This is a genomic window from Gluconacetobacter takamatsuzukensis (assembly GCF_014174275.1).
GTDB lineage: Bacteria > Pseudomonadota > Alphaproteobacteria > Acetobacterales > Acetobacteraceae > Gluconacetobacter > Gluconacetobacter takamatsuzukensis.
In genome coordinates this window covers 1-115,343 of sequence record NZ_JABEQK010000004.1, presented here as the reverse complement: position 1 = coordinate 115,343, position 115,343 = coordinate 1, and the positions used below count along the sequence as shown (strand labels likewise).

Here is a 115,343-nt window from a genome sequence, read left to right as displayed (position 1 = left end):
CGACCACACCACCACCTCGCGCCCCACGGGCGGCTCGGCGGCGGGGCCGGTCACATGGTCATAGACGGGGTAGCGATCGGCCTGGCGCGCCAGCGGCGTAAAGCGGCGATATCGTCCCTGCTCGCGGATACCGTCCAGAGAGTCCCGGCAGAAACGGTAGAAAGGATGCCGATCCACGTCGATACTGGGCACGCTGTCATTCTCCCGCGACGCCGATGCGGGCCCGCCGGCCCGCACGGCCGCCGCCGTTACGGTCGATCCGCCGATATCGCACGGATCACGATCCTGTTTCATCGCACATACACCCGGACCGCGCCGGTGGTCATCGACGAATCCGACATGGCGGCCATTTCCACCTGTTCGGGCCGCGCGCCGGCGGCGACGATGGCGGCCGCCACCGCCTGGCCATAGCTGGCCACGGCCTGGCGCATGGCCTGCGCCTCCTGCTCCGGCGTCGGCCCGGCCGGCACCACAACCCGCACCACGAACAGCACGTTGGGCTTGCGCGCCAGCGCCCGCGCCACGGCGCTGTCCAATGCCGGGCGCCACTGGCTGTCCGGCGTGCCGGCACGGATATCGACCAGCGGCGGCACCGGTCGCGGCGCGGGCGGCGGCGGCGGATAATGCGGCACCGGCGGCCGGCTGGCGCGCGCATCGAAGGTCCGCTGGTCCACCAGATCGCAGCCGGCCAGCCCGGTCACGCACAGGGCGGACACGGCCATCAGGGTCGGGACGGAACGAAGGCGATGCAGCATGGGGCGCCACGGTTACAGCATCCACGATACGGGGCAAGGGCATTGCCGCCGGAAGCCCCCCGGATCGTATCGCGCTTGCAGCGCATCCAGCACGATCCTATAGCCGTCAACGACAGTTTCGCCGCCGCCGGCCGGCCCGATCGGCCTACAGGACGCCTTGCCCCATGCTCCGCGCGCAGACCGACACCGCCCCCGAGCTGGACGCGCCACCCCCCGACGCGCCCGTCGAGCCGGCGACGCGCGAGACGATCGATGCCCTGCACGACGCGGTCCGTACCGTCATCGGCACCCGCCTGCCCGATCCGGCGGACGCCGCCCAGGCCGGTGCGATGGCGGTCCCCGCCTGCCTGCTGTGGAACCAGTTCCTCCGCTTCGACCCCGCCAGCCCCGACTGGCCCGACCGCGACCGGTTCGTCGTCTCGTCCACCCGCCACCGGCCGCTGCTGGACGCGCTGATGCGCCTGGCCGGGCAGACCGCGGCACCCGACGACACGCCGGTCGAATACGGCGCCCACCCAGCGGTGGAAATGGCCTTCGGCCCCAGCGGCCAGGGCCTGGGCGCCGCCATCGGCATGGCGCTGGCCGAACGGCAGCTCGCGGCGCGCTTCGGCCGCTCGATCGTCAATCACCGGATCTGGGCCCTGTCCTGCGGCACCGAACTGGCAACCGGCGTGGCGATGGAGGCCGCGTCGCTGGCCGCCCGCATGCGGCTGGACCGCCTGACCGTCCTGTTCGAGATCGCACCGCACGAGGAGGACGAGGCCGAGGACACGCTGGCCCGCTACGCCGCGACCGGCTGGATGGTCCGCAAGGTCGCCGCCGACGACCATGACGCCGTGCAGGCCGCCCTCGCGGCGGCGATCCGCTCGCGCAAGCCCTCGGTCCTCGCCTGCTCCGTCACCCTTCCCCAGGCACCGCCCCACCCCCTCGCGCCCCCCTCCGGCCCGGCGCCCGATCACTCCACCCTGCTCTGGGCCCGGGCCGCGCGCCGGGGCGCCTCGGCCCGGCGGTCCTGGCTGCGCCGGCTGGTCAAACACCGGCAGCGCGCGGAATTCGAACGCGTCGCCGCCCGCCGCCTCCCCGCCTTCTGGCGCGAGGACTGGCTGCGCGCATGGCACACGGCCACGGTGTCCGCGATCCTGCCCGATACCGGCCACGACACCACGCTGGGCTACGGCCGCCAGGGCCTGGACATCTTGCGCGACCTGCTGCCCGAAATGCTCTGCCTCTCCTCCCGGCGCGGCCGCGAGCGGACCGAGGCGATGCCGGCCGACCAGGCACTGCCCGATTGCGGCACCCTGGTCCACGGACTGGCCGCCCTGCTCAACGGCATCGCGGTCCATGGCGGCATGGTCCCGTGCGGCGCGATCACCTTCGTCGCCATCGACCGCATGCGCCCGGCCCTGCGCTTCGCGGCGATGATGCGCCAGCAGGTCATCTACCTGCTGACCGATGACGGGCTGGCGTTGAGCGAGGACGGCGCGGGCTGGCTGCCGGTGGAACAGCTCGCCAGCCTGCGCGCCATGCCCAACGTCCTGGTCTTTCGCCCGGCCGACAGGCGCGAGACGATGGAATGCTGGGAACTCGCCCTGCGCCGCGCCGACGGCCCCAGCCTGATCACCCTGTCCCCGATGGCCACCGACGCCAACGCGCCGCCCGACCTCCGCCAGCGCCGCCCCCATAACGGCAGCGCGCGCGGCGGCTATGTGATGGAAGAGGCACGCGGCCCCCGCCAGGTCACGCTCATCGCCACCGGCAGCGAGATGGTCATCGCCCGCCAGGCCCAGCACATGCTGGTGCGCGACGGCATCGCCGCCGCCCTGGTGTCGCTCCCCTGCTGGGAACTGTTCGCCCGGCAGGACGCCGCCTATCGCGACCAGGTTCTGGGCGACGCGCCGCGCATCGGCATCGAGGCCGCGTCGGGTTTCGGCTGGGACCGCTGGCTCGGTCCGCGCGGCGCCTTCATCGGCATGGAGGATTTCGGCGAAGCCGCACCGTCCGGCGAACTGTATCGCCGCCTGGGCATTACAGCCGAGCGCATACACGAAACGGCGATCCGCCTTGTCAACGAGACGGGACGTGACTTTCAATCGCCTTCCGGGCAGAAAGCGGATGGCCATCGTGCACGGTCCGTGGCCGGGGGCAACACCTAGCCGAAGTCGGTTTCCGGCCGAAACGGCTGAATATTCGGAGAGAAATAGAATGGCTGTCAAAGTCGCAATCAACGGTTTCGGGCGTATCGGCCGCCTCGTCCTCCGCGGCATCATCGAAAGCGGCCGCACCGACGTCGTGCCCGTGGCGATCAACGACCTGGGCAGCGTCGCGGACAACGCCCACCTGCTGACCTATGACAGCATCCACGGCCGCTTCCCCGGCGAAGTCCGCGTCGAAGGCAACAATATCGTCATCACGGCCAACGGCCGCACCTACGCGCCCATCGCCGTCTCGGCCGAAGCCAACCCGACCAAGGTGCCCTTCGAGGGCGTGGACGTGGCGATGGAATGCACCGGCCGCTTCACCAACAAGGAAAAGGCCGCCCACCTGATCGAGGCCGGCGCGCGGAAGGTCATCATCTCCGCCCCCGCCAGCCATGTGGACGCCACCATCGTCTACGGCGTGAACCAGGACACGCTGACCAGCGACATGACGGTGATCTCCAACGCCTCCTGCACCACCAACTGCCTGGCGCCGGTCGCCAAGGTGCTGGACGACGCGTTCGGCATCGAATGCGGCTACATGGTCACCATCCATTCCTATACCGGCGACCAGCGCACGGTCGACACGCTGCACAGCGACCCGCGCCGCGCCCGCGCGGCGGCGATGAACATCATCCCCACCTCGACCGGGGCCGCCCGCGCGGTCGGCCTGGTCCTGCCGCACCTCAAGGGCAAGCTGGACGGCACCGCGATTCGCGTGCCCACCCCCAACGTCTCGCTGGTGTCGCTCGATTTCGTGCCGACCCGCACCCCGGCCTCGGTCGAGGCGATCAACGAGGCGATGCTGAAGGCCGCGTCCGAAGGCCCGCTGAAGGGCATCCTGGCCTACAACACCGCACCGCTGGTCAGCTCCGACTTCAACCACTCCATCGCCTCCTCCACCTTCGACGCCACCGAAACGGCGCTGATCGACGGCGGCCGCCTGGTGCGGATCTGCAGCTGGTACGACAATGAATGGGGCTTCTCGAACCGCATGTCCGACACCGCCGCCGTCTTCGGCGCGCTCTGATGGCCACGCTGTCCTTCAAGACGCTGGACGCCTTGCAGCCCAAAGGGCGCAAGGTGCTCCTGCGCGCCGATCTGAACGTCCCGGTCCGTGACGGCCAGATCACCGACCTCACCCGCATCGAGCGCCTGGCCCCCACCATCCGCGAACTGGCCGACAAGGGCGCGCGGGTGATCGTGGTCAGCCATTTCGACCGCCCCAAGGGCCAGCGCGTGCCCGACATGTCGCTCGAACCGATGGCGGCCGCGCTGGGCACCACCCTGGGCCACCCGGTGCGCTTCGCCGAAGACTGCATCGGCCCGGTGGCCGAACAGGCCGTCGCCGCCATGCAGGATGGCGACGTGCTGGTGCTGGAAAACACCCGCTTCCATGCGGGCGAGGAAAAGAACGACCCCGACCTGTCGAAGGCCCTGGCCGCACTGGCCGACGACTATGTCAACGACGCCTTCTCCGCCGCCCATCGCGCCCATGCCTCGACCGAAGGCGTGGCCCATTTCCTGCCCTCCTTCGCCGGCAGGCTGATGGAAGCGGAACTGAACGCGCTCAACATCGCGCTTGAAAACCCGGCCCGCCCGGTCGGCGCGATCGTCGGCGGCGCCAAGATCTCGACCAAGCTGGACCTGATCGGCAACCTGCTGGACCGGGTGGACGTCCTGATCATCGGCGGCGCGATGGCCAACACCTTCCTCGCCGCCAAGGGCATCGCGGTCGGCAAGTCGCTGCAGGAAGCCGACATGCACGACACGGCCCGCGCCATCATGGCCCAGGCCGCCAGCCGCAATTGCGAGATCGTCCTGCCCGTCGACGCGGTCACGGCCACCGAATTCCGCGCCGACCCGCCGACGAAGACGGTGCCGGTCGACGCCATCCCCGCCGACGCGATGATCCTGGACGCGGGGCCGGAAACGGTGCGCCTGCTGACGGAAAAGATCGTCGGGCTGAAAACCCTGGTCTGGAACGGCCCGCTGGGCGCGTTCGAACTCCACCCGTTCGACACTGCCACCAACCTGGTGGCGGCCGAAGTGGCGCGGCGCACCCAGGCCGGCCAGCTCACCAGCGTTGCCGGCGGCGGCGACACGGTCTCGGCCCTGCGCCATGCCGGCGTGGCGGACGAGATGACCTACACCTCGACCGCCGGCGGCGCGTTCCTGGAATGGCTGGAGGGCAAGACCCTGCCCGGCATCCAGGCCCTCAGCGAACTGTCCGAGCGGATTCTGCCGCTCTGACGACCGGCGGGCGGCCCGGCCTCAGGCCGGGTCGCCCTCGCCGTCCTTCTTCTCGTCCCCGTCCGGCGACGACAGCCTGATCGACGGCCCGACCAGCCCATTGGCAAATGCCTCGGCCGAGAAAGGCCGCAGATCCTCGGCCTGCTCGCCCACGCCCACCGCATGCACCGGCAGGCCGAACGTGTCGGCCAGCGCCACCACGATGCCGCCCCGGGCCGAACCGTCCAGCTTGGTCACGATCAGGCCGGTCACGTTCACCAGTTCCTTGAACACCCGCACCTGCTCGATGGCGTTCTGGCCGGTGGTCGCATCCAGCACCAGCAGCACCGAATGCGGCGCGGTCTCGTCGAACTTGCGCATCACGCGGATGATCTTGGCCAGCTCCTCCATCAGCGCGCCCTTGTTGTGCAGGCGCCCGGCGGTATCGATCAGCAGCAGGTCCGCCCCCTCGGCCCGCGCACGCTTCAGCGCGTCGAAGGCCAGACCGGCGGCATCGGCATTCGGCGGCCCGGCAATGACCGGTGCCCCCACCCTGTCGCCCCAGACCTGAAGCTGCTCGACGGCGGCGGCGCGGAACGTATCCCCCGCCACCATCATCACCTTCAGCCCCTGCTCGCCATAGAAGCGCGCCATCTTGCCGATGGTCGTGGTCTTGCCGTTGCCGTTCACGCCCACCACCAGCGCCACATGCGGCCTGTGCTGCGGATCTGGCACGAACGGCACCGCCACCGGTTCCAGGACCCGGGCGATCTCCGCCGCCAGCGCGGTGCGGATCTCCTCGTCCGTCACCTCGGTGCCGAAGCGCGAACTGCGGAAGGATTCGATCACCCGTGCCGCGACATTGGGGCCAAGGTCCGCCGCGATCAGCAGGTCCTCCAGTTCCTCCAGCGCGGCGTCGTCCAGCTTGCGGCGGGTAAAGACCGCGGCGATCCCGCCACCCAGTTTCTGGGTCGACCGGGAAAGGCCCGCCTTCAGGCGGGAAAAGAAGCCAAGTGCCATGTCAGAGGATTTCCGCCACCAGACCGTTTTCGTCAACCGCCGTCGCCCGCACGGCCACGATGCGCCCCGCCTCGGCCTCGCCCGCCGCCAGGCGCACGGGCGCGAACTCCTCGGAATGCCCGCTGGTCGCGGTCTCCAGCAGCACGTTCAGCGTCCGCCCCAGCAGCCGGGCATGGTAAGCCTGTGCGGCCTCCTGCCCCGCCGCGCGCAGCCGCGCCGCCCGCTCGCGCCGGGTCGCCACGGGCACGGCAGGCATCTTCGCCGCCGGCGTCCCCGGCCGCTCGCTGTAGGGGAATACATGCAGGTAAGGCAGCCCCTGCCCGCGCACGAAATCCAGCGTCTCGTCGAACAGCGCGTCGCTCTCGGTCGGAAAGCCCGCGATCACGTCGGCACCAATGCCCAGGTCCGGCCGGCAGGCCCGCGCCCGCTCGATCACGGCGGCCACGTCGGCCACCAGATGCCGCCGCTTCATCCGCTTCAGGACCATGTCAGACCCGGCCTGCAGCGACAGGTGCAGATAGGGCATGAAGCGCCGCTCGCTTTCCAGCAGCCGCCATAGATCCTCGTCGATCTCCACCGGATCGACCGACGACAGGCGCAGCCGCTCCAGCTCCGGCACCAGCACCAGCAGCCGGCGGCAAAGCTGCCCCAGCGCCGGCTGCCCCGGCAGGTCCCCACCCCACGAGGTAATGTCCACCCCGGTCAGCACGACCTCGCGATAGCCCGAGGCGACCAGGGTCCGCACCTGCTCCACCACCGCCCCCACGGGCACCGAGCGCGACGGCCCCCGCCCGAACGGAATGATGCAGAAGGTGCAGCGATGGTCGCACCCCTGCTGCACCTCGACGAAGGCCCGGGTCCGGCCGGCAAATTCCGTCACCAGATGCGGCACGGTCTCGGTGGCCGCCATGATGTCCGATACCGCGCGCCCTTCCCCCAGCGCGGCGGGCGTCCAGCTCGCGGCCTCCAGCTTCTCCCGGTTGCCCAGCACACGGGCCACGCCGGGCAGCCCCTCCCACCGGCCGGGGTCGATCTGCGCCGCGCAGCCGGTCACGACGATGCGCGCATCCGGCCGGTCGCGATGCGCGCGGCGGATCGCCTGCCGCGCCTGGCGCTCGGCCTCAGCGGTCACGGCACAGGTATTGACGATGATCACATCGTCCAGCCCCGCCGCATGGCCGCGCATCACCTCGCTCTCATAGGTGTTCAGCCGGCAGCCGAAGGTCAGGATCTCGGGCGGCTTGCTCATGACGGATAGGCCTCGGGGTCGAAGGACCCGACAAAGCTGGTGGTCGCCGGCCCCGTCATCAGCACATGCCCGTCTTCTTCCCGCCAGGTGATCGACAGCGCGCCGCCATCCATCTCCACCCGGCAGGTGCGCGCCACCAGCCCGCGCCGCACGGCATTCACGACGGCGGCACACGCACCCGACCCGCAGGCCAGCGTCAGCCCGCTGCCCCGCTCCCACACGCGCAGCCGCATGGCCTCGCGCGACAGAACCTGCGCGAAGCCGATATTCGCCCGCTCGGGAAACAGCGGGTCATGCTCCAGCAGCGGCCCGGCCACGACAGGGTCCAGATCCAACATGTCGGCCAGGAAGAAGGTGGCATGCGGGTTGCCCATCGACACCGCCGCCGGGTCGCCCGGCAGCGGCAGATGCAGCGTATCGACCGGCTCCGCCAGCGGCACGTCGCCCCAGTCCAGCGCCGGCGGCCCCATGTCGACCGTCACCAGCCCGGCTTCGTCGACCGCGGCCGGCAGCAGCCCGGCCCGCGTCTGCAACACGTTCCGTCGCCGCCCGTCGCCCCGCCACAGCAGGTCGGCCACGCAGCGCGACGCATTGCCGCAGGCCCCGGACTCGCTGCCGTCGGCATTGAAAAACCGCACGAAAACATCCGCCCCCTCGCGGCAGGCCGGGCGCAGCACCACAAACTGGTCGCACCCGATCCCGCGATGCCGGTCGGCCAGGGCGGCAATGCGCACGGGCGTCAGCCCATGGCGCGCCACGCGCTCGTCCACCACGACAAAATCGTTGCCCAGACCGTGCATCTTGCTGAAGGGGATCATCATGCGCGCCTTATACGGCACGCGCCCCGCTTATATCAAAGGAAACGACCGGGTGCCCCGCTCTGCAACACCTCGATCCGGTACCCGTCCGGATCGACGACGAAGAAGAAGCGACCGACCACCCGATCCCCCAGCGCCAATTGCTTCACCGGCAGCGGCGCCAGCCCCTCGCGCTCGAACCGCGCATGCTCCGCCTCGATATCCCCGACCGAAACCGCCAGATGCCCATACCCGTCCCCCAACTCGTAGGGCCGGTCCCGGTCGCGATTGACCGTCAGCTCCAGCTCGAAATCCTGCTCGGCGTTCGAAAGGTAGATCAGGGTAAAATCGTCGAACACCAGCCGGTCGGCCACCGTCAGCCCGAACGCCCGCTCATAGAAGGCCAGCGACGCCGCCTCGTCCCGCACCCGGATCATGGAATGGATCAGCTTCGCCATCGTTTCGGGCTCCTTCCCGGCATGTCTCTAACCATGCGCGACATATCGGCCCCGGCGCCACACGGTCCAGCCCCTTCGGCCCCATACAAGATTTATTCGATAAATAAATATCATTCATCTTGTTAATTATGTAATGATACAAAACTAAAAGAATTTATTATTTACCTTTTCCGGGAAATCTTTTGACATACTTCTGAAACTTCACCAGCCCTCAGGCGATTGTCCCGAATGCCCCTGCCCTGCCCGTCCTTCAGGCGGTCCACGCCGCTGTTCCTGCTCTGCTGCTCGATTCTCGTTCCCGTTGCCGCCCGCGCCCAGGGCCATACGCCGGAGGACGTCGAAGCGATCGAGGCGATGGAAAGCCAGATCGCCCGCATCCAGGAGCAGCAGCTCGAACTCCAGAAGGACCTGATGGCGATGCGCCGCGAACTGGCGCAGCACCGCGCGCACCTGCACCTCCCCCGCGCCACCGCCGAGGAAACCGCGACGCGCGAACACGCCGCGCATGAAGCGGCCGAATCCCGCCAACTGGCCCGCACCGGCGCAAAGCCGGCGCAACTCGCCACCACCGGCCACCGCCATCTTCCCCCCGGCGACGTCCCGGCCCCCGTCATCGGCGAGGAAACGCCGACCTACGCCAATGTCGTCGGCCATCGCGACGAGGACATGGTCAACCGCGTCGCCGACAATAATGTCGGCCCCCATCCGCGCGGCAGCGCCGGCGCCCAGGCCGCCGGCGCGCTGGGCGATCACGGCGTGTTCCATGTCGGGCCGCTCACGGTCATCCTGGGCGGCTATTTCGATACCTCGGCGGTGCTGGAAAACCGCCATGTCGCCTCGGGCACGTTCAATTACTGGCAGGCGATGCCGTTCCCCCAGAACGCCAACTATCACCAGAACAATTTCGAGGGCAGCCCGCGCTACAGCCGCTTCTCGGTCATGGCGCGCGGCAACATCAATTCCTACACGACCGTCTCGGGCTTCGTCGAAACCGATTTCGGCGCGGGGGCGGAGACGACCAACCCGTACGAGAGCAACGCCTACGTACCCCGCCTGCGCCAGGCCTATCTCAGCTACGACGACACGCGCGACGGCAACCATGTGCTGGTCGGCCAGGCATGGAGCCTGCTGACCCCCGGCCGCGCCGGCATCATCGCCCGCCAGGAAAGCCTGCCCGAGACCATCGAATCCTCGATGCTGGCCGGTCAGACCTGGACCCGGCAGTGGCAGGCCCGCTTCGTCCACGACATGATGCACCACCGGCTCTGGCTCGGCCTGTCGATCGAAAACCCGGCGACGATCTACGACACCACGGGCTTCGCCAACAATAACGGCACGGTGACGCTGCCCAATGGCGGCACCGCGACCATCGGCGCCAACGGCACGGGCCTGACCGAATCCAGTACCATCTACTCCGACGAAATCGCGCCGGACGTCATCGGCAAGGTCGCGTGGGACCCAAGCTGGGGCCATTACGAGGCCGAGGGAATCGTCCGCTTCCCGCACGACCGCGTCTTCGCCAACGGCAGCGGCCACAACAATACCGCCATCGCCGGAGGCGGCGGCGCCTCGGCGGTGCTGCCCGTCATCCCGCACAAGGTCGAAATCCACCTGGCCGGCCTGGCCGGGTTCGGGCTCGGCCGCTACGGCTCCGTGCTGCTGCCCGACGTCACGCTCGACGCCCAGGGCAAGCCCAAGCCCCTGCCCGACGCCCAGGCCACGGCCGGCATCATCGCCCACCCGACTCCGCTGATCGACGTCTACGGCTATTACGGCATGCAGCGTTCGGGCCGCAGTTCCTTCTCGTCGGGCGGCACGGCCTACGGCTACGGCAACCCGATGTCGTCCAACGAAGGGTGCGAGGTCGAAATGTCGCCGCTGGCCTGCACCGCCAGCATCCGCTCGGTGCAGGAATTCACCGTCGGCGCCTGGTGGCGCTTCCTCAAGGGCCGCTACGGCACGGTGGAGGTCGGCACCCAGCTCGCCTATTCGCGCCTGCAAACATGGAAGGGCATCGGCGGCGCGCCCTCGACCAGCATGAGCCAGATCTTCTTCGATTTCCGCTACCTGCCCTTCCAGTAACCCCTCGCCGCCTTTCGCCATGACCGTCCCGCATCGCCGGGCCGGTCATGGCCGAGTTGCGCCGAAGGAAAAAACGGAGGATGTTCCGGCGGACCGGACCACAGGACGAAGGAGGATGCGGTCATGCAGGACAAGGCACTGCCAGGCTGTTTGCAAGATCACCCTGCCGGCGATCCGACGCCCATTTCCTGCGGCGCCGCTCCGCGGCACGCGCGCCCGGCAGGCCGTTTCTTCCGGCAACCCCTGTATGTCCTGGCGGCGTCTCTCGGCCTTGCGGTCGCGGCGCCGACGCTGGCCTGCGCGCAGGAAGATGACGGTCCCAAGGGCCCGACGATGCACCAGCTCGCCACCACCCCGCCCGTGCCCAGCGCCCACAAGGATTTCAGCCAGTTCCAGTACCGCCCGGCCGGCGACAAGGTGATCGAGCAGTCCGATGCCAACCGGCTTCTGTTCTGGACCCCGCAGGGCACGCCCGACGGCTATGCCGAGCGGCGCGGCAACGCGATCTTCTATTACGACCGTACCGGCAAGGCCATACGGGTGCAGGAACTGCCCTTCGACGAGAACTGACGCCCTCGTGCCTTCCGTCTCCGGCGCGCGGGCCCGTCCCTATCCGCGCGCCTGCCGCCGCCGATAGACCCATCGGGTCAGCCGCGACCATGTCGTCATCACCGGCATGCACAGCCGCATGAAAACCGGCGACCACAGGAACAGGGCGGGAAAGATCCGGTCGATGAAGGAGGGAAAATGCTCCTCCTTCCGGCTGCCCGCCGCCGCCAGGATCCACGCGGCGGCCCGCTCGGGGTCCTGCGGCCAGGACATGAAGTTCAGCAGCGAGCCGCCCTGCTCCATCTCGTCGCGGAACATGGGCGTATCGACACTGCCCGGAAACACCGACACGACCCGGATGCGCCGGGGCCGCAGCTCCAGCGCCAGCGCCCGCGCAAAGCCGCGCAACCCGAATTTCGACGCGGTATAGACGGCACTCCCCGCCAGCGGAAACACACCCGCCATCGAGTTGACGAACAGGATGCGCCCGCCCGCCGCGATATGCGGCAGCACTTCCTCCGTCAGCAGGATCACCCCGGTCAGGTTGGTCTCCACCTGCCGCCGCACCAGTTCGCCGTCCAGCCCGCCTGCCGGCTGCGGAGAAATCGTCCCGGCACAGGAAACGAACAGGTCGATCGTCGGGCACGCGTCGCGAATCACCCGTCCCGCCGCCGCGACCGCGCCCGCATCCATCAGGTCGCAGGTCACGGCCAGATCGGCCGCGATCCCGGGCGGCACGCCCGCCCGGCGCGACAGGATGACGATCCGATAGCCCTGCTCGCGCAGCCGGCGGCACAGAAACTGCCCGATTCCGCCGGTTGCGCCACTGACGATGGCGGTCTTCTGAGGGAAATTTCCACTATGCTCGGGCAATGCAGCCGCTCTTCACGCAATGATGTCGGTCCGCGGGAGGCCTGCATCCCGCGAAATGACGGCCCGTTCCTATACCAGCTCCCCCACCAGGGCGCGAGGCCCGGCACACGCCCAAGAGCATGATATCCCTTCCGGACCGGATCTTCCCTTGCACCATCACCCTCTTTCGAAAGATGCAGGCCCGCGCGATCACATCCCCGATACGGGATTGAAGCGGCAGGCACCCCGCGCCACGTACGCTCCGACATCCGTCGGATACGGGAGGCGGACGATGCGGACCCTGCCCAGACTGATACCGGCCGAGGCAATCGAACTGGTCGACCAGCACGGCGCCCAGGCCTTGCTGATCGCGCGCACCCACCTCGCCCAGGCACGCGACGCGGGCGACGAGGTACGCGCCGCCCGCTGGCAGACCGTCAGCGACGCGGTCGCAGCACTCCTGGAGACCCGGAAACCCGACGCTCCCCACACCCGGCAGCCGGAAAACCTCCCGACGGAACAAGGATAAAGCCCGGCTGGCGCCGGGCCGCCGGGATAACTGCCTTGTGACCGTCATTCATTCATCTAACAGATATTTGTTATTGTTCCTTTTTATAAAAAGGCGGAGAAAAACCCCAACGGTCACAGACGTTCGGGCTGATCGGACAGCCCCTGTCACCGATGGAGACTTCCCGTCATGAAACCTCTCGCCAATCCTGCCCCCCTCGGCCTCGCCGGCTTCGGGATGACGACGATCCTGCTCAATCTCTGCAATGCCGGCTTTCTGCCGCTCAATTCGTCGGTCCTGGCAATGGGCATCATCTTCGGCGGCGCCGCGCAGATCCTGGCCGGGCTGCTCGAATATCCCAAGGGCAACACGTTCGGGCTCACGGCCTTCACCTCCTTTGGCGCGTTCTGGATTTCCCTCGTCCTGCTCGTGTTCCTGCCGAAATTCGGCCTGATCGCGGCGGCGACCGCGCCGGCCATGGCCGCCTATCTGGCCCTGTGGGGCGTGTTCACGGGCTTCATGTTCATCGGCACGCTGCGCGGCAACCGGGTGCTGCAATTCGTGTTCGCGTCGCTCACCCTGCTGTTCTTCCTGCTGGCGCTGGGCGAATGGACGGGCAACCTCGTCATCACCCGCATCGCGGGCTACGAGGGCCTGCTGTGCGGCGCCTCCGCCCTGTATCTCGCCATGGCAGAGGTGATCGAGGCCCAGTTCGGCCACCCCGTCCTGCCGGCCGGCCTCCCCGCCGCCCCGCAGGCCGCCCCCCGGCACGTCACAGGCGTCCCCGCCTGAACGGGCAGCCACGTCCCCAATAAGTCCGAGACCATCCTCCGCCTGCCTTCCGCCCCTCCGGGGGCAGGAGGCAGGCTTTTTTCATGCCCGCCGGCCGCCCCCCCCGCGCACGGGTCCCTTACGGATCGCCCCGTTCCGCCCTACACTGCACGGCCATGACCGACCAAGCGCTCCCCCCCCTGCTCACCGTCGATACGCATATCGACATCCCCTGGCCCGACCGGGGCGATTTCCTGCAGGATACCGACTACCGCCATGTCGACCTGCCCAAGCTGCGCCGGGGCGGCATCTCGGCCGCCTGCCTGGTGGCCTATGTCGGACAGGGCGCCACCGACCCCGACAGCCACGCCGCCATCTCCCGCCAGGCCCTGGCGATGCTCGATGCGATCAACCGGGGCGTCGAAGGCGGCCCGGCCCGGATCTGCCCGCTGGCGGCGGAGATCGAGGCCGCGTTCCACGAGGGCATCACCGCCATCGTCCCGGCGGTCGAAAACGGCTATGCGATGGGCGAGGACCTGTCGCTGCTGGCGCAGTTCCGCGCGCGCGGCGCGCGCTACATGACGCTGACTCATAACGGCCACAACGCGCTGGCCGATTCCGCCCGCCCGATGCCGTCGCTCAACGACCCCGAATCCCGCCATGGCGGCCTGTCCGGCCTGGGCCGCGAGGCGATCACGGAAATGAACCGCCTGGGCCTGATGGTCGATATCTCCCACACCGCGCGCAGCACCATGATGCAGGCGGTCCGCGTGTCGCGCAGCCCGGTCCTGGCCACCCATTCCAACGCCCGCGCCCTGTGCGACCATCCGCGCAACCTCGACGACGAACAGCTCGACGCCCTTCGCGACTGCGACGGCGTGGTCCACATCACGGCCGTCGACGCCTTCCTGCGCCCGCGAGATATCCGGGCCCAACGCGCAATCAGCGTGGCGGATTATGTCGACCATATCGACTATGTCGCGCAGAGGATCGGCGTCCGCCATGTCGGCATCTCGTCCGATTTCGACGGCGGCGGCACCATCGAGGGCTGGCGCAACGCCGCCCAGTCGCCGGCCCTGACCGCCGAATTGCAGCGTCGCGGCTACGACCGCGACCAGATCGCGGCCATCTGGGGCGGCAATTTCCTGCGCGTGCTCCGCGCGGCCGAGGCCGTGGCCGCCACGGCCTGACCGCTAGCCCTCGCGCGCCCGAGCGTCTATACCCGCCGGGATTCCGCATCAACCGAACAGGACCAGACATGACTGCCAGCACGGACTATAAGGTACGCGATATCGCTCTCGCGGAATGGGGCCGCAAGGAAATCGCGATCGCCGAGGGCGAAATGCCCGGCCTGATGGCCCTGCGCGAGGAATTCGGCGCCAGCCAGCCGCTCAAGGGCGCGCGCATCGCCGGCTGCCTGCACATGACCATCCAGACGGCGGTGCTGATCGAGACCCTGACCGCGCTGGGTGCCACCGTCCGCTGGTCGTCGTGCAACATCTTCTCGACCCAGGACCACGCCGCCGCCGCCATCGCCGCGACGGGCGTCCCGGTCTTCGCCTGGAAGGGCCTGAGCGAGGAAGAATTCTGGTGGTGCATCGAGCAGACCATCACGGGTCCCGACGGCTGGACGCCGAACATGATCCTCGACGATGGCGGCGACCTGACCGTGCTGATGCACGACAAGTATCCCGAAATGCTGCGGGACGTGCGCGGCCTGTCCGAGGAAACGACCACCGGCGTCCATCGCCTGTGGGAAATGGCCAAGAAGGGCACGCTGGCCGTCCCGGCGATCAACGTCAATGACAGCGTCACCAAGTCGAAGTTCGACAATCTGTACGGCTGCCGCGAGAGCCTGGTGGACGCGATCCGTCGCGGCACCGACGTCATGATGGCCGGCAAGGTCGCCGTCGTCGCCGGCTACGGCGATGTCGGCAAGGGCTCGGCCGCCTCGCTGCGCAATGCCGGCTGCCGCGTCCTGGTCACCGAGGTCGACCCGATCTGCGCCCTGCAGGCGGCGATGGAAGGCTACGAGGTCGTGACGATGGAAGCCGCCGCCCCGCGCGGCGACATCTTCGTCACCTGCACCGGCAATGTCGACATCATCACCGTCGACCACATGCGCGCCATGAAGCACCGCGCCATCGTCTGCAATATCGGACATTTCGATTCCGAGATCCAGGTCGGGGCGCTGCGCAACTTCAAGTGGGACAACATCAAGCCGCAGGTCGACGAGGTCGTGTTCCCCGACGGCAAGCGCCTGATCCTGCTGTCCGAGGGCCGTCTGGTGAACCTGGGCAACGCCACGGGCCACCCGTCCTTCGTCATGTCGGCGTCCTTCACCAACCAGACGCTGGCGCAGATCGAGCTGTGGACCGCCCCCAAGGGCAAGTACGAGCGTCAGGTCTACACCCTGCCCAAGCATCTCGACGAGAAGGTTGCGGCCCTGCACTTGGCCAAGGTCGGCGCCGAACTGTCGAAGATGTCCGCGAAACAGGCCGAGTATATCGGCGTTCCGGTCAACGGGCCGTTCAAGAACGACCTGTACCGCTACTAAGACGCGACGCCGCCCGGGGACCATGCGCACCCCGGGCGGCGCCGCCGCAAGGAGAGTCCGCGCATGAGCATCCTCGGCACCATCCTGTCCACCATCTTCGGCCACGCCGGCGCCACGCCCCCGGCGGCTGCCCCCGCCACCCCGGCTGCCACGGCCCCGGCCACGCCGACACCGGCCGCGACCCCCACCCCGTCCGCCCCGGTCGATGTCGCCGCCATCCTGACCGGCCTCGCCGCCAAGGCACCCCAGCCCCTCAACTGGCAGCAATCGATCGTCGACCTGATGAAGCTGCTGGGCCTGGACAGTTCGCTGGCCGCGCGCAAGCAACTGGCCCAGGAACTGCATTATACCGGCGACACCAGCGATTCGGCGGCAATGAACATCTGGCTGCACCGCCAGGTCATGCAGAAGCTGGCCGAAAACGGCGGCAAGGTCCCCGAAGACCTCAAGTAATCGGCGCAACGGCGTGACGGGGACACCCCGCCCCGTCACGCCTTTCCGGCAGGGCCCGACGATGCACGACGCCCCTTTTCCCCAGACCGCCTCGCCGCTGGATCTCGACATGCTCCGCCAGGCCATCGCCCTGTCGGCGGAAGCCCGGGCTGCCGGCCGGCACCCGTTCGCGGCCCTGGTCGCCGACGCGGGCGGGCACGTCGTCAGCCGGGCCATCAACAATTCCATGCCGCCCGGGGGCGACCCGACCCAGCATGCCGAACTCCGCGCGGTGGCCGAGGCCGCCCGCCTGCTGCCGCCCGAAACCCTGGCCGACTGCACGCTCTACACCAGCGCCGAGCCCTGCTGCATGTGCGCAGGCGCCATCTACTGGAGCAATATCCGCCGCGTGGTCTACGGACTGTCCGAGCACACCCTGCTGGCCCTGACGGGTGCCCACCCCGAAAACCCGACCCTCGCCCTGCCATGCCGCGAGGTCTTCGCGCGCGGCCAGCGCCCGGTCGCGGTCGTGGGCCCGCTGCTGGAGGACGAAGCCGCCCGGCCGCATGCCGGTTTCTGGTGCGACGCCCCGCCGGCCGCCTGAGCCCCGCCTGCCCCTCATTGCCACCCATGGGATTGCAACAGGCAGGCACCCATGCCAAGTGTGCGCTTGTATTGCGAGCGGTCCCGGATATCACGATGCCCGATACGATAGCCCAGACCGAATTGTCCCTCGCCGATACGCCGCAGGGCGATGCCGCGGACGGCCTGGTCTGGGCGGTATCCTGCGTGCCCGGCCAGCGGCCGGTCCAGCTCACGGCCCAGCAGGCGGCCGACCATCTCAACAGCCGCCCGCCGCACGCCGACGACGCCGGTCCCTCCACCTCCGCGCGTGAGGAACGGCCCGCCGGCTGGGTCTGGCTGCATTACGACGTGGTGCACACCGCCAGCCGTGCGCGGGTCGAGGCGATAGCCTGCCTGCCCGAGGAAGCCCGCACCACCCTGGCCGGCACCGACCGAGGCACCCAGCTCGAGGCCGACGGCGACATCGTCTACGGCGCCCTGCCTGCCTTCGACGACGGCATGACCGACGACGATACCAGCGTCTCGGCCTGGCGTTTCGCAGTCCTGCCCGACCTGCTGGTCACCACCCGCCGCCACCCCGTCCCCGCGCTGGGCGCCGCCTATCGCTGGCTGCAACGCGTCGAGGTCCCGCGCAGCCCCGCCGAGATCGTGGACCGGACGCTGCTGGAATTCGCCGACAGCGTGCGGCGCAACATCGCGATGCTGGACGACCAGCTCGACCGCGCCGAAGACCTGCTGCTGACCCTCGACCAGCATACCGATTTCGGCCGCATCAGCGGCCTGATCGGCAAGGTACGGCGCCGCTCGACCGAGCTGCGGCGCGTGATCTCGCCGGTGGACCGCCTCTTCCGCAACGAGGATCTGGAACTGCCGGACTGGGCCGAGGACGATATCCGCGACCGCTCCCAGCGCCAGATCCACGCGGCGCTGGACGACCTGATGGCATTGCAGGATCGCGCGCGATCGTTGCAGGATGAGCTGGCGTCGGGCCAGGCGGAAGAAACCAACCGGCGCCTGTACACGGTGTCGGTGCTGACCACCCTGATGCTGCCGGCCACATTCGTGACCGGATTCTTCGGCATGAATACCGGCGGCATGTTCCTGGCGACCGGCTCCCTGGGCACCGTCGAGGCCGGCGGCGTCTGCTTCCTGTTCATGGTCATCGCCTGGCTGCTGCTGAAATTCACCAGGCTGCTCTGACCGCCCGTCCGCACGCGGCCCCGCCCCCGGGGCCCACCGGACCAAGACAACCGATTCAAAGCGAAGGACCCCCGTCATGGACAGCCAAACAGAAACCCAGACGCACGCCGGGGACCTGGACGGCTTCCCCGTCGCTGCCAAATCCCTCCTGTCGGAACGCCGGCTGCATACGCTCAAGCAGGGCGACATGTTCGGGGTCTTCGACCAGACGGGCGACATCCTGTACGGCGACGGCATCGCGGACGGCCTGTATTTCCACGACACGCGCTACCTGTCCGGCCTGTCGATGAGCCTGCAGGGCACCCGCCCCATCCTGCTGTCCTCGACGGTGCGCGAAAACAACGTGATGCTGTCGGTGGACCTCACCAACACCGACATCGACGGCCCCGAGGGCCAGCGCATGAACCACGACCTGCTGCATGTGCGGCGCTCGCGCTTCCTGTGGAACCGCGTGTGCTACGAGCGGGTCGAGATCCGCAATTTCGACGTCGAGCCCCGCACCGCCCTGCTCGACATCCGCTTCCTGGCCGATTTCGCCGACCTGTTCGAGGCACGCGGCTCCACCCGCCCCCGGCGCGGCACCATGCGCGCCCCCGAAATCGACGATGCCGAGGTCAAACTGTCCTATGACGGGCTGGACGGCCGCCGCCGCACCACCCAGCTCCGCTTCTGGCCGCCCCCGGCCGAGCTCACGGCCCAGCATGCCGCCTTCCGCTTCGAGCTTCCGCCGGGCCGCCGGGTGCTGATCCATTACGAAATCGAGTGCGACCCGACCGAACGGCACGAGACCCAGCCCAACCGCCGCTTCCTGCGCGGCGCGGTCGAGGCCAGGCGGGCCCTGCGCCTGTCCTCCTCCCGCGCGGCGGCGATCGCGACCTCGAACGAGATCTTCAACGAAGCCATCCGCCGCTGCATCTGCGACATCTACATGCTGCTGACGGATAAAAAGACCGGCCCCTACCCCTATGCCGGCGTGCCCTGGTACAGCACCGCCTTCGGCCGCGACGCGCTGATCACCGCCATGCTGACCCTGTGGCTGGACCCCGAGATCGCGCGCGGCGTCCTGGCCTACCTGGCCCGCCACCAGGCCCAGACCGAAGACCCGGTGGCCGACGCCGAACCGGGCAAGATCCTGCACGAGGTCCGGCACGGCGAAATGGCCGAACTGGGCGAGGTCCCGTTCCGGCATTATTACGGCTCCATCGATTCCACGCCGCTCTTCGTCATGCTGGCGGGCCAGTATCTGGAGCGCACCGGCGACGTGGCGCTCATGACCACCATCTGGCCCAACATCGAACGCGCGGTGGAATGGATCGACCGCTACGGCGACCGCGACGGCGACGGGTTCGTGGAATATGGCCGCCGCAACAAGGACGGGCTGATCAACCAGGGCTGGAAGGACAGTTTCGACAGCATCTTCCACGCCGACGGCACCCTGGCCGAAGGCCCTATCGCGCTGTGCGAGGTCCAAGCCTATGTCTACGCCGCGCGCCGCGCCGCCGCCACCATCGGCCGCCGCCTGGGCCGCACCGCCTATGCCGACCGCCAGGACCATCTGGCCGACACGCTGCGCGTCGCCTTCAACGCCCGCTTCTGGATCGAGGAACTGGGCACCTTCGCCCTGGCGCTGGACGGCCAGAAGAAGCCCTGCCGCGTCCGCTCGTCCAACGCGGGCCATATCCTGCTCACCGACATCGCAACGCCCGACCGCGTGCCCCGGCTGGTCGCGGGGCTGATGCACCGCTCGTCCTTCTCCGGCTGGGGCATCCGCACGATCCCCGAGGGCGAGGCCCGCTACAACCCCATGGCCTACCATAACGGCTCGGTCTGGCCGCACGACAACGCCATGATCGGCCTGGGCCTGGCCCGCCACGGCTATCGCGACGAGGCCGAGCGCCTGTTCCGCGGCATGTTCGACGCCGCCTTCCATACCGACCTGCGGCGCCTGCCCGAACTGTTCTGCGGCTTCACCCGCAACCGGGCGGAAGGGCCGGTGCGCTACCCGGTCGCCTGCTCGCCGCAGGCCTGGGCGGCGGCGACGCTGCCGGCGCTGGTCCAGTCCATCCTGGGACTCAGCTTCGATCCGGCGGCGGTTTCGGTGCATTTCCAGCGCCCCCGCCTGCCCGACTTCCTGGAACAGATGACGCTGTACAATCTCGAAGTCGGCGGCGACAAGGTCACGGTGCGCCTGGTCCGCGTGGAAGACGAAGTCGCGATCAACGTCGTCCAGCGCACGCAATCCATCCAGGTCCAGATCACCAACTGACATCCGGCCGTCGCGTCGTTTCGCGCGCGATGCGACGGCCCGTCCATGTTGCACGAAAGTACGGCGTTCTATAAAGATTTAGGGCAGATTCCTCCTCTCTGACCTGAACTTCCACACAGGACCGGGATGCAATCACGATGCCGATGGCCGTTTCGACGTCCGAAACCGGGGCCGTTCCCTATTTTCGCCATAATCGGCGCCAAATTTCCGTCTTTGCCCTGGCGCTGCCCTCGCGGGTCCGGCGCCCGTCCCGGATGAACGCCCGATGACCCGACAGAAGCCGGCCCGCCTCCCCCGTCCGTCCCGGCGCGGCCCGATCGCCATCCGCGCCGCCGGCGCGGTCGGGCTGGCCGGCCTGCTGGCCGCCTGCGCCACCGACCCCGGCCAGCATGCCCCCGTAATGCAGGAAGCCGCCGAATACCGGGCCCACGCCAAATCCTACTACGCCCCGCCCGGACCGCCCGACGACCCATGGGGCCCCTACATCATGGAAGCGTCGAAGCGTTTCGACGTGCCCGATACATGGATCCGCTCGGTCATGCAGCGCGAATCCGGCGGCCAGCTCTACCGCAACGGGCAGTTCGTCACCTCGGCCCCGGGGGCGATGGGCCTGATGCAGCTCATGCCGCCGACCTACGACGAAATGAAGGGCCAGTACGGGCTCGGCGACGATCCGTTCAGCCCCCACGACAACATCATGGCCGGCACCGCCTATATCCGACAGATGTACGATATCTACGGCTCCCCCGGCTTCCTCGCCGCCTACAATACCGGCCCCGGGCGACTGGACGATTTCCTGCTGCACCACCGGTCGCTGCCGCGCGAGACCCGCAATTACGTCGCCGCCATCGGCCCGCAGATCGCCGGCATCACCCCCAATGTCCGCTCGCAGGCCGACCTGATGGTCGAAGCCCACGACGTGGCACGCGGGCACGTCTACGCCGCCGCGCAGACCAGCACCCAGACCAGCTCCGTGCGCGCGGCCTGGGCCCATCGCAACGACCGGCAGGACAGCGACGACAACCAGCCGATCCAGGTGGCCGAGGCCCCGGCGGAAACCGCCCCGGCCCCCACGCCGGCCTATACGGCATGGAAGACCGTCGCCCCCGCCGGCCAGGGCACCTCGGCCGACGCCGTCCGCGCCGCCTGGGCCGCCCGCGCGCGGCCCGATACCCCCACCCCGGCCCCCGTCGCCATCGCCTCGGCGCCTCCCGCGCCCGCCCCCGCCTCCAGCCACGGCTTCCAGCTCGTCCCGCCCGCGATGGCCGAGCCCGCGCCCCTGCTGCGCCGCGGCAGCCTGGCCCCGGCCCAGCATGACTGGGCGATCCAGGTCGGGGCCTTCGGCACGGCCTCGATGGCCTCGCAGGCGGCGGGCCATGCCCGCACCCGCGCCGCCGCCGTGCTGGCCAGCGCCCATCCGCAGGTCGCCGGCGTCCACGCGCCGCACGGCATGCTCTATCGCGCCCGCCTCACCGGCCTGTCGCACGAGGCGGCGGTCGAGGCCTGCCATCGCCTGTCGACGGGGTCCGACAATTGCGTCATCATTTCCCCTGATTCGCGGTCCTGACCGCTGCCCGCCTCCCGCTGAAAGACCCCCGCCCATGCTCCGCTCCGCCATCCTCCGCCGCGTCACGAGACTGAGCATGGTCCTCCCCGTGGCCATGACGCTCTCCGGGGTCACGCTGGTATCCTTCTCCCCGGCCCGGGCGGCCCTGCCGCTGGGCAGCACCGCACCGCTGTTCGAGGCACCGGCCAGCCTGGGCGGCAAGCAGTTCGGCTTCTCGCTGGCCGAAGCCCTGCACAAGGGCCCGGTGGTCCTGTATTTCTACCCGGCCGCCTTCACGCGCGGCTGCACCATCGAAGCGCATGATTTCGCCGACGCGATGGACCAGTTCAAGGCGCTGGGCGCCACGGTCATCGGCATCTCGATGGACAAGATCGAAACGCTGGACCGCTTCTCGGTCAGCGAGTGCCGCAGCCGCTTCCCCGTCGCGTCCGACCCGGCGGGCAAGATCGCCAGCTCCTACGATTCCAAGATGCCGCTGCTGCACTACGCCAGCCGCACCTCATACGTCATCGCCCCGGACGGCCATATTCTCTATGCCTACAGCGCCATGGCGCCCGACGGCCATATCAGCGGCACCCTGGCCGCCCTCCGCGCCTGGAAAACCGCCACGACACCCACTCACCCCTGACCCCCAGCCATCACGGCACCGACTTCGCCGTCCCCAGCACCGCCAGGCACCGATCCCGCACCGCGCGCACTCCGTCATCGCGCACCCGCCGCAGGGCCGCGCGGGTGCGCCGGACATACCCTTTCAGGTCCGGCACTTCGTCATGCATGAAAGGGTGGGCGCACACCCGCGCCGGGTCCAGCGCCGGCGTGGCGGGGTCCAGCAGCGGCAGCACCAGCCGCGGCTGCTGCGGCAGCGCCAGGGCCAGCGCCGCCGAGACCGCGGGCCCGCTGTCGGAATCCAGCCCCGGCCCCATCGCGGGCACCAGCGCCAGCCAGGCCGGATCCGCCGCCGCGATCCCGTCCGTCACCGTATCGAACGTATCGGCATCGTCCAGCGCACCCAACGCCTGCGCCGCCCCATCCGTGCGGATCGCCGCCGCAACGCTGGCCGGCGTCGGCCCCCCTTGGGCCGCCCGGGCCGGAGACAGCACCAGCAAGGCCGGCAGGACAAGGCAAGGGAGCAATCCGGATTTTGTCATCACAGGATCATGAGCGAAGCCGCCCGCTTTTGAAAGCAAACCTTCACCCCGCTCAGCGCCCCGCCGCCTCCGGGTCCAGCACCCGGATGACGGCGCGCGTATCCCGCCCCACCTGACGCATCCGGTCGGCAACCAGCCGCGTCATCCGCGCCTGCTCGCCCGGCGGCGCCTGTCGCGACACGATATTCATATCGCGGTCCGCCACATCCAGCGTCGCCTCCGCCGCCACCACATCGGCAGCCGGAAACGTCCGGACCAACTGCGCATCCAGCACCCCCGCCACAGCAGCCGACTGCGCCGATATGACCTCCCGCACCGATGACGAAGCAAAGCGCCGCAACGACACGTCATCGGACGTATCGCGCAGCGCCATCAGCAGCGGATCGTCCATGTCGTGCGCCCGATAGGCCGCCGACATGCGCCGATATTGATAATTCTCCAGCACGACATGCCGGTTGGTCACGCGAATGACGGCGGCAACCTGCGGACCATGCACCCCAAGCCTGTCCAGTACCCCGATCCAGACCATGGAAGCCGCGCTCACACCGGGCAGCACGCGCACATGATAGGGCTGGCCAAGATCCTGCACGTAATGAACGGCCCACCCGGCAAAGCGCCAGCCCCAATACGGATGCCCCTGCGCAAACGCAAAACGCGACAGGGTCATGAACAGATGAATCCGCGCTTCCGGATAGGTCCGCTGCAAATATCCGGCCGTGCGATAGACAATGGCGCTCTCATGATAGAACCCCATGTGAAACGGCGCCTGCGTCCCGTAGGAGAGATGCGGATTGCCGAACGGCTGCACGCCGAACCCGTACCGCGCCCCCTGCGCCGCGCCATTATCTTGCCAGAGATCGATATCCAGGCCGAAATCGGGCTCGTTGGTCGCGGTCGCCACCACATCGGCCACGCGCACCATGTCCCCCTCCGCCACACGCTCCAGACTATGGGGGTCCGTGTCCTCCAGCGTCCTGAGCACACTCGCCGAAGACCACGGAAATAGACGGTCCGCCGGCACATCGACACCCGGCGGACGCTGCACGTAAAGGCCCAGCGTCATGCCGTCATTGACCCGGATCGCATGCAGGAATCCGGCTCGCAGCGCCGCCTCATCCCCCACCGCCGCCCCGAACCGCAGGTCGTCGGGCCGCGGCGCATAGAATGGCAGGGTCTCCCGCGCCCATTTCTCCTCCCCGTCCAGCACGGCGGGCAAACGCCCGGAAACATCGGCCAGAAACGTCCCCACCGCCTCCGCCCTCACCATCCGGTCGGCCATGCCCGGCATCACCGCCGTCGCCTGCCACGTACACAGCGGATGGTTGCTCCAGCCCAGCGCCACCGACGGCAGAAAGGCGGCAACAACAGCCAGCACCCCACCCCGCCAGCCGCGCCGGCACGGCCTGATCGACCGTTCGCCCCCAGGCAGCATGCCCCGTTCCCCCGCACGATGACGGCAGCAAGCCCCGATCAGTCCCGCCCCTCCGTTCCCCGCACGATAACGCGGACGAAATCATCCGTCGTTACGCCCCCGCCCCTGTCACCAAACATTCAAGGGCAGGCCCTCAGGTCATCCCCTCGCCAAGCGAGGAATCCACCACCACCATCGCATCCCCCGCAATCGGCGAAGGCATCCGATCCTTCGGCAGCAAGGCACGGAACCGGCCGTCATAGCTCGCCGCCCGCTCATACTGCGCATCCAGCAGCCCATGACGGTCCATGAACCGGTTCAGCGCCGCCGGAATGCGCACACACCCTTCCGATGCCGGGCGGCCCAGCCGCGCTTCCAGAAAATCGGGATCGGTGGCATGGATTTCCAGCCGGATCTGCCCCTGCTCGCGGTCGGGCCGCCACCCTTTCACGGCCCATTGCCAGCCCATGTCCCACACCCGCATGCCGCGCGCGCCCAGGCCGCGAATACCATGCTCGTTGCGCGTCCCCTCGGCACGATAGCCCAGCCGGTCGGGCGAGTTGATGAACACGCCAGTCGGCGTCACATAATAATATTTGCGCCCCGCCTGCCCCGTCGAAACCCGCGTCCCACCCAGCACCAGCCAGTCATCGTCGTCCGGCAGCGCCAGCACGAAGCACACGCGCTGCACGCGGGGATTCCGATCGACCACCATCAGCACCTGCGCACGATCGATCGTGACATGGGCACGGGCCAGTTGCGCGCGCGCCAGCGCAATCCAGCGCGCCGCGTCCCCGGGCGATACCCGCTGAAAGTGCGGAACCTCCCGCCGCAGATCCACCAGCAGGCGCTGCGCCTCCGCCCTGGCGGCATCGTCATCGAGCGCCGGCAACGGCGGAATATCAATGGCAGGATTGGCCGAATCGGAAGGCGCCCCCATCGGCCCCGGCGAAGGCATAGGGCCCGGCACCGGCACGGCCGGAGGCACCCCCGTCTCGGGAAACAGAGGCATCGGATCGGCCAAGGCGGCCCCGGTCGTGAACAGAAGAAAAAGGACCGCCCAAAAACCGGCCCCCGGAACCACCGCCGGAAAAACTGTCCGCATGCATCCCTCTCCGCCGCGAGCCACCGGGAACCGTCCATTCCCGCCACCCCCGATCTTGACGCCCGGAACACCCCGACGTTCCCCGCCCGCAGGCCGGAGAATGGCGGATCGGTCCCCGTGCCGCTCAGCCCAAGCGGATCATATCATGCCCCCTCTCCATTTCCGACATGCACAACCCCCTACCCAGCCCTCAGCGACACCGCGGGCGGATAGGACGCCGCCTTGGCCGACTGCCCCAGCACGGTCAGCAGCGCGATCAGCGCCGCCCCGCCGGCCGCGATCACGAACGGCCACGGCGTCAGCGTGATCCGCTGGTCGAACCCCGCCAGCCACCGGCTCATGAACACCCAGGCAACCGGCCACGCGATCAGGTTCGCCACCAGCACGGGCCGCAGAAACTGCCCGGCCAGCAGGGTCAGGATCTGCCGCCGATCCGCCCCCAGCACCTTGCGAACCCCGATCTCGTGCCGGCGGCGCGATACGTTGAACGACGACAGGCCGAACAGCCCCAGGCACGCAATGCCGATGGCAACGCCCGAGCCGATGCCGAACAGCGCGCCATAATTCCAGTCGCTGCGAAAATCGGCGGCGAAAATGTCCGAAACCCCCTGGGCCGAGAACGGAACATCCGGCGCAATCTCCCCCCATGCCGACCGCAGCCGCGCCATCTCCTCGGTCTGCGACGCGCCGTCATAGCGGACGATCGCCGCAACATCGACGATCGGGCGCAACCGGCCGAAATACAGCAACGGGCGCATCGCTTCGTGAACATCGCCAAACCGGATGTCCTCGATGACTCCGATGATGTGATAATGAAATTGCGGCGCGCCATCCTCCCGCAATTCCTGCCCCACCGCCGCCTGCGGCGAGGCGAAGCCGAACCGCTCCGCCGTCAGGCGCGAGATGACGATGTTGCCGTCGGTCGTGTCGCTGTCGGCACCGACCTGGTAATCATTGCCCTGATGCTCGTCGAACAGACGGCCCGCGATCAGCTTCGCCCCCACCGCCGCGAAATAACCCGGCGTCGCGCCGCCCCAGCGGACGGAGATCGGGCTATCGCTGCCCGGACGGCTGAAATTGTCCGAATCGATCGTATGATGCGGATACATGTCGGACCGCGTGGCAATCCGCACGCCCGGCACCTCGGCCAGCCGGCGCACGATCTCCGCCTGCCGCTCCTTCAGGCTGGAATCGGCCAGCGCATCGATGACGATGACCCCCTCCTGGTCGACCCCACGATCCAGCACCCGGACAAACGCCGCCTGGTCGGTCATGACCAGGGTGCAGACCGCCAGCACGATGGCAAACCCGAATTGCAGCACCACAAGCGTGCTGCGCAGCGCACTCTCGATCCGCCCGCCCGCCGGCATCCGGCTGGCCGCCAGCACGGCGGCGGGACGGAACGACGACAGGACCAGCGCGGGATAAATCCCGGCCACGATCCCCACCACCAGCACGATCGACGCCGACACCGGCAGCACGAAGCCCCAGTCGAAGGCGACGCTCCATCCCCCCAGCATGTTGACCCAGCGCAGCGAGAGTTCCGTCAGCGCCAGCCCGACCAGCACCGCGACCCCGACCAGCATGGTGGCCTCGCCCATGAAGCGCACGATCAGCATCCGCCGCGTCGCGCCCAGCACCTTGCGCATCGCGACCTCACGCGCCCGCAACCCCGATCGCGCGGTCGCCAGGTTGACGTAATTCACCACCGCGGTCGCCAGCGCCGCCACCCCAACCAGCCCCAGGATATCGATCAGCCGCCGGCTGGCACCCCCCTCGCCGATCGCCGCGTCATGGAAATGCACCGCGCGCAACGGCACCAGCGTCAACCCGCCATCGCCATAGACGAAACGGATCAGGCTCTCTTTCCAGGTCGCGGGATGGCGATACGGATATCCGCGCAATCCGGCGGCAATGCGCGGCACCGCCCCGGCATCGTCGATCCGCAGCCACACATAGCCCCACTGGCTACCCCAGTTGCGAAACGGCCATTCTTTCAGCAGCGCACTGGGAAAAACCATGACGATCCTGAAATCGCTGGTCGCATTCGGCGGCGGGTCGGCCATGATCGCGGAAACGACTGCATCCTCGCCGCTATTGTCGATCCGCAGCCGGCGGCCGATCGCATGGACGGTGCCGAAATATTTCCGCGCCATCGTGGCCGACAGCATCACCTTGCCCGGCCCGTTCAGCGCCGTCGCCCGGTCCCCCTCCAGCAGGGGCAGGTCGAAGACCGACAGGAAATTCCCGTCCGTCATCGTCACCGTGTCCCGTCCCAGCACCGCCACCGCCCGTACCGGCACCGACTTCGGAAAAACCCGCACCGCCTGCGTGATCTCGGGAAAATCCTGCTCCATGAAAGGAACCGGCACGAAACTGATGGAAGATCCCTGATACGCCGCGCGCCCGGCCGGACGAAAATCGTCGTCGACCTGATAGATATGCGACGCACCGGGCACGTAGCTGTCATACCCGTACTCATATCGCACGATCAGCATCATGGTCAGGAATACGGCAACCCCCAGCCCCAGCCCCAGCAGGTTGATGGCGCCATAGAGTCCATGCCGGGGCAGGCTTCTGAATCCGGATGCAAACATCACCTATTCTCCCTTCCGCGCCACGCCTACCACCCCGCCCGGTCCAGGGCCGCAACCGGCGTCTGAAGCGGCTCCCATCCCCTGGTCCGCGCACGATGCAACGCCGCGTCGCTGTCATAGCGCTGGAGCCCCGGCAGCAGGTCGCGGGCCTGCAACCGCCCGATCGAGGCCAGCAGCTTCGCCTCCGCGACGATCGTGTCATGCCGGCTGTTCGCCAGGTCCACCTGTGCGGCCCGCAGATTCTGGTCGGCGTACAGCACGTCGGTCGTGCTGCGCAGCCCATAGCCATATTCGACCTGATAGCCCTTCAGCGTCGTCTCGCCCGACTGCACTTCGGCCCGGCTGGCCTCGATTGCCTGCTGGCCGTTTTCCACCGCCCGCCAGTTCGTCACCACATCCTGCAACGCGGCGCGGCGCGCCTGCTCCAGGTTCTGCCGCGCCTGCTCGTCCTTGTCCCGTGCCTGCCGGATCTGCGAATTATACAGGTCGCCATTATAAAGTGGCTGGACCAGCGATACGGTGCCGCCGATTTCCTCGGCATATTCATGCCCCCGGAACGGCGCCGCCGGCCCGACGGTGCCGAACAGCCCCTGCGCCTGGATCTGCGGCCCCCATTGCGACCGGGCGGTATCGATATCCGCCTCGGTCGCCGATTTCACGTCGCGCATCTCCGCCAGTTGCGGATTGGCGGCAATGGCCTGCCTGACGGCCAGTTCGATCGACGGCGGCAGGCCGGGCAACCCCTCCGGCATGGTCAGCTGCGCCGGCTCGATACCGATGACGGCGCGAAAATTCGCCTCCGACGCCGCCAGCGTCGCCCGCACCTGCGCCAGCGCCACCTCCGCCGAACGCCGTCGCGTCTCGGACTGCTCGACATCGGTGCGCGTCACCTGCTCGCCCGGCGCACCGCCCAGATTGTAGCGCGAGGTAATCACCCGCACCTGCCGGGTCAGCATCTCCAGGTCGGCCTTGCGCACATCCAGCACATACCGGTCGCGCAGCACGTCCATGTAGGCACTGATCGCACTGGTAAAGACCTGCGATTCCGTCAGGCGCAGCGTCTGCCCCTCGGCCCGCGACCGCGCATCCGCCGCCCGCACCTGGTTGGCGACATGGCCGAAGGAATAAAGCGTCTGCTTGGCCGAGACATATCCTTCCGCATAATTCGACGTGAAGGTACCCAGCGCGAAGGCGCTGGTATAGGGCCCCTGCTGGTAGTTCGCATCCATGTTGACCGACACGGTCGGCCGCCACCCGCTGCGCGCCTGCGCCGAATTCTCGGTCACGGCCCGCTGGTTCGCCTGCTCGCCCAGCAGCGTCGGATTGCCGCGATAGGCCATCGCGAGCGATTCCTGAAGCGTCTGGGCAGCGGCGGGCGACGCAATGGCAACCCCAAGGACAAGCGTCGCTGAAAGAACACGCATGGCGATCACTCCGCCCGCAAGGCCCGCGCCGGCTCGGCGCGCGCCAGATGAAATGTCTGTCCGAGGACGGTGAGAATGGCGATGGCAAAGGCCCCGGCCACCGCGATCAGGAAATGCGCAGGCGTCAGCGCAATGCGTTCGTCGAACCCCGCCAGCCAGCGCCGCATCACGACCCAAGCGACGGGGCAGGCCAGCAGGCACGCCACCATCACGGGCCGCAGGAAATCCCCCAGCAGCAGCGCCACGATCTGCCGCCCGGTCGCCCCAAGCGTCTTGCGGATGCCGATCTCATGCACCCGCCGCGCGGCGGCAAAGGCCGCAAGCCCGTACAGCCCCATGCAGGCAATCAGCAGCGCCGCCGCGGCACCCAGCGTAAAGATCCGCCCCCGCCGCTCGTCGCCGCTGTAATAGGCCGCCATCCGTGCATCGACGGACGAAAAATCGCTGGCGACATCCGGAAGAATGCCCGCCCAGGCCCGATTCAGCCGCCGCGCCATCTCGGCCTCGGCAACCCCCTGGAACCGGATGGCGGGAATGGGCTCGCTGAAGGGCCGCTGCGCAAGCGTGTCGAAGAGGATGATCTCCGGATAGATGGCCTGCCGGGGCGATTCGAAGCGCACATCGTCGATCACGCCGATGATCCGGGTCGTCCACCCGCCGCTCCGGATGATCTTGCCGATCGCCTGGTCCGGCGAGGCAAAGCCGAACCGCGACACGGCCCCTGCATTGACCACGACGTTGGCCATGCGGGTCCGCATGTCGTCGCGCGACGGCACGTCGTCCTGCCCGCGGGCAATATCGAACCAGCGCCCGGCCAGCAGGCGCGGCCGATAGACCTCGAAATAGCCGGCACCCACCGTATCCTGCAGCAGATAGACGTTTACCGGCCCGGCCGGCCCGTCATAACTGTATGTCCCAAGGTTCTTCGTGCCGGGGCGCGGTGCCAGTTCGCCGAAACCGGCCGTCACCACGCCCGGCACGGCCCGCAGCGCATCCAGCATCCGGCGCTGCGCGGCAAGGTCGCTGCCCGGCATCGCGGACCCAATCAGCAACCCGTCGCGCACATAGCCGGGGTCGGCCGTGCGCATGAAATCCGTCTGGTGGTTGATCACCAGCATGCAGATGACGATCGTGATCGCGATGCCGAACTGCCCCGTCACCAGCCCGTCGCGCAGCCGCGCCGCCCCCCGCCCGCCCGACGGCATCCGGGCGGCCGCCAGCACGGCGGCCGGTCGATAGCCCGACAGGACAAGGGCAGGATAGACCCCGCTGGCAAGCCCGCAGACCAGCACGATCAGCGGCAGGACCACGCCGACCAGCCCGTAGCGCACCACAAGCTCCTCCCCCGTCAGGCTCGCGACCTCGGGCACCAGAATCTCGCACAGCGCCAGGCCCAGCACACCGGCAATGGCGGCGACCAGGAGCGCCTCCCCCATGAACTGCCCGAACAGCACCCGCCGCGAGGCACCCAGCGTCTTGCGGATCGCCACCTCGCGGGCCCGCAGCCCGGCCCGCGCCGTGGCCAGGTTGACCGCATTGGCACAGGCCAGCGCCAGGGCCAGCAGCCCCATCAGCCCGATACTGTTGATCACGGTGCGATCCACCCCGTCCTCGGCATACAGGACATGGAAATCACGAAACCGCGCCTCATCGAGCTTCGCCAGAGACAGCCCGTAGACCTTCTCGGGATGCACGCCGAACGCCGTATGATCGCCCTCCGCTCCCGCCGCATGCCGGATGACGAAATCGCGCAGCCGCGCGTTCACCGCATCGATATCCCCCCGCCTGCGAAACTTCAGATAGATCCTGCCGCAATCGCTCGCCCAGCTCCGGAAGCAGAACCGGGTCGTCACGTCCTCCGAGGAAAACGGCGCCAGCATCTCGATGTCGGAAAGAAAGTCGGGGGTCATCCGGCGCGCCAGCACGCCGGTGACGGTATGCGTCACCGTCACCCCGGCGCGGTTGATCGGCACCGTCCGCCCCATCGCCTCGGTCGTCCCGAACAGCCGGATCGCGGCCCGCTCCGACAGCACCAGCCCATCCGGCCGCGCCAGCGCCTGGTCCGGCACCCCATGCAGCAGCTTCAGCCCGAAGACGCCGAAGAAGCCAGGATCGGTCAGGCCGGAGGCAAACGAGGTGAAAACCCCTTCCCGCTCCGTCTGCAAATCGGTGTCCTCGAAGCGGATCCCCGCTTCGATCTCGGGAAAATCCTCGCGCAGGAACGGCATGGCGCGGAACGTACTGCCCGCGACCTCGCCCGGCGGCGTGCCGGGCATCGTCCAGTGGGTATCCACCCGCGCCAGCCGGTCCACATCGGGCAACGCGGCGTTGAAACTGTATTCGTACCGCACCAGCAGGGTCAGCGTCAGGAACACGCCGATCCCCAGCGCAAGCCCGAACACATTCAGCCCGACATAGAGCGGATGCCGCCGCACCTGGCGCAGGACAGTTTGCAGGATGGTCGCAAACATCATGATGCTCCTCAGGCTGCGTCGGGGCGACAGGCCACGCTCCCCGCCGGGGCGGGACGCAGGACCAGGATGGAAATCGATGCCGTCATGGTCTTCACGGACTCTCTCACTGGGCCCGCAACGCCCGCGCGGGCTCGGCGCGCGCGACACGGATCGTCTGCCCCAGCACCGTCAGCGTCGCGATCAGGAACGCCCCGCCGACGGCAATCAGGAAATGCAGCGGGCTCAGCGGCACGCGCTGGTCGAAGCCCGACAGCCACGACCGCATCAGCACCCACGCCACCGGGCACGCCAGCACGCAGGCCAACGCCACCGGCCGCAGGAAATCGCGCAGCAGCAGGCCGGCGATCTGCCCCCCCGACGCGCCCAGCGTCTTGCGGATACCGATCTCATGCACCCGCCGGATCGCCGAGAACGCGGCCAGGCTGTACAGCCCCATGCAGGCGATCAGCAGCGACACCACCGCGCCGAGGGTAAAGATATGGCCCCGCCGCTCGTCCCCGGTGAAATAATCCTCCATCCTCTCGTCGGCGGGCTGGAACGAACTGGCCAGTTCCGGCCGCACCGTGGCCCAGGCCCGGTCCAGCCGCTCGGCCATCACCGCCCGCGTCACGCCCGCGAAGCGCACGGCCGGAACGGGGTCGACAAACGGCACCCGCGCCAGCGTGTCGAAATAGATGATCTCCGGCGACACCGGGTCGCGCGGCGACACGAAGCGCATGTCGTCCACCACGCCGATAATCCGCGCCTTCAGCCCGTCATTCGTAAGGACCTGGCCGATCGCCAGCCCGGGCGAGGCAAACCCCAGCGTCGCCGCCGCCTTGGCATTGACCACGGCATTGAAACTGCCGGTGCCGTTCCGCAGGTTGTCGGCATCCGGCCCCTCGTCCTGCCCTCGCATGGGGTCGAACCAGCGCCCCGCCAGCAGGCGCGGACGATAGACCTCGAAATAACCCGGCCCCACGCGGTCGAACAGCATCTGGATCTCGACCGGCCCGTTCGGCCCGGCATATTTATAGCCCGAGCGCGACATGGAATGCGGGTTCGGCTCCAATATCCCGAACGCAATCGCCGTGACCCCGGGCACCGACCGCAGCGCGTCCAGCATCCTGCGCTCCAGCGCAGGGTCGTTGCCGCGCAGCGGCTGGCCGACCAGCAGCCCGGACTTGACATAGCCCCGGTCCGCATCGCGCATGAACGCGGTCTGCCGGTCGATCACCAGCGTGCAGATGACGATGGCAACCGCAATCGCGAACTGCCCGGCGACCAGGCTGTTGCGCAACCGCGCCGCCCCCCGCCCGCCGGAAGGCATGCGCGCCGCCGCCAGCACGGCCGCCGGCCGATAGCCCGACAGGATGGTGGCCGGATGAAACCCGCTGGCCAGCCCCGCCAGCACGATCACCACCGGCAGCACGGCCAGCACGAACCCGTACGAAACGGTCACGGCCTCGCCCGTCAGGCTCGCGATCTCTGGCGTCAGGATCTCGCAGAACACCAGGCCCACAATCCCCGCGACACTGGTGACGAACAGCGCCTCGCCCATGAACTGGACAAACAGCAGCCGCCGCGTGGCCCCCAGCGTCTTGCGCACCGCAACCTCCCGCGCCCGCAGCCCGGCACGCGCGGTCGCCAGGTTGATCGTATTGGCGCAGGCCAGCACCAGGGCCAGGAACCCGATCAGCCCGATCGCATCGACGACATTGCGATCCACGCCGTCATCCGTGTTCTCGACGCCCACATCGTAGAAATTCGTCTGCCGCAGCGGCACCAGCCGCAATTCGTAGATCTTCTCCGGATGCGGCCCGATGGCAGCCGGATCGCTCTCGGCCCCCGACGCATGGCGAATGACGAAATCGCGCAACCGCGCGCGCACGGCATCGATATCCTCCGGCTTTCTCAGGCGCAGGATCACCGGGTCGCATGACGAGCCCCAATACAGGAAGCACGGCCGCGTCCGGGCTTCCTCGGCCGGAATGGGCACCACCATCTCGGCGTTCGCCAGCAGGTTCGGCCCGCGTACGGGCGTCATGATTCCGGTCACGACATGGACCGATCGCGTCCCCAACCGGTTGAGTTCGATGCGCCGCCCCAGCACGTCGAGCGTGCCGAACGCCTTCAGCGCCGCCTTTTCGGACAGGACCAGCCCATCCGGCCGCGCCAGCGCCTCCCCCGCCACCCCGCGCGACAGGCCGATCCCGAAGACGCGAAAGAAGGACGCATCGGTTTCGATGCCGTCGAATTTCGTGAACTTCCCGTCCTGTTCGGTCCGGAACGTCGTCCCCACCAGGTGCAGCGCATCCTCGATTTCCGGAAAATCCTGAAGCAGGAACGGGATGGCATGATAGGTCGCATCCCCTTCTTCCATCGGCGCGACACCGGGCAGGGTCCAGCGTTCGTCCAGCCGCACCAGCCGCTCGACACCCGGCAGCCCGGCGTTGAAGCTGTATTCGTGGCGCACCAGCAACGCCAGGCTCAGAAACACGCCGATCCCCAGCGCCAGGCCCAGCAGATCGAGCCCGACATAGACCGGGTGCCGCCGCGCTTGCCGCGCGGCCCCTCGCAGGATGGTGCTCAGCATCGGGGCCGGTCCTCAGATGGCGTTGCGGACGGAAATCACGACCTGCCCGTCCAGCATGTCCACCCGGCGCTTCGCCAGGTCGGCATGGCTGGGCGAATGGGTCACCATCACGATGGTCGCCCCCTCGTCGTTCAGGCGCTGGAGAATATCCATCACCTGCGCGCCGTTTTCGGTATCGAGGTTCCCGGTCGGCTCGTCGGCCAGGATCAGGCGCGGCTCGCCGACAATGGCGCGCGCGATCGCCGCGCGCTGCTGCTGCCCGCCCGAAAGCTGCGAGGGATAATGCCGCGCCCGATGCGCAATCCCCACATGGTCCATGGCATGCGCCACCCGCCGGCGCCGTTCGGCCTTGGGCATCCGGCGATAGATCAGGGCCAGCTCGATATTCTCCTCGATCGTCAGCTCGTCGATCAGGTTGAAACTCTGGAAGACATAGCCAAGGTTTTCCCGGCGAAACGCCGCCAGCGCCGCCTCCCCCAGCTCGGTCAGCTCCTGTCCCCCGAAGGAATAGGAACCCGATGTCGGCCGGTCGATGGTGCCGAGAATATTCAGCAGCGTGGATTTGCCGCAGCCCGAAGGGCCCATGATGGCGACGAATTCACCCGCTTCGATGCCGAGTTCGATATCGAGCAACGCGGTCGTCTCCACCTCGTCGGAGCGATAGAGGCGCTGGATGTGGGAAAGGGCGATCAGCATGTCCGGTGCATTCCGTTCGTTCGGTGGAAGTACGTTCAGTGAATCGAGAGATGATTGAAATTCTTGTAGGAATTGTATGACGAGACGACGACGCGATCCCCCGCGTGCAGTCCGCCCGTAATCTCCACCTGCTCGGGGTTGCGCCGGCCTGATGTAATCGCCGCCCGGTCGGCGCCATGCCCGTCCGGCGTCACGACAAAGGCCGCCGACCCGCCGCCGGCTTCCAGCCACGCGCCGTTGGGCAGCACCAGCGCCGGATGCGTCTCGCCCAGCGTAATGCGCACATCCACGCTCTCGCCCCGGCGCAGCCCGGCGGGCATCGCCCCGTCAAAGGTCAGCTCGGCGCGAAACTGGCCGTTCGTCACCTGCGGGTGCACGCGCGCCACCGTCATCGCGACCTTCGCGTCCCCCATCTCGGCATCCGCCCGCTGCCCGACCGAAACCCGGCCGAGATAGAATTCGTCGATATCGGCATCCAGCCGATACTGGCCCTCGCTGTCGATCTGCCCGATCCGGTCCCCCGCCTTCAGCGACTGCCCGGGCTGGAGGTCGAAATTCGTCAGCCGCCCCGCCACCGGCGCCCGCAGCACCAGCGCGTTCAGGCTGTCCTCCACCACTTCCAGGTTGCTGCGCAGCCGCTGTGCCTCGCGGTCGATCTCGTCGCTCTGCCGGGCCGCCACCGCCAGGTCCTGCCCCCGCGCCGCATCCAGCCGCGCCACGCGAGCGGCATCGTATTCGGCCTCGTCGCGATAGCTTTGCAGGTTGGCGTCGGACTCGAACCCCTGCGCGTGCAGCTGTTCGTGAATCTCCAGCTCCCGCCGCGCCTTCAACAGATTGTAGCGCGCCTCGCCAAGCTGGCTTTCCTCGCCGGTGCGCGTCTGCTGCAACGCCAGCCGCTGCGCGCTGACCGCGCCCAGCTGGCTGGCGATCTGCGCCTCGCGGGATGTCACGTCGAGCTGCAACTGCGGGTTGGTCAGCCGCGCGAGAATATCGTCCCGGGCCACCAGCGCGCCGTCGCGCGCCACCACCTCCGACACCTCGCCGCCCTGCACCGCGCCCACATAGGTCACATGCAGCGGCGCCACGCTGGCGCGAACGGGAAGATAATCCAGAAACGGCGCCGAACGGACGGTCTCGATCGTCAGCTGGTCGCCGCGCACCGACAGCGTCCCCGATGCCGGCACGATCCGCCACACCACCACGCTGGCCACCAGCACGGCCACCGCGGCCCCCCAGCGTACCGCGCGGCGCATCAGCACATGGTGGCGCGGGCGACGCACCGCCCGGTCCATCCGGCCACCGGGCAGCGGACGGGTCGGCGACGGCACGGCGTCGGGGGGTGAAATCGGTCGGTCCATGCTCTGTTTCCCTCGTTCGCAAACAGTGTATGGTACCCGGACGGATTTTTATCCCATTGTAAGAAAAGGATGTTTTCGGGCTCGCCGCCTCCCCCTGTCCGCCAGCGGACAAACTGTCCGAAACCGGACAGCCGGGCGGCCCTGTCAAGACGATATCCAGGCGACCACGCAACGAATCGGGAGCAACCACACCATGACGGACCCGGCCACGCAGCCAACGGTCCTGTTCGTCGACGACGACGCCGACATCCAGTCCGCCGCCCGCCTGCTGCTGACGCGGCGCGGCTTCCGCGTCCTCGCGGCGCACGACGCGGCAGAAGCCCTCACCCATGTGGCCGCCGAGCCGATCGACCTGGTGCTGCTGGACCTCAACTACGCGCCCGGCGCCACCACGGGGGCGGAAGGGCTGGCGCTGCTGCGCGACCTGCACGCGCTGCGCCCCGCCCTGCCGATCATCGTCGTGACGGGCCATAGCGGCGTCGCCATCGCCGTCGCCGCGATGCGCGAGGGCGCCACCGATTTCGTCATGAAGCCGTGGCATAACGAACGGCTGGTCACCCTGCTGCACGACACGCTGGACCGCCGGCGGCGCGAAACCCGACCGCCCGAGCCCGACACCCATGCCGCCGAGCCGGTCCTGATCGCGGTATCGGCCCCGATGCGCGCCCCCCTCGCCCTGGCCGACCGCATCGCGCCCACCCGCGCGCACATGCTGCTGTCCGGCCCGCCCGGCAGCGGCAAGACCCTGCTGGCCCGCCGGATTCACGCCCGCTCTGGCGACCCGCACCCCCCGGTCCTGATCGACGCGGACGGCCTGTCCGCCCTGCCCGCCGAGCGCGGCACCTGGATCCTGCGCGGCATCGAATCCCTCGCACCCACGCTCCAGCGCGCCCTGGCCGACCGGCTGGACGGTGCCGCCCCGCCCCGCGTCCTGGCCCTGTCGTCCCTGGGGGCGGAAGAACTCGCCGCCCGCCTGCCGCCGCGCCTGTGGCTGCCGCTGGACGCGGTCCGCGTCGCGCTGCCCCCGCTGGCCGAACGCCCGGACGATATTCCGGTCCTGGCCACGCATTTCCTGCATTATTTCGCCATCCGCCACGGCCTGCCCGAACCGGTGCCGGACGCCGCCGCCATCGATGCGCTCCGCCAGCGCCCCTGGCCGCAGAATGTCCGCGAACTGCGCGCGGCGATGGAGCGGATGGTGGTGCTGGGCGATGCCGACGCCCCCCTGTCCCCCGACGGCGACCGCGCACATGACAGTCCGACACTGGCGGAATCCGAACGCGCGCTGATCGAATCCGCCCTGCGCCGGCACGGTTTCAACGTCTCGCATGCGGCGCGCGACCTCGGGCTGACCCGCCCGGCCCTGTATCGCCGCATGGCGCGCTACGGGCTGTAGCGATGCGCGCCATCCGCAGCGGGGTCATCTGCATCGCCCTGGTCGCCGGCACCTGCCTGCTGGCACCACGCGCGCTGGCGGCGGGGCTCTATGCCACCACCGCGCTGCTGGCACTGGCGGCCACGGCCGCTTCGGTCATCCACCTGGCCACGTTGGCCCGCCTGTCGCAGAGGCCGATGCGGGTCGAAACCTCCATCGTCCGCCCCTCGGACCGCGAGAGGCTGCGCAACCGCGCCCTGCTGGACCACGCCCCCATCCCCCTGCTCTACCGCACGGGCGACGGCGCGCTCCACGCCGCCAACCGCGCCGCCCGCCACCTGTTCGGCACCGAGGACCGCCTGCCCGCCGACACGGCCGCCCTGCTGGGCACGCCCTCGGCTGAACGCCGCATCGTGCGCATTCCCACCATGCAGGATGCCCCGCCCCGCACCTTCGCGCTGGCGGTCGCGCAGGGCAGCGGCTCGGGCGGCGTCACGCATTTCCTGGCCCTGACGGATATCGAGGCGGAACTGAACGCCGCCGACGCCCGCACCCTGCGCGACCTGCTCCAGATCCTGGGCCACGAGATCATGAACTCCCTCACCCCGATCGTCTCGCTGGCCGAAACCGCCCATGAGATGGCGGAACACCCAATGGACCCGGCGACGGCGGACATGATCCACGAGGCCCTGGGCACCATCCTGCGCCGCACGCGCGGGCTCGACCGTTTCGTGCAGGGCTATCGCGACCTCGCCCGCCTGCCGCCCCCCGACCTGCGCCCGACCGACCTGCACGACCTACTGCGCGCCCTCGGCGCCCTGTTCGGTGCCCGCTGGCACGGCCGGGTGCATCTCGAAACCAGCGTCCCCCCACGCCGCGTCATCGTCCGCCTCGACGCGCCGCAGATGGAACAGGCGCTGCTCAACCTTCTCAACAACGCGGCGGAGGCCGCACTTGCCGCCGCCGATCCCGCCGGCCCCACCGGCCCCACCGTCTGGCTCCAGGGCCACGCCACCTCGACCGGCATGGTCATCGCCATCCGCGACAATGGCAGCGGCATCGAGGACACCTACCGCGACGCGATCTTCCGCCCCTTCTTCTCGCTGAAACCCAACGGCAACGGCATCGGCCTCAGCCTCGCCCGCCAGATCGCCCAGGCCCACGGCGGCTCCCTCACCCTGGACCCCCCGCGCCCCGATACGCCATGGCGCACAGCCTTCCTCCTCAGCCTCTAGAACCTGCCTGGCAATGCGCGCTGGCGACGATCCGACGCGCGCTTCCTCCGCTCCGATGCTCGCAGACCTGCCCGACGGAATATTATTTTGACTCCATATCATTCTTGCTGGATAATAATTTCCAGATCCCGCTCCATACCGGTTCCCGCCAACGGCGGCGGATGAACCAGGCGCGGCCAGAAGCAACACGACGAGACACCGGGAAGTCAAAGACGGCTTTCATGCCCGCCGAGGGCGCGTTCTCCTGATGCCAGGCGGGCGCTGGATGCTGCACCGTGGACAAGGGATTTTTCAAGGCCGGCAATCCGCGCACGCTGCTGGCGGCCTTTCTCTATTTCGATGTTTCCTTCATGGTCTGGGTCCTTCTCGGCCCCTTGGGCATCGCAATCGCGCATGACCTGCATCTCGATGCAGGACAGAAGGGTTTCCTCGTCGCCGTCCCGGTGCTGGCCGGCGCCCTGTTCCGCGTCGCCGCCGGCGCGCTGGTCGACCATTGCGGTCCCCGCCGCGTCGCCATCGCCATGCAATTGCTGGTCATCGCCGGACTGGCCGCGACGTGGCTCGTCGCGCCCCACAGCTATGCGGGCCTTTTCCCCGTCGCGCTGGTCCTGGGCGTGGCCGGCGCCTCCTTCGCCGTGGCCCTTCCCCTCGCCTCCGGATGGTACCCGCCACAGTACCAGGGCACTGCCCTGGGCATCGCGGGCGCCGGCAATTCCGGCACCGCGCTCGCCGCCCTCTTCGCCCCCGGACTGGCGGTGCTCTATGGCTGGGTAAACGTGCTGGGCCTCGCCACGCTCCCGCTGGCCGCGATCCTCTGCGCGTTCCTGTTCCTGGCGAAGGAACCGCCACGGCACCCCGGCGCCGGCATCGTCGCGTGGCTCCCGGTGCTGAAGACGGCCGATTGCTGGGTGCTGATGTTCTTCTACGGCGTCACCTTCGGCGGCTTCGTCGGGCTCGCCTCCTTCCTGACCATCTATTTCAACGATCAGTACGGCCTGCCGCCGGCGGTGGCGGGAAGCTGCACGGCGCTGGTCGTGTTCGCGGGCTCCTTCGTCCGTCCGCTGGGCGGCGCACTGGCCGACCGTATCGGTGGCGACCGCGCGCTGTGCATTCTCTACGGCCTGGCAGCAGCAATCTTCGCCCTGGTCGGTTGCGGCCTGCCGACGATCTGGCTCGCCTTCCCGGCGTTCTTCGCGGGCATGCTCGTGCTGGGTCTGGGCAACGGCGCGGTGTTCCAGCTCGTACCGACCCGCTTTCCCCACCAGGTCGGCATCCTGACCGGGCTGGTGGGCATGAGCGGCGGCGTCGGCGGCTTCTATCTCGCCTCCTCGCTCGGGGCGGCGCGGCAGTCGACGGGCTCGTACGGTCCCGGCTTCCTCGCCTTCGCGGGCATCGCCCTGCTCGCCGTTCTGTGCGTCTCCGCCTGTCGGCGACGCTGGAAAGCAGCGTCGCCGGCACAGGCAACCGGCCTGGAAGAACTCTCCGCATCCCTCTGACGCCCACCCGCGACAGACCCCCCAGCCCCGGCCCCGATCCGGCGGACGATATCGAGCGAGAAACGACCATGACCAGCACCGGAAACATCGTCATCATCGGCAACGGCATGGTCGGCCATTACTGCGCCGAACAGCTCGTCATGCACGGCCTGCACCACCACCACGCCATCCACATCTTCGGCGAGGAACGGCACGACGCCTACGACCGCGTGCATCTCACCGCCTACATGGCCGGCCAGGATGCCGCCGCCCTGGCCCTCCACAGGCAGGATTTCCACGCCGCCCACGGCATGACCCTGCATCGCGGCATCCGCGTCACGGCGATCGACCGCACGGCTCGGACCGTCGAAAGCGACGAGGGCGCGCTGCCCTACCACACGCTCATCATCGCCACCGGCTCCACGCCCTTCGTGCCGTCCGTGCCTGGCAACAGCGGCACCGCCGGGCTGGTCTATCGCACGCTGGATGATCTGGACCAGATCCGCGCCGCCGCCGCAGGTGCATCCCGCGGCGTCGTCATCGGCGGCGGATTGCTGGGGCTGGAGGCCGCCAATGCGCTGGCAGGCCTCGGCCTGGCCACCTCGGTCGTCGAATTCGCCCCCCGCCTCATGCCGGTCCAGCTCGATGACGAAGGCGGCCAGGCCCTGAAGCAGCGGATCGAGGCCCTGGGCATCGCGGTGCTGACCAGCCGCGCCACGCGGGAGATCACGGCCGGGGAAACATGCCGCCACCGCCTCGTCTTTGCCGATGACGGCATTCTGGAAACCGATCTGGTCGTCTTCTCCGCCGGCATCCGGCCGCAGGACCGGCTGGCCCGCGACTGCCATCTCGCCGTCGCCCCGCGCGGCGGCATCGTCATCGACGATGCGTGCCGCACGTCCGACCCCGCCATCTTCGCCATCGGCGAATGCGCGGCATGGAACGGGCAGGTCTTCGGCCTGGTCGCGCCCGGCTACGCCATGGCCCGCACCGTCGCCTCCATCCTGGCCGGCGAGGACGCGGCATTCGGCGGCGCCGACATGTCCACCAAGCTCAAGCTGCTGGGCGTCGATGTCGGCTCCATCGGCGATGCCCACGGCGCAATCCCCGGCAGTCGCAGCTACCGCTTCATCGGCGAGGCCGACGGTTCATACCGCCGCCTGGTCCTGTCGGGCGACGGCACGCGGGTAGTCGGCGCGGTACTGGTGGGCGACAATTCCTATTACGACACGATCCTGCAATATGTGCAGAACGCCATCAGGCCGCCCGCCGATCCGGCGGTGCTGATCCTGCCGCGCGGCGAGGGCGCTGACCTGCTGGGCGCCGACGCCCTGCCCGATACCGCCACCATCTGCTCCTGCCACAACGTCACCAAGGGCGCGATCCGCACCGCCATCGACGAAGGCTGCACCGATCTGGCCTCCCTCAAGCAATGCACCAGGGCAGGCACCGGCTGCGGCGGCTGCGCCGCCCTGCTGAAGAACGTGTTCGAGACCGATCTGGAAGCCCGCGGCATCACCGTCGACCGCAGCCTGTGCGAGCATTTTTCCCATACAAGGCAGGAACTCTATTCGCTGGTCCGCGTGCACGGACTCCAGACTTTCGAAGAGCTGATGGCCCAGCATGGCAATGGCGGCCTGGGCTGCGACATCTGCAAGCCCGCCATCGGCTCCATCCTCGCCTCGGCGTGGAACAAGCCGATCACCGACCCGCTCCATATCCCCCTGCAGGACACGAACGACACGTTCATGGCCAACATGCAGAAAAACGGCACCTACTCGGTGGTACCGCGCATCGCCGGGGGCGAAATCACGCCCGACAGGCTGATCGTTCTGGGCCAGGTCGCGAAAAAATACGGCCTCTACACCAAGATCACCGGAGGCCAGCGCATCGACCTGTTCGGCGCCCAGCTCCACCAATTGCCCGACATCTGGACCGAACTGCTCGATGCGGGGTTCGAGACCGGCCACGCCTACGGAAAATCGACCCGCACCGTCAAATCCTGCGTCGGCAGCACATGGTGCCGCTACGGCGTGCAGGACAGCGTGGGCAAGGCGCTGGACCTGGAGAACCGCTACAAGGGCCTGCGCTCGCCGCACAAGCTGAAATTCGCGGTCTCCGGCTGCACGCGCGAATGCGCCGAGGCCCAGAGCAAGGATGTCGGCGTCATCGCCACCGAAAACGGCTGGAACCTCTATGTCTGCGGCAATGGCGGCATGCGGCCCCGCCACGCCGAACTGTTCGCGACCGATCTCGATGCCGAAACGCTGGTCCGCTATATCGACCGTTTCCTGATGTTCTACATCCGAACGGCCGACAGGCTCCAGCGCACCTCCGTCTGGCGCGAAAATCTCGAAGGCGGGCTGGACTATCTGCGCGATGTCATCATCCACGATTCGCTGGGCATCTGCGCCGAACTGGAACGCCAGATGCAATCCGTGGTGGACCATTATCACTGCGAATGGCGCGACGCGCTGAAAGACCGCGACAAGCTCAAGCGCTTCCGCACCTTCGTCAACGATACCCGTCCGGACCCCAACGTCCGCACCCTGCCGGAACGCGACCAGGTCCGCCCCGCCGACAATCTGCCCGAAACAGCCCCCCAGCCCGGCCCCGCCGACTGGACCGACCTCTGCGCCCAGACCGACCTCGTCGCCCGTTCCGGCGTCGTGGCGTGGCACGCGGGCAGCCAGGTCGCCCTCTTCTACCTGCCCGCATCGACCGGCGAGCCCGCCCGGGTCTACGCGATCGACAACCACGATCCGTTCTCCAACGCCAATGTCATCGGCCGTGGCCTGATGGGCGACCTGAAAGGACAGCGGATCGTCGCCTCCCCGCTCTACAAACAGCATTTCCGGCTGGAAGACGGCCAGTGCCTGGAAGATGCCGCTATCCGCCTGCGCACATGGGATGCCCGGCTGCATGACGGCAGGGTGCAGATCCGGGCGAAACTCCCGGCAATGCCGGACCTCCTGCCCACCTGACGCATCATGGCGAAGGAAGACATCCGCTCCGTCTGTCCCTATTGCGGGGTCGGCTGCGGACTCATCCTGGAGGTCGAGAACGGCCGGATCGCGAAGGTGCGCGGCGACCCCGCGCACCCGTCGAATGCCGGCCGGCTGTGCACCAAGGGCAGTTCCTGCGACAAGCCCCTGTCCTCGCCCCAGCGGCTGACAGGCGCCGCCCTGCGCACCGCACGCGGCGACGAACCCACGCCCGTCCCGCTGTCGGATGCCATCGCAACCACCGCCCGGCGCCTGCGCACCATCCTCGACACGCACGGCCCCGACGCGATTGCCTTCTACGTCTCCGGCCAGATGTCGCTGGAAGCGCAGTACCTGGTCAACAAGCTGGCAAAGGCCTATGTCCGCAGCCAGCATATCGAATCCAATTCCCGCCTCTGCATGGCCGCCGCCGGCAGCGGCTACAAGCTTTCGCTCGGCGCCGACGCCCCGCCCGGCAGCTACGAGGATTTCGACAGCACCAACCTGTTCTTCGTCATCGGCGCGAACATGGCCGATTGCCACCCGATCCTGTTCCTGCGGCTGATGGACCGCAAACGGGCGGGCGCGAAACTCATCGTGGTCGACCCCCGCCGCACCGCAACGGCCGAAAAGGCCGATCTGTATCTTCCCATCCGCCCGGGCACCGACCTCGCCCTGCTCAACGGCCTGCTCCATCTGCTGGTCCGCAACGGTGCCATCGATCCCGGCTTCATCGCCCAGGCCACCACGGGGTGGCAGGCCATGCCCGCCTTCCTGGCCGATTACCCGCCGGAAACCGTGGCCGGCATCACCGGCCTGCCGGTCGCGGACATCCTGACCACCGCACAATGGATCGCCCAGGCCGACGCATGGATGAGCCTGTGGACCATGGGCCTCAACCAGAGCCTGACGGGCACATGGAACACCAATGCCCTGTGCAACCTGCACCTGGCCACCGGCGCGATCTGCCGCCCGGGCTGCGGCCCCTTCTCGCTGACCGGCCAGCCCAACGCCATGGGCGGGCGCGAGATGGGCTATATGGGCCCCGGCCTGCCCGGCCAGCGCAGCGCACTGGTCGCCGCCGACCGCGCCTTCGTCGAACGGCAATGGGGCCTCGCCCCCGGCACGATACGCGCGGCCGGCGGCCAGGGCGCGATCGCGATGTTCGAGACAATGGAGCGCGGCGACATCAAGGCCTGCTGGGTCATCTGCACCAACCCCGTCGCCACCGTCGCCAACCGCAACCACGTCATCCGCGCGCTGCAAGCCGCCGAATGTGTGATCGTGCAGGACGCCTTTGCCGACAGCGAAACCACGCGCTACGCCGATATCCTGCTCCCCGGCGCGCTGTGGGCCGAGGCCGACGGCGTGCAGGTCAATTCAGACCGCACCCTGACCCTGGCCCGCCAGGCCGTCGCCCCACCGGGCGAGGCGATGGCCGACTGGGCGATCATCGCGCAGGTCGCCTGCGCCATGGGTTTCGCCGACGGTTTCTCCTTCCATTCGGCCGCCGAAATCTTCGCCGAGGCCAGCCGCTTCACCAATCCCGGCACCGGCTACGACATCGCCGGCATCACCCACGACCGCCTCCGCGCCGGCCCCGTCCAGTGGCCCGCACCCGAGGGCGACACCGCCGCCCGCCATCCCATCCGCTACCTGCCCGCTCCGGGCGGCCCCCCGGTCTTCGCCACGCCGGACGGCCGCGCCATCTTCCACGCCCGCCCATGGATGCGCCCCGAGGAATGGCCGGACGACACCTTTCCCTTCGTGCTCAACAGCGGCCGCCTGCAACATCAGTGGCACACCCTGACCAAGACCGGCCGCGTGGAAAGCCTCAATCGCCTCAACCCCGGCCCGTTCGTCGAAATCGCGACAGAGGACGCCCGCACGCTGGGCCTCGCACCGGGCGACAGCGTCCGCATCGCCTCCCGCCGGGGCAGCATCATCCTGCCGGCCCGCATCGCCCAGGCCGTCCGCCCCGGCACCTGTTTCGCCCCCTTTCACTGGAACGACCGGTTCGGGACGGACATCGCCGTCAACACCGTCACCTCCGACGCCGTCGATCCCGTGTCCCTCCAGCCCGGCTTCAAACTCTGCGCCGTCGCGCTGCAACGCGTCGCGGCACCCCAAGGACCGAACGACATGTCCCCCGGACCGATCGCCCGGCATCTCGGCCTGGCCGCCCCCGAACCGCTCGCCCTCGATGAAGACGCCAAAGCCTGGCTCACAGGCTTTCTCGAAGGGCTGCGCCTCGCCCCACCCGCCCCCGGCACGCTGCCGCTGATCCCCGCCCACGCACCGCTCGACCCGCTGGCCCGCGCCCGGGTCGGCGGCCTGCTGGCCGGCCTTTACAGCCGGGGCGCGCCCGAAGACACGCCCACGCCGACCCCGACCCCCGCCATCCGCATCTGGTGGGCCTCGCAGACCGGCCGCGCCGAGGCCCTCGCCGCCACGGTCGCCACATGGCTGCGTCAGGCCGGCCACCCCGTCACCATCGCCTGCCTCGACCAGTGCGGCTCCGGCGACCCGGGCTCCGGCCGCGCCCTCTTCATCGTCTCCACCTTCGGCGACGGCGACCCGCCCGACTGCGCGGGCCCCTTCTGGGCCGCCCTGCGCGCACGTCAGGCCCCACTGCCCGACCTCACCTGCGCCATCCTGGCCCTGGGCGATTCCTCCTATGCCGGCTTCTGCGGCTTCGGCCGCGCGCTCGACGCCCACCTGCGCGCGCTCGGCGCCACCATGCTGCTGGACCGCGTGGACTGCGAACCCGATTTCGAGGACACGGTCGAGGCCTGGCGTGGCGCCCTCCTGACAGCCCTCGGCTCCCACACCACCCCCGACATCCCCGATATCCCGGCACCGGCACCCGAGCCGCCTACCCAAGGCACCCGCGACACCCCGGCCCTCGCCCGCCTGGTCCTCAACCAGAGCCTGTGCCCCGATGGCGCGGACAGGGACACCCGCCGCATCGGCCTCGATCTCGGCACCACCGACCTCGCCTGGCAACCGGGCGACGCACTGGGCATCTGGCCCTGCAACCCGCCGGCCCATGTCGAGGCCGCCCTCGCCGCCCTGCGCCTGCCCGACGACACGCCGATCGTCCTGCGCGGCCACGGCACGGTCGGCCTGCGCGAGGCCCTGCGCCGTCATCTGGACCTCTCCCGTCCCAACCCGGCCCTGCTCGCGGCCCTGGGCCGGACCGAGGGCGGCTTCCTCCCCGACCTGCTCCAGAATGTCGCCCTCGGCGTCACGGCGCAGGACATCCCGCCCATGTTCCGCCGCATGCAGCCACGCCTCTATTCCATCGCCTCGTCGTCCAGCCTGTCCGGCCGCGTCGTGGAACTGACCATGGGCGTCAGTCGCGACCCCTGGCCCGGCCTGTGCTCCACCTGGCTCGCCGCACTGGCGCAGGACGAGCAGGTCCCGGTCTTCATCCAGCCGACCTCCCATTTCCGCCTGCCGGACAATGACGACGCCCCGATCGTCATGATCGGCCCCGGCACCGGTATAGCCCCCTTCCGGGCCTTCCTTCAGGAGCGCACGGCGCGCAAGGCCACCGGCCGCACGTGGCTGTTCTTCGGCGAACGCTACGCCGAACAGGGATTCTATTACCGGCACGAACTGGAATCCTGGCACGCCGACGGCGTCCTGACTCGCCTCGACACCGCCTTCTCGCGCGACCAGCCCACGCGGATCTACGTGCAGGACCGCATGGAACAGGCCGGGGCGGAATTGTGGGACTGGCTGCAAGCCGGCGCCTTCGTGTATGTCTGCGGCGACGCCGCCCGCATGGCACGCGATGTCGATGCCGCCCTGCACCGGATCGTCGCCCGTCACGGGGGCCTGTCCGCCGCCCAGGCCGCCGATTTCATGACCGCACTGACGCGGGAGAGCCGCTATCTGCGCGATGTTTACTGATGACCCGGCCGATATCCCCGGCCGCCCGGCCCGGCCGCCGATGACCGTCCTCGTGGCCGACGAGAACACGCGCCGCGCCCGTGCCCTGTCGGACGATCTGCGGGCCGACCCGTCATTGCGCGTACTGTCCATCCCCGCCGGCACCGCCCTGATCGACGCGGTGCGCCGGTACCAGCCCGACGTGATATTGGTCGATATGGGGCGCGCCGACCGCGACGCGCTGGACAGTATCCGCGCCCTGTCCCAGCCCGCGCTGGAACGTCCGGTGGCCCTGTTCGTCGATCGGGACGATGTCGAACTGATGGAAACCGCCTTCGATATCGGCATCTGTTCCTACAATGTGCTGGAAGCCCCGCCAGACGACGTCAAACCCCTGCTGCGCGCCGCCATCGCCCTCTACACCCGCTTCCAGCGCACACGCGGCGAACTGACCGAGGCCCAGCGCCAGCTGGCGGAACAGAAGCTCATCGACCAGGCGAAGAGACTCTTCATGAAGAACGAGAACACGACGGAAGATCAGGCTTATCGCTGGTTTCGCCGCCGCGCCATGCAGACGGCGCAGCGCATCGCCGCCGTCGCCGCCGATTATCTGGCTGCCCATGGCCGGGACGGCACACCATGACCCGCCCCCTGCGGATCGGCCTGCTGCGGCTGACCGACAGCGCACCGGTCGTCATCGCCCGCAACCACGGCCTGTTCGCGCGGCACGACATCGCGGCCGAAATCGTGGTCTCCCCCTCCTGGTCCAACATCGCAGACGGTCTGGCATGGAAAATGCTCGACGCTGCCGTCATTTTCCCCCCTCTCGCCATCATGACCGCACTCGGACGGCGCGGCCACCCCGCCTCCCTGCGCCCCCTCTGTACGCTCAGCCGCGGCGGCAACACGCTGATCCTGCGCGGCACCAACCCGCTCGCCACACCATGGCCGGCCGGCGCGCAGGGACGACAGGCGTTCGACCGGTGGCGGCACACGATGGACCGCCGCCCGCGCCTCGCGGTGGTCCACATGTATTCCACCCATCTGCTCATCCTGCGCCGCTTCCTCGGCATGATCGGGGTGGATATGGACAGCGAAATCGAACTCGTCGTCATGCCCCCCGCCGACATGATCGGCGCGTTGGCCGATCGCGCCATCGACGGCGGCTGCGTCGGCCCCTCATGGGGCACCGAGGCCTGCCTGCGCGGCCTCGGCTTCCTGGTCGGCGGCTCCTCCACCGTCATGCCCTCCCATCTCGAAAAACTCCTGGTCATCTCGGATACGATCACCGACAGCGCCGACCGCCTCAAGGCCGCCCTGCATGACGCCGTGTTCTACTGCCGGGCCCGCGAAAACCGGCAGGCCATCGCACACGACCTCGCCCGGCCGCCCGAGGAAGGCGGCCTCGCCCTCCCCGCCCGCGCCACCCTCGCCACACTCGACGAAACCACGACGCCGGAACCCGTCACCTTCGTCGCCGAAAATGTCACGAATCCCGATTACGAATGGATCACGCAGGACATGTCCGCTCTCGGCTGGATCGACAAAAACGACCGGCAGACCCTGCGCATTTAGGGAATGACGCAGGATGTGCGACACTCCCCGCCACAACGATCCATCGCCGCAGCCAAGGTCCCTTCATGACGCCTCGCCCGATCCTCTATTGCCTGTCCGCCACGCTGGCGGTCGCGATCGCCCAGCCTCCGGGTCGCGCACACGCCGCCAGCGAGGCAACCGGCGACCCGGCATCCATGGTGGACCCGCGCATCGGCACTGGCGGCCCGGGCCACACCTTTCCGGGAGCCACGGTACCGTTCGGCATGATCCAGCCCTCCCCCGACACCGCGATGCCGGAATTCCACCACGCCTATGACTGGGCGGGCGGCTATCAGTACAATGACCCCACCATCATGGGATTCTCGCACACGCATTTCTCCGGCGCGGGCCATTCCGACCTCGGCGACGTGCTGATGATGCCCGTCTCCGGCGATGTCAGGCTGGAACCGGGCGACCCCGCCAAGCCGCAAAGCGGCTACCGCTCGCGCTTCAGCCACACGACCGAGGTCGAACATCCCGGCTATTACGCCGTCACACTCGACGACTACGCCGTCCGCGCCGAACTCACGGCCGGCCTGCGTGTCGGCTGGCACCGCTACACCTTCCCCACCGACAAGCCGGCCCATGTGCTGCTGGACCTGCGCCCCAGCATCTACGACTATCCGGGCAAGGTGCTGTGGGCGCGCCTGCGCGTACGCCAGGACGGCACGATATCGGGCTGCCGCACCACACGCGGCTGGGCACCGGGGCGTACACTCTGCTTCGCGATCCGCTTCTCCCGCCCCATGACCGCGCATACGCTCTACAACCGCGAAACGAATGTGACCTATCGCGGCTTCCGCGGCCCGGGCAACGCCCCAACCGACCCGACCTTACAAAATGGCCGCGCGATAGAGGCAGTATTCGATTTCGGCAAGCTGGACGCCCCGCTGGGCGCAAAGGTCGCCATCTCCCCGGTCAGCGAAACCAACGCCATCGCCAATCTCGATACCGAGGGCCAGGGCTGGGATTTCGACGCCCGCCACGCCGAGGCCACGGCCACATGGAACCGCACCCTGTCGGTCATCGACGTCGCCGGCACGCCCGACCAGCGAACACAATTCTACACCGCCCTATATCACGCGCTGCTCGCCCCGACCCTGAGCATGGACGCCAATGGCGATTATCGCGGCCCCGATCAGGAAATTCACAAAGCCAAAGGCTTCGGCTTCTACTCCACCTGGTCCACCTGGGATGTCTATCGCGCCCAGCAGCCGCTGATGGCCCTGCTACGCCCGGACATGAGCACGCAGTTCGTGCGCTCGCTGATCGCGGCACAGCAGGCCAGCCCGGTGGGCCTCCTGCCGGTCTGGTCCTACCAGGGGCTGGAGACCTGGTGCATGACCGGCTACCACGCCGTGCCGATCATCGCGGACGCCTACCTCGCCGGCGTCCGCGGCTTCGACGCGGACGCGGCACTGAACGCCATGGTCGCTTCCGCCACCTCACCCGCCTATGGCGACCTGAGCGATTACATGAAGCTCGGCTACGTCCCGATCGACAAGGAAGCCGAAGGCGGCTCCAAGACTCTGGAATACGCCTATGACGACTGGTCCCTTGCCCGGATGGCCCGCGCGATGGGCCGGACGCGGATCGCGGAACAGTTCGAGAAACGCGCCGGCAACTGGCGCAACGCATGGGACCCGCAAACCGGCTTCATGCGCGCACGCCTCAGCACCGGAGCCTTCCACACCCCCTTCGACCCCGCCGCCGCGGCCTATGGCAGCGATTATACCGAGGGCAATGCCTGGCAATATCTATGGTTCGTGCCGCAGGACGTCCCCGGCCTGATCGCGACGATAGGGGGCGACGCCAAATTCATCGCAAGACTGGACGAACTGTTCGATACCCGGGTCGATCCGGCCCAGTTCAAAAATGTCGAGGATATCAGCGGCCTGATCGGCTGGTACGCCCACGGTAACGAGCCCGGCCACCATATCGCCTATCTCTACGATTATGCCGGCGCCCCATGGAAGACGCAGCAGCGCCTCCGGCAGATCATGGAAAGCCAGTACAATGCCCATCCCGACGGCCTGGCTGGCAATGACGATCTGGGCCAGACCTCAGCCTGGTACTTGTTCACCGCACTCGGCTTCTATCCCGTCGCCCCCGGCAGCAACGACTACACAATCGGCCGCCCCTTCGTCCCCCGGGCGACAATCCACCTGCCCAACGGCCGCACCTTCACCATGACGGCCGACCATCTGGACGCAGCGCACCCTTATGTCGCGACCGTCACCCTCAACGGCAGGCCGCAGGACCTGCTGCACCTGCGCCATGGCGATATCCTCAAGGGCGGCGAACTGCATTTCGTCATGCAGGCCGAACCGAAGCCACGTTAAATCCGTACAGATCGGCAATCGCCGCCGCTGACAGCATTTCGGCGGCCGGCCCGTCGGCAACCAGCCGGCCCTCGCGCATCAGGATCGCGCGGCTGAATAGCCGCGCGGCCCGCAGCGGGTCGTGCGTGGTGGCCAGAATGCCATAGCCCTCGCCCGCCAGCTGGCGCAGCAACTCGGCCAGCCGCTGCTGCTGTCCGTAATCCAGTCCCGTTTCCGGCTCATCCAGCACCAGCAGGCGCGCCCCCTGCGCCAGCGCCCGTGCGATCAGCACCGCCTGCCGCTCCCCCCCGGAGAGCGTGGCGTAGGATCGATCCGCCAGATGCCCAATGGCAAGCCGCGACATGGCAAGCTCGGCGGCCTCCCGGTCCGCCACCGGCACCACAGGCGCCAGCATCGCCCCGCCGGCCAGCCGCCCCAACGCCACCACGTCGCGCACCCGATAGGGAAAGACCACCCCATGCCCCTGCGGCACATAGGCCAGATGGGTCGCCAGCTCGCGCCGCGACATGCCCGATATCGGGCGCCCGTCCAGCAGCACCCGCCCCGACCGGGGCTGCAACAGCCGCAGGACCAGCCGCAGCAGCGTCGTCTTTCCCGCCCCGTTCGGCCCCAGCAGCGCGACCATCTCGCCCCCCGCGATCGCGAACGAAATCCCTTCCAGCACCCACCGCCCACCCCGCACGAAAGACAGGTCCTCGACCGCCAGCCCGGTCACTCCACCCACCCCCGCCGGATCAACCGCAACACCGAGAGAAACACGCAAACCCCCAGCAGGTCCGCAATCAACCCGACAGGAATTTCCTCCACCGATACGCACCGCGCCAGGTCGTCGCAAACCAGCAGAAACGCCCCCCCCAGACAGGCGCTGAGCGGCAGCACACGCGCATTGCACGGCCCTGCCAGCAACCGGGCGACATGCGGCACGATCAACCCGATCCACCCGATCATCCCCGCCACCGAAACCGTCACCGCCGACAGAATCGTTGCAATCGCAATCACGCCATAACGCAAGACGCCAACCGGCACCCCCAACGTCCGCGCCTCATCGTCCCCCATTGCCAGCGCATCCAGCATGCGCCCGCAAAGCGTCAGCCCCACAATGCCGATCGCCACCGGCACCGCCATCATGCCCACATCGGCCCCCGTCACCTGCGTCAGGCTTCCCAGCAGCCAAAAAACAATATCCGGCAATTGCTTATCGGGGTCAGCCACATATTTCAGCAGCGACAGCAGCGCCGTAAACAGCGCCGTACTGACCAGCCCCCCAAACACCAGCATCAGCATCGACGCCGCATCAAACAGCCGCGCCACCCCAACGGCCGCCCCAACGGCCACAGCCCCCCCCGCAAACGACAGAAAATGCATCCCCAGCGGCGAAGCCCCGGCCACAATCCCCAGCGCAGCGCCAAACCCAGCCCCCGCCAGAACTCCCAATAACCCAGGCGATACCAAAGGGTTACGGAACACAGCCTGAAAACCCGCCCCCGAAACCGACAGCGCAGCTCCCACCACCACCGCCCCGGCAACACGCGGCAGGCGCGTCGCCAGCAGGATGGAATGCAGCAACGCCCGGCGCCCATCCGGCATCGCCCCATCCCGCCCCAGCAGCACCGACATCAGTTCATCCAACGGCACCCGAAACCGGCCAAGCCCCAGCGACACCACCACCAGCGCCAACAGCCCCCCGAGCGCCGCCGCCCACAGCGCACGCTCGCGCCACGCATTCATGGTGCGCTATCGGGCCCCTTGGCCGCCAATATGCGCGCAGCATCGGCATGAGACAGATCATATCCAAAAAAATCGTGATAAAACAGAATTGTATCCCCAATCATGTCAAGCTTCACGAAGCGTTCGGGATACAACGTCTGCGCCGTCCACAGAAGCTGGAGCGGGTATTCAATCCCATACCGATCCCATGGAAACACACCCACCGGATTACGATAGACCCGCCCCGCCCGCACAGCCCGCAGCCCCGCCCACTGCGCGGATGCAGGATCAAACGCGCCGGCATCCCCCCCAAAAATAATGACATCCGGGTCCCACGCGGCGACCTGTTCCACTGAAACCGGATGCATGTTGCCGGGAATATCAGCCGCATTCCGCCCCCCGGCCCGTGTGATCCAGTCATCGATGATCGTATGCGTACCGTCGATCTTCAACGGAACCAACGACTGAATATGCAATACCCGTGGTCGGCGGCCTTCCGGTATGTCGCTAACAGCCGCCGCAACCCGATCGCGCGTCGCATCCAGCATCGCCACATAGCGCCCAGCGACCTCATGCGCCTGCGGATCACCCAGCACCTCTGCCGTCAGCGCCACCGCCTGCCGCAATGACGCCTCGTCGGTAAACCCCGCCTGAACCACCGGCAGCCCAATCCGCCGCATCGGTTCCAGGGCCGGCGAGTCGCTGGAAACGAACGCGACATCCACGTCCGCATGGCGCAGCATCTCCACATTCGGCACCATCCCCACAACACCAGTCGCCCGATACAGATCCGGCGCCACGCGATACATCCAGGGGCGTGTGGGGGGCAGGTCGTTGGTCACCGCAATCCGCCCGGCGGCGCCCAGCATGATGGTCACGGCATTGTGCGCGAACCACAGATCCGCAATCCGGGCCGGATGATCCGGCACGGTCACGCTCTGCCCCGCCATGTCCACGACCGTCCGTCCCTGCCCGATGGCGGGCCAGACAACGCAGGATACGGCAAGAATCCGCAGGATGGTGCATGGATCGTATCGTCTCATTCCCGGCCCTCTATCCGACACGGAACTATATCCCGTCAGATAGATCCGTCACCCCCGACCGTCAGACGCATCAATCTTAAACTATCTTTTCATGAGCCCGGGCGGCCATCCTGTATCACCCTCGGCCGTCAAGGAGGACGAACCATGATGATCTCAATCCGCACGGCCCTGGTTGCCACCTCTCTATCCGCAGCAGCGATCGCTGTCCCCACGATGGCGCAGACCGTGGCCTCGGGCCATCGCGACATCCTGCTTCAGACCGATCATTCGTGGAATGGCGTGCCCTACACGCATTACCCGACGACGCAGCCGGAACTGACGATGATCCGGCTGACGATTCCCGCCCACTCGGCCCTGCCCTGGCACAAACACCCATTCCCCAACGCGGTCTACGTGCTGGAGGGCGCACTCACCATCACCGACCGCGAAAGTGGCAAATCGCACGTCTATCACGCCGGCGAGGCCTTCGGAGAATCGGTCGACGACGTCCACCACGGACAGGCTGGCGACACGCAAACAGTGCTGCTGATCACCTACGCCGGCACACCAGGCGTCCCGACCTCGGTACCCGTAAAGGGCCAGCTACCGGAATATTAAACCGCGCACTCGGCGCGTGCTTCCGTATGGGTGGTGAACGTCGAAGCAAGAGAAACGCGCGCCAGATCACTGCCAACCTGCGTTAAGGGCATAGACTCAAGAGCGCTGGATCAGTTCGATCTTGTACCCATCGGGGTCTTCGACAAAGGCAATCACGGTGGTACCGAATTTCACTGGCCCTGCCTCGCGCGTCACCTTGCCCCCTCCCGCCCGCACAGCCTCGACCATCGCCGCCACATCGGGCACGCCTACCGCGAAATGGCCGAATCCGGTTCCAATCTCGTAGCCTTCATCCTTGCCCCAGTTGTAGGTCAGTTCGATTTCCGCCTGACCAGCCGCGTTATCGGCATAGCCGATGAAAACCAGCGTATATTCACCCTCTGGCACTTCGCGCCGGCGCAATTCGTGCATGCCCAGCAGCTTGTAGAAGGCAATGCTGGCATCCAGATTGCGGACACGCACCATCGTGTGCAGATACGAAGCCATCGTCATTCTCCTGTTCTGGCGGCCCGCATACCCACCGCCCCATCACCGATCCCGATCAGGAACAGACCAGCCTCATCGGCGGCGGCAATGCAGGCCGCCGGATCGGTCATCAATGTGGCACCGGCTTCAAAGGCGATACCACGCAAACCGACCTCTACCGCACGCCAGACCGTATCCGGCCCGATCGTCGGTAGATCGGCGCGGCGGTCCTGCCCGGGTTTCAGCATCTTGACCAGAACACCTCCCGGCCGGCCCGGTTGCCGGCACTCCCCGGCCCGCAGCAGCATTCGGTCGGTGCCCTCCATCGCCTCGACGGCCAGCACCAATCCATCCTGCACCACGCACCCCTGCCCGATATCCAGCCGTCCGATCGCCTCGACCACGTCCTGTCCGCGACGGATATCAGCCAATGCTCCGACATCCGGCTGGACCCGCCCCAGCACACCGGACCGTCCGACCGAACCTGAAAGAAATTCGTGGGCGCCATGAATGGCAAAGCCCTCTTCCCCCAGCACACGTACGATCGCCGCCAGCAGTCCATCATCGCCCGAGAATAATGCCCGCCCGATTCGCGCCATGATCCGCGCCCCTACCGCGTCAGGGCGCAGATCAGAGAAGGACGGTCGGCGCACCGGGCCGATCAGAACCAGATCCCTGCATCCTTCCGCCCGCAGGCAGGACAGGATCTCACCAGCCGCCGCCAGCCGGATATAACGATGCGGCCACGGCTCGATCACATGCGGTTCGGCGAAATCCTGAAACCCGACGATGAAGACACTGTGCCCCAGTGCTTCGACCGCCCGCGCTACCTGCCCCGGTAGCGGCCCGCCCCCGGCCAGAATGCCCACGCAGTTTCCGACCAGACGCAGACTGTCACCGACAAGCATATCGGCGCTCCACCCGCACCCTAGACGCCGTCGGATTCAATCGATGCCGCGCCGCCGCCAGCCACCCTCACCAGCCCGCGATGACTGGGAGCCTCGATGAAAGCCAGGATCTCGGCCACCTTGGGCTCATCGCCATATTCCGTCCGCACTGCGGTCAGGCGCCGGCTGAAGGCCGTCGATTCCTCTTCCATCGCGCGGGGATAAAGCGCGCGGAACGCACGACGCAGACGATGCATTTCGTCAGCCTGCACGCCGTTGCGCTTCAGCCAGATCCAATGCAACCCAACCAGCCGGGCCCGGTTTCCCAGCACGCTGCCATAGGGAATGACATCGGCCTCGACACCGCACACGCCGCCAACAAGCGCCGCATGGCCAATGCGCACGAATTGGTGCAGGGCTGCCGCCCCCATGATCCGCGCACGATCGCCGATCGTGACATGGCCACCCATGACAACATTGTTCACGATGATCACGCCATTCCCGAGCGTACAATCATGCGCGACGTGGGAATTCGCCATGATCAGGCAATCTTCACCAATTCGTGTGACGCCGCTACCGGTCGCGGTGCCACGATGGATCGTCACATGCTCGCGGATCACAGTTCGCGCTCCAATGATGCAGCGCGTCGGCTCGCCCCGATATTTCAGGTCTTGGGGCGCCATACCAAGCGTGGTGAAAGGATAACAGACGACGCCGGCACCTACCTGCGTATGACCGTCGACGATCACGTTGGCGATCAGGTGCACGCCATCCTCGATCACCACGTCAGGACCGATCGAACACCAAGGACCGATACGGACCCCGTGCCCGATCCGGGCCCCATCGGCGACGATCGAGGATGGATGAATCTCAGCGGCCCGGCTTACGGAGTCCATCTGTGCCAAATCGGTCAATATGCTCTCCCACGGCAGGGCTAGGCCCCGGAACCGTCTGCATGCCGGCACGCCGGTTCGGCCGGCATTAACACATGGCGCGGCACCCTATCTGGAACGGCCGCACCAGCAAACCGGATATCGCATTTTGCGCCGGTGAGGAACTGTGGACCCGCAACCGAACGTTTCAATCCAACCCTGACGGTTTCAGCCCATGATCATCGCGCTGAACGTCGCCTCGGCCACCGACACGCCATCCACACGCGCAATACCCTTGAATTTCCAGACATTGGCACGACTGCGTTCCTTCTCGACATGGATCCGCAGTTGATCACCGGGCTCCACCGGGCGCCGGAACTTGGCTCCATCGATGGTCATGAAATAGACCAGCTTACCCTCAAAGGCCGCCCCCAAGGTCAGCACGACCAAGGTCGCTGCCGTCTGCGCCATCGCCTCGATAATCAGCACGCCAGGCATCACGGGACGGGCCGGAAAATGCCCCTGGAAATGCGGTTCGCTAGCCGTGACGTTCTTGATGCCGACCGCTGAAGAACCAAGCACGATATCAACCATCCGGTCGATCAGCAGGAACGGATAGCGATGGGGAATCGCCTCCATGATCCGCATCACGTCGATCGATTCGATACTGGTCGGGCTGTCGCCCACCGCGGGAACCTCTACTTCTTTATTCACGTCGTCCGACCATTTTGCTCAGGACGGCAGGTCCACGCGCCTTTTCATACGAGCACCCACCTGTCCCGGTTGAATTCCGGGGGCCTGCTGACTCAGGCCTCTCCTCCTCCTTCACGCGGCGCCTTTTTTGCCAGGCGTCGCAACACCGCTACATTCCGGAAGAACTCCCGAAATGGCATCGCGGGACTGCCGATGACATCAGCCCCCGCGTCCACATCCGACATCACGCCACATTGCGCACCGATCCGAGCCTTGGCGCCAATACGAATATGGCCGATCAGGCCAGCCTGAGCAGCAACAGTGACGAAATCACCAAGTTCCGTAGACCCCGATATCCCAGCTTGGGAAACCACGATACAACAGCGCCCCAAGCGCGCATTATGGCCAATCTGCACCAGATTGTCGAGCCGCGAGCCTGCGCCGATGACGGTGTCCTGTGACGAACCCCGGTCGATGGTGGAGTTCGCCCCAACTTCCACCCCATCCTCCAGAATCACCCGCCCCAGTTGAGGAACGGTCTCGAAACCGTCGGGACCGACCGCAAACCCGAAGCCTTCCTGACCAACCCTCACTCCCGCCAGCAACGTCACTCGATCGCCCAGAAGCGCATGGGACACACAAGCCTGCGCCCCAATCCGACAGCGCGCGCCAATCCGCACCCCATCGCCGATTACCGCATGCGAATCGATGCGGGTTTCGGCCCCGACGCGCGCACCAGCTCCGATCACCACAAAGGGACCGATCTGCGCTGACGGATCAATAACAGTATCCGCACCCACCAGAGCGGTCGGATGAACGCCCGGCACTATGGCGGGCACCGGATGAAACAAGCTGGCCACTCGTGCCCAGGCCAGATAAGGCGTCTGGCAGACCAAACCGATCGTCCCTTTGGGAAGCCGGTCGACGAAAGCCGGGGCCAGAAGCACCACCCCCGCGCGGGTCTGTTCCAGCAGAGGCGCGTAGCGCCGGTTGTCGAGAAAGCTGACATCCCGTGGACCGGCGGATTGCAGCGGCGCTACGCCGCTATACACCCTACCGGCATCAATGCCCTCATCCCCCACGATCCGGGCACCGGCGCATTCTACAAGCCTCTGGAGCGGAAACGGGCCACTCCGCTCGAAGAACCGCCCGTCACCCGGCAGGGCGGCCCCGACCTGCCCTTCCATCGCGTTCCCCGCCGCTCAGTGATGCGCCGCCGCGGGGGCGGTCGCGGCAGGGGCTACCACCGGGGCGGGGGCTTCCTGCTGCTGGCGTTCGACATCGGCGGTAGTCGGCATCGTACCCGATTTTGCCAGTACTTCGGGGTCGACATTCGCCGCCGGAATAAACACCGTCGGCAGCACCTTATTCAGTTGATCGGCAACCTGCTGGGTGATGTCCAGCCCATCCTGGCTCAGGGCCACTTGTTCACGATGCAGGACCAAGTTCATCCCGCGGCTGCTCGCAACCTGACGGATGATCTGAACCAGCTCGCGCTCGATTTGCCCCAACGAGACTTGGGCCGCTTCCTGGACGATCCGGTTGCGGTTGCGGAAATCGCGCTGGGCGCCGATTACACGCTCCTGCAGACGGCGCTCACGCTGCTGGATCTGGTCCGAGGCCATGTTCTTCGCCTGGGCCTGCAGCTTCTGCTGCTCGTCCCGCCAACCGGCCTGCTCCTTCTGTGCGTCACGCGCCAATTCGTCGCGCCGGCCGCCAAGCACGCGCTCAGCCTGCTGCGCTGCACTGGACAGACGCATCACGTCAGGCACGCTGATCACGCCGATCACTGGCACCGGCGGCGCAACGCCACGCGGAATGTCGGGCGACGGCGGAACGGGCGGCAGCGGCAACACCGGCGGCGTCTGGGACTGGGCCTCATCGCCGTCGGCGGGGGCTGCAGGCATGGGGACGGGCGCCGTACGCACCGGGCCACGGGGGGCTGAAGCCGCCGGCGCTGGCTGGGCGGACTTGGGCACAAACCAGCCCGCGTTTCCGCCAGCAGGCGTGGTCCCCTGTCCCCGTGCAGGAACACAGGTGATGCCGGTGCATGACAGCACGACGGCCGCGACCAGAGCGGATACGCCACGTGAACGAAGCATTGTCACCTCAGAATTGCTGGCCGAAGCCGAAGCGGAACAACTGGGTCCGGTCATGTTTCTGTTTCAGGACCGGAATACCGAGATCGATGTTGATCAGGCCGAACGGACTTTTCCACGCAAAGCCGACACCGGTACTGACACGGGGCGTCAGTGTGTCGCCATATACCGGCGTGTAGCGGGGCATGTCTTGGGGATAGGATGTATACCGTCGCGACACCCGCAGCCCGTCCAGACCACCCATATCGACGAAATAACGGCCGCGAATTCCCATATCTGCCCCGAACGGCATCGGGAAATTCAAGGTGGCCGACGCGGTGTAGAGGAAACGCCCGCCGAGGAAATCCTCCTGCGAGTGCATCGCATAAGACTGGCCATTCCACGTATAAGGCGGAATGCCCATGCTACGGGGTCCGGCACCACCGTCCAGGAAGCCGCGCAACGTGTTACCGCCCAAATAGAAGTTATCGATGATATCGCTGCGGCCGCCACCCCAGTTGGCGATCTCACCCGCACCACCCGTCAGCGCCAGCGTCCAATCATGATTGCCCGTCAGGTCGTCCATCGGAATGTAGTAGCCAACATCCACCTTGCCGCGCACATAGCGCTCATTCCCACCCAGACCTGCAAAATCGCCGCCCAGCCGCACAACGTAACCGCTGTGCGGCTGCATGCGGTTGTCACGCGTATCGTAGGTCAGGGTGGTGCTGAGCTGGGAAAGCAGCGACCAGCCGGTCTGGTCCAGAACATACCATGACGCATCGCTGTAGGCGTTATCGACGTGACGATCCGTCAACGTGTAGCTGAAGGACTGGGACAGGCGATTTGTATAGGCATACCCCATCCGCAGCGTAATACCGTACCGCCCTTCCGAATAGTTCTGGTAGGTCTGGTAATTGTTCTCGATAACAAACAGATCTACGCCGGCAACCATGTTGCGATTCAGGAAATACGGATCACTGACCGAGATATCTGCCTGCCGCTGGTAATAAGCCATCGTGCCGGAAATGCCGGCATCAACGCCCGACCCCAGCAAATTGTGCTGTTTCAAGCCGATATTACCCAGAATACCGACGTCGGTCGAATAACCGCCGCCTAGCGAGAATTCACCGGTCGGCTTCTCGACGACATTGATCGCCACGTTCGTCCGATCCGGGGCAGAGCCGGGGGTCTGGTCGACCGAAACGGTGCTAAAAAAGCCCAAATCCTGCAGGATCGCCTTGGCGTATTTCCGCTCGGTGGGCGTGTACGGATCGCCTTCGGACATCGGGATCTGGCGGCGGATCACGGCATCCTGCGTAATCGTGTTGCCGTTGATGTCAATCCGCTCGACATAGGCACGCGGCCCTTCACTGACATCGAACAATAAATCCACAACGCGACGTTCGGGGTTGCGGGCAATTTCCGGCCGCACCATGGCGAACGGATACCCCTTTCCCTGCAGGATTTCTTGCATGTCGGTCGCGTTATGCTGCACCGCGCTACCGTCATACCATTGGTTAGCAAACAGCTCGATATATTTTCTCAACGACGCTGCGCTGATATGTTTCAGCGACGAACGGATATTCACCTTGCCTAGCCGGTAGCGCGGCCCCTCGTCCACCGTAAAGGTCACGTAGAAAGATTTGCGGTCCGGCGATAGTTCGCCCGTCTGGTTGCGCACCTGGAAATCGACAAACCCATTGCGCAGGTAGAACCGACGCAGCAGTTCCGAATCGTAACGGATACGCTCTGGGTTATATTCGTCGGACGAGGCGAAGAACCGGTACCAGGCCGTCTCCTTCGACGAAACGACCTGTGCCAACCGGGCTTCGCTGAACGCCTTGTTGCCCACGAACGAGATCTTGTGGATCAGGGTCTGTTGGGCTTCGTTGATCAGGAAGACCACATCGACCCGGTTATGAGCCAGCCGAATGATCTGCGGCGTTACGGTCGCGGCATAGCGGGCCTTGCTGGCGTAGACTTCCAAGATCTTCTGACGATCGGACGCCGTGATCTGCGTCGAGAACACCGCACGCGGCCGCAACGCGATCACCTTGCGCAGATCCTCGTCCTTCGCGGAATGATTTCCCTCGAAGACGATACGATTGACAATCGGATTTTCGACCAAGCGCACCTGAAGCACGTCGCCCGCGCGATGCAACGTCACATCGCGGAACAGGCCCGTAGCATAGAGCGTCTTCAGTGAACGATCGAGTTCGTCCTGATTGAACGGATCCCCCGGCTGCACCACCATATAGGACAGGACAGTACTGGTCTCGATCCGGTCGTTTCCGGTGACCTGGATGGATTCGATGACACCACCGGACCGGGCTGCATGCACCGCCGGGGTATGATTCGCCGTCACGCCACGCCGAGCCTCGGCGGTCCCGGCGAGAAACAAGGGCACGAGGCAAACCGACGCAAGAAGCGTTGAACGTTTAGTCGGCAAATTCGGCTTCCCCCAAACCAGACGCTCCGCGAACCCAGAAACCACGCAACGGGAACAGAGTCGCCGCGCGCAGGATCGATCATATCCGCTTGGCGGACGTATCCGAAATCCCCCCCTTCGCGCAAGCGCCCGCATGCCCCCAGATGCGGACGCGTTACCCGCTCAGTGACGCAACCCAGCGGAACAGGCCGAAATGCGAGAGGTCATTAAATGTAGAAAAGAGAAACAACCCCGCGACGACCGCGAACCCTGCCTGGAAACTGATATCGCGCACGCGGCGCGATACCGGGCGCCCCAGCAGCGCTTCCAGCCCATAGAACACCAGCCTACCCCCATCCAGCACGGGGATCGGAAACAAATTGATCAGCCCCAAATTGACCGAGAGCAGCGCCATGAACGATACGAGGCTAGCCACCCCGTAATGTGCCACTTGGCCCGACATCTGCGCGATGCGCAGCGGGCCGCCCAGATCCTTCGCGCTGTGTTGTCCGGTCAGCATCTGCCACAGCCCGTCCAGCGTCTGGACGGTCAGGCGCCACGTCTCCTGAACAGCAGCGCCAACAGCTGCAGGAGGAGACAGCGGCTTGCCGATCGTCGCGGTGAACATCACGCCAAGCTGTCCGGTCCGGTCACCGCTCTTGTCCGTCACGGTCCCGACAGTCACCGGAAGAGTCACCATCTGGTCGCCACGCCGAACCTCCAGTTCAGTACGCGCGCCCGGTTCCGCGGCCACCAGGGCCTGAATATCCGCGACGTCGGAGACCGCACGATCACCGATCCGTACGATCACGTCATCCAGCTTCACTCCGGCAGCCTCGGCCGCGCTGCCCGGCACGACCTGGCCCACCACATTGCGGATCTCTGGTCGGCCCGCAAACATGAACAGGCCGGCAAACAGCACAATAGCCAGCAGAAAATTGAACACTGGCCCGGCAACGATCACGATCGCCCGCGACAGCACCGGCTTGTCATGGAAGGTCCGCCCTGGCAGCCAAGCTTCCATCTGTTCCGGCGTCGCTTCCTCGGGCCCCTCAAACCCATGCGGCTTGACGTACCCACCCAGCGGAACGGGGCATAGCCGCCATTCGGTGCCTACCCGATCGTGCCATCGCAACAGGGGCCGCCCAAAGCCGATCGAGAAGACTTCGACATGCACCCCCCGCCAGCGGGCAGCCAGATAGTGGCCCAGTTCATGGATGAAGACCAAGACCCCCAGCACAAGGGCAAACGCAAGAACGGTCCGAAGCAGCTCGGGCATAATGATGGGTCAGCTCCTCATAACGATATCGCCGATCTCATGCCAAGGCGAGGCCCCGGCATAAGTCAGGCAGCGAGGGATGTCGTACTCAGACGGGCGGCACGGCGGGCTTCCTCGTCCCAATGCAGTACCTCTTCAAGTGAATCAGCACTCTGATGCCCCAAGGCCAACATCACGCCCTCGACCACCCGTGCGATGTCGAGAAACCCGATAGAACCGCCCAGGAACGCCTCGACTGCGATCTCATTCGCCGCCGACAGGATAGTGGGGGCAGCACCGCCCGCACGCAAGGATTCCCGCGCCAGCCGCAAAGCGGGAAAGCGCACCTCATCCGGTTCCTCGAAATCCATCCGACCCAACGCTGCTAGGTCAAGCCGGGGTGAATTCGTCGCCATACGTGCCGGCCACGCCAAGGTGTGAGCGATAGGGATCCGCATGTCGGCCGCCCCCATCTGCGCCACGATACTGCCATCGCTGTACTGCACGAAGCCGTGCACCACCGATTGCGGATGGACCACGACGCCGATCCTGTCCTCGGTCAGCGCGAACAGGCGCGCGGCCTCGATTACCTCTAGCCCCTTGTTGAACATGGTGGCCGAATCGATGGTGATCTTGGCACCCATTGTCCATGTCGGATGTTTCAGCGCGGCTTCCAACGTCGCCTTCTCCATCTCGGCGAGCGTGGCCCGGCGGAACGGCCCACCCGAGGCAGTGAGCACGATCTTTTCCACCTCGGCGATCTGGCGATCGGCCATCGATTGGAAGATCGCGTTATGTTCGGAATCGACCGGCAGCAGCGTGGCCCCGGCCTGCTCGACCGCGCGCAGCATGACATCGCCCGCGCAGACAAGGGCTTCTTTGTTTGCCAGCGCGACGAAGCCGCCATTTTGGACCGCCGCCAAGGTGGGTTCCAGCCCGATGGCCCCGGTGATGGCGGCCATAGTCCAGTCCACCGGACGGGCAGCGGCCTCGATCACCGCCTGGCGGCCGCCCGAGACCGTGATACCCGTGCCATCCAGAAGCCCGCGCAATTCCGGCAGGCGGCCCTCATCAGCGATGACGGCATGCTCGGCCCTCAGGGCACGGGCCTGTTCGGCCAGACGCTGGACATTGCGGCCCCCTACAAGGGCAACGGCTCGAAACCGCTCCGGCGCCTGCAACAGCAGATCGACCGTAGAGCAACCGATGCTACCGGTGCTGCCCAGGACGGTGACTGACTTCATGCCTCTTTCTTTCCTGCCGTTCGGCGTCGACACGCCATCATCCCAATTCGATCGCTGATCCGCCGGCGCGTGCGGGCGGCACTGCCTCCGCATGCGCCGTAAACAGGGCGGAAACCAGACCGGTGGGTGTCCCATACCAGAACGCCCCACCCCCCGCCGCCCCCAGAGACAGCAGAGCTGCCAGTGGCGCTGCGACCAGCAGCCCGTCGAAACGATCCAGCAACCCGCCATGCCCAGGAATGATCGTGCCGGAATCCTTGACCCCACGCGCGCGTTTCAGCGCACTTTCCGCCAAGTCCCCAATCTGGGCCGCCACGGCCATCAGCGCACCGAATGCCACTCCGCGCACCCACGCATCCGATCCGGACACCAGCGCGCAGATCAGTCCACCTGCCACCATGGCGCTGGCCAGCCCCCCCAGCGATCCCGACCATGTCTTGGCCGGCGAGATCGCCGGCGCAAGCTTGGGGCCACCGACTAGGCGGCCGATCAGATAGGCACCGCTGTCGCTGACGGCGACACAGGTGATGACGAATAGCACAACACCGGCGCCAGGCACCGTCATCAACCGTAGCCACAACAGGGCCAGGCCCGCACAGCCGATCACCACTTGGCCACTCCACAGTGCCGGCCCGAACACGAACGCACCGCCGATCACCAGAAAGGCCTCCAGCCAATGTCCGCCCAGCGCTGCCACCATGGCGGCAACCGGCCAGGCGACATACAGCGTGCCGCGCCAGGACCGAGCGTGCAGTCCGAACAAGCGCCCCCACTCCACGGCCATCCCCACAGTGGCCAACAGGACCAGCACTGCGTAAGCAGCGCCTCCCGCCCATATGCACAGCGCCGCCACGGACACCAGCACAGCGGCCGAAATCAGACGGGCGCGCAGATCCTTCCAGTTCCTGCCGGCACGCAACCCGGCGGGAGGCTCAGAGCGAGGGACGGGCACCGAATCGCCTTTCACGCCGGGCGAACACGTCCAGCGCCGCGTCGAAATGCTGTTCATTGAAATCCGGCCAGAGCGTGTCGAGAAACACCAATTCGGCATAGGCCGACTGCCAAAGGAGAAAATTGGATAACCGGCATTCACCGCTGGTCCGGATGATCAGATCGGGATCGGGAAGGTCCGCCGTAAGCAGGAAACGGCCGAACAGGGCCTCGTCCAGCCGTTCGGGGTCCAGCGCGCCATCCCGTACCGCCAGAGCCACATGCCTCGCCGCCTGCATGATGTCAGCCCGCCCGCCATAGGATAGCGCCAGCACAAGCGTCAGCCGGCGGTTTCCTGCCGTGACGTCCTCGGCCCGCTTTGCTTCGGCTCGCACATCATCATCGAAGCGCGACAGATCGCCTATGATGCGGATCCGCACGCCCTCGCGCGACAGTTCAGCTACCTTGTGCCGCAGATAATAGCGGAGCAGCGATGTCAGGTCCGCGACCTCGTCGGGCGTACGGCGCCAGTTCTCCGATGAGAAGGCATATAATGTCAGGTAGCCGACTCCGCGACTGATCGCGGCATGAACACAACGCCGCACCGCCTCGGCGCCCGCGCTGTGCCCCGCCGCGCGGGGCAGGCCGCGGGCCATGGCCCAGCGCCCGTTGCCATCCATGATCAACGCAACATGCCCCGGCGGAGCCGGAACAGCGCCGCCATTGCCCCGTCCCACCGCATCGGGAGGGGGTGTGGGGGTGGTCTGCGCATCTGTTGTCCCGGCCGCCGGGCCGGGTACGGAGCCCACGGTCACAGTGAGATCAGACCTGCTTGATCTCGCGTTCCTTCTCCGCGAGCATGTCGTCAATTCGCTTCACATACTGGTCGGTCAGCTTCTGAATCGCTTCGGACCAGACCTTCACGTCGTCCTGGCTGATTTCGCTTTTCTTTTCGAACGTCTTCGTCTGGTCCATTCCGTCGCGCCGCACGCCGCGCACCGCGATCTTCGCATTCTCGGAATATTTGCCGGCGGTGCGCGCCAGGTCGTTGCGGCGCTCCTCGGTCAACTGCGGAATGGGCACCCGAACCGTCTGGCCGTCCGCCGCCGGGTTCAGCCCCAGCCCGCTATCGCGAATTGCGCGCTCCACTGCGCCGACCAGAGACCGGTCCCACACCTGCACGGTCAGCATCCGCGCCTCAGGCACCGCGATCGACCCAACCTGCGTCAACGGCACTTCACCACCATAAGCCTCGACCCGCACCGGCTCGATCAGGGCGGGGCTAGCCCGTCCCGACCGCAATCCCGCGAAATCGCGACGCAGGCTCTCCAGCGCGCCGTCCATCCGGCGGACAAGGTCATCCAGCAGTGTCTTCTGATCAGCAGCCACAGTGGCCCTCCACACTCAAACAGGGCGGCCGCGGGAGCGGCCGCCCGTCACATCTATAATATTCCCGCCACATGATCGTCGGGCCGGCCTGACTGTCAGGACGCCTCGACGATCTTGGTATACAGACCCTCGCCCCGCATCACCTGGGGAAATGCTCCTGGCGCATGGATATTAAACACCAGAATCGGCAGCCGGTTCTCACGCGCCAGACTGATAGCAGCGGCATCCATCACATGCAGGTCGCGCGCCAGAACATCCAGATAGGTCAGCGTCTCAAAGCGCGTAGCATCCGCGACCTTGCGCGGGTCGGCGGAATAGACACCATCGACCTGCGTGCCCTTCAGCAGCGCGTCGCAATCCATTTCGGCGGCGCGCAGCGCGGCTGCCGTGTCGGTCGTGAAGAACGGATTGCCCGTCCCCGCCGCGAAAATGACGACACGGCCCTTTTCCATATGGCGAACGGCACGCCGGCGGATGTAGGGCTCGGCCACCGACGACATATGGATGGCTGACATCACCCGCGTCGGCACGCCATGCCGCTCCAGTGCATTCTGCACCATCAAGGCATTGATTACAGTCGCCAGCATGCCGGCATAATCGCCCTGCGCCCGGTCCATGCCCCGTGCGGCCGCAGCGACACCACGGAAGATGTTGCCGCCGCCGATCACCAGGCAGACCTCGACCCCGGCGCGGGCCACGGTGGCCACATCTCCTGCGATGGTGTCCACCATTTCAGGGTCGATGCCGTACGAGCCGTCACCCATCAGGGCTTCGCCCGAAATTTTCAGCAGGACACGGCGGTAACCCTGAACGTCTTGTGCTTCACGATCCGTCACGAGGTCCCCCGATTGCTTATATAATGGCTCCTGACGAGGGCTGTCCCCGGGCTGGGCCACATTCACGCCGACCCTCTTATCTCCCATGAGGACCGGTCACAAGCACGCTCGTCGTTCCAAAATCATTCCCCGTTTAAGAGGCATCGTCCAGTCCGATCGCGCGCAGGCGCGCTTTCTCTTCGTCCCAGCCAGCACGTTCCTTGACGTTCAGAAACAGATGGCATGTCCTGCCCAGAAGACGCGACAGATCCTTGCGCGCCTTCTCCCCAATCGAACGGATCCGGCTTCCTTTCTCGCCGATCAGGATCGCCTTGTGCCCTGCCCGCGCCACATAGATCGTGACCTCGATCCGCACCGAACCGTCGGGCTGCTCGCGAAAGCTCTCGGTCTCGGCGGTTGCGGCGTAGGGCACCTCTTCGTGGGTCTGAAGAAAGATCTGTTCGCGCACCAGTTCGGCCGCCAGGAGGCGATCGGGCAGGTCAGTCAGGTCGTCCTCGGGATACAGATACGGCCCCTCGGGCACCGCGGCACCCAGTGCGTCCAGCAGATCGTCCACCCCGTCGCCGCTGCGCGCGCTGACCATGTAGACATGTTCCACATTCAGCAGGCCGGACAATTCGGCCGTCAGCGGCAGCAGCGCCTGGCGGTCAACGAGGTCGGTCTTGTTCAGCACCAGCCAGACGCGGCGGCGCGTCTTCGCCAGTTGCTCGATAATGGGGCGTACCGTTTCGCACAGGCCACGACGCGCATCGATCAGCAGCAGCGTGATGTCGGCATCCTCGGCACCGGTCCACGCTGCCGCCACCATCGCGCGGTCCAGCCGACGACGAGGCTTGAAGATGCCCGGTGTATCCACCAGCAGGATCTGGCTGGCGCCGCGCATCAGAATGCCCAGCACGCGAAAGCGAGTAGTCTGCGCCTTCGGACTGACGATGGACAGCTTTGCCCCCGCCATCCGGTTCAGCAATGTCGATTTCCCGGCATTCGGCGCACCGACGATGGCGACAAAGCCGCAGCGGGTGGTCATATCCTATACCCTTTCCGGCGAGGTCATCCCCTCGCCACAATAATCCGTCATCCGATCCGCCGCAGCAGGTCTGCAGCCGCAGCGCTTTCGGCCGCGCGCTTGCTGCCCGCCTCCCCTTCGCCCGACTGGCCGCCGGCCGTTACCGCGATTACGAACCGGGGGGCATGCGACGGCCCATCGACCAGTACGGTCCGATAGGACGGCAGCGGTTGGCCGCGGGCCAGCACCCATTCCTGCAACGCGGTCTTGGGGTCCTTGGGGGGGCGGGCCTGGGCGATGATTGCGTCATTCCAGGCCGAGCGCACGAAGCGACGTGCGGGTTCCAGCCCACCATCCAGATACATTGCGCCCAGAATCGCCTCGACCGCGTCGGCCAGCACGTTGGCGACCTGGCGGACGCCGGCGCGGGCCTCGTGCTCGGCCACGTCAAGGGCCTGCGTCAGATCCATTGTGCCGGCGATGGTGGCCAGGATCGGGCGGGAGACCAGATGGGCGTGGCGGGGGCCGAGTGCGCCTTCCTGCTCGTCGGGGAAGCGTTCCAGCAGCCATTCGGCCATGAGCAGGCCGAGGACGCGGTCGCCTATGAATTCCAGCCGTTCGTTGGATCCGGCGCCGCGGCGGGAGGCGGGCTGGCGGCCGCGGCGGCCGGAGCCGCCGCTGCGCTGATGGGCGGCGGAGCGATGGGTGAGCGCCTCGCGCAGGAGGTCGGGGCGGCGGAAATGGTAGCCCAGCCGTGCCTCGACCGAGGCGACGTCGGCGCCCGGCGGTGCGACGTCGTCCACGGTGCCTTCGCTGCTCATTGCACGCCCATGAACAGGCGGTTCCAGCGGATTTCGGCGGGCCACATCCAGAAGGCCCAGACCGGGTAGCGGGTATCGAGCGACAGGAAGATCCACTTGGCCTGGCCGATCAGATTCTCCATGGGGACGAAGCCCAGATCCTGCGGATCGTCGCCCATGAAGCGGCTGTCGGCGCTGTCGTCGCGATTGTCGCCCATCGCGAAGAAATAGCCCGGCGGCACGACGTAGACGGGCGTATCGTTTTGAAATCCCTCGTTTGTCAACTTGAGGATATCGTGCTCGACCGGCGGGGCGCCGGCGCTGCCGGGCAGGGTTTCCCGGAAGCGCTGGCCTTCCATGCGGGTCCGGTGCTCGTCCACCGCGACGTAATCGCCCTCGGTCACGCGGGGGACCAGCACATCGTTGAGATAGAGCTCGCCCCCGCGCACCTGCACCCGGTCGCCGGGCAGGCCGACGATGCGCTTGATGTAGTCGATTGACGTGTCCTTGGTGAAGCGGAAGACCGCGACATCGCCGCGATGGGGCGTGCGTTCCAGGACCCGGCCGCTGAACAGTTCGGGCGAAAAGGGCAGCGAGAAATGGGAGTAGCCGTAGCTGTATTTGGCCACCCAGAGATAGTCGCCGACCTGGAGGGTCGGGATCATCGAGCCGGACGGGATATTGAACGGCTCGAACAGGATGGTGCGCACGCCGATCGCCAGCGTCAGGGCGACGACGATGGTGCGGACCAGGTCCCAGGCCCCGCGCAAGGCCGGAAGAATACCCCCTGACGGGAGGGGTGTCGTGTGGGTCTTGTGCGGGTCGTCCATAGGGATGATGTCTGAATCCGGAGGTGATGCGAGGGGCGGCCGGGAGGCCGGAGGATGGCGCGCGACCTTAGCCCGATCCTAGGGCGGGGGACCAGCGTCGATCATCACCTGCGCGAACGCGTAGGGATATTCGTCGGTCATGGTCAGGAGAATCCGGGCGTCCGCGCCGGGCGGCAGCAGGGCCGCCAGCCGCGCCTGGGCCCCGCCGGTCAACACCATGACGGGCTGGCCGGTCGGCAGGTTGTCGACCCCCAGGTCGCGATGGAACACGCCCTGCGAGAAGCCCGTGCCCAGTGCCTTGGCGCAGGCTTCCTTGGCCGCCCAGCGCTTGGCGTAGGCGCCGAGCCGGGCCTGGCCCTGCCGCCGGTCGGCGCGGCGGCGCTCGGCCTCGGTGAACACGCGGTCGAGGAACCGTTCGCCGTGGCGGGCCAGCGCGCGTTCGATGCGGCGGATGTCGCACAGGTCGGACCCGATGCCGAGCAGGCTCATCCCTTCGCCCGCTCTACCTGGACGACGCCGCTGGCCGCGCGCATCGCCGCGATCAGCGACGACAGGTGGCGCAGGTCCCGGACCTCGATATCCGCCAGGATCTCCATGAAATCGAGCTGGCGGTTCACGATGCGCAGGTTGACGATGGTGCCGTCATGCTTGGAGGCGACATTGGTCAGCGTGGCGAGAATCGAGGGCTCGTTGGCGGCGACGATGCTCAGCCGGCCGATATGCGGCTCGCCCGTGCCGCGGCCGATCACGTCGTAATCCCAGTCCACGTCCATGAAGCGCTCGGGGGTCGCGGCGAAGCTTTCCAGAGTCTGGCAGCCGGCGGTGTGGATGGTGATGCCCTTGCCGGTCGCGACGATGCCCACGATCCGGTCGCCCGGCAGGGGGTGGCAGCAGCCGGCGAAATGGACCGCGATGCCCGGCCCGATGCCGGCCAGCGCCATGCCGCCGCCCGTCTTGGCCCGGCCGGTGCGGGCCGGGGCGCGCATGGGCAGGCCCGGCACCATGCGCGGCGCGCGCGGGGTCTGGCGCAGTTCGGGGTAGGCCGCGTGCACCACGTCGCGCGGCCCGATATTGCCGTTGCCGACCGCGACGTACAGATCTTCGACCGTCGCCTGCTTGAGGTCGGGCAGGATGCTTTCCAGCACCTTTTCGGACCCGTCCACGCCCTCTTGCCGGAAGGCCTTGGCCAAGGCGGCGCGGCCGCCGTCGACATGGGCCTCGCGCTGCTGGGCGGCCACATGGCGGCGGATGCGGGCCCGCGCCTTGCCGGTGACGACGAACCGCTCCCACGACGGCGAGGGCGTGCCGCCGCGCGCGGTCATGATTTCGACCTGGTCGCCGTTCTGCAATTCGTGACGCAGCGGCATCAGCCGCCCGTTGATGCGCGCGCCGACGCAGGTATCGCCGACCTGGCTGTGCACCGCATAGGCGAAATCGACCGGGGTCGCCCCCCGGGGCAGCGAGATGAGCTGCCCCTTGGGCGAGAAGCAGAAGACCTGGTCCTGGTAGAGTTCGAGCTTGGTGTTTTCCAGGAATTCGTCGGGTGCCGCCGAATCCTCGAGGATGTCCAGCAGGTCCTGGACCCAGCGCAGGCCCGTGACCACCTGCGCGCCGGCGCCGCCGGCACCGGGCAACTGCTTGTACATCCAGTGCGAGGCCACGCCGTTTTCGGCGATGTCGTGCATCTCCGCGGTGCGGATCTGTACCTCGATCTTCTGGTTGCGCGGATAGCGCAGCGTCACGCCCGTATGCAGGCTCTGGTAGCCGTTGGCCTTGGGGGTGGAGATGTAGTCCTTGAACCGGCCGACGATGACGGGAAAGGCGGCATGGACCGCCCCCAGCGCCACGTAGCAGGCCTCACGCGTCGGCACGAGGATGCGGAAGGCCATGATGTCGGAAAGCTGCTCGAAGGCGACATTGCGCTTCTGCATCTTTTCCCAGATCGAGAACGGGGATTTCTCGCGCCCCGAGACCTCGACCTCGCCCAGTCCGGCCTCGCGGCACAGGCGGACCAGTTCGCGCCGGACTTCCTCGATCACGTCGGCGCCCTGGCCGCGCAGATAGTTGAGGCGCGCGCGGATGGTGGTGTTGGCCTCCGGCTCCAGCTCCGCGAAGGACAGGTTCTGGAGTTCGGTCTTGACCTTGTCCATGCCGATGCGGCCGGCGAGCGGCGCATAGATTTCCATGGTCTCGCGCGCGATGCGCTGGCGCCGGTCGAGCCGCTGCACGTAATGCAGCGTGCGCATGTTGTGCAGCCGGTCCGCCAGCTTGACGATCAGCACCCGGATGTCCTTGGACATCGCGAGGACCAGCTTGCGGAAATTCTCGGCCTGCTTGGTGCGGTCGGACTGGAGTTCCAGCCTTGTCAGCTTGGTGACGCCATCCACCAGGTCGGCGATGGCTGGGCCGAATTCGGCACGCAGCCGCTCGTGCGTGACGCCGGTATCCTCGATCGTGTCGTGCAGCAGCGCGGTTGCGATGGAGGACGGGTCGAGATGGAAGCCGGCGAGGATGCTGGCGACCGCCAGCGGATGGGTGATGTAGGGGTCGCCATTATCGCGGACCTGCCCGGCATGGGCTTCCTGCGCCACGGCGAAGGCGCGGCGGATCAGGTCGAGATCGGCATCCGGGGCGTAGGCGCGGACGCGGCGTACCAGCCCCTCGCAGGAAATGACGCGGGCGGGGGGCGGCGCATCGGCCACCGCCCCGCCCGTGGAGTCAGGCGCGGAGGACGCAGAGGAAACCGGACCCCCGTCATCGCCCGACGCCGGCAGGGCCGGCACCTGGGCGGTGACATGGACCGTATCGGCAGGGCCGGCCGCGTCCGCTGCCATTGGCTTATCGCCGCGTACGGCCGCCCAGCTCGGCCTCGATCGCGGCCTCCAGCTCTTCGGCCGACATGCCGGCGCCGTGGGACGCCTCTTCCTCGGCCGAGACGTCCTGAAGGCCGAAGATGTTCTGCTCGGTCGGGATCAGGTCCATCACTTCCTCGTCCGCCGGCTCGGGCTCGGGCGCGCGGGCCAGCGAGCGGACCAGGTCGGTGCGGATCTGTTCGAGTTCGATCGTCTGGTCCGCGATTTCGCGCAGCGCGACGACCGGGTTCTTGTCGTTGTCGCGGTCGATCGTCATCTCCTCGCCACGCGACAGGCCGCGCGCGCGCTGCGCCGCCAGCAGAACCAGCTCGAAGCGATTGGGAACCCGTTCAACGCAATCTTCGACGGTGACGCGAGCCATGAGGCAGGCCTCCGGTATATAAATTAGTTAAAAAAACAATTTTATCCACACCGCCGCGCAAACGCAAGGCCGGACTGGGGGAGCCCCCCTCAATCGTCCGCCATGCGGTGGATCTGCTGGTCCGCCACGCCGGCGACCAGGGACCCGATCGTATCGCCGGTGCGGGGATCGCGCCAGTCCGGCGCCACGTCGCGCAGCGGCAGCAGGACGAAAGCCCGCTGCCCGGCCCGCGGATGGGGCAGGATCGGGTCGGGCGCGTCGCGCACGCAGGGGCCCATCGCCACGATATCGAGGTCCAGCGGGCGCGCGGCGTTGGCGACCGTGCGCCGCCGCCCGGCCTCGGCCTCGATCGCCTGCAAGGCGGCGAGGAGCGCGGCGGGATCGATCGTGCCTTCGGCCCGCGCCACGCCGTTGACATAGGGCGGCTGGCCCGAGGGGGGGACCGGCGCGCTTTCGTACCATGCCGAGACCGCGACCACCCGCAGGCCGGGGATGGCGGCGATGCGCCCGACCGCCCAGCGGCAGGTTTCGAGCGGCGTGCCGCCGTCCGCGCGCGGCAGGTTGGCACCGATGGCGATGAGGATCATGGCGCGCGGCGCCCGGCCGGCGACGGGACCTGCGCGGGGCGCGCGGCCTGTCGGAATGGTGTTTTCGCGCTCTGCGAAAGGAACGACATTGTCTTATTCGACCGTATCAATTTGCCCCCGACAGCTTTAACCTGCCATCCGGCGGGCATATTGTTAAGTGCGGCAATCAATCCGCGTGACATTTCAAGCTCTGGCTACGCTACAAGGATTCTAAGGCCCATGTTTTTTCAACCCGACGAACGCGCATGTCTTTTTATCGACGGCTCAAGTCTTTACTCGGCCTCTCGTCATCTGGGATTCGATGTCGATTACCGCAATCTTCTGACCTTCTTTCGTTCGAAATGCCACGTTATTCGTGCCTATTATTACTCCGCGATCCTGGAGAGCGAGGAATATTCTCCGCTCAAGCCCCTGACCGACTGGCTGGTCTATAACGGATATTCGCTCGTCACCAAGACGGCGCGGGAATTCGTCGACCAGAACGGGCGGCGGCGCGTAAAGGGCAGCATGGATATCGAACTGGCCGTCGACATGATGGAGATGGCCCCCCGGACCGACCATGCCATCCTGTTCAGCGGCGATGCGGATTTCCGCCGGCTGCTGGAGAGCGTGCAGCGCCAGGGCGTGCGGACCACGGTCATCTCGTCGGTGCGTACCTCGCCGCCCCTGATCGGCGACGATCTGCGGCGGCAGGCCGACCAGTTTATCGACCTGGCCGATATCGCGTCGCACTTCACCCGCCGCCAGGGCGAGGCGCGCGGGGCGCGCCAGCAGCAGGCGCCGGTGCGCCACCCCGCCGACCAGTTCAGCGAACTGGACCACGACGACGAGGACTGACATCGCCCACCGCCGGGCGGGGCGGACCGCCCTGCCCGGCCCGCGGCCCGTGGGCCCTCAGCCTTCGAGTTGGAGGCTGCGCGTCGTCCAGTCATGGACATGGGCGCACAGGTCGGGCCGGTCGGCCAGCGGCGCGCCGTAGGACGGAATCATTTCCTTGAGCTTCGCGTCCCAGCGCGGCAGTTCGGCGGCGAAGCATTTGCGGATCACGGTCAGCATGATCGACACCGCCGTGGACGCGCCCGGCGAGGCGCCCAGCAGGGCCGCGACCGTGCCGTTGGCACCGGTGACGACTTCGGTGCCGAATTGCAGCACGCCGCCCTTCTTGGCGTCCTTCTTGATGACCTGCACGCGCTGGCCGGCCACGATCAGCTCCCAATCCTCGGCCCGGGCGTTGGGGACGAAGTCGCGCAGGGCGTTCAGGCGCGTTTCGTTGGATTGCAGCACCTGCTGCACCAGGTAGCGGGTGAGCGGCATGTTGTCGCGCGCCACGGCCAGCATGGCGCCCAGATTGTCCATGCGAATCGATTTCGGCAGGTCCCACAGCGAGCCCTGCTTGAGGAACTTGGTCGAGAAGCCGGCATAGGGGCCGAACAGCAGCCCCTCCTTGCCGTCGATCACGCGGGTATCGAGATGGGGCACCGACATCGGCGGCGCGCCGACCGACGCCTTGCCGTAGACCTTGGCATGGTGGCGGGCCACGATGTCCGGGTTGGTGCAGCGCAGGAACTGGCCGCTGACGGGGAAGCCGCCGACGCCCTTGGATTCGGGGATGCTGGTCTTTTGCAGCAGCGGCAGCGCGCCGCCGCCGGCACCGATGAAGACGAAGCGCGCGGCCACCGACGCCGTGGTGTTGGCCGCAAGGTCGCGCACCGAGATGCGCCATGCGCCGGAGGCGTCCTGCTTCAGGTCCTCGACCTCGTGCGACAGTTTCAGGTCGAAACCGGACTGGCCGGCCAGGAAGTTGACCAGCAGGTGCGTCAGCGCGCCGAAATTGACGTCGGTGCCCGACGCGATCCAGGTCGCGGCCAGCTTGGTGCCGGCGGTGCGCCCTTCCATGACCAGCGGCATCCACTGCGCGAGCTGCGCCGGGTCGGTCGAGAAGCGCATGCCGCTGAACAGCGGGTGGTCCTTCAGGGCCTCATAGCGGCGGCGCAGATAGTCGCAATTCTCGTCGCCCCACACGAAGCTCATGTGCGGAATCGGGTTGAGGAAGGCGCGGGGCGAGGCGATGACGCCCGATTCGACCAGATAGGCCCAGAACTGGCGTGAAAGCTGGAAGGCCTCGTTCACGCCCACCGCCTTGGAGATGTCGATCGTGCCGTCGGCGCGCGCGGGGGTGTAGTTGAGCTCGCACAGCGCGGAATGGCCCGTGCCGGCATTGTTCCAGGCGTTGGAGCTTTCCTTCGCCACGTCGTCCAGCCGTCCGAACATCCCGATCGACCAGTCGGGCTGAAGAAGCTTGAGAAGCGCGCCCAGCGTCGCGCTCATGACCCCTCCGCCGATCAGGACGACGTCATAGGCGGATTCGGTTCGGGTCGTATTCGAGGTCATGACATTCTCCGGAACGAGGCGCGCAGGCCGAGGCCTGTGAAGACGGTCTGGGCCGCCGGTCCCATCGCGGCGGACCGAAGGCGGGAAAGGATATGGTCCATGAGCCGGACGAACGTGAACCGGGCGGCATGCGGGCCGTATCGTCGCGGACAGTCCGCACATCGCACATACGGTATCGCACAGCCATAACCCGGTCCGGCCCGCCGGAACGCACCAACCTCTTGCCACCTGAACCGGTATTCCGAGACATCATCTCTGCGCGAGCCGATCCGGGGCCGCCGCGTTGGCCGCGACCGGCGGGGGGTGAAGAGCGATTGCGCCTTTCCCTTCTCCGACCTGCCATTTTCGGGACTTTCTTCCCGAAATGGCCGGCTCATCCATTCCACCAGCGCATGACTGTCAGGCTTCCCCCGCATCGTCGCGTGGGAACTCCCTGCCGCCGTCGCGGCCGGCGGCCGAGGCGGGCCGGCGCCTGCCGCGCCGGGCGGCCGTCCGCCAGACGCGGAAGGCCAGCAGCGCCGCCACGACGAGGCCGTAGAGCAGGGTTTCGACCCGTATGACCTTGAAAGAGAGGACGAAATGGATGGCGGCGCAGATGGCCGCCGCGTAGACCCAGCGATGCAGCGCCTGCCAGCGCCGGCCCAGCCGGCGGATCGCCCAGCCGTTGGAGGTCGCGGCCAGGGCGGCCAGGATGGTGAAGGCGGCCATGCCCAGGATGATGAACGGCCGCCTGGTCACGTCGGCCAGCAGGGTGCGCAGGTCGAACCCCAGGTCGAGCGCCACATAGGCCGTGAGGTGGAACAGCGCGTACCAGAAGGCCAGCAGCCCCAGCGCGCGGCGGTAGCGGAGCAGGTTGATGCCCGCCAGGTCGCGCAGCGGCGCGATGCACAGCGACAGGATGAGGAACCGCAGGGCCCACAGGCCCAGCGTACGCTCGAAGACATTGACCGGATCGGCCCCCAGCCGGTCGGTCGCCCCCTGGACGAACGACACCGCCGCCGGCACCAGCCCGATGCCGTACAGCGCCAGCCGGACGAGGCCGGCCGAGCGCACGCGCCGCGACGCCATCAGAAATCGCGCCGCAGGTCCATGCCGGCGTACAGGCCCGCCACCTGCGCGCCATAGCCGTTGAACGGGAGGGTCGGCTGCCGGGAGGCGCCGAAGAACCCGCCGGTGCCGATGGGCCGCTCGCTCGCCTGGCTCCAGCGCGGATGGTCCACGGCCGGATTGACGTTGGCGTAGAACCCGTATTCGTCGGGCGCGCGGACGTTCCACGAGGTGCGGGGCATGCGGTCGGTCAGGCGGATGCGCACGACCGACTTGATGCCCTTGAACCCGTATTTCCACGGCACGACCAGCCGCACCGGCGCGCCGTTCTGGTTGGGCAGGGTCTGGCCGTAGAGCCCGACCGCCAGGATGGTGAGCGGGTGCAGGGCCTCGTCGAGGCGCAGCGCCTCGACATAGGGCCAGTCCAGCACCGGCAGCACCCCGCCCTGCCCCGGCATCTGCGACGGGCGCACCACCGATTCGAAGGCGACGTATTTCGCGCTGCCCAGTGGCTCGACCTCCGCCAGCAGGTCGCGCAGGGCGAATCCGATCCAGGGGATGACCATCGACCAGGCCTCGACACAGCGCATGCGATAGATCCGCTCTTCCAGGGGCCGGGCCAGCAGGGCGTCGATGTCATACGTGCGGGGCTTGGCCACCATGCCGTCTACCCGGATGGTCCACGGGCGCGGCTGGAAGTCGGCGGACCGGTCGGCCGGGTCGGTCTTCTCCAGCCCGAATTCGTAGAAATTATTGTAGTGTGTCACGTCGCGCAGCGGGGTGGGCTTCAACCCCGCGTTCGACAGGGCGCCGGGGCGGGCTGCCAGGTCGGCCGCGCCGGCCGCGCGCGGCGGCATGACCAGGCCCGTGAGGCCGGCGGCCGCGCCGGCCGCCAGCAGGTCGCGCCGCGACAACCAGGCCCGGTGCGGCGTGATCGACGAGGGCGGGGGCGCGGGATAGCGAAAGACACGCATGCGGGGCCTTATCTGCTGGGTTCCGGGTTTGCCGGGTTTCGGGCCGGCCGGGGCGTGACACCGCCGGGATCGTCCGGCACCTTGCCGGGAACGGGACGAAAAAGAAAAGGAGCATGATCATGCCCGCTTCATCCGACCACGGCACGGCAGGGACTGTCGGCTTTATCGGCTTCGGTGCCATGGCCAGCCGCATGGGCCATAATCTTCAGGCCGCAGGCTACCAGATCGTGGCCTATACCCCATCCGGCAAGGGCGGCGACGGCACCGCCCGCTTCCTGCCCTCGCCCCGGCTGCTGGCCGAGGCATCGGGCGGGACCGTCATCCTGTGCGTGCCCGACGACGAGGCGCTGGCCGAGGCTGCCTATGGCCCCGAGGGCGCGCTGGCGGGCATGAAGGCGGGGACGCTGCTGATCAATACCAGTTCGGTCTCGCCCGAGGCCTCGCTGGCGCTGGCCGCCGCCGCCGGCGAACGGGGCATTGCCGCCCTGGATGCCCCGGTTTCGGGCAGCACGCCCGAGGCCGAGGCCGGTGCGCTGGTGGTGCTGGTGGGCGGAGAGGCGCAGATCGTCGCCCGGGCCCAGCCGATCTTCGACATTATCGGCAAGGCGACGATCCATGCTGGGCCGGCGGGCAGTGGCTCGAAGCTGAAGCTGGTGATCAACGGCATCATGGGCGCCGGGCTGGCGGCGGTGGCAGAGGGAATCGGCTACGGGCTGGCGGCCGGGCTGGAGCGGGACATGCTGTTCGAGGCCCTCGATTCGGTCGCCGTGATCTCACCGCACCACAAGCGCAAGCTGAAGGCGGCGCGGACGGGGGATTTCCGGCCGCAATTCCCCACCCGGCTGATGCAGAAGGACATGCGGCTGCTGCTGGACGACGCCGCCCGGGTGGCGGCGCCGGTGCCGACCATGGCCGCCACCACGCAGCTTCTGTCGCTGACGCGGCGGCTGCACCCGAACGACGATTATTCCGCCCTGTTCGCCGTCATGGAAAGCATGGTGGCGAACACGCCGTAGGCGATGGGGGGCGTCAGCCGAACGCCATTGCGGCCATGACCGCCAGCCGGTCGCCCAGGCCGCGCGGGGCGGCGCCTGCCGGCGCGCCGCCGGCACCCCGTGCCAGGTCGCGCCGCGCCAGGACCCCGGGCAGCGCCGCCGCCCGGGCCGGGCGCGGCAGGCGCTGCTGCCCGGCCTGGGCCAGGAACGCCGCCCCTTCGCGGCACAGGTCGGCGCGGAGGTTGCGCAGCATGTCCGGCGGGAGGGTGGCGCCGTCGCGAATCGTGTCGCCCGACAGGCCGGCCCCCGCCAGCGCGCTGTCGGGCACCGGGCAGCGGCCGCCGGCCAGCACCCGTTCCAGATGCCGCACCAGCCCGCCCGCGCCGTAGGCGGCGCCCCCGAGCTGCACGGCGCGCAGCAGGTCCGGGTCGGTCACGCCGGCCGCCTGGGCGATGGCGACCTGCACGCCGCCCGCGCCGTCGTACATCGCCTTGCGCCAGGCCGGCCAGTCGGCCAGCCCGTCCAGCTCGGCCTCGCGCGCATCGAGGATGGCCAGCAGCGTTTCCGCCCGCACCCGGCCCTGGGCGAGCAGGGCGCGCAGCGGGTCGGCGACCGCGTGGGGGTGGCCCGCGCCCTCGACGATCTCGCGCCACCATTGCAGGCGAATCATCCCCGCCATCGGGCCCGCGACCGCGCGGGACTGCATGCCGCCGAGGGCGCGAACGGTTTCGTGATTGAAGGCGATCAGGGTGAAGGCGGCATCGCGCGCCGCCTGCGGCAGGAACAGCGCGCACAGGAAACGGTCGGGATCGGCCTGCCGGGCGGTGGCCGCGCCGGGGGAAACTCCGGCCCCTGCGGCGCGTCTTTCGGGGGGGCCTGTCATGGCGGAGATTGTCATGCCAACGACTTGCCGCGCGCGATGGTGCGGCGCAAGAGTCCCGGCAGGCGGGTCGGCCGTCCCTGTTCCGTCACTTGACGCCCCTTGCCCGCCCTCATAGCTCTGACGGGCGGCGTTTCAGCCGCTGCAATTCCAAGGAGAACGTCCATGGCTTTCGAATTGCCCACTCTTCCGTTCCAGACCAACGCGCTGGCGGCGCGCGGCATGTGCCAGGAAACGCTGGAGCTGCATCACGGCAAGCACCACCAGGCCTATGTCACCGCGCTGAACGGCTTCGTCGAAGCCAAGCCCGAACTGCAGGGCAAGTCGCTGGAAGAAATCATCCTGGCGGTCAAGGGTGATGCGGCCCTGGCGCCGGTGTTCAACAATGCCGGCCAGCACTGGAACCATATCCTGTTCTGGCAGAACCTGTCGCCCACCGGCGGCGTGATCCCCGACGCGCTGGCGGCCAAGATCGCCGAGGATTTCGGCAGCGTCGACACGTTCAAGACCGATTTCAAGGCGGCTGCGACCTCGCAGTTCGGCTCGGGCTGGGCGTGGCTGGTGCTGGCCCCCGAGGGCAAGCTCAAGATCACCAAGAGCGCCAACGGCTCCAACCCGCTGGCCGAAGGCCAGGGCAAGGTGCTGCTGGGCCTGGATGTGTGGGAGCATTCCTACTATCTCGACTTCCGCAACCGTCGCCCCGACTATGTGACCAACTATCTGGACAAGCTGGCGAACTACGAGTTTGCCGAGGCGCAGCTGAAGGCCGCCTGAACGGCGGACGGCAGTCTGTGACCTGGAATGCCCGGTCCCCTTGGGGCCGGGTTTTTCATATCCGACCGTCGGTGGCGCCGTTCGGGACCGGTACCCCGCGCCCGATATCGCGCAGGCGCACCCCGGATGTAAGGTCGCGTTCGATCCGCTCCAGCGTCAGGCCCCGTGTCTCGGGCACGAACAGGGCGATCAGGACCACGAACAGCGCGTTCAGCCCCGCATAGAGCCAGAAGGCCCCGGACAGGCCCAGCCGGTCCATCAGCGTCAGGAATGACGCCCCCACGATCATGTTGGCGACCCAATTGGTGACGGTGGAGCAGGCGACGCCGAATTCCCGGCCCTGGAGCGGCTGGATTTCGGCGCACAGAACCCAGATGACCGGGCCGGCCGAGAAGGCGAACCCCGAGACGAAACACACCATGCCGCCCACGGCCAGCGCCTGGCCGGTGGCCGCGCGCACGCCGTCGGACGGCGAGAGGCCCAGCAGGGCCATGCCGATGCTCATGACGATCAGGCCGCTGATCAGCATGGGGCGGCGGCCCCAGCGATCGACCAGCCCGATGGCCAGGAAGGTGGCGGCGACATTGACCGCCCCCACGGTGACCGTGCCCCACAGCCGTGCATGGTCGACGAAGCCGGCTAGGCCGAGGATGCGCGGCGCATAGTACATCACCACGTTCATGCCGGTGAATTGCTGGATGGCCTGGAGCATGACCCCCAGTACCACCGAGCGGCGGAAATTCCGGTCGTCGCGCAGCAGGGCCCAGCCCGCGCTGCGGACATGGAGGCGGGCATCGATCTCGCGCAGTTCGCGGGCCACGCTCCGGCCCTGGCCGCGCAGGTCCTGCAACGCGCGCCGCGCGGCCTCGCGCCGGCCGCGCATCATGAGCCAGCGGGGGCTGGCCGGCAGGAAGGCGACGCCGATGAGGAAGACGATTCCGGGGAACGCCACGACCCCCAGCATCCAGCGCCACGTATCGAAATAGGAGAACAGCGCGTTGGAGACGAAGGCCGCCATGATGCCGATGGTGATCATGAGCTGGTAGATCGAGACCATCGCGCCGCGATGCTCGGGATCGGCGATCTCCGCGATATAGAGGGGGGCGGTGAAGGTGGAGATGCCGACCGCCAGGCCCATCACCACCCGCCCCGCGACCAGCGTGCCCAGCGACCCGGCCAGGGCACAGGACAGCGACCCCGCCACGAACAGCGCCGCCCCGATCAGGAGCGTGCGCTGGCGCCCCCAGCCGAAGGACAGCCGGGCGGCGATGGGCACGCCCAGCGCGGCGCCCACCATCATGGCGGCGACGATCCATTCCTGTTGCAGGTGGCTGGCGTGGAATTCGCGCGCGATGGGGCCGAGGGCGCCGGAAATGACCCCGATATCGAGGCCGAACATCATGCCCGCCACTGCCGCGAGGCCCGAGGCCACGCCGGCCCGGCCCCGCGCGGAGGCGGGCTTGAACGGCGTGGCCCGCGTTGCGTCGATGTCTCCGTACAGCGTCATGCCCCCTCTCCCCCGAGCGGGGTTAACGGCCGGTGAAGCCGGCGGTTCGCCGGCCGGCCGGGGAGGGCGCGGTCAGCCGGCCTTGGGGGCAGTGTCGTTGGCCGGCTTGGCGGTGCTGCTGACGACCGAGGTCAGGGTGTCGCGCAGGACCGTCACCCGGACGTTGGGGGCGATTTCGACCTCGATCTCGTTCGAATCGTCGCGCACCTTCTGGATGACCCCGATGATGCCGCCGGCCGTGAGCACCCTGTCGCCGCGACGCAGGGCCGCGAGCTGCGCGCGGAGCTGCTTCTGCTTCTGCTGCTGCGGGCGGATGAGGATGAAATAGAAGATCGCGAACATCGCGACATAGGGCAGGATCGACATCAGGCCGCCGGCGCTCAGGAGCCCTCCCTCGCCTCCGGCGGTCTGGGCGTATGCCGGGGTTACAAGGAAATCTGAAACTGAGGTCATGTCGCGCTTCCGGCCGTCATTTAATGGGTTGCGGGCTGAGGCAGTGGACCATAGTTTTCGTCCGTTTCCCGTCAAGGCGTCGGTTTGCCTTCCGCCGCGCTCCGGGTCCGATCGCGCCTTTCCAGCCACAGGACCGACGATGGAGTCCCACCCCCTGCTGCCTGTTCTCGACCGTATCGCCCAGGCGCTGGAGCGGCTGTCGCCGCCGCCGCCGAGTCTGGCGGGACTGGATGCGGCCGATGCCTTTGTCTGGCACCCCACCCAGGGGCGCCTGGCCCCGGTGGCGCATGTGGCGCATGTCGATATCGGCCTGCTGCGCGGGGTCGAGATCCAGCGCCGGCTGGTGCTGGACAATACGCTGCATTTCGCCCGTGGCCTGCCGGCCAACAATGTCATGCTGTGGGGCGCGCGCGGCATGGGCAAGTCATCGCTGGTCAAGGCCGCCCATGCCCAGGCCAACCAGGTGGATGGCGCGCCCGCCGAGCCCGGCCGGGGGCGGCTGGTGCTGATCGAGATCCAGCGCGAGGACCTGTCCACCCTGCCCGACCTGCTGGCGCTGCTGCGCACCAGCGCGCGCCGCTTCGTCGTCTTCTGCGACGACCTGTCGTTCGAGAGCGAGGATGCCGACTACAAGGCGCTGAAATCGGTGCTGGATGGCGGGATTTCGGGCCGGCCGGACAATGTGCTGTTCTACGCGACCTCCAACCGGCGGCACCTGATGCCGCGCGACATGATCGACAATGAGCGGTCGACCGCCATCAATCCCTCGGAAGCGGTCGAGGAGAAGGTTTCCCTCTCCGACCGGTTCGGGCTGTGGATCGGCTTTCATAACTGCGCGCAGGATGTCTTCCTGGACATGGTGCGGGCCTATGCCGCCGCGCGAAACCTGCCGGTCGGCGACGAGGAGCTGGCCCGGCGGGCCAATGCGTGGTCGGTCACGCGCGGCGGACGGTCGGGCCGCGTCGCCTGGCAGTTCATCGAGGACCTGACCGCCGAACTGGCCACCCCGCCACACGTTGGGGAATCGGCACGTTCTTGATCCGGATCAAGGCCGGAGACCGGATCCATGTCTGATATCATGACGGCTTCCAGCCCGACCGGCCGGAAGGAAAAGCCAGGCGCACGCCAATCGCGAGCAATGATACGCGTTATCAATTGCACGCGGTGGCGAGATGCCCCTTTAATACGTGCGGCGGCCGTCTCGGCACCGCACGATCCACCGGACAGCCGCAGGCGACCGAGCACATAGAGAGACGATGAACCAGATTCTTTCGACGGACAGCATGCCCCACCCCGCCCTGACCCCGGGGGAGGATCTGCGACGTATCCGCTGCGATCCCGATTTCTGGTACCCCGTGGCCTGGTCGCGCGAGCTGAAGGCCGGCAAGACCATCGGCACCCGCTATGCCGGCCTGCCGATCGCGCTGGTTCGCCCCGTCGAAGGCGAGGTCTTTGCGCTGGAAGACCGGTGCGCCCACCGGCAGGTACCGCTGAGCAAGGGCACGGTGAAGGGGCAGTCGGTCCAGTGCTGCTATCACGGCTGGGCCTATGGCCGGTCGGGCCGCTGCATCGACGTGCCCTACCTGGGCAAGGGCAAGCTGCCCAACGGGGTGCGGACCTACCCCTGCCGCGAGCAGGACGGGCTGATCTTCGTCTTTCCCGGCAACCCGGAACTGGCCGAATCGGTGCCGCTGCCCCGGCTGTCGCAGGTGGCCAACCCCGACTACAAGACCCGGCGCTTCGGCCGGCATGTGAAATGCCACTACAGCTTCATGCATGAGAACCTGATGGATATGAACCATCAGTTCATGCACATGAAGCAGATGGGCCAGATGAAGCCCCGCTTCCTGGGCCAGGATCGCGGCCCCGGCATGATCGAGGCGCGCTATACCTTTGCCCGCACCGGCGGCAAGCAGCCCATCGGCGAGGCGCTGGTCTTCGGGCAGAAGCGCGACAACAGCGCGAAATTCGCCCATCGCGACGTCATGACCATCCGCACCGAATATCCGTACCAGACGCTGAAGATCGAGCCCACGGGCGGCGAGCCGGTGATGGACCTGTGGATCGCCTACGTTCCGCAGGACGAGGAGCAGCTGACCAACCGCGTCTTCGGGCTGCTGTCGATCAAGCGCCCCAAGCTGCCGGGCGTGCTGGACCTGGCGTGGCCGTTCCTGGTCGCGTTTACCGAGCGGATCTTCCGCGAGGATCGCGAGATCGTGGAACTGGAACAGAATGCCTGGAACGAGCTGGGCGGCGACCACAACCAGGAAGTGTTCCCGGTGATCTGCAACCTGCGCGAGCTGCTGGCCGAATGCGGCGTCCGCGCGCCCACCGCCGGCTGAGGATGTCGTTGCGTCCATGATCGACGACCGGACGGATACCACCCTGCAGGCCGGGCCCTTCCGGCTGCGGGCCCTTCTGTCCTCGGACGCGGGCGCGATGCACCGGCTGGTCAATGACTGGAGCGTCATCCGGATGCTCAGCCGCGTGCCGTTTCCCTATCCGCGCGGCCTGACGGACGAATGGATCGCCTCGACCGCCGAATTGTCCCGGCGGGGGGCGGCCTATCATTTCGCCATCACCCATCCCGAATCGGAGACGCCCGATTCGCTGATCGGCTGCATCGGGTTGCAGGTCGATCGCGGGCGCCGTTCGGCCACCGTGGGATACTGGGTCGGGCGCCCGTACTGGAACCGCAAGGTGGCCACCAGCGCGGTGGGGCGCATTACGCGCTGGGCGCTGGCCAACATGCCGGTGGACCGGGTGGCGGCGGCCGTCGCGCACGACAATCCGGCCTCGATCGCCGTGCTGCGCCGGCTGGGATTTCGCGAGACCGGCACCGGGCACCAGGAATTCGTCTCACGCGGGGGGGAGCATCCGGTCCTGCTGTTCGAGGCGAATCGGGCGGACCTGGCGATGGATGCACCTGCCGGGGAGGCGGCCTCCGGACCGGGGGAAAAGAAGCGCGTCGTGCTGGTGGCGGCCGTGGCGCTGATCGATACGGACGGGCGCATCCTTCTGGCGCGCCGGCCGGAAGGCAAGCCGATGGCCGGGCTGTGGGAATTTCCCGGCGGCAAGGTGGAAGCCGGCGAGACGCCGGAAGCGGCGCTGATTCGCGAGCTGGACGAGGAGCTGGGGCTGGATGTCAGCCGCTCCTGCCTCGCGCCCTATACGTTCGTTTCGCACGATTACGGGCATTTTCATCTGCTGATGCCCGTCTATGTCTGCCGGCGCTGGAAGAATGTTCCGCGCCCGCGTGAGGGCCAGACGCTGGCGTGGGTGCGGGGCGACGATCTGTCGGCCTATCCGATGCCCGAGGCCGACCTGCCGCTGGTACCGCTGCTGCGCGATCTGGTCTGAGAGCCTGACCGTCAATGCGGTCTGGCTCTGACAGAGCGGCCTACAGCGCGAATGGGGCGTCGAGCGTGAATGTCGCCTGTTTCTGGCCGGCGATGCTGGTGCCGAAGGCGAACAGGCCGCCGCTGAGCGGGTGTTCCACGATCTGCTGTGCCGACAGGCCCTTGCGGGCGGTGGTGACGAAGACGGTGCGGTAGTCGGCGCCGCCGAATGCCACCTTGGTCACGTTGCGCGCCGGCATCGGAATCGGCTCGACCTTCGTGCCGTCCGGGGCCAGGCGTTCGATCCTTCCGCCGTCCCACATGCCGATCCAGAGGAAGCCCGCGCTGTCGACCGCGATTCCGTCGGGATAGCCGTCGACGAGGGTGGCGAATACCCGCCGGTTCGAGAGAGTTCCGTCGGCGGCCACGTCGAACGCGTAGACGGTCTGCGCGGGGGAGTGATTGTGGTAGAGCGTGCGCCCGTCGGGCGAGAGCGCCGGGCCGTTGCTGACCACGTAGCCCGTATCCTCGCGCCGGATCGAGAGCGCGCCCCGGTCCTGGCGGACGGAATAGAGCGAGCCGGTGGGGTCGGTTTCGGCATCGTGCATGGTGCCGAACCACAGGCGGCCGAACCGGTCCACATGGCCGTCGTTGATCCGGTTGCCAGGCTGGTCGGGCTCGACCGGCAGGTCCAGGCCGAATCGGCCGGTGGCGGGGGAAAACCGGTGCAGCCCGTCGCGCAGCCCGCACAGGAAGGTGCCGTCGGCCAGCGGGACCAGGAAGCCGGGCCGGTCGGGGGCGGTCCAGGACGTTCTCTCGCCGCTTTCCGGCCGGTAGCGGTGGATCGCCCGGCCGACGATATCGACGAAATAGAGCGCCTGCTCGGCTTCCGACCAGACCGGGCCCTCGCCCAGCATGGCCGGGAGATCCCACACGCAGCGCGGCACGCCGCACACCGGTCCTTCCCGCATCGCTTGTTCCCTCCTGTCTGGCCGGAAGCGGATTCCGGGCCCATAATGATGGTCCATGCCATCGGACAGGGACCTGCCGCCATGAACCCGACAGCCTGCATTCTGGTCATCGGCAACGAGATCCTTTCGGGCCGGACGCAGGACGTCAATGTGCAATATCTCGCACGACGCCTGTCCGAACTGGGGATCACGCTGTCGGAAGTGCGGATCATCCCCGACCGGCGCGACATCATCGTGACCACGCTGTGCGACGTGCGGGCGCGATTCGACCAGGTCTTTACCACCGGCGGCATCGGGCCGACCCATGACGACATCACCGCGCCCTGCGTGGCCGAGGCGTTCGGCGTGCCGTGGGTCCCCCACCCCGAGACCTTCCGGCTGCTGGAGGCCCATTTTCCGCCCGGCGAATTCAACGCCGCCCGCCAGCGCATGGCCACCCTGCCGCAAGGGGCGACGCCGATCACCAACAGCGTCTCGATCGCGCCGGGGTTCAGCATCGGCAATGTCCATGTGCTGGCCGGCGTGCCGCGCATCATGCAGGCGATGTTCGAGTCCCTGGCCCCGACCCTGCCGCACGGCACGCCCGTCACGTCGCGGAGCTGGTACGCGCTGGAACTGTTCGAGGGCACGCTGGCCGCCGGCCTGTCGGACATCCAGGACGCGCATCCGGACCTGGATATCGGGTCCTACCCGTTCCGGCGGCCGGACGGGCGGCGGGGGGTGGCGCTGGTCAGCAAGGGGCTGGATCGCGCCGCCGTGCTGGCGGCGGCGCAGGCGACGCACGACCTGATTGCCCGCCTGGGCTTTACGCCGCTGGAGGGCGAGCCGCCGCCCTGACCGGCCGGGTCACGCTCCGCGCGGGGTTCCTACCCGCCATCGTCCGGCAGCGCGCCGGGCACGCGCATGTCTGGCAGGTGGATCATGACCTGCCGGCCCAGATTGGCGGAATGGCCGCCCAGCGACACACCGTAATCGCCGGCCGGTACCACCCATTCCAGCGTGGCCGGATTCCAGCGCCCCAGCATCCGCGCATCGACCGCCACACTCAGCCGCGCCGCCTGCCCGGGGGCGAGCTGCACGCCCCGCCAGCCGATCAGCCGCTTGGGGGCCTCGCCGCTGCCCTCCGGCAGGTCGAGATAGACCTGCGGCACGTCGCGGCCCGGCGCGTCGCCGCGATTGGTCACGCTGAAGGCGACCAGCAGCCGCGCGCCGTCCCGCGTCGCCTTCAGCTCGCCATAGGCAAAGCGCGCGCGGACCGACAGGCCGTAGCCGAAGGGGAACAGCGGCGCGACATGGGCGCGATCGAACGCCTTGTAGCCCGCCAGATGCTCCTGCGGCGGCGCCACCCCGCCGGTGAAGGTGACGGGCAGCCGCCCGGAGAAATCGCGCCGGCCGGTCAGCAGGTCGGCCAGGATATCGGCCCCGCCCTCGCGCCACGACCAGGCCTGTACCACCCCGTCGACCAGGTCGAGCCAGGGCATGGGGCGGCCGGGATCGTCCGACAGCAGGACCACGACCACATGGCCGCCATTATCGGCCACCGCGCCGATCAGCCGGTCGTCCTCGGGGCCCGTGGAGAGGATGACGATGCGGCCGGCCTGCGCGACATCGGGCGGCAATGGCCCGTCCTCCGGCGCGTCGGCGGCCAGGCGGGCGACCGTTCCCGCCCGGCCCATCGCCTCGGCCACCGCATGCGCCGGCGCCCGGGCCGCGCCGGCGCCCAGGACGAGGATCGGCTCGGCGGCCGTGCCGGCCAAGGGGAGGACCGTGTTTTCGTTCCGCAGCAGCACCGCGCCCTCGGCCACCGTTTCCTCGGCCAGCGGGTCGCGGTAGGGCGCGGGGAGGCGCAGGGCGCCGAAGGGCGGCGGGTGCTCGGTCACGCCGGCCTCGTCCATCGACTGCATGACATGGGCCGCCATATGGTCCAGCCGCGCGGGCGGGACGAAGCCCCCCTTCGCCACCGCCTGGCGCAGCGTGGCCCCGAACAAGGCCGTGTCGGGGGCGCCGGGCTCGCCCTCCACGTCGATTCCGGCCGCCAGCGCCGACAGCAGCAGGTCGCGGCGGGGCGCCGTGCCGTCCGGCGTCGGGCGGTCGGCCAGCAGGGCGACCATGCCGCCATAGCGCCATCCGTCGCGCAGCCGGTGCTCCTGCCCGTCCAGCCCGCCGCAGGGGCGGGCCGCCACGACCGGGACGTGGCAGAGCATGCCCGCGCCCCTTGCCTGCTCCAGCGCCACATGGAGCGCCAGCATCCGGTCCTCGGACACCGTATCGGCCCCGGGCTGCCCATGGCCGCCGAACAGCGGCAGCACGTGGCCCGCGATCAGGCCCGCCGCGACCTCGCCCATCATCCGGCCGGCCAGCAGCGGGTCCTCGCCGTCATAGGCCCGGCCCGCCGGCAGGGGGCCGATGCCGCCGACCGCCGCGATCGCGCGGCCGCCGGCCCGGATCGCGCGCGCCCGGGCCTGGCCCGCCCGCCGGGCGAGGTCGCGGTCCCATGTCGCCATCAGCGCCAGCGGCGAGGGCTGGGCCGCCGCGTCGTCCAGCAGGGCCATCCGCAGGGCGGGCAGGCCGGCGCGCGGCACGCCGGGCAGTGTGACGATGGAGACGCCTTCGGCCGGTGCGGCCACGATATCCGCCCGGACCAGTGTCAGTTTCTCGGCCTGGGTCAGGCGGGCGGCCTGGGGCGCTGCGCGCGCCGGCCGGTCGGCCGCGCCCGCATGGGGGCCCGCCGGCAGCGACAGGGCCGCCAGCAGGGCCGCGCCCCGCCACCGGCCGCCGGGCCGCCCTGTCCCCCTGCCCGCGATGCCTGCCACGTCGCCCTCCGATCGTTCGCCTCGTCGCGCGGCGACTCCTCGCGCGGTTCCGCAATGCCCTGGTTCTTTTCAAACCGGCTGGGACGGGGATGGCAAGGCTGGGCCGGTTCATCAGGGACCCGTTTTTGCGGGGGCCGCGAGCGCCGTTACAAGGGCGGGGAGAAAATCACCGGCCGGCTTGGCGGGGATGGCGCGGCGGGATATGAAGACGGCAGTGAAACCGGCTGCACCGTGGTCCGACCGCCGGCCCCGGACGGGCAGGACGCGCCACGGCCGCCGATCCATCAGCGGGGCCAGACCCGAGGGGACCACAGGGGCAACATGACCGTTCGACCGCCATCCGCCAATCGCCGCCTTCCGCCATCGGCCCGCCTGCTGGGCGTCCTGGCGCTGTCTCCGCTGCTCGGCCTGACCGCGTGTTCCTCGTCGCATCGCCGCGCCGATGCGGGGCTGGCGATGCCGCAGAACCATCTGATCAGCCAGGACCGGTCCGCCAATGGCGGCGACGACCAGATCGGCAAGAGCGGCGTGAACGCCTATCTGTGGCGCGGGGCGATCGATACCCTGTCCTTCATGCCCTTCGCCTCGGCCGACGCCATCGGCGGGGTGATCCTGACGGACTGGTACACGCCGCCGGCCACCAAGAACGAACGCTTCAAGATCACGGCCTATGTGCTGTCGCGCAACCTGCGGTCGGACGCGCTGCGCGTGTCGGTCTTCCGCCAGGCGCTGACCGACGGGCAGTGGGTCGATACCCCGGTCGCCCCGAATACGGTGTCGGACATCACCACCCGCATCCTGACCCGGGCGCGGCAGCTGCGCGCCGACAGCGGCGGCGGCAAGTAAGCCCCTCGCCCCGGCGCCCCGGCGCCGGGGACGATGCCGGGACGCTGCCCGGCATCCCTTATTCGTATCGGCCGGTCGTGACGGACCGTGACGTTCCGGCCCATGCTCCTGGACCCTGACATGACTGAAATGACCCCCGCTTCCTACGATTTCCGCACGGCCGAACCGCGCTGGCAGGCCGAGTGGGAGCGGGCGGGCGCCTTCGACGTGCCCGACGTGCCGCCTGCCGACCGGCCCAAATATTACGTGCTGGAGATGTTCCCGTACCCGTCGGGGCAGCTTCATATGGGGCATGTCCGCAACTACACGCTGGGCGACGTGGTCGCGCGGTACAAGCGGGCGAAGGGGTTCTCGGTCCTGCACCCGATGGGCTGGGACGCGTTCGGCCTGCCGGCGGAGAACGCGGCGCGGGAGCGGGGCGTGCATCCGCAGACCTGGACGCTGGAGAATATCGCCGCCATGCGCGGCACGCTGAAGCGGCTGGGCTTCTCGTTCAACTGGGATCGCGAGATCGCGACCTGCCTGCCGGAATATTACGGCAAGCAGCAGAAGCTGTTCCTGGACATGCTGAAGGGCGATCTGGTCGAGCGCCGCGAGAGCTGGGTGAACTGGGACCCGGTGGACCATACCGTGCTGGCGAACGAGCAGGTGGTGGACGGGCGCGGCTGGCGGTCGGGTGCGCTGATCGAGAAGAAGAAGCTCTCGCAGTGGTTCCTGCGCATCACCAGATTCGCCCCGGAGCTGCTGGAGGGCCTGTCGCACCTGCCGCGCTGGCCGGAGCGGGTTCGCCTTATGCAGGAACGCTGGATCGGCCGTTCGGTCGGCGCGCGCGTGCGCTTTGCGCTGCATAGCCCGCCGCAGGGTTTCGATACCGACCTGGATTCGGTCGAGGTCTATACCACCCGCCCCGACACGCTGTTCGGCATGGCCTTCCTGGCCGTCGCGGCCGACCATCCGCTGGCCGCGAAGGTGGCGCAGGACAATCCGGACGCTGCCGCCTTCATTGCCGAATGCCGCCGCCTGGGTACGTCGGAGGAAGCGATCGAGAAGGCCGAGAAGCGCGGGTTCGATACCGGGCTGCGCGTATCGCATCCCTTCATGCCCGACCAGAGCTTTCCGGTCTGGATCGCCAATTTCGTGCTGATGGATTACGGCACCGGCGCCATTTTCGGCTGCCCGTGCGGCGACCAGCGCGACCTGGATTTCGCCAATGCCTATCACCTGCCCTTCCGCCCCGTCATCCTGCCGGCGGGCGAGGACGAGGCGAGCTTCGCCATTACCGCCAAGGCGTGGGACGGCGACGGCACGCTGATCAATTCCGGCTTCCTGGACGGGCTGGACACGAAGGCCGCCCGGGCCGAAGCCATCAGCCGACTGGAAGGGCTGGGCGTGGGGCGCGGGGTCGAGAACTGGCGCCTGCGCGACTGGGGCATCTCGCGCCAGCGCTACTGGGGCTGCCCGATTCCGGTCATCCATTGCGCCGCCTGCGGCCCGGTGCCGGTGCCCGACGAGCAGTTGCCCGTCACCCTGCCCGAGGATGTGACGTTCGACCGGCCGGGCAACCCGCTGGACCATCACCCGACCTGGAAGCATGTCGCCTGCCCGCGCTGTGGGGCCGCCGCCACGCGCGAGACCGACACGTTCGACACGTTCGTCGACAGTTCGTGGTATTTCGCCCGCTTCACCGCCCCGCATGCGGCGGCGCCGACCGTTCTGCCGGCGGCCGATGGCTGGCTGCCGGTCGACCAGTATATCGGCGGGATCGAGCATGCGATCCTGCATCTGCTCTATGCGCGCTTCTTCACCCGGGCGATGCGGGAGACCGGGCATCTGGGGCTGGACGAGCCGTTCGACGGGCTGTTCACCCAGGGCATGGTCAACCACGAGAGCTATCGCGATACCGATGGGCTGTGGCTGTATCCCGAGGAAGTCGAGCGGCGCGGCGACGGGGCGGTCCATCGCGGCACCGGTGCCCCGGTGACGATCGGCCGTGTCGAGAAAATGTCCAAGTCCAAGCGCAACACGGTGGCGCCGGTGGCGATCATCGAGCGGTTCGGTGCCGACACCGCGCGCTGGTTCGTGCTGTCGGACAGCCCGCCGGAACGCGACATGGAGTGGACCGAGGCCGGTGTTGCCGGTGCCGCGCGCTTCCTGCAACGGCTGTATCGCGTGGTGCGGACGGTGGCCGAGACCGTCCCGGCCGATGTTCATGCCGAGGCCGCGCCGTCGGAGGCCGCAGACACGCTGCGCCGGGCCACTCATCGCGCCATCGCCGCCGTGAGCGATGCGCTGGAGAGCTTCGCGATCAATGTGGCGGTGGCCCGGCTGCACGAGTTGACATCCGCCCTGGCGGATGCCGAGAAGGCCGCGGCCGATGCCGGCATGGACCATGCGCGGCGCGAGGCCGCGCTGAGCCTGTGCCTGCTGGCCGCGCCGATGGTTCCCCACCAGGCGGAGGACATGCTGGCCCTGCTGGAGCCGGGCCGGGCGCCGGCCGTCGATCGCCCTTGGCCGGTGGCCGAGCCCGCGCTGCTGGTGGCGCGCGAACTGACCATCGCGGTCCAGATCATGGGCAAGCTGCGCGGCACCGTCGCCGCGGCGCCCGATGCGCCGGCCGAGACGGTGATCGCGCTGGCGGAGAACGAGCCCAATGTGGCGCGCCTGCTGGAGGGCAAGCGCATCGTCAAGCGCATCCACGTGCCCAACCGGATCGTCAATTTCGTGATCGCGGGCTGAGCGGATGCCGCCCCTGCCCCGCCCCGACGCGTCCCGTTCGTATCGTCCGCTCCGCCGGGCGATGCTGGTGGCCATGGTGGCGGTGCTGGGCGGGTGCGGCTTCCAGCCCCTGTACGGAACGCCGGGCGGCAGCACTGAGGCCGGCGGGACGATCCCGGACCAGTTGCGCCAGATCTATGTGGCCAGCATTCCGGAACGGTACGGGCAGGAATTGCGGCTGTTCCTGCAACAGAACCTGGCCGGGGCCGAGCAGGAAGACCCGACCGGCTATACGCTGCGCGTCAATTCCTATGTGATGAACGAAGCGATCGACATCCATTCGGACAACACGACCGGCCGCACCCGGGCCACGGCCCATGCGCACTGGCTGCTCTATACCGTCGCGCCGACCCCGATGCTGGTGACGCAGGGCGATACGCAGGTCATGGATGGCGAGAACGAGACGTTCGAGCAGTATTTCGCCCAGAACCTGAACCAGGCCGCGCTGGCGCGCCGGGTGGCGCAGGCCATCGCCGACCGCATTACCCAGCAGCTCGCTATCTGGTTCAAGACCCGCGCCACGCCCGCCCAGCGGACGGTGATGCCGCAGGCTACCTATATCGACCCGAACGTGATGCCCAACGCCAACAACGGCATCCAGCGCCAGTCGGTCGGCGCGGACGGGCTGCCCGGCATGGCCATCGGCCGGTCCTCGCCCGATCCTTCAGGCACGGCGGGGGACGAGCCGGGCAACGGGACAGTCAACAACCAGTGAAGATCGATGCCCGCTCGGTCGCGCGTGTGTTGCGCGACCCCGGTCCGCTGCGGGCGATCCTGCTGCATGGCGAGGATACGGGCCTGATCCGCGAGCGCGCGCGGCAGGCCGCCACCGCCATCGCCCCGCAACTGGACGACCCCTTTCGCGTCGCGGTGCTGGATCGGGACGCGGCGGAGCGGCTGGAGGAGGAGATCTTCGCGCTCTCGCTGAGCGGTGGCCGGCGCGTCGTGTGGGTGCGCGACGGGGGCGACAGCCTGACGGCGCCGCTGAAGGCGAGCCTGGCCCGGACGTCGGACACGCTGGTCATCATCGAGGCGCCGGGGCTGGCCAGCCGCTCGCGCCTGCGCACGCTGGCCGAGGCGCAGGCCGATTGTGCCGCCATCGGCTGCTATCCCGAGGAAGGGCGGGCGCTGGAAGGCACGATCCGCCAGAGCCTCGGGGACGAGGAGATCCGCATCGATGCCGATGCCCTGTCCTGGTTTGCCGGGCTGCTGGGCCCCGATCGGGCCGCGATGCGCGGCGAGGTCGAGAAACTGGCGCTGTATGCCGGGCGGGGCGGGCATCTAACACTGGACGATGTGCGCACCTGCATCGGGGATGCGGCCGGGGTCTCGCTGGAAGATGCGGCCTTTGCCGCCACCGCCGGCGATCGGGCCGGTGCCGATACCGCCATCGAGCGGGCGCTGGCCGAGGGCACCAGCCCGATTGCCGTTGCGCGGGCGCTGCTGTCGCATGTGCACCGGCTGCGCCGGGCGCGGATCGCGATGGAGTCGGGGCAGAGCCGGGCAGATGCGATGCGCGGATTGCGGCCGCCCGTCTTCTTCAAGCGGACCGACTCCTTCGGCCAGGCGCTGTCGCTGTGGACCGTCGAGCGCCTGATGGATGCCGCCGAGCAGACCCAGGCGCTGGAGAAGGAGTGCAAGCAGACCGGGGCGCCGGACCTTGCCTTGTGCCGCCGCCATATTGCGCGGCTGGCCGCCACCGCGACGATGCTGCGTCGCGAGCGTTGACGGAGCGGGGCACTGCCTGTCGGGGGCGCTTGCCCGAATCCGTATGCTCGGCTAGAAACGGGCTGTGTGTGTCCGCGTAGCTCAGCCGGATAGAGCACAGGATTCCTGGTTTTCAAATTGGGCGTCATGGCGGGAAACCTCATGACGGATCCGCTCAAATTCGGGGAACGCTCTGACACGCTGTGTCGTGCCGATCCCGAGCCAAGCCCGGCCCCGCGGCCGGGACGGTGTAGAGACTGGACGGGCGGCACCTGTCGGCTTTCGGGCCCAGGGTGAAGGGACAGTCCAGACCACGAACGCCATTTGCGGATGGCGGCGGCGAAAGTCGAAGTGGGATGAATCCTGGGGCCGTGGGTTCGAATCCCGCCGCGGACACCACACTGCTTCCGAGTGGCATTCCACGCCCCCCTGCCCGGTTCCCCGACATGCGGGGCAAGCGGAACTGCGATGTGCCCGGGGCAAGCCTGGACCCACCGGGCGTTCGCGGCCCCGGAGCGCCGGAAGACATAAAAAGAACACAGACATGCAAGGTATTGGCCCGACACGGACGGTCGGTGGCGGATCGGCGATGCGGGGCATTTCGTGCGTTTTTTACAAGTGGGCCACCGCGGACGGGGGAAATCATGGTCGCGGCTGAGCGCTGCGGGCCAGCCGCGACACTGGTGATTTCTTAGCCAGGCCAAGTGCCCAGAGATGAGGCAGAACGAGGGGAGCAGAGGCGGAGAAAACGGGAAGTTTCCAATTCCATCCTATGCTTCAAGCAGAATACGAACGATCGGCCCGTTTTGGTCCCTTCGCTGCCTGCAAGGGAACCCATGAAACGCCCCGAACTATTTTTTCAACGCCGATATGGCTTTTCCCCCCGAGCCGACCGCGTTACATCGTAATCCGATCATCGCATTGGGGCACATATCTCTTCATGCATAACAGTTCGACGTCCGAGCCGAATACCACTACTCGGGATGAGCCCATCGCCATCATCGGCGCATCCTGCCGCCTTCCCGGGGCGCCGGACGTCACCAGCCTGTGGCAGCTGCTGGACGAGGAGCGCGAAAGCGTGCGTCCGATCCCGGAGAACCGCTTTCCGCTGCGGGATTTCTGGCACCCCCGTCGCGGCGAGACAGGCAAGTTCTATGCTACCCGGGCCTCGACCCTGGACGATATTGAACTGTTCGATGCCGCCTTTTTCGGCATTTCTGCCCGCGAGGCGCGGCAGATGGACCCGCAGCAGCGGCTGCTGCTGGAACTGGCGTGGGAAGCCATGGAAGACGCGGGCACGACGGCGGACCGCATCGCGTCGGCCGGCGTGTATGTCGGCGCGTCGGGGCTGGAATACGCCAACCTGCGCCTGACCGACCCGTCGTCGGGCAATGCCTATTTCATGCCCGGCAATACGCTGAGCATCTTCTCCAACCGCGTGTCCTATGCGCTGGGCCTGCACGGCCCGAGCATGACCATCGATACCGCGTGCTCCTCGTCGCTGTTCGCCCTGCATGAGGCGTGCGAGGATCTGCGCGCGGGCCGGACGGACGTGGCCCTGGTCGGCGGTGTCAGCATGCTGCTGACGCCCTACCCCTTCATCGGCTTCTGCGCGGCGAGCATGCTGTCCCCGACCGGCCGCTGCCATGCCTTCAGCGCCGATGCCGACGGCTATGTGCGTGGCGAGGGCGGCGTCATGCTGCTGCTCAAGCCCCTGTCGGCGGCCCGGCGGGATGGCGACGACATCCGCGCGGTGATCATGGGCAGCGGGATCAATGCCGACGGGCGTACGCCGGGCCTGACCTTCCCCAGCGCCCAGGCGCAGGCGGACCTGCTGCGCGAGGTCTATGGGCGCGCGGGCGTCTCGCCCGACCAGGTGGCCTTCGTCGAGGCCCACGGCACCGGCACCCAGGCCGGCGACCCGGTGGAGACGACGGCCCTGGGGACCGCCCTAGGCCAGTTGCGCGACGCGCCGCTGCCGATCGGCTCGGTCAAGACCAATCTCGGGCATCTGGAGCCGGCGTCCGGCCTGGTCAGCATGCTGAAGGCGATGCTTGCCCTGCAGAATCGGCGCCTGCCGGCCTCGCTGCATTGCGACAACCCGAATCCGGCCATTCCTTTCGGCGAGCTCAATCTGGAAGTCGTCACCGAGGCCCGGCCGTTGGGGGACGGGCCGCTGATCGCCGGTGTCAACAATTTCGGTTTTGGCGGCGCCAACGCCCATGTGATCCTGGCCAGCGCCCCGGTCGAACCCGCCAGTGTGCCAGCCGCAACCGTATCGGACGATGCGGTGCCGCTGCTGCTGTCCGCGCGTTCCGAGGCCGGGCTGGCCAGCCTCGCACAGGTCTGGTCTACCCGGAGCTGGACCGATTCCGACCTGCGGGGCCTGGCGACGCGTCGTGCCCATCTGCCGCATCGCCTGGGCGTTCCAGGCGGGGACGCGGCGGAGATGCGCGCGGCGCTGGCCGCGTGGGTGGAGACCCGCGCCCACGCCGATGTCGTGACCGGGCAGGCGCTTGCCCAGGCGCGCACCGTCTTCGTGTTTTCGGGCAACGGCAGCCAGTTTTCCGGCATGGGGCAGGATCTGCTCGAGATCAGCCCCGTCTTCGCTGCCGGCGTGGCCGAGGCGGACGCCGCGCTGCGTCCGCATCTCGGCTGGTCGGTGCTGGAGGCCATGCGGGCGGGCGACTGGTCGGCTGATCCGGCCGACGTTGCGCAGCCCATGCTGTTCGCCTTCCAGATCGGCGTCCTGCGCGGGCTGGAGCAGCAGGGGCTGAAGGCCGATATCGTCGTCGGCCATAGTGTGGGAGAAATCGCGGGCGCGGTGCATGCCGGCATGCTGGAGATCGGCGAGGCCGCGCGCATCGTTGCCCTGCGCAGCCGCCATCAGGCGACGGCCCCCGGTGGCGGCATGATCGCGCTCCATGGCGATGTCGAGGAGGCGCGGCGCCTTCTGGCCGAGGCCGCGCCGACCGTGGAGATCGCGGCCTTCAATGCGCCGAACGCCCTGGCCGTCGCCGGCGATGCCGAGGCGCTGGACCGCCTGGAAGCGGCGAAGGACGGGTCCTCGCTGCTGGTCCACCGCCTGAAGGTGGGCTACGCCTATCACAGCAGCCATATGGACCGGATCGCCGACGCGCTGATCCGTGACCTGGGCGAGATCACGGCGCGCCGGCCGGACCGGCTGATGATCTCGACCGTGACCAGCCAGCCCTTCACCGTCCTGCCGGATGCCGATTACTGGTGGCGCAATGTCCGCGCGCCGGTGCTGTTCGCCGAATCGGTGCGCCAGGCTTCTGCCGACGGGGGCACTGTCTTCGTCGAGATCAGCCCGCGCCCGGTCCTGCAGCATTATCTGCGCGACATCCTGCGGGGCGGCGATACGCAATCGCGCGTGATGCCGGCCGTGCCGGCCAGGATTACGGTCGACCCGTTCCCGCGTACCGCGCTGGCGTGCTTCGCGGCGGGCTGCAACATCCTGTCGGCGTCGCATTTCGCCGGCCCGGCCCATGTCCGGGGCCTGCCCGGCGTGCAGTGGCAGCGCGAGCGGCACTGGTACGAGCCGACCGAGGAAGCTCTGGCGGTGCTGTGGAACCAGCAGGGCACCCATCCCCTTCTGGGCGACCATGGCAAGAGCGATGTCAGCGAATGGACCGCGCATCTGGACGGTGCGGTGCAGCCTTGGCTGGCCGACCACAAGGTGGGCGACACGATCGTCCTGGCCGCGGCGTGCCTGATCGAGTTCGCCTTCACGGCCGCGCGGGCCACGTGGCCCGATGCCCAGATTCTGGAACTGCGCGATTTCCAGATCCTGCGTCCGGTCATCATCGAACAGGCACAACTGCGTGAAATCCGGGTCCGGCTGTCGGCCGAGGGTGCCGTGACGATCGACAGCCGTCCGCGGCTGTCGCACGCGGTCTGGACGCGCCATGCGACGGCCCGTGCGGGCCTGTCGCCTGTTGCCCCTGCCGCCCTGCCGCCGGCCGATACCGATACCGACATGACCGGCGATGCGCTGTACGCGACGGCCCGCGCCGCCGGGCTGGCCTATGGGCCGGCGTTCCGGCGTGTGGGCGGGATCTCGATGGCTGCCGGCCGGGTCGAGGCCACACTGACGGGGGATGCGCCGATCAACGGGCTGACCCTGGACCCGACGGCGCTGGACGGCACGTTCCAGGCGCTGGTGGGGCTGGCGGTCAACCATGCCGATGCCCAGTCCGCCGAGGCGCCGCTGCCGCGCAAGTTCGGCATCATCCGGCTGGACCTGACGGCCGGGGCGCCTGCGCGCGGCCAGGCGGCCGTCACGACCTCCGGCCCGCGCGAGACCGAGGCCGATATCGTGATGCTGGATGCCAGCGGCCGCGCCGTGCTGTCGGCCACCGGCTGCTGGTTCACCCGCATGCCGGGCGAGCGCCCCGTGCCGGTTGCCGAGCGCACCTTCCACGAGATCTGGCTGCCGTCGCCCGTGGCGTCGGCTCCGCTGTCCGACGACCGGTTCCTGGCGCTGCGTCCGGCCATGGAAACGCCTGCCGGCGATGCGGACGACAAGGATGCGGGCCTGCTGGCCCATACGATCCTGTCCGGCCATCCGGCCTCGGCCGAGGAGGCCCCCGGCGAGGCGCCGGACCTGGCCCGTCTGTGGCAGACCCTGTTCCTCGACCTGCCGCAATGGTTGCCGGCGGCGTTGCTGCTCGCCTGGGTCCAGGAGCAGAAGAACGCGGCCAGCAATCCCGAGGCGGCGCGCGCCGACGAGGCGTTCCCCGACGTCGCGTTCCGGCAGCTGCTGTCCGGCCGCAGCGTGGAACTGGCGGCCGAGCAGATCGCGGCTACCATTGGCGCCTATGTGCGTGACTGGCCGCAGGACCGGCCGCTTCGGGTGCTGGAACTGCATGCCGATCGCGCCATCCTGACCCGCCAGCTTGCGCCGCGCCTGGCCGGACTGGCGGGCGGCCTGGACTACACGATCCTGGAGCCGAATCGCGAGCGGCAGGCGCGTCTGCGCCCGACCGTGCTGGCGCACCTGCCCGGTATCGTCATGGCCGAGACCGTGCCGGAAGGCGTGTATGACGTTCTGGTCGCCTATGCGCCGGGGCTGCACGGCATGGTGCCGGCGACGACGCTTGCCCATGCGGACCGGCTTGCGCCCGGCGGCCTGATCCTGGTGGCCGAGGCGGCCGAGGATGCGGGCTGGGCCACCTTGCGCGACCTGTCGCCCGAGCCGCTGCTGACGATCGCCGCCTGGCGCGACCTGCCGCACCGGCTGCGCGCGGTGGCCGAGAGTGTGCCTGCCCAGGCGCCTTTCCCGCTCGCCCTGCTGGCGGCGGTGGCGGTCGAGGCGGAGGAGGCGGAGGCCACGGCCGAAGCCGCGGCCGCGCCGTCGCTGCGCCTGTCCCATGCCCCCGCGCAGGAAGACGGCGAGGACGAGACCGCGTGGACCGCCCGTGGGATGCTGGCACTGGCAGCCGACGCCCGTGCGGCTGCCGAGGCCGGGGAGTGCCTGGCGATCGTGACCCGCGATACGGCCACCACACCGCATGAGGCCGCGCGCGTGGCCCTGGGCCGGACGATCGCCAACGAGTTCCCTGCCCTGCGCTGTCGCCGGATCGACCTGTCCGCCGCCCTGACGGAGACTGCGGTCGCGGCGGCCCTGGAGGCGGAACGCACGGCTACCGACGACGAGCGCGAAGTGCGCTGGACGGAAGACGGACGGCTGGTCCGCCGCCTGCGAGAGGGCCTGCCGGCCCGCGCCGAGGGGGCGAAGACGGATGTGCGGCTGATCCAGCCGGTGCCCGGTCCGCTGGACCGGCTGTGCTGGATGCCCGAGCCCCGGGTCGAGCCCGGACCGCGCGACGTGGTGATCGATGTACAGGCCAGCGGCCTGAACTATCGCGACGTGCTGTCGGCCATCGGCATGCTGCCCGACGAATTGCTGCTGGACGGGTTTGCCGGCGCCACGCTGGGCATGGAATGCGCGGGCACCGTGCTGGCGGTGGGGTCGGACGTCACCGACCTGGCCCCCGGCGACCGGGTCATGGCGCTGGCTGCCGCCGCGCATGCCAGCCGGGTGGTCACGGACCGGCGCAGCGTCTTCGCCCTGCCCGAATGGCTGTCGTTTGCGGCCGGCGCGACCATTCCCGTGACCTATCTGACCGTGCTCTATGCGCTGGAGACCGTCGGCGCGCTGCGGGCCGGCGAGACGATCCTGATCCATGGTGCCGCCGGCGGTGTCGGGCTGGCGGCCATCCAGTATGCCAGCCATGTGGGGGCGCGCATCATCGCCACCGCGGGTTCGCCCGCCAAGCGGGCGGCTCTGCGCGAGCTGGGGATCGAGACCGTGCTGGACAGCCGGTCGCTGCGTTTCGGGGCCGATGTGCTGGCCGCCACCGGCGGGCAGGGTGTGGATGTGGTCCTCAATGCGCTCAGCGGCGAGGCCATGGAGCGCAGCCTGGAACTGGTGCGGCCTTTCGGGCGCTTCCTGGAACTGGGCAAGCGCGACTTCCTGGCCAATACGCGCGTGGGCATCGGCCCGCTGCGGCAGAATGTCAGCTATCACGCCATCGATGTCGACGCGCTGGTGCGGCATCGGCCGGACCTGGTCTCGACCGTGACCGACCGGCTGCATGCCCTGCTGGAGGATGGCGCGGTCGGGCCGCTGCCCTATACCGCCTTCCCGGCTTCCGCCGCGACCGATGCGTTCGCTCTGATGCGGACCTCGGCCCATGTCGGCAAGATCGTGCTGACGATGGGACCGGTCCATGTGCCGCCCACGCTGGAGATCCCGGCCGACCGCACCGTGCTGGTCACGGGCGGAACCGGTGGGTTTGGCGCGCGCGCGGCGCGGTGGCTGGTCGCCCGTGGGGCCCGGCACCTGGTGCTGGTCAGCCGGCGCGGGCCGGCGGCCGAAAATGTTGCGGCGCTGCGCGAGACGCTGCTGGAGGCCGGTGCCCTGACCGTTGAGGTCCGGGCCTGCGACGTGACCGACCGTGCGGCGCTGGCCGCGCTGGTGGCGGAGATCCGGGCCACCATGCCGCCTCTGGGCGGGATCGTGCATGCCGCCGTCACGGTGGCGGACGGGCTGGTCGCGACCCTGTCGGAGGAGCAGGTCACGGCTTCGGTCCAGGCCAAGCTGGCCGGTGCCCTGTCGCTGGACGAACTGACACGGGACGATCCGCTGTCGCTGTTCCTGGTCTTCTCGTCCGCCACCATCACGCTCGGCGCGCCGGGCCAGGGGGCGTATGTGGCGGCCAATGCGGCGGTCGAGGCCATGATCCAGCGCCGGCGCGATGCCGGCCTGCCGGGCTGCGCCGTCCGCTGGGGGCCGATTGCCGATGCCGGGTTCCTGGAACGCAACGAAGCGGCGCGCGAGGCGCTGGACCGGCGGCTGGGCGCGCGCTCGATGCGCTCGATGGCCGCGCTGGATGCCCTGCCCGACCTGCTGGCTTCGTCCGATCCGTGGCCGGTGCTGGCCGAAATGGACTGGCAGGCCACCGGCAGCCTGCCGATCCTGAGCGAGCCGCTGTTCGGCGCCGTGGCGCGGCGCCGGGACGAGGACAGCGACACCGGCGACCTGATGAGCCTGCTGGCCACCGCCACCGAGGAACGGCGCGAGGAAATCGTCGCCGACCTGATCCTGGGCGAACTGACCCGCATCATGCAGACCGACCGCGAGGCCCTGCCCATGGACCAGCCCCTGGCCGAACTGGGGATGGATTCGCTGACGGCGGTCGAACTGGCGCTGGGGCTGGAGCGCCGGCTGGGCGTGTCGCTGCCCGGCTTCGCGTGGCAGGAAATGACGGTCCGGCGCGTCGCGCGCCAGGTCTCTACCCTGTTGGGCAACAAGGGACAGGGTGCCGCCGCCGCGACACCGGACGAGGCCGTGATGGCCCGCCACCTGTCGGATGAGGAACGGCATGTGGTGGCCGAGGCCGGCGATGCGCCCGGGGATGCCGAGGCCCCCGAGCCCGCGCTTTCGAACGAAGAAGAAGCAACGCGATGACCGGACCGAAATTCGGCCGCCGCCTGGGTGAACGCATCAAGCTCCTGGCCAGCCTCTCGGGCGGTGCCGCGCCGGCCGAAACCGGCGCGCGCGGCTGGTCCCTGCCCGGCGTGGAGGAAATGGAGTTCATGGCGAAGCGGGCGGCGGCGCTGGGCGTCTCCGACCCGTTCTTTCGCCAGCATGACGGGCTGGCCGGCGCCACGACCCGGATCGACGGGCGCGAATACATCAATTTCTCGTCCTACGATTATCTGGGCCTGAACGGCGACCCGCGGGTGATCGGCCAGGTGGAGGACGCGCTCCACCGCTACGGCACGACGGTTTCGGCCAGTCGCATGGTCTCGGGCGAGCGCCCGTTCCATCGGGAGCTGGAGCGCGCGCTGGCCGACTGGCACGGTGCCGAGGATTGCGTCGTGATGGTGTCGGGCCACGCGACCAACGTGACCACGCTGGCGCAGCTCATGCGGCCCGGCGACCTGATCATCCACGATGCGCTGGCCCATAACAGCCTGATCCAGGGCGCGATCCTGTCGGGCGCGCGGCGCATCGCGTTTACCCATAACGATGTCGCGGCGGCGCGCGAGCAGCTATGGATGCATCGCCGCGCGCACAAGCGCGCGCTGCTGGTCCTCGAGGGCCATTACAGCATGGATGGCGACATCCCCGACCTGGCGGCCTTTGTCGAGCTGGCCCGCGAGTTCGACTGCATGACGCTGGTGGACGAGGCGCATTCGACCGGCGTGCTGGGCGCGCGCGGGCATGGCATTGCCGAAGAGGCCGGCGTGCCGGCCGATTCGATCGACCTGTGGATGGGGACGCTCAGCAAGAGCCTGATCTCGTGCGGCGGCTATATTGCCGGGCGGGCCGATATCATTACCTATCTGAAGCGCACCGCCGCCGGATTCGTCTATTCCGTCGGCCTGCCGCCGACCAATGCCGCGGCCTCGATGGCCGCGCTGGACATCATTCGCGAGGAGCCGTGGCGCATCGCGCGCCTGCGCGAGAATTCGACCCATCTGCTGCGCCTGTTCCGCGAGGCCGGGTTCGATACCGGTACTTCGGAAGGTTATGGCATCGTGCCGCTGGTTACCGGCAGTTCCCTGCTGGCCGGCCGCCTGTCGCAGGCGCTGTTCGAGCGCGGGCTGAACGTCCAGCCCATCATCCACCCGGCGGTGCCGGAGAAGGCGGCCCGCCTGCGCTTCTTCGTCAGTGCCTCGCACACGCCCGAGCAGATCGAGCAGACGGCCTCGGTGGTTGCTCAGGCACTGCGCGCGCTGTCGGAATAAGCCGACAGGATCCGCCGCACCGAGCCCTCGACCGCGAGGGCTCGGCCCTCGGGGGTGAAGAAATCTCCCTCGACCAGCACTTCCTGGATCAGCATGCGGCAGAACGCGTCCAGCAGTTCGGCATCGGGCTTGGTCGCCTCGGTCCAGAAGCGATCGAGGGAATTCTGGAATGTCAGCCCTTCGACATCGTAGATGGCTTCGCCCAGGATCTTGACCGGCCGGTTGCGCCGCAGCGCCAGCAGGCCGACCGTGCTGTTGACCGTGACGATCCCCTCGCTGGCGTCCAGGACGGGATCGAGCGGGCCGTCCGCCATGAAATAGACGCGCGGTGCGATGCCGAGCGCGCGCGCGTGCTGCCCGATCAGCCCCTCCCAGTCGGTCAGGCGCGGGTCGAGCGGGTGCCGGCGGACAACCAGGGAGAGGGATGCGGGCGCATGGGCGGCGAAGGAGGCCAGGATGCGTTCCAGTGCCTCCGCCATGCTGTGGAACGGCGAATGGACGCGCAACTGATAGTCGCCGTCCAGTTGCATCGGTACCAGCATGAAGGGACCGTCGGGCAGCGTCGCCTCCTTCGGCTTGCGCACCAGATGCGTGGTCCAGTCCCGTAGCCAGCCCGCATATTCCACGAAGGGGCTGACCACGGCATGAAAGCGCGCGTGGGGAAACAGCGGCGTCATGGCCACGCGCAGCCCGTGATAGGATACGTCGTAGATGGCGCGGCGCAGGAAATCGGGATGCGGATTGTAGTGCATGGCCGGCCACGGTGCCTTGCCCCGTTCGCGGATGGCAGCGGCATCGCGCGGCAGGGCGGAAAATCCGTTGACGCCATGGGGCTCCAGCGTGATCCAGCCCGGCCTCAGATAGCCTTCCTCGAACACCCAGATCGCAATGCCGCGCGCCCGGGCGATGTCGGTCGCCACGAGATGGATCGGGCGGCAATCGCCGAACAGGATGATCGCGTCCGGCTTGTCCGCGGCGACGATCTTTTCGAGAAAGGCCGGCAGGGCGTCCGGGCGGCCGCGAAACCATGTGACGTCGTGCGAAAAGACGACATCACCGCCATTGAAGGCGACGCGGCGGACATGATGGCCGGCGGCCCGGAGCGCCACCGCCAGTTCGGAGAAGAACGGCGTGGCATTCCCCTGCAGCATCAGAAAACTCAGCAAACCGTTCCCACCCTTCTGTCCGTCGCACGAACGCGCCGTGGCGCGCCTGTCCGCTATCCCATCCATGCCGCGCGCGGCCCGCTACGCCGGTATCGTCCCGGCAGGGTGCGGCATCCCTGGGGCGGCATCGGGGCGCCCCACCCCCTCGATCACGGCCAGGGCGGCCAGGCCCGCCACGACCTGGGTCGGCCAGTCGGCGAAGGACGGCGGCGCGCCGCCGGTCGCCGGCCGGTCCTGTGCGCTCATATCCTGGATCGTACGCCGCCAGCCGGGGCCGTCCAGCGGATCGAGATAGACCGGAAGATCGCCGGCGATTTCGCGGAAGACCGGCAGGTCGCTACACACGCACGGTATCCCCATCGCCAGCGCCTCGAGCAGCGGCAGGCCGAACCCTTCGGCAAAGGAGGGGAACAGCAGCGCGCGCGCGCCCCGGACCAGGCCGGCCACGGCGCTGTCGGACAGGGTGGCGTGTTCGTGCACGATGCCCTGAAGGGCCGGGCATCGTTCGATCATGTCCAGGATATTCTCGTTTTCCCATCCGCGCCGCCCGATGACCACCAGGTGCGGCAGCGGGGCCGTGCCGCCTTCGGTCGCCATCTGGCGCCAGATATTCAGCAGCAGCAGATGGTTCTTGCGCGGCTCGATCGTACCCAGGATGACGAAATAGGGGGCGTCGGGCGCGAGGGGACCGGCGGATGCCGGGGGGCCGGACGGGACGAGGCAGCCATGATGCACCACGCTGACGGGCGGGCAGGACCTCTGCGGCGCCAGATAGTCGTGCAGGGCGTCGCCCACCGGGCGCGACGGCACGATCACGCTGTCGGCCAGCCGGCCCACCGTATCCATGCGCCGGCGATGGCGGTCGGGTTCGGTCGGGCGAGCATATTCGGGATATTCGATCGGGATCAGGTCGTGGACCATGACTGCCATCCCGGCATCGGCACGCTTCAGGAAGGCCGCGATCGCCTCCTGCTGCATCAGGTGATGATGCGAAAGCAGGAGATATGTCCGGCGCTGTTTCGCACGCCCCGTTGCCCCCAGTGCCGCGGCCTGCAGCAGCAAACCGGCCAGCAGCGATGCCGTGCGCGAGGGCCGCGTTCCGCCGGCCCAGGCGCGCGCGAGGATCCGCAGGAAACAATCCGTCAGCTTGCGCGGCAGGATGCCGATGCGCCCGACCGGATGATACGCCACGAACAGGACCCGCGAGGCGGGAAAGCGCATGAGATACAGCGCATATTCCAGTTCCACGCGATCGATCCCGGTCGGCACGGCGCTGCCGGCGCGTGACAGCAGGCGGGACACGTCCATCAGGACGGGACGGGGCAGGATGTCGGCGGTCCGTCGCGAAGCGCGCGCCTGTTGACCCGTCATGATGCCCGTGTCGCCCGGACGCGCGCCCATGCCTTGCGCAGCGCCGTCTGCGCGGCCAGCGCGCGCATCCATGGGGTCGGTCGCCAGAGATCGGGGGTCTGCAATCGGTCGATCAGGACTTCCGGGCCGCACGGCAGGCGGGTCACCGGATCGAGATAGCGCGGGAACAGGATCAGCACTCCGGCAACAAGTTCTTCCAGGGACAGATGCCGTGTCCGGCGGGCGGGAACGTCGCCCATGTCGACCGTAAGCCCCCAACCGGCATAGAACGGTACACCATATGTAACAACCCGTCGTCCGCGCATGAGAGCCTCGAAACCGGCGAGCGAGGTCAGGGTATGCACCTCGTCGACCCGGGCGATCGTATCGAGGATCGCGCCGCCCCGGTCGATTCGGTCCGCCAGCTGCATGACGACGGAATCATCCATATGTCCCGCCCGGTGGGTTGCCTCGACATCCGGGTGAGGCCTGTAGACGATAAACGCGTCAGGATTGTGTCGCCGCACGGTTTGCAGCAGTTCCAGGTTGCCCCCGATCCGGCCGCCGCCGCAGCGCACCGACTGGTCGTCCGCCACCTGTCCGGGCACCAGGATCGTCCGCCGGCCCCCCGTGTCCCACGATTCGCCCATGCCCGCTGCCGGCCCGGCGCCGTATTTGGAAATGCCGAGCCGGACCAGGGAGTCGACAAGCCGGCCGGCGCGGGCGCGCAGCGCGGGGTCGAAGCCGGCCGTCGCCAGGATATGTTCCAGGTCGCTTTCCCGCGCCGGATCGTAATAGATCCCGCGCGTATCGATGGTTATCGACGAGGGCGGCATCAGCGCGCTGCCCAGCCCGATGGAGCGGACGAAGCCGTCTTCCACCCGCCACAGGGGCGTTCGGGCCTCGCGGGCTTTCTCCTCCAGCCCCGGCGGCAGGCGGGTGGCCCAGACCGCCATGGCGCCGCGCATCCCGGCGCGGAAATCCTGGATGAAGGGCGGCGCGCCGGGGACCGTCGCCAGGAAATCGGCGATCCGCTGCCGTTTCCACCGCGACATGCCCAGGCAGGCCCCGATCTGGCGATTGACCATGATCGTCCGCCGCCAGTCGGCCAGCAGCGTGATCGCCTCGGCACAGGGGATCGGCGACCCGGTGAAGGGGCTGACATAGTCCGTGCGATCGAGAATGTCCGCCAGCACGTCGGCGGGCAGGAACGGTTCCTCCTGCCCGCCTTCCGGGGCCGGCAGGACGACGGGCAGGCCGCGCAGGGCCGCCAGCCGGACGATATCGCCGACGGAATCGGCATAGACCCGCGCCACGCCGTCCAGCAGCGCATGCGGGTCGCTCTTCCACGGCGCATGCGCGATGCCCAGCCGGCGCGCCAGCCCGGCGGCGAGCCCGTTCGGGCCCCGCCGGACCAGCATGACGTCGCGCGCGGCATGGGCCGCCAGCACCTGGTTCAGCAGGGAGGTGAAACGGGGGCGGGCGCGCCCCGTGCGGGAGAGAACGACCAGGACCGGGCGCCCCCGGCCCGGATCGGGAGCCCAGAAACCTCCGCCGACCCGCTCGCGGCAGATCCGCGCGGCCAGCGCCTGCCGCTCGGACTCCGGCACCGGGAAGGCGGGGGCCGCATCCCGGCAGGCGCGGGCGAGGACGGGCACGGATCGGTGGAAGGGCGGTATCCGCAGAAAGCCGCTCATGCGCGAATCCGGCCCGCCGGCAGGAGGACGGACCAGATCCTGCTTACCCGGGCTTTTCCTGCCTGCATGTCACCCCTCTTCGATGGAAAACCTTCGTCGCAATCTCTTAGCACGCCTGCGCCAGCACGAAAAAACGCCCGGCCGGGCATCGGGATGCGCCGCCGGGCCGCAGGGGCGGTATGCGGGAGGCCGCCGCACCGGTCACGGCTGGGGGGCGTTTGCGTAATGCGCGTCGTACCAGGCCACGAAGGCATCGACACCGGTCTGGAGCGGCGTCGAGGGCCGGAAGCCGGTCAGGGATTCGAGGGCCGAGCAGTCGGCCCAGGTGCGCGGCACGTCGCCCGGCCGCATCGGCAGGTAATGGCGCGCGCATGGCCGGCCGGTCGCCTTTTCGATCGCCGCGATGAAGGCCAGCAGGCTGACGGGCCGGTTGCTGCCGATATTGACCACGCGATAGGGCGCGGCGGGGCTGCTGCCCGGATCGCCCTCCCCCGCCTTTTCGGGCGGCACGCGGGAGAGACGGACGATGGCTTCCACCACATCGTCGATATAGGTGAAATCGCGCGCCATGTTGCCGTTGTTGTACACATCGATCGGCTTGCCTGCGTAGGTGCCGGCGATGAACCTGAAGAGCGCCATGTCCGGCCGGCCCCAGGGACCGTAGGCGGTGAAGAAACGCAGGACCGTCGTCGGAATGTTCCAGATGCAGGAATAGGAATGCGCGATGTCCTCGGCCGCTTTCTTGGTCGCCGCGTACAGGCTCAGCGGATGGTCGCAGCGATGTGCCTCGGAAAACGGCAGGACCGTGTTCGCCCCGTAGACCGAGGATGAGGACGCCATCATGAGATGAAGGGGCCCGTGCCGGCGCACCGCCTCCAGGAGGGCGTAGGTACCGAGGATATTGGACCCGATATAGGTGCCGGGTGCGTCCAGGCTGTGGGAAACCCCCGCCTGCCCCGCCAGATGCACGACCATCGCCGGCGACGAGTGCGCGAACACATCGTGCAGCGCCTGCGCATCTTCCAGCATGAATGCGTGGGACGTGAAATTCCCGAACCGGTGCAGAAGGGCATGACGGCGACGCTTCAATGAAACGTCGTAATAATCGGTCATCCCGTCGATGCCGATGACGGTGTATCCGTCCTGCAGCAATCGCCGGGCGAGATGAAAGCCGATAAATCCAGCCGTGCCGGTTACGAGAATACGCATCTGCAACTCCAGCAGGACCCGGACGAAGACTGCCCGGTCTATACACCACCCGCCCCGAATGGACAGGTCGTGGCGGTGGCGCGCCCGTCACATCAGGGATGCGTAGAATCCACGCAACCGCGCGACGTACGCGTCGGGCGAGAATTGGGCCGCGCGCGCCTCCCCCCTGGCGATCAGGGCCAGGCGGTCCGCATCGTCATCGGCCCAGCCGTCCAGCAGCCTGATGCCGTCCGCGATATCGGACACATCCAGCGGATCGACCAGGATGGCGGCGTCCTCGGTAGCGATTTCCCCGGTCGCGCCGCCCCGGGCGGTCAGGACCGGCGTGCCCAGCGCCATCGCCTCGACGATCGGCAGGCCGAATCCTTCGGCCAGGGAGGGGAACAGCAGGGCATGGGCATCCTGCATCGTCCGGATCAGGGTGGCGCGGTCGCTCCAGGGCAGGCGGATGACCGGCGCGTTACCGACCAGTGGCTCGTAATCCGGCCTGTCGTCGCCATCGGGGCCGATCAGGACCAGCGGCCGGCGCGTGCCGCTGCGCGCATGGGCGGCGACCAGGCGGCAGATGTTCTTGCGCTGCTCGACGCGGCCGACATGCACGAAATATCCCGGCGGCGCAGGCGGCCGGGCGGCACGGGCCAGCCGCAATTCCTCGTCCGAGAACGCGACCGCCTGGGAAAGGTTGTGGATGCGTGACGGCGGGATGCCGCATTGCGTGGCGATGTCCTGCCGCGCGGATTCGGAAATCGTCACGATCGCCTCGGCGCTGCCGGCCAGGCGGGTCATCAGGCGCCGATAGCGCTCGGGGTCGATTCCGGTCAGTTCCGGATGGGTCAACGGCACCGCGTCGTGGACCGTGACCACGTTGCGCGCGCCCTCCAGGCGGATGGGCAGGGGATAGGTCCAGTGCATGATGTCGGGCGGCGCGGAGGTCCGGACCCGCGCCAGGGTGCCATGATGCGTGAATTTGACATGGGCGATCCGGAAGATGTCGGGGCAGGTCGCGTAGGGCACCTGCCCTTCGCCATCGATCCCCCTGCCGCGCAGGGTCGCACGATAGCGGGGGCGCATGCCTTGCAGCCGGCGCCAGACCTGCCGGGGCAGTGTGTGCGGGTTGCCGGGGGCCGTGCCCGGGGCATAATCGGTCAGGTATGTCGGCAGCATGCCCGCCCCCGTCAGGCATTCCGCGATCACCTCGGTATAGCGCGCTACCCCCGTGCCGCCCGCCCGATTCGTGTTGCGTGCATCCAGCCAGATTGTCGGCATGGCAAAAACTCCCTCTTCTCTGTATGGACTGCCCCATCGATCCCCTGGCGACGAGAACCGAAATTTTGCCGAGCACGATCCCGACTGCCAAGACACGCCCCCTCACCGCACCGCACGCCGCATGGAACGCGGGGGAATAGGATGCAGGACTGGGCCATTGCCGCCGTATCGGGCCTTGCGATCGTGGCGCTCGTCATCCTGCGGATCACGAGCGGCAGACCCTTCCGGCCGCTCAGGAACGACCTGCCGGACGTGGCGGTCGCCCTTGTCTTGTGGCTGTCGCTTGCGCTGCTGACCCGCCGCCCGGCCTCTTCGGCCCTGTTGTGGGTGGTGCTGGCGGCGGGGCTGCTGCTGGCCGACCATACCAAGCGGGCGGTCCTGCGCGAGCCGATCGTGTTCGCCGATGCCAGCGAGCTGCTGCTGGTCTTTACCCATCCGCGCTTCTACCTGCCCTATGTCCATCCGGCCATCTTCTACGGTATCGGCGGGCTGCTGGTCGGGGCGACGGCGGCGCTGTTTTCCATCGAGACACCCGCCATGCCGGGCGACCCTGCCCTGTCGCGGCTGGTCGGGGCGCTGCTGCTGATCGTGCCGGTCGCCGCCTATTTCTGGCGGCCGTCGCTGAACATGATGGCGGCGGTGATCCGCCGGTTGCGGCCCACCGGGGACCCGGTGGAGGATGCGAAGACGCTGGGCATGCTGGGCAGCTTCGCCGCCCACACGGTCTGCTCGCGCCAGGAGCGCCCGGCGCGCCAGGCCGCGTGCAGCTTCGGCATCGTGACCGTGCCGCCGGACAAGCCCCCGGTCGTGCTGGTGCAGGCCGAATCCTTCTTCGATATCGGCAGGCTGGACCCCGCCCTGCCCTCGCCCCTGGCGGAATACCAGGCCTGCCGCGCCCAGGCGTGGCGCCATGGGCGCCTGGATGTCGATTCGTGGGGGGCCAACACCACGCGCAGCGAATTCGCGACCATCAGCGGGGCGTCGCCCGCCGACCTGGGACTGGACCGCTTCAATCCCTATTATTCCTTCGCGCGCCGGCCGCTGGACACGCTGGCCGCCCGCATGCGGCAGGCGGGCTACCTGACCGTATGCGTGCATCCCTATGACCGCCGGTTCTATGGCCGGCACAAGGTCATGCCCAATCTGGGCTTCGACCATTTCATCGGCGGTGAGGCCTTCGAATCCCGGCGAGGCGAGCTGGTTGCCGACGAGGTGCTGGGCGCCTGGATCAACGATTTCATCGCCCGCGAGACGCGGCCCGTCTTCGTGTTTGCCATCACGGTTGCCAATCACGGCCCCTGGGCCGCGGAGGCGACCACCGACAGCCCCTTCGCCCCCATGCTGGGCGGCTATCTGGACAGCCTGATGGGCACCGACCGCATGATCGGCCAGCTTGCCGGTTCCCGCTGGCTGAACGAGGAGGGCGGGATCTTCGCGCTGTATGGCGACCATCAGCCCAGCCTGCCGGTTCTGCTCAACGATGGGGCGCATATCGGCGCCTCGACCGATTATTTCATCCTGGACCGTACGCGCGCCGCCGGCCCGCGCCAGGATATCCGTGTCGATCAGCTTGGCCGCGAGCTCGCCCTGTGCCTCAGGGACCATGTCCCCATGCCGCGCGCCCTGACCGGGCGGTAGAGGGGCACGCGTTGCTGCCGGGAGCCGGGGGGCGCGTTGTTCCTGCCCCCGATTGCGCAACCCGGCCTGACGGCGGCCGTTTCAGCCACAGGCGGTCCGCTGGACGCATGCGTGCGCCATGGTGCGGCCGGCAGGCGCCTTCATTTTCCGTTATCCTGTGCCCGATATTCTGTGCGGGACGCGATACCGGGCACGAGGGCCGTGGCGAAACAGGCAGGAAGAAGACACGCAATAAATACCATTCCGTCCCAATACCCGACACACATAATGTTGAATGGATAATAACAATTTAACGAAACAAAGAACAAAACAATGAAACATTCGATATGATTTATTGCCTTGCACCGTGTTTTTTTGATTGTAACATGATCATACCAACAACCGAGGCAAGAGTGTGCGTATACTCGTAACAGGTGGGTGCGGTTTCATCGGGTCGGCTGTGGTGCGGCATGTGATCGGGTCGACCGGGCATTCCGTGGTGAATGTCGATGCCATGACCTATGCCGCCACGCAGGCCTCGACGGCCGAGGTCGCGTCGGACCCGCGTTACCGGCATGTGCGGGCCGACATCACCGACGGCGCGGCGATGCGCGCGATCTTCGCCGAGCACCGGCCGGACGCGGTGATGCATCTGGCCGCCGAAAGCCATGTCGACCGCTCGATCGACGGTCCGGGCGTGTTCATGACGACCAACGTGCTGGGCACCTTCACCCTGCTGGAGGCGGCGCGGGAATACTGGGGGGGGCTGGATGCGGCGCGGCAGGCGGCGTTCCGGTTCCATCACATCTCGACCGACGAGGTCTTCGGCACCCTGCGGCCGGGCGATCCGCCCTTTACCGAGGAGACGCCCTATGACCCCCGCAGCCCCTATTCGGCTTCCAAGGCGGCGTCGGACCATCTGGTGCGGGCCTGGCAGCATACATACGGGCTGCCGACCTTCGTCACCAATACCACCAACAATTACGGCTTCTGGCATTTCCCCGAGAAGCTGATCCCGCTGGTGACGATCAACGCCATCGGCGGGCGCGCCCTGCCCGTCTATGGCGACGGCGGCAACATGCGCGACTGGCTGTTTGTCGACGACCATGCCGAGGCGCTGGTGCTGGCGGTGGAGCGCGGGCAGCCGGGCGAGACCTATGCCATCGGTGCCCGCCAGCCGCGCACCAACCTGCAGGTCGTCCATGCCATCTGCGCGATCCTGGACGAACTGCGCCCCGACCCGGAGGGCCCGCACGCGCGGCTGATCCGCTACGTTACCGACCGGCCCGGGCATGATTTCCGCTACGAGATCGACCCCACGCGGGCCGAGGCCGCGCTGGGCTGGCGCCCGCGCCACGATTTCGAGGCCGGGCTGCGCCGCACGGTGCAATGGTATCTGGACCACCGGGACTGGTGGACCGCGCTCCAGGCCCGGCACGACAGCACGAAACGTCTGGGCGTTGCCCCGATGGAAGGCACCCCATGAATACGACAGCGGAAAAGCCGGCGACCGAAACCGGGATGAAGGGCATCCTGCTGGCCGGCGGATCGGGCACCCGGCTGCACCCCATGACGCTGGCCACCAGCAAGCAGTTGCTGCCGGTCTACGACAAGCCGATGATCTACTACCC

The 115,343-nt window shown here is 68.1% G+C and carries 92 protein-coding genes (1 of these 92 running past the window's edge); 40 read left to right on the top strand and 52 right to left on the bottom strand.

The genetic code is table 11. The features are described 5' to 3' along the window. Positions 1–177: the beginning of a 5-aminolevulinate synthase gene (hemA, locus tag HLH27_RS06815; RefSeq protein WP_182949265.1), read on the bottom strand. 1,071 nt of this gene lie to the left of the window's left edge; the window shows 177 of its 1,248 coding nt (coding positions 1–177); the start codon lies at positions 175–177; its stop codon lies beyond the left edge, outside the window. A gap of 113 nt (positions 178–290) precedes the next feature. Beyond that, complete coding sequence (locus HLH27_RS06810) at positions 291–755, bottom strand: hypothetical protein (RefSeq protein ID WP_182948972.1); 465 nt, start codon at positions 753–755, stop codon at positions 291–293. Positions 756–919: 164 nt separating this feature from the next. On the opposite strand from HLH27_RS06810, the gene HLH27_RS06805 reads away from it, so the two are divergent. Genes HLH27_RS06805 through HLH27_RS06795 form a run of 3 tightly spaced genes read left to right on the top strand, consistent with a single transcriptional unit; the run spans position 920 to position 5,203 of the window. Then, the gene (locus HLH27_RS06805; protein WP_182948970.1) at positions 920–2,908 is read left to right on the top strand and encodes a transketolase-like TK C-terminal-containing protein; all 1,989 of its coding nucleotides are present in this window, start codon (positions 920–922) and stop codon (positions 2,906–2,908) included. A gap of 49 nt (positions 2,909–2,957) precedes the next feature. Further along, complete coding sequence (gene gap / locus HLH27_RS06800) at positions 2,958–3,980, top strand: type I glyceraldehyde-3-phosphate dehydrogenase (protein ID WP_182948968.1); 1,023 nt, start codon at positions 2,958–2,960, stop codon at positions 3,978–3,980. Then, positions 3,980–5,203: a phosphoglycerate kinase gene (locus HLH27_RS06795; RefSeq protein ID WP_182948967.1), complete on the top strand. Its 1,224-nt coding sequence runs from the start codon at positions 3,980–3,982 to the stop codon at positions 5,201–5,203. The genes gap and HLH27_RS06795 overlap by 1 nt, the downstream gene beginning before the upstream one ends. Before the next feature lie 21 nt (positions 5,204–5,224). On the opposite strand, the gene ftsY is transcribed toward HLH27_RS06795, so the two are convergent. The 4 genes from ftsY to HLH27_RS06775 are packed head-to-tail and all read right to left on the bottom strand — an operon-like array spanning position 5,225 to position 8,706. Further along, a complete protein-coding gene (gene ftsY, locus HLH27_RS06790) occupies positions 5,225–6,202 on the bottom strand; it encodes a signal recognition particle-docking protein FtsY (RefSeq protein ID WP_182948965.1) in 978 nt (325 codons plus the stop codon). A gap of 1 nt (position 6,203) precedes the next feature. Further along, a complete protein-coding gene (mtaB, locus tag HLH27_RS06785) occupies positions 6,204–7,451 on the bottom strand; it encodes a tRNA (N(6)-L-threonylcarbamoyladenosine(37)-C(2))-methylthiotransferase MtaB (protein ID WP_182948963.1) in 1,248 nt (415 codons plus the stop codon). Beyond that, positions 7,448–8,272: a diaminopimelate epimerase gene (gene dapF / locus HLH27_RS06780; RefSeq protein WP_182948961.1), complete on the bottom strand. Its 825-nt coding sequence runs from the start codon at positions 8,270–8,272 to the stop codon at positions 7,448–7,450. Before dapF ends, mtaB begins: the two co-directional genes overlap by 4 nt. Before the next feature lie 32 nt (positions 8,273–8,304). Next, on the bottom strand, positions 8,305–8,706 hold the full coding sequence (locus HLH27_RS06775; RefSeq protein ID WP_182948959.1) for a VOC family protein: 402 nt from the start codon (positions 8,704–8,706) through the stop codon (positions 8,305–8,307). 228 nt (positions 8,707–8,934) lie between these two features. On the opposite strand from HLH27_RS06775, the gene HLH27_RS06770 reads away from it, so the two are divergent. Both HLH27_RS06770 and HLH27_RS06765 read left to right on the top strand, forming a co-directional pair. Then, positions 8,935–10,788, top strand: coding sequence for a hypothetical protein (locus HLH27_RS06770; protein ID WP_182948957.1), 1,854 nt, complete (start codon positions 8,935–8,937; stop codon positions 10,786–10,788). Between the two features lie 291 nt (positions 10,789–11,079). After that, on the top strand, positions 11,080–11,358 hold the full coding sequence (locus HLH27_RS06765; protein WP_246375622.1) for a hypothetical protein: 279 nt from the start codon (positions 11,080–11,082) through the stop codon (positions 11,356–11,358). 39 nt (positions 11,359–11,397) lie between these two features. On the opposite strand, the gene HLH27_RS06760 is transcribed toward HLH27_RS06765, so the two are convergent. Continuing rightward, positions 11,398–12,210, bottom strand: coding sequence for an SDR family NAD(P)-dependent oxidoreductase (locus HLH27_RS06760; protein ID WP_182948955.1), 813 nt, complete (start codon positions 12,208–12,210; stop codon positions 11,398–11,400). Between the two features lie 271 nt (positions 12,211–12,481). Between HLH27_RS06760 and HLH27_RS06755 the strand changes: the two genes are divergently transcribed. The 10 genes from HLH27_RS06755 (at position 12,482) to HLH27_RS06710 (ending at position 22,703) form a co-directional block, all read left to right on the top strand. Next, positions 12,482–12,718, top strand: a complete 237-nt coding sequence (locus tag HLH27_RS06755; protein ID WP_182948953.1) for a hypothetical protein — start codon at positions 12,482–12,484, stop codon at positions 12,716–12,718. Positions 12,719–12,886: 168 nt separating this feature from the next. Further along, the gene (locus tag HLH27_RS06750) at positions 12,887–13,489 is read left to right on the top strand and encodes an acetate uptake transporter (RefSeq protein ID WP_182948951.1); all 603 of its coding nucleotides are present in this window, start codon (positions 12,887–12,889) and stop codon (positions 13,487–13,489) included. 155 nt (positions 13,490–13,644) lie between these two features. After that, positions 13,645–14,658, top strand: coding sequence for a dipeptidase (locus HLH27_RS06745; protein ID WP_182948949.1), 1,014 nt, complete (start codon positions 13,645–13,647; stop codon positions 14,656–14,658). Between the two features lie 68 nt (positions 14,659–14,726). Next, a complete protein-coding gene (gene ahcY / locus HLH27_RS06740) occupies positions 14,727–16,025 on the top strand; it encodes an adenosylhomocysteinase (protein WP_182948947.1) in 1,299 nt (432 codons plus the stop codon). 63 nt (positions 16,026–16,088) lie between these two features. Next, positions 16,089–16,478 (top strand): DUF3597 domain-containing protein, encoded by a 390-nt coding sequence (locus HLH27_RS06735; RefSeq protein WP_182948945.1) that lies wholly within the window; start codon positions 16,089–16,091, stop codon positions 16,476–16,478. A gap of 61 nt (positions 16,479–16,539) precedes the next feature. After that, complete coding sequence (locus tag HLH27_RS06730) at positions 16,540–17,061, top strand: nucleoside deaminase (RefSeq protein WP_182948943.1); 522 nt, start codon at positions 16,540–16,542, stop codon at positions 17,059–17,061. A gap of 95 nt (positions 17,062–17,156) precedes the next feature. Beyond that, on the top strand, positions 17,157–18,242 hold the full coding sequence (locus tag HLH27_RS06725) for a CorA family divalent cation transporter (RefSeq protein ID WP_182948942.1): 1,086 nt from the start codon (positions 17,157–17,159) through the stop codon (positions 18,240–18,242). 76 nt (positions 18,243–18,318) lie between these two features. Then, positions 18,319–20,508: an amylo-alpha-1,6-glucosidase gene (locus HLH27_RS06720; protein WP_182948940.1), complete on the top strand. Its 2,190-nt coding sequence runs from the start codon at positions 18,319–18,321 to the stop codon at positions 20,506–20,508. Between the two features lie 265 nt (positions 20,509–20,773). Continuing rightward, positions 20,774–22,075: a lytic transglycosylase domain-containing protein gene (locus HLH27_RS06715; protein WP_182948938.1), complete on the top strand. Its 1,302-nt coding sequence runs from the start codon at positions 20,774–20,776 to the stop codon at positions 22,073–22,075. Between the two features lie 76 nt (positions 22,076–22,151). After that, complete coding sequence (locus tag HLH27_RS06710) at positions 22,152–22,703, top strand: peroxiredoxin (RefSeq protein WP_246375620.1); 552 nt, start codon at positions 22,152–22,154, stop codon at positions 22,701–22,703. A 10-nt stretch (positions 22,704–22,713) separates the two neighbouring features. Here HLH27_RS06710 and HLH27_RS06705 read toward each other — a convergent pair whose 3' ends face one another. The 9 genes from HLH27_RS06705 to HLH27_RS06665 all read right to left on the bottom strand — a co-directional run bounded on the left by HLH27_RS06705 (position 22,714) and on the right by HLH27_RS06665 (position 36,863). Continuing rightward, positions 22,714–23,223: a hypothetical protein gene (locus HLH27_RS06705; RefSeq protein WP_246375579.1), complete on the bottom strand. Its 510-nt coding sequence runs from the start codon at positions 23,221–23,223 to the stop codon at positions 22,714–22,716. A 52-nt stretch (positions 23,224–23,275) separates the two neighbouring features. After that, positions 23,276–24,655 (bottom strand): phospholipase C/P1 nuclease family protein, encoded by a 1,380-nt coding sequence (locus HLH27_RS06700; protein WP_182948934.1) that lies wholly within the window; start codon positions 24,653–24,655, stop codon positions 23,276–23,278. A 133-nt stretch (positions 24,656–24,788) separates the two neighbouring features. Beyond that, positions 24,789–25,646 (bottom strand): L,D-transpeptidase, encoded by an 858-nt coding sequence (locus tag HLH27_RS06695; protein WP_408870806.1) that lies wholly within the window; start codon positions 25,644–25,646, stop codon positions 24,789–24,791. A 272-nt stretch (positions 25,647–25,918) separates the two neighbouring features. Further along, a complete protein-coding gene (locus tag HLH27_RS06690) occupies positions 25,919–28,336 on the bottom strand; it encodes an ABC transporter permease (protein ID WP_182948932.1) in 2,418 nt (805 codons plus the stop codon). 26 nt (positions 28,337–28,362) lie between these two features. Beyond that, a complete protein-coding gene (locus HLH27_RS06685) occupies positions 28,363–29,760 on the bottom strand; it encodes a TolC family outer membrane protein (protein WP_182948930.1) in 1,398 nt (465 codons plus the stop codon). Between the two features lie 5 nt (positions 29,761–29,765). Further along, positions 29,766–32,234 carry an ABC transporter permease gene (locus tag HLH27_RS06680; protein WP_182948928.1) on the bottom strand — a complete coding sequence of 823 codons (2,469 nt, stop codon included), beginning with the start codon at positions 32,232–32,234 and terminating at the stop codon, positions 29,766–29,768. A gap of 103 nt (positions 32,235–32,337) precedes the next feature. After that, a complete protein-coding gene (locus tag HLH27_RS06675) occupies positions 32,338–34,809 on the bottom strand; it encodes an ABC transporter permease (protein ID WP_182948926.1) in 2,472 nt (823 codons plus the stop codon). Positions 34,810–34,821: 12 nt separating this feature from the next. Further along, positions 34,822–35,505, bottom strand: a complete 684-nt coding sequence (locus HLH27_RS06670; RefSeq protein WP_182948924.1) for an ABC transporter ATP-binding protein — start codon at positions 35,503–35,505, stop codon at positions 34,822–34,824. A gap of 35 nt (positions 35,506–35,540) precedes the next feature. After that, positions 35,541–36,863 (bottom strand): efflux RND transporter periplasmic adaptor subunit, encoded by a 1,323-nt coding sequence (locus HLH27_RS06665; RefSeq protein WP_246375577.1) that lies wholly within the window; start codon positions 36,861–36,863, stop codon positions 35,541–35,543. 193 nt (positions 36,864–37,056) lie between these two features. Between HLH27_RS06665 and HLH27_RS06660 the strand changes: the two genes are divergently transcribed. From HLH27_RS06660 to HLH27_RS06625, 8 genes are all read left to right on the top strand, one after another. After that, positions 37,057–38,259, top strand: a complete 1,203-nt coding sequence (locus HLH27_RS06660) for a sigma-54-dependent transcriptional regulator (RefSeq protein ID WP_182948922.1) — start codon at positions 37,057–37,059, stop codon at positions 38,257–38,259. A gap of 2 nt (positions 38,260–38,261) precedes the next feature. Further along, positions 38,262–39,473, top strand: coding sequence for a sensor histidine kinase (locus HLH27_RS06655; protein WP_246375575.1), 1,212 nt, complete (start codon positions 38,262–38,264; stop codon positions 39,471–39,473). 275 nt (positions 39,474–39,748) lie between these two features. After that, positions 39,749–40,969, top strand: a complete 1,221-nt coding sequence (locus HLH27_RS06650; protein ID WP_182948920.1) for an MFS transporter — start codon at positions 39,749–39,751, stop codon at positions 40,967–40,969. 68 nt (positions 40,970–41,037) lie between these two features. Continuing rightward, positions 41,038–43,932, top strand: a complete 2,895-nt coding sequence (gene nirB / locus HLH27_RS06645) for a nitrite reductase large subunit NirB (RefSeq protein WP_182948918.1) — start codon at positions 41,038–41,040, stop codon at positions 43,930–43,932. A 6-nt stretch (positions 43,933–43,938) separates the two neighbouring features. Further along, entirely contained in the window at positions 43,939–47,850 is a 3,912-nt protein-coding gene (locus HLH27_RS06640; protein ID WP_182948916.1) for a bifunctional nitrate reductase/sulfite reductase flavoprotein subunit alpha, read from the top strand. A gap of 40 nt (positions 47,851–47,890) precedes the next feature. Then, a complete protein-coding gene (locus HLH27_RS06635) occupies positions 47,891–48,472 on the top strand; it encodes an ANTAR domain-containing response regulator (protein ID WP_182948914.1) in 582 nt (193 codons plus the stop codon). Continuing rightward, complete coding sequence (locus HLH27_RS06630; RefSeq protein ID WP_182948912.1) at positions 48,469–49,404, top strand: ABC transporter substrate-binding protein; 936 nt, start codon at positions 48,469–48,471, stop codon at positions 49,402–49,404. The genes HLH27_RS06635 and HLH27_RS06630 overlap by 4 nt, the downstream gene beginning before the upstream one ends. A 65-nt stretch (positions 49,405–49,469) precedes the next feature. Continuing rightward, positions 49,470–51,767: a GH92 family glycosyl hydrolase gene (locus tag HLH27_RS06625; protein WP_182948910.1), complete on the top strand. Its 2,298-nt coding sequence runs from the start codon at positions 49,470–49,472 to the stop codon at positions 51,765–51,767. Here the strand turns inward: HLH27_RS06625 and HLH27_RS06620 are convergent. The 3 genes from HLH27_RS06620 to HLH27_RS06610 are packed head-to-tail and all read right to left on the bottom strand — an operon-like array spanning position 51,739 to position 54,424. Next, positions 51,739–52,482, bottom strand: coding sequence for an ATP-binding cassette domain-containing protein (locus HLH27_RS06620; RefSeq protein WP_182949258.1), 744 nt, complete (start codon positions 52,480–52,482; stop codon positions 51,739–51,741). The genes HLH27_RS06625 and HLH27_RS06620 overlap by 29 nt on opposite strands. Next, positions 52,479–53,495 carry a FecCD family ABC transporter permease gene (locus HLH27_RS06615; protein WP_182948908.1) on the bottom strand — a complete coding sequence of 339 codons (1,017 nt, stop codon included), beginning with the start codon at positions 53,493–53,495 and terminating at the stop codon, positions 52,479–52,481. Before HLH27_RS06615 ends, HLH27_RS06620 begins: the two co-directional genes overlap by 4 nt. Beyond that, on the bottom strand, positions 53,492–54,424 hold the full coding sequence (locus tag HLH27_RS06610; protein WP_246375573.1) for an ABC transporter substrate-binding protein: 933 nt from the start codon (positions 54,422–54,424) through the stop codon (positions 53,492–53,494). The genes HLH27_RS06615 and HLH27_RS06610 overlap by 4 nt, the downstream gene beginning before the upstream one ends. Positions 54,425–54,730: 306 nt before the next feature. On the opposite strand from HLH27_RS06610, the gene HLH27_RS06605 reads away from it, so the two are divergent. Continuing rightward, the gene (locus tag HLH27_RS06605) at positions 54,731–55,114 is read left to right on the top strand and encodes a cupin domain-containing protein (protein WP_246375618.1); all 384 of its coding nucleotides are present in this window, start codon (positions 54,731–54,733) and stop codon (positions 55,112–55,114) included. A gap of 96 nt (positions 55,115–55,210) precedes the next feature. Here the strand turns inward: HLH27_RS06605 and gloA are convergent, their stop codons facing one another. The 20 genes from gloA to folK form a co-directional block, all read right to left on the bottom strand. After that, positions 55,211–55,600, bottom strand: coding sequence for a lactoylglutathione lyase (gene gloA, locus HLH27_RS06600; protein WP_182948904.1), 390 nt, complete (start codon positions 55,598–55,600; stop codon positions 55,211–55,213). A gap of 2 nt (positions 55,601–55,602) precedes the next feature. Then, entirely contained in the window at positions 55,603–56,487 is an 885-nt protein-coding gene (locus tag HLH27_RS06595) for an LpxI family protein (protein ID WP_182948902.1), read from the bottom strand. A 20-nt stretch (positions 56,488–56,507) separates the two neighbouring features. Then, on the bottom strand, positions 56,508–57,362 hold the full coding sequence (gene lpxA / locus HLH27_RS06590; protein WP_182949254.1) for an acyl-ACP--UDP-N-acetylglucosamine O-acyltransferase: 855 nt from the start codon (positions 57,360–57,362) through the stop codon (positions 56,508–56,510). Positions 57,363–57,566: 204 nt separating this feature from the next. Next, the gene (fabZ, locus tag HLH27_RS06585; RefSeq protein WP_182948900.1) at positions 57,567–58,052 is read right to left on the bottom strand and encodes a 3-hydroxyacyl-ACP dehydratase FabZ; all 486 of its coding nucleotides are present in this window, start codon (positions 58,050–58,052) and stop codon (positions 57,567–57,569) included. 92 nt (positions 58,053–58,144) lie between these two features. Then, complete coding sequence (lpxD, locus tag HLH27_RS06580; RefSeq protein WP_182948898.1) at positions 58,145–59,218, bottom strand: UDP-3-O-(3-hydroxymyristoyl)glucosamine N-acyltransferase; 1,074 nt, start codon at positions 59,216–59,218, stop codon at positions 58,145–58,147. Positions 59,219–59,233: 15 nt separating this feature from the next. After that, the gene (locus HLH27_RS06575) at positions 59,234–60,133 is read right to left on the bottom strand and encodes an OmpH family outer membrane protein (protein ID WP_182948896.1); all 900 of its coding nucleotides are present in this window, start codon (positions 60,131–60,133) and stop codon (positions 59,234–59,236) included. Between the two features lie 7 nt (positions 60,134–60,140). Beyond that, positions 60,141–62,561 carry an outer membrane protein assembly factor BamA gene (bamA, locus tag HLH27_RS06570; RefSeq protein WP_182948894.1) on the bottom strand — a complete coding sequence of 807 codons (2,421 nt, stop codon included), beginning with the start codon at positions 62,559–62,561 and terminating at the stop codon, positions 60,141–60,143. A 154-nt stretch (positions 62,562–62,715) separates the two neighbouring features. Beyond that, positions 62,716–63,819 carry an RIP metalloprotease RseP gene (gene rseP / locus HLH27_RS06565; RefSeq protein ID WP_182948892.1) on the bottom strand — a complete coding sequence of 368 codons (1,104 nt, stop codon included), beginning with the start codon at positions 63,817–63,819 and terminating at the stop codon, positions 62,716–62,718. 65 nt (positions 63,820–63,884) lie between these two features. Then, the gene (dxr, locus tag HLH27_RS06560; protein WP_182948890.1) at positions 63,885–65,042 is read right to left on the bottom strand and encodes a 1-deoxy-D-xylulose-5-phosphate reductoisomerase; all 1,158 of its coding nucleotides are present in this window, start codon (positions 65,040–65,042) and stop codon (positions 63,885–63,887) included. A 37-nt stretch (positions 65,043–65,079) separates the two neighbouring features. Next, positions 65,080–65,994: a phosphatidate cytidylyltransferase gene (locus HLH27_RS06555; RefSeq protein ID WP_338029855.1), complete on the bottom strand. Its 915-nt coding sequence runs from the start codon at positions 65,992–65,994 to the stop codon at positions 65,080–65,082. Beyond that, entirely contained in the window at positions 65,975–66,652 is a 678-nt protein-coding gene (gene uppS / locus HLH27_RS06550) for a polyprenyl diphosphate synthase (protein WP_182949252.1), read from the bottom strand. The genes HLH27_RS06555 and uppS overlap by 20 nt, the downstream gene beginning before the upstream one ends. Before the next feature lie 142 nt (positions 66,653–66,794). Next, positions 66,795–67,361 (bottom strand): ribosome recycling factor, encoded by a 567-nt coding sequence (gene frr, locus HLH27_RS06545; RefSeq protein ID WP_114727753.1) that lies wholly within the window; start codon positions 67,359–67,361, stop codon positions 66,795–66,797. A 95-nt stretch (positions 67,362–67,456) separates the two neighbouring features. Beyond that, positions 67,457–68,197, bottom strand: a complete 741-nt coding sequence (gene pyrH, locus HLH27_RS06540; RefSeq protein WP_338029860.1) for a UMP kinase — start codon at positions 68,195–68,197, stop codon at positions 67,457–67,459. Between the two features lie 133 nt (positions 68,198–68,330). Next, positions 68,331–69,224, bottom strand: a complete 894-nt coding sequence (gene era / locus HLH27_RS06535; RefSeq protein ID WP_182948884.1) for a GTPase Era — start codon at positions 69,222–69,224, stop codon at positions 68,331–68,333. 47 nt (positions 69,225–69,271) lie between these two features. Next, complete coding sequence (gene rnc / locus HLH27_RS06530) at positions 69,272–70,024, bottom strand: ribonuclease III (RefSeq protein WP_182948882.1); 753 nt, start codon at positions 70,022–70,024, stop codon at positions 69,272–69,274. Beyond that, positions 70,021–70,833 (bottom strand): signal peptidase I, encoded by an 813-nt coding sequence (gene lepB / locus HLH27_RS06525; RefSeq protein WP_182948880.1) that lies wholly within the window; start codon positions 70,831–70,833, stop codon positions 70,021–70,023. The genes rnc and lepB overlap by 4 nt, the downstream gene beginning before the upstream one ends. 78 nt (positions 70,834–70,911) lie before the next feature. Then, a complete protein-coding gene (gene acpS / locus HLH27_RS06520; RefSeq protein WP_182948878.1) occupies positions 70,912–71,322 on the bottom strand; it encodes a holo-ACP synthase in 411 nt (136 codons plus the stop codon). After that, positions 71,319–73,667 (bottom strand): RelA/SpoT family protein, encoded by a 2,349-nt coding sequence (locus HLH27_RS06515; RefSeq protein WP_246375571.1) that lies wholly within the window; start codon positions 73,665–73,667, stop codon positions 71,319–71,321. The genes acpS and HLH27_RS06515 overlap by 4 nt, the downstream gene beginning before the upstream one ends. A 4-nt stretch (positions 73,668–73,671) precedes the next feature. Beyond that, complete coding sequence (gene rpoZ, locus HLH27_RS06510; protein ID WP_182948876.1) at positions 73,672–74,067, bottom strand: DNA-directed RNA polymerase subunit omega; 396 nt, start codon at positions 74,065–74,067, stop codon at positions 73,672–73,674. 89 nt (positions 74,068–74,156) lie between these two features. Next, positions 74,157–74,654 (bottom strand): 2-amino-4-hydroxy-6-hydroxymethyldihydropteridine diphosphokinase, encoded by a 498-nt coding sequence (gene folK / locus HLH27_RS06505; protein WP_182948874.1) that lies wholly within the window; start codon positions 74,652–74,654, stop codon positions 74,157–74,159. 219 nt (positions 74,655–74,873) lie between these two features. Between folK and HLH27_RS06500 the strand changes: the two genes are divergently transcribed. After that, positions 74,874–75,491: a LabA-like NYN domain-containing protein gene (locus tag HLH27_RS06500; RefSeq protein WP_182948872.1), complete on the top strand. Its 618-nt coding sequence runs from the start codon at positions 74,874–74,876 to the stop codon at positions 75,489–75,491. Positions 75,492–75,548: 57 nt separating this feature from the next. Here HLH27_RS06500 and HLH27_RS06495 read toward each other — a convergent pair whose 3' ends face one another. The 3 genes from HLH27_RS06495 to msrP all read right to left on the bottom strand — a co-directional run bounded on the left by HLH27_RS06495 (position 75,549) and on the right by msrP (position 79,066). Then, positions 75,549–77,045 (bottom strand): malate:quinone oxidoreductase, encoded by a 1,497-nt coding sequence (locus HLH27_RS06495; protein WP_182948870.1) that lies wholly within the window; start codon positions 77,043–77,045, stop codon positions 75,549–75,551. 399 nt (positions 77,046–77,444) lie between these two features. Continuing rightward, positions 77,445–78,113 carry a protein-methionine-sulfoxide reductase heme-binding subunit MsrQ gene (gene msrQ, locus HLH27_RS06490; protein ID WP_182948868.1) on the bottom strand — a complete coding sequence of 223 codons (669 nt, stop codon included), beginning with the start codon at positions 78,111–78,113 and terminating at the stop codon, positions 77,445–77,447. After that, complete coding sequence (gene msrP / locus HLH27_RS06485; protein ID WP_182948866.1) at positions 78,113–79,066, bottom strand: protein-methionine-sulfoxide reductase catalytic subunit MsrP; 954 nt, start codon at positions 79,064–79,066, stop codon at positions 78,113–78,115. The genes msrQ and msrP overlap by 1 nt, the downstream gene beginning before the upstream one ends. A 119-nt stretch (positions 79,067–79,185) precedes the next feature. Here msrP and HLH27_RS06480 point away from each other — a divergent pair, with 119 nt between their 5' ends. Continuing rightward, positions 79,186–80,082, top strand: coding sequence for an NAD(P)-dependent oxidoreductase (locus tag HLH27_RS06480; protein ID WP_182948864.1), 897 nt, complete (start codon positions 79,186–79,188; stop codon positions 80,080–80,082). A 13-nt stretch (positions 80,083–80,095) separates the two neighbouring features. On the opposite strand, the gene HLH27_RS06475 is transcribed toward HLH27_RS06480, so the two are convergent. Next, positions 80,096–80,944, bottom strand: a complete 849-nt coding sequence (locus HLH27_RS06475; protein ID WP_182948862.1) for a squalene/phytoene synthase family protein — start codon at positions 80,942–80,944, stop codon at positions 80,096–80,098. A 162-nt stretch (positions 80,945–81,106) separates the two neighbouring features. Between HLH27_RS06475 and HLH27_RS06470 the strand changes: the two genes are divergently transcribed. Further along, positions 81,107–81,715 carry a superoxide dismutase gene (locus HLH27_RS06470; protein ID WP_182948860.1) on the top strand — a complete coding sequence of 203 codons (609 nt, stop codon included), beginning with the start codon at positions 81,107–81,109 and terminating at the stop codon, positions 81,713–81,715. Positions 81,716–81,770: 55 nt separating this feature from the next. On the opposite strand, the gene HLH27_RS06465 is transcribed toward HLH27_RS06470, so the two are convergent. Continuing rightward, positions 81,771–83,222, bottom strand: coding sequence for a sugar porter family MFS transporter (locus HLH27_RS06465; protein WP_182948858.1), 1,452 nt, complete (start codon positions 83,220–83,222; stop codon positions 81,771–81,773). Between the two features lie 72 nt (positions 83,223–83,294). Beyond that, on the bottom strand, positions 83,295–83,675 hold the full coding sequence (gene yajC, locus HLH27_RS06460) for a preprotein translocase subunit YajC (RefSeq protein ID WP_182948856.1): 381 nt from the start codon (positions 83,673–83,675) through the stop codon (positions 83,295–83,297). 139 nt (positions 83,676–83,814) lie between these two features. Here yajC and HLH27_RS06455 point away from each other — a divergent pair, with 139 nt between their 5' ends. The 3 genes from HLH27_RS06455 to HLH27_RS17210 all read left to right on the top strand — a co-directional run bounded on the left by HLH27_RS06455 (position 83,815) and on the right by HLH27_RS17210 (position 87,035). Beyond that, entirely contained in the window at positions 83,815–84,714 is a 900-nt protein-coding gene (locus HLH27_RS06455) for an ATP-binding protein (protein ID WP_182948854.1), read from the top strand. A 217-nt stretch (positions 84,715–84,931) separates the two neighbouring features. Further along, on the top strand, positions 84,932–86,017 hold the full coding sequence (locus HLH27_RS06450) for an aromatic ring-hydroxylating oxygenase subunit alpha (protein WP_182948853.1): 1,086 nt from the start codon (positions 84,932–84,934) through the stop codon (positions 86,015–86,017). A gap of 16 nt (positions 86,018–86,033) precedes the next feature. Then, positions 86,034–87,035, top strand: a complete 1,002-nt coding sequence (locus tag HLH27_RS17210; protein WP_182948852.1) for a bifunctional GNAT family N-acetyltransferase/(deoxy)nucleoside triphosphate pyrophosphohydrolase — start codon at positions 86,034–86,036, stop codon at positions 87,033–87,035. A 40-nt stretch (positions 87,036–87,075) separates the two neighbouring features. Here the strand turns inward: HLH27_RS17210 and HLH27_RS06440 are convergent, their stop codons facing one another. Further along, positions 87,076–87,984: an SMP-30/gluconolactonase/LRE family protein gene (locus tag HLH27_RS06440; protein WP_182948851.1), complete on the bottom strand. Its 909-nt coding sequence runs from the start codon at positions 87,982–87,984 to the stop codon at positions 87,076–87,078. Positions 87,985–88,065: 81 nt separating this feature from the next. On the opposite strand from HLH27_RS06440, the gene HLH27_RS06435 reads away from it, so the two are divergent. Next, a complete protein-coding gene (locus tag HLH27_RS06435; RefSeq protein WP_182948850.1) occupies positions 88,066–88,821 on the top strand; it encodes a competence/damage-inducible protein A in 756 nt (251 codons plus the stop codon). Between the two features lie 29 nt (positions 88,822–88,850). Here HLH27_RS06435 and HLH27_RS06430 read toward each other — a convergent pair whose 3' ends face one another. After that, a complete protein-coding gene (locus HLH27_RS06430) occupies positions 88,851–90,797 on the bottom strand; it encodes a glycoside hydrolase family 3 C-terminal domain-containing protein (protein ID WP_182948849.1) in 1,947 nt (648 codons plus the stop codon). Positions 90,798–91,118: 321 nt separating this feature from the next. Between HLH27_RS06430 and HLH27_RS06425 the strand changes: the two genes are divergently transcribed. The 6 genes from HLH27_RS06425 (at position 91,119) to HLH27_RS06400 (ending at position 105,407) form a co-directional block, all read left to right on the top strand. Continuing rightward, positions 91,119–91,643: a DUF3576 domain-containing protein gene (locus HLH27_RS06425; protein WP_182948848.1), complete on the top strand. Its 525-nt coding sequence runs from the start codon at positions 91,119–91,121 to the stop codon at positions 91,641–91,643. A 120-nt stretch (positions 91,644–91,763) separates the two neighbouring features. Next, positions 91,764–94,379: a leucine--tRNA ligase gene (gene leuS / locus HLH27_RS06420; RefSeq protein ID WP_182948847.1), complete on the top strand. Its 2,616-nt coding sequence runs from the start codon at positions 91,764–91,766 to the stop codon at positions 94,377–94,379. Between the two features lie 4 nt (positions 94,380–94,383). Further along, positions 94,384–95,133: an LPS assembly lipoprotein LptE gene (locus tag HLH27_RS06415; RefSeq protein WP_182948845.1), complete on the top strand. Its 750-nt coding sequence runs from the start codon at positions 94,384–94,386 to the stop codon at positions 95,131–95,133. Continuing rightward, positions 95,130–96,146, top strand: coding sequence for a DNA polymerase III subunit delta (gene holA / locus HLH27_RS06410; protein WP_182948843.1), 1,017 nt, complete (start codon positions 95,130–95,132; stop codon positions 96,144–96,146). Before HLH27_RS06415 ends, holA begins: the two co-directional genes overlap by 4 nt. A 919-nt stretch (positions 96,147–97,065) precedes the next feature. Further along, a complete protein-coding gene (locus HLH27_RS06405) occupies positions 97,066–104,121 on the top strand; it encodes a type I polyketide synthase (protein WP_182948841.1) in 7,056 nt (2,351 codons plus the stop codon). Next, on the top strand, positions 104,118–105,407 hold the full coding sequence (locus HLH27_RS06400) for an aminotransferase class I/II-fold pyridoxal phosphate-dependent enzyme (protein ID WP_182948839.1): 1,290 nt from the start codon (positions 104,118–104,120) through the stop codon (positions 105,405–105,407). The genes HLH27_RS06405 and HLH27_RS06400 overlap by 4 nt, the downstream gene beginning before the upstream one ends. Here the strand turns inward: HLH27_RS06400 and HLH27_RS06395 are convergent. The 5 genes from HLH27_RS06395 to HLH27_RS06375 all read right to left on the bottom strand — a co-directional run bounded on the left by HLH27_RS06395 (position 105,380) and on the right by HLH27_RS06375 (position 112,095). Further along, positions 105,380–106,573: a capsule biosynthesis protein gene (locus HLH27_RS06395; protein WP_182948837.1), complete on the bottom strand. Its 1,194-nt coding sequence runs from the start codon at positions 106,571–106,573 to the stop codon at positions 105,380–105,382. The genes HLH27_RS06400 and HLH27_RS06395 overlap by 28 nt on opposite strands. Positions 106,574–106,654: 81 nt before the next feature. Further along, a complete protein-coding gene (locus HLH27_RS06390; RefSeq protein ID WP_220790320.1) occupies positions 106,655–107,944 on the bottom strand; it encodes a glycosyltransferase family 4 protein in 1,290 nt (429 codons plus the stop codon). Next, positions 107,941–109,620, bottom strand: coding sequence for a capsular polysaccharide export protein, LipB/KpsS family (locus HLH27_RS06385; RefSeq protein WP_182948835.1), 1,680 nt, complete (start codon positions 109,618–109,620; stop codon positions 107,941–107,943). Before HLH27_RS06385 ends, HLH27_RS06390 begins: the two co-directional genes overlap by 4 nt. Positions 109,621–109,821: 201 nt before the next feature. Beyond that, complete coding sequence (locus HLH27_RS06380; protein ID WP_182948833.1) at positions 109,822–110,829, bottom strand: NAD-dependent epimerase/dehydratase family protein; 1,008 nt, start codon at positions 110,827–110,829, stop codon at positions 109,822–109,824. Between the two features lie 87 nt (positions 110,830–110,916). Further along, positions 110,917–112,095 (bottom strand): glycosyltransferase family 4 protein, encoded by a 1,179-nt coding sequence (locus HLH27_RS06375; protein ID WP_182948831.1) that lies wholly within the window; start codon positions 112,093–112,095, stop codon positions 110,917–110,919. A gap of 141 nt (positions 112,096–112,236) precedes the next feature. Between HLH27_RS06375 and HLH27_RS06370 the strand changes: the two genes are divergently transcribed. The 3 genes from HLH27_RS06370 to HLH27_RS17320 form a co-directional block, all read left to right on the top strand. Then, a complete protein-coding gene (locus HLH27_RS06370) occupies positions 112,237–113,733 on the top strand; it encodes an LTA synthase family protein (RefSeq protein WP_182948830.1) in 1,497 nt (498 codons plus the stop codon). Positions 113,734–114,127: 394 nt separating this feature from the next. Further along, positions 114,128–115,198 carry a dTDP-glucose 4,6-dehydratase gene (gene rfbB, locus HLH27_RS06365; protein WP_182948829.1) on the top strand — a complete coding sequence of 357 codons (1,071 nt, stop codon included), beginning with the start codon at positions 114,128–114,130 and terminating at the stop codon, positions 115,196–115,198. 35 nt (positions 115,199–115,233) lie between these two features. After that, positions 115,234–115,343, top strand: a 110-nt coding sequence (locus HLH27_RS17320) for a sugar phosphate nucleotidyltransferase (protein ID WP_408870815.1), incomplete at its 3' end; no start/stop codon positions are given.

Coding starts and splice junctions, on each gene's coding strand:
- HLH27_RS06810 (WP_182948972.1), bottom strand. CDS start 755: ATGCTGCATCGCCTTCGTTCCGTCCCGACCCTGATGGCCGTGTCCGCC.
- HLH27_RS06805 (WP_182948970.1), top strand. CDS start 920: ATGCTCCGCGCGCAGACCGACACCGCCCCCGAGCTGGACGCGCCACCC.
- gap (WP_182948968.1), top strand. CDS start 2,958: ATGGCTGTCAAAGTCGCAATCAACGGTTTCGGGCGTATCGGCCGCCTC.
- HLH27_RS06795 (WP_182948967.1), top strand. CDS start 3,980: ATGGCCACGCTGTCCTTCAAGACGCTGGACGCCTTGCAGCCCAAAGGG.
- ftsY (WP_182948965.1), bottom strand. CDS start 6,202: ATGGCACTTGGCTTCTTTTCCCGCCTGAAGGCGGGCCTTTCCCGGTCG.
- mtaB (WP_182948963.1), bottom strand. CDS start 7,451: ATGAGCAAGCCGCCCGAGATCCTGACCTTCGGCTGCCGGCTGAACACC.
- dapF (WP_182948961.1), bottom strand. CDS start 8,272: ATGATGATCCCCTTCAGCAAGATGCACGGTCTGGGCAACGATTTTGTC.
- HLH27_RS06775 (WP_182948959.1), bottom strand. CDS start 8,706: ATGGCGAAGCTGATCCATTCCATGATCCGGGTGCGGGACGAGGCGGCG.
- HLH27_RS06770 (WP_182948957.1), top strand. CDS start 8,935: ATGCCCCTGCCCTGCCCGTCCTTCAGGCGGTCCACGCCGCTGTTCCTG.
- HLH27_RS06755 (WP_182948953.1), top strand. CDS start 12,482: ATGCGGACCCTGCCCAGACTGATACCGGCCGAGGCAATCGAACTGGTC.
- HLH27_RS06750 (WP_182948951.1), top strand. CDS start 12,887: ATGAAACCTCTCGCCAATCCTGCCCCCCTCGGCCTCGCCGGCTTCGGG.
- HLH27_RS06745 (WP_182948949.1), top strand. CDS start 13,645: ATGACCGACCAAGCGCTCCCCCCCCTGCTCACCGTCGATACGCATATC.
- ahcY (WP_182948947.1), top strand. CDS start 14,727: ATGACTGCCAGCACGGACTATAAGGTACGCGATATCGCTCTCGCGGAA.
- HLH27_RS06735 (WP_182948945.1), top strand. CDS start 16,089: ATGAGCATCCTCGGCACCATCCTGTCCACCATCTTCGGCCACGCCGGC.
- HLH27_RS06730 (WP_182948943.1), top strand. CDS start 16,540: ATGCACGACGCCCCTTTTCCCCAGACCGCCTCGCCGCTGGATCTCGAC.
- HLH27_RS06725 (WP_182948942.1), top strand. CDS start 17,157: ATGCCCGATACGATAGCCCAGACCGAATTGTCCCTCGCCGATACGCCG.
- HLH27_RS06720 (WP_182948940.1), top strand. CDS start 18,319: ATGGACAGCCAAACAGAAACCCAGACGCACGCCGGGGACCTGGACGGC.
- HLH27_RS06715 (WP_182948938.1), top strand. CDS start 20,774: ATGACCCGACAGAAGCCGGCCCGCCTCCCCCGTCCGTCCCGGCGCGGC.
- HLH27_RS06710 (WP_246375620.1), top strand. CDS start 22,152: ATGGTCCTCCCCGTGGCCATGACGCTCTCCGGGGTCACGCTGGTATCC.
- HLH27_RS06705 (WP_246375579.1), bottom strand. CDS start 23,223: ATGACAAAATCCGGATTGCTCCCTTGCCTTGTCCTGCCGGCCTTGCTG.
- HLH27_RS06700 (WP_182948934.1), bottom strand. CDS start 24,655: ATGCTGCCTGGGGGCGAACGGTCGATCAGGCCGTGCCGGCGCGGCTGG.
- HLH27_RS06695 (WP_408870806.1), bottom strand. CDS start 25,646: ATGCCTCTGTTTCCCGAGACGGGGGTGCCTCCGGCCGTGCCGGTGCCG.
- HLH27_RS06690 (WP_182948932.1), bottom strand. CDS start 28,336: ATGTTTGCATCCGGATTCAGAAGCCTGCCCCGGCATGGACTCTATGGC.
- HLH27_RS06685 (WP_182948930.1), bottom strand. CDS start 29,760: ATGCGTGTTCTTTCAGCGACGCTTGTCCTTGGGGTTGCCATTGCGTCG.
- HLH27_RS06680 (WP_182948928.1), bottom strand. CDS start 32,234: ATGATGTTTGCGACCATCCTGCAAACTGTCCTGCGCCAGGTGCGGCGG.
- HLH27_RS06675 (WP_182948926.1), bottom strand. CDS start 34,809: ATGCTGAGCACCATCCTGCGAGGGGCCGCGCGGCAAGCGCGGCGGCAC.
- HLH27_RS06670 (WP_182948924.1), bottom strand. CDS start 35,505: ATGCTGATCGCCCTTTCCCACATCCAGCGCCTCTATCGCTCCGACGAG.
- HLH27_RS06665 (WP_246375577.1), bottom strand. CDS start 36,863: ATGGACCGACCGATTTCACCCCCCGACGCCGTGCCGTCGCCGACCCGT.
- HLH27_RS06660 (WP_182948922.1), top strand. CDS start 37,057: ATGACGGACCCGGCCACGCAGCCAACGGTCCTGTTCGTCGACGACGAC.
- HLH27_RS06655 (WP_246375575.1), top strand. CDS start 38,262: ATGCGCGCCATCCGCAGCGGGGTCATCTGCATCGCCCTGGTCGCCGGC.
- nirB (WP_182948918.1), top strand. CDS start 41,038: ATGACCAGCACCGGAAACATCGTCATCATCGGCAACGGCATGGTCGGC.
- HLH27_RS06640 (WP_182948916.1), top strand. CDS start 43,939: ATGGCGAAGGAAGACATCCGCTCCGTCTGTCCCTATTGCGGGGTCGGC.
- HLH27_RS06635 (WP_182948914.1), top strand. CDS start 47,891: ATGACCGTCCTCGTGGCCGACGAGAACACGCGCCGCGCCCGTGCCCTG.
- HLH27_RS06630 (WP_182948912.1), top strand. CDS start 48,469: ATGACCCGCCCCCTGCGGATCGGCCTGCTGCGGCTGACCGACAGCGCA.
- HLH27_RS06625 (WP_182948910.1), top strand. CDS start 49,470: ATGACGCCTCGCCCGATCCTCTATTGCCTGTCCGCCACGCTGGCGGTC.
- HLH27_RS06615 (WP_182948908.1), bottom strand. CDS start 53,495: ATGAATGCGTGGCGCGAGCGTGCGCTGTGGGCGGCGGCGCTCGGGGGG.
- HLH27_RS06610 (WP_246375573.1), bottom strand. CDS start 54,424: ATGGCGGGGCAGAGCGTGACCGTGCCGGATCATCCGGCCCGGATTGCG.
- HLH27_RS06605 (WP_246375618.1), top strand. CDS start 54,731: ATGGCGCAGACCGTGGCCTCGGGCCATCGCGACATCCTGCTTCAGACC.
- gloA (WP_182948904.1), bottom strand. CDS start 55,600: ATGGCTTCGTATCTGCACACGATGGTGCGTGTCCGCAATCTGGATGCC.
- HLH27_RS06595 (WP_182948902.1), bottom strand. CDS start 56,487: ATGCTTGTCGGTGACAGTCTGCGTCTGGTCGGAAACTGCGTGGGCATT.
- lpxA (WP_182949254.1), bottom strand. CDS start 57,362: ATGGACTCCGTAAGCCGGGCCGCTGAGATTCATCCATCCTCGATCGTC.
- lpxD (WP_182948898.1), bottom strand. CDS start 59,218: ATGGAAGGGCAGGTCGGGGCCGCCCTGCCGGGTGACGGGCGGTTCTTC.
- HLH27_RS06575 (WP_182948896.1), bottom strand. CDS start 60,133: ATGCTTCGTTCACGTGGCGTATCCGCTCTGGTCGCGGCCGTCGTGCTG.
- rseP (WP_182948892.1), bottom strand. CDS start 63,819: ATGCCCGAGCTGCTTCGGACCGTTCTTGCGTTTGCCCTTGTGCTGGGG.
- dxr (WP_182948890.1), bottom strand. CDS start 65,042: ATGAAGTCAGTCACCGTCCTGGGCAGCACCGGTAGCATCGGTTGCTCT.
- uppS (WP_182949252.1), bottom strand. CDS start 66,652: ATGGATGGCAACGGGCGCTGGGCCATGGCCCGCGGCCTGCCCCGCGCG.
- era (WP_182948884.1), bottom strand. CDS start 69,224: ATGACCACCCGCTGCGGCTTTGTCGCCATCGTCGGTGCGCCGAATGCC.
- rnc (WP_182948882.1), bottom strand. CDS start 70,024: ATGAGCAGCGAAGGCACCGTGGACGACGTCGCACCGCCGGGCGCCGAC.
- lepB (WP_182948880.1), bottom strand. CDS start 70,833: ATGGACGACCCGCACAAGACCCACACGACACCCCTCCCGTCAGGGGGT.
- acpS (WP_182948878.1), bottom strand. CDS start 71,322: ATGAGCCTGCTCGGCATCGGGTCCGACCTGTGCGACATCCGCCGCATC.
- HLH27_RS06515 (WP_246375571.1), bottom strand. CDS start 73,667: ATGGCAGCGGACGCGGCCGGCCCTGCCGATACGGTCCATGTCACCGCC.
- rpoZ (WP_182948876.1), bottom strand. CDS start 74,067: ATGGCTCGCGTCACCGTCGAAGATTGCGTTGAACGGGTTCCCAATCGC.
- folK (WP_182948874.1), bottom strand. CDS start 74,654: ATGATCCTCATCGCCATCGGTGCCAACCTGCCGCGCGCGGACGGCGGC.
- HLH27_RS06500 (WP_182948872.1), top strand. CDS start 74,874: ATGTTTTTTCAACCCGACGAACGCGCATGTCTTTTTATCGACGGCTCA.
- HLH27_RS06495 (WP_182948870.1), bottom strand. CDS start 77,045: ATGACCTCGAATACGACCCGAACCGAATCCGCCTATGACGTCGTCCTG.
- msrQ (WP_182948868.1), bottom strand. CDS start 78,113: ATGGCGTCGCGGCGCGTGCGCTCGGCCGGCCTCGTCCGGCTGGCGCTG.
- msrP (WP_182948866.1), bottom strand. CDS start 79,066: ATGCGTGTCTTTCGCTATCCCGCGCCCCCGCCCTCGTCGATCACGCCG.
- HLH27_RS06480 (WP_182948864.1), top strand. CDS start 79,186: ATGCCCGCTTCATCCGACCACGGCACGGCAGGGACTGTCGGCTTTATC.
- HLH27_RS06475 (WP_182948862.1), bottom strand. CDS start 80,944: ATGACAGGCCCCCCCGAAAGACGCGCCGCAGGGGCCGGAGTTTCCCCC.
- HLH27_RS06470 (WP_182948860.1), top strand. CDS start 81,107: ATGGCTTTCGAATTGCCCACTCTTCCGTTCCAGACCAACGCGCTGGCG.
- HLH27_RS06465 (WP_182948858.1), bottom strand. CDS start 83,222: ATGACGCTGTACGGAGACATCGACGCAACGCGGGCCACGCCGTTCAAG.
- yajC (WP_182948856.1), bottom strand. CDS start 83,675: ATGACCTCAGTTTCAGATTTCCTTGTAACCCCGGCATACGCCCAGACC.
- HLH27_RS06455 (WP_182948854.1), top strand. CDS start 83,815: ATGGAGTCCCACCCCCTGCTGCCTGTTCTCGACCGTATCGCCCAGGCG.
- HLH27_RS06450 (WP_182948853.1), top strand. CDS start 84,932: ATGAACCAGATTCTTTCGACGGACAGCATGCCCCACCCCGCCCTGACC.
- HLH27_RS17210 (WP_182948852.1), top strand. CDS start 86,034: ATGATCGACGACCGGACGGATACCACCCTGCAGGCCGGGCCCTTCCGG.
- HLH27_RS06440 (WP_182948851.1), bottom strand. CDS start 87,984: ATGCGGGAAGGACCGGTGTGCGGCGTGCCGCGCTGCGTGTGGGATCTC.
- HLH27_RS06435 (WP_182948850.1), top strand. CDS start 88,066: ATGAACCCGACAGCCTGCATTCTGGTCATCGGCAACGAGATCCTTTCG.
- HLH27_RS06425 (WP_182948848.1), top strand. CDS start 91,119: ATGACCGTTCGACCGCCATCCGCCAATCGCCGCCTTCCGCCATCGGCC.
- leuS (WP_182948847.1), top strand. CDS start 91,764: ATGACTGAAATGACCCCCGCTTCCTACGATTTCCGCACGGCCGAACCG.
- HLH27_RS06415 (WP_182948845.1), top strand. CDS start 94,384: ATGCCGCCCCTGCCCCGCCCCGACGCGTCCCGTTCGTATCGTCCGCTC.
- HLH27_RS06405 (WP_182948841.1), top strand. CDS start 97,066: ATGCATAACAGTTCGACGTCCGAGCCGAATACCACTACTCGGGATGAG.
- HLH27_RS06400 (WP_182948839.1), top strand. CDS start 104,118: ATGACCGGACCGAAATTCGGCCGCCGCCTGGGTGAACGCATCAAGCTC.
- HLH27_RS06390 (WP_220790320.1), bottom strand. CDS start 107,944: ATGACGGGTCAACAGGCGCGCGCTTCGCGACGGACCGCCGACATCCTG.
- HLH27_RS06385 (WP_182948835.1), bottom strand. CDS start 109,620: ATGAGCGGCTTTCTGCGGATACCGCCCTTCCACCGATCCGTGCCCGTC.
- HLH27_RS06380 (WP_182948833.1), bottom strand. CDS start 110,829: ATGCGTATTCTCGTAACCGGCACGGCTGGATTTATCGGCTTTCATCTC.
- HLH27_RS06375 (WP_182948831.1), bottom strand. CDS start 112,095: ATGCCGACAATCTGGCTGGATGCACGCAACACGAATCGGGCGGGCGGC.
- HLH27_RS06370 (WP_182948830.1), top strand. CDS start 112,237: ATGCAGGACTGGGCCATTGCCGCCGTATCGGGCCTTGCGATCGTGGCG.